We start from the raw sequence: 115,343 nt of genomic DNA on the forward strand, positions 1-115,343 counted from the left end.
TTCGCCAATTCGGCGGTGGTGACGGTCTTCGTGACCCTCGGGCGGGTCTTCTTCAACTCCCTCGCCGGGTACGCGCTGGCGCGCCTGCAGTTCCGCGGACGCGGCATCGTCTTCGCCGCCCTGGTGGCGGTCATGGCGGTCCCCGCGGTGGTCCTGCTCATTCCCAAGTTCCTCGTGATCAACCAGCTGGGAATCTACGACTCCTACGCGGGCATGATCCTGCCGCTCCTCGTGGATGCCGCGGGGGTGTTCATCATGAAGAACTTCTTCGAGTCGATCCCCCCGTCCGTCGAGGAGCAGGCACGCATCGACGGTGCGGGAACGTTCCGGATCTTCTGGTCCGTGGTGCTGCCCATGGCCCGGCCCGCGCTCATCACGATCGTGATCCTGTCGTTCCAGGGATCGTGGAACGAACTCAGCCACTTCGTCATCTCCACCCAGTCCCCCGAACTGACCACCCTGACCAAGGGCGTCGCCTCCCTCGCCAGCGGACAGCTCAGCCAGGGCAGTCAGTATCCCCTCAAACTCGCGGCCGCGGCCATCATGACGATCCCGGTCGCCGTGGTGTTCTTCGTCTTCCAGCGCCGCATCATGAACGCCAGTGAAGGAGCCGTCAAAGAATGACCACCGCCCCCGCCGCCTCGACGGACGCGTCGTCCACCACCGCCCCCGCCGACCCCATGTCGCTGCAACCCCTGCTGAGCGACGCCGTGATCGTGCTGCGGGCCCCGACGCAGGTGTGGTCCGACCGCGACGGCACCGTGGGCACGGCGGCCGTGCACGGGATCTACCACGGCGACGTCCGGCACGTTCGAGAGCTGACCGCATCGTGCGACGACTCCGCGATCGAGGGGATCTCCACCGCGCCCGACGGTCCTTCGCGCATCGTGTTCGGCGGCGTACTGCGGGGTCTCGACGACACCACTCCCGACCCCAAGGTGCGCCTGCTCCGCGAACGCACCGTGGTGGACGGTCGTGTCGCCGAGACCTGGACGGTGCGCTCTCGTGTGGACGTTCCGATCCGCACCACGGTGCGCCTGCGTTTCCAGCCCGAGTTCGCTCTGCTGCACGAGGTGAAGTCCGGGCACGCCCGGCCGCAGGCGAGCGAGGTCGAGATCGGCCCGGGTGGGGCGCGCGCGTCCGCTGGGCCGCAGGGACTCGAGCTCGCCGCGGCCGGTGCCGAGGTGGCATCCGGCCCCGAGGGCATCGAAGCCACCTGGCAGGTCGAGGTCCCCGCGTTCGGCGAGGCCACGGTCAGGTGGGAGCTCGCGCTGCGCGACGACACGCTCGTCGTCGGTGGCGCCCAGGCCGCGGCGCGCTGGGATGCGGCGGGCGTCGCCGCACAGGCTCCCGATCCCCGTCTGGCACGGTGGCTCACCACGGCCCTCGGCGACCTGGATGCGCTCCGGCTGGTGCTTCCGGACGACCCGGAGGACGAGTTCTTCGCCGCCGGCGCGCCGTGGTTCTTCACCCTGTTCGGCCGCGACTCCATCTGGGCCGCGCGCCTCGCGCTGCCGCTCGACCTCGATATCGCGGCATCCACTCTGCGTGTCCTCGCGCGCCTGCAGGGCACGGTCGACGACGCGCAGACCGCAGAGGAGCCCGGCAAGATCCTGCACGAACTGCGCTCGTCGTCGCTGGAGATCCCGAGCGAGGGCATCTCGCTGCCCCCGCGCTATTACGGCAGCGTCGACTCCACGCCGCTGTGGATCTGCCTTCTCGCCGATGCGTGGCGCGCGGGACTCCCCGCCGATGACGTGCGCGCGCTGCTTCCGGCCCTGCGCGGTGCCCTCGGCTGGATCCGCGACAGCGGCGACAGCGACGGCGACGGCTTCCTCGACTACATCGATCGCCTCGGGACGGGCCTCGCGAACCAGGGCTGGAAGGATTCCGGCGACTCCATCCAGTGGCGCGACGGTTCGCTCGCCGAAGGTCCGATCGCCCTGTGCGAAGTGCAGGCCTACGCGTACGAGGCCGCCCTCGCCGGTGCAGAACTCCTCGAGGAGCTCGGCGACGACCGGGATACCGCCGATGTCGCGTTCTGGCGGTCATGGGCGGCCGACCTCAAGACGCGCTTCGCTAACGCGTACTGGATCGAGACCCCCGAGGGCCGCTACCCGGCCGTCGCTCTGGACCGCGAGAAGCGGCCGGTCGACACCCTCACGAGCAACATCGGTCACCTGATCGGCACCGGCATCCTGGATGCCGATGACGAGGCGCACGTCGCGGAGCTGCTGCGCGGCGAGTCGATGTCGAGCGGATACGGCATCCGGACGATGTCGACCGGCGCGGCCGGGTACTGGCCGCTGTCGTATCACGGGGGGAGCGTGTGGGTGCACGACACCGCGATCGCCGTCCACGGCATGCGGCGGGCGGGACTGGACGACTCCGCCCGCGCGGTCGTCGAGCAATTGCTGGATGCCGCCGAGGGCTTCGCCTACCGCGTGCCCGAGCTGCACTCCGGCGACCCGCGATCGGAGACCTCCGTTCCGACGCCGTATCCCGCAGCGTGCCGACCCCAAGCGTGGTCGGCGGCGGCCGCCGTCGTGTGTCTCACGGTGCTCGACCCGCGGGACTGACCCCACCTCCTCGGAGTCCAGGACACGCGGATGCCGCCCGATCGCATCGGCGTGTTCTGGACACGGGACGTCTCTGCGGGGCACGGCACGCGGGCGAGCCACGCAGCCCACGCGACGCGCGCGTGGTCAACTCCGAGTATCAGGCGACGGGCGCGACCGTCCCGCCGGTGAGGCGCACGAGCTCGTCGAAGGTGAGCGGGAAGACGGTCTGCGGTGTTCCGCCGGCAGCCCAGATCCGCGGGTACGCCGCGAGGTCCTCGTCGACGATCGTGGTGATCGGCTCCGGGTGCCCGGTGGGCGCGACACCGCCGATCGGCTGACCGGTCGCCGCGAGCACCTGCTCGGGCGTCGCCCGGCGGATGCCCCCGCGCCCGAGGCGTCCGGCGAGAGCCGTCGTGTCGACCCGGTGCGCGCCGCTCGTCATCACCAGGAGCGGTTCGTCGTCGCTCCAGAACACCAGGCTGTTGGCGATCGCGCCGACCTCGATACCGAGCGCTTCCGCGGCGAGCACCGCGGTGTGCGCGGCTTCCGGGAGGACGACGATCTCCCCGAGGATCCCCGCCTGCTGCAAGGCGGCGGCGACCAGACGACTGCGGGCGGGAAGCGGGGTGCTCATCGCGCCAGCATAGGGCGCTCACCCGTCCCGTTCCCGGGCGGGGCGGAACGCGCGCCGCGGCCCGGCGCGGGTCAGAATGGAAGGGATGCCGCAACGCCGCGGCATCCCTGACAGTGCCGCCCACAAGGCGACCGACCAAAGGATCGCGATGACCAACGCCCTCCCCCTGCCCGAATTCGCCCACGAGCGCGTGGAGGCGGTGACCGGACGCCGAAGCGGTCTGTTCATCGCCGTCGCGCTGCATTCCTCGGTGCTCGGCTCCGCCCTCGGCGGCGCCCGCCTGTGGACCTACCCGCACTGGAGCGACGCCCTCGGCGACGCCCTTCGCCTCTCCGCCGCGATGACGCTGAAGAACGCCGCGGCCGGGCTCGACGCCGGCGGCGGGAAGTCGGTCATCGGCCTCCCGGAGGGCACGATGCTCGACGCGGACCGTCGTCGCGCCGCGTTCCTCGACCTCGGTGACGTCGTCGAGAGCCTCGGCGGGCTCTACCGCACGGCCGAGGACGTGGGCTCCACCACCGACGACATGCTGGTTGTGAGCGAACGCACGGCACACGTCGTCGGCCTCCCCGATGCGGTCGGCGGCTCGGGCGAGCCCGCGGGCCCGACCAGCCTCGGTGTGTACGCGTCACTGGTGGCCACGCTCGAGCGCGCGGTGGGTTCCGGCGACGTCCGCGGTCGTCGGATCACGGTCGCCGGTCTTGGGCAGGTGGGCAGCCGCCTCGCGGAGCGGCTGGCCGCCGAGGGGGCGGTGCTGACGGTCACCGACGTCAATCCCGCGAAGCGTGCCCTGGCCGCGACTCTCGGCGCCTCCTGGGTGGAGCCGGGCGAGGCGCACCTCATCGCCGCGGACCTGTTCGTCCCCGCGGGGATCGGCGGCGTCCTCACGGAGGACGTGATCGATGCGCTCGACGCGCGTGCCGTCTGCGGGCCCGCGAACAACCCCCTCGCGGAGCGCTCCGGCGCCGACCGGTTGGCCGCGCGCGGGATCCTCTACGCCCCCGATTTCGTCGTCAACGCCGGCGGTGTGATCTACCTCGATCTCGAGGCCAAGCAGCTCGGATCACGCGAGACGATCATGCGACGCGTCGCGGGCATCGGCGACACCCTTCGGCGCGTTTTCGACGAGGCCGAAGCCCGCGGGGTGACCCCCCTCGCCGCTGCGGAGGGGCTCGCGGGCGAGCGCCTGCGCACCGGCGCTTCCGCCGACGCCCTCGTCTGAAACGAAGAAGAACCCCGGATGCCTCGGCATCCGGGGTTCTTCTTGTCTGTCAGTGGGCCGCGTCGTAGGCCTCGAGCACCGTCGATGAGATGCGACCGCGGGAATTGATCGAGTAGCCGTTCGCCTCCGCCCAGACGCGCACGTCGCCGAGGTCGCGGGAGGATTCGGAGCGGGCTTTCGTGGTTCGTCGCGCGCTCGCCGGAACGGAACCCAGAGGGCGGCCCGCCGAAACGAAGGGCTCGAATGCATGACGAAGCTTCGTCGCATTCTCGGTAGAGAGATCGATTTCGTAGGCGCGACCCTCGACAGAGAAATGAATGGTCGTCCCGTGGTCGATGATCGACCCGTCGAGATCGTCGATGAGTTGCGTGATCTGCTTCTTTGCCATGCCGGCAATTGTATGTCGCCGAGATGTGCACAATCCGTGAGAAGCAACGGACTTCACCCCTGAAATAACCCCGCTGAACCCAGCGCGGTCATTCTCCGCGCGATCGCGCTCCGCCCTCGATGGTGGAGATGCGGTGGTCTTCGCCGTGAGTGAGTTCGGCCGAGAGAAAATCCGGGTCGAGCGGAAGCAGGAGCGAGAACTGCGCGAATGCGGAGACCCGAAGAATTGCCTCGTCGATGCGCACGTCGAGGACGTGTCCGCCCACGAGTCGGTCGGCACTCAAGAAATGCAGATGGAGACCGGCGACCGTGATGCCCTGATAGATGCCCGGCATCCAGAATCCCACGATCACGCCCGCGCGGTCGATCGTCTCCGTTTCGATCTGCTCGGCGGCGACGGCGGCGAGTGGACGCGCAGGCACTCCTTCGCGGGCCGTGACGCGCGTCCGGATGCGTGCCACCACGCCGTCGATCCGCACCGCGTGGAACAGATTCCGGCTAAGGAGCCGGTCCTCGACGGCGGCGGTGAGGGCGTCGAGGTCGGCATCGACCACCGACTCCCCCGCCACCTCACCGAAATGACAGACGTCGGCGAACGGCAGCGTTTCGTCGTCGGCCATGCGACGAGGAGCGGAATCCACCGTGCATTCGAAGGCCTCGCCGTCGATGAGAAGGACTTCGCCGCCCAGACCTTCGCAGCAGCCGATTCCGGTGTCGCCCCATCGACGGAGCTGGGAAACCGGGATGCCCGAGGAGTAGACCCCGGTCATCAGCGCGTCCAGAACGGCGAACTGGGTCACCGCACCGTCACGCAGCGGCGTTCCGCCCTCCGTCGATGGCACGCCGTCGGTCTCAGGAATTGGCGGCGCCGTAGGCCTCGAGCACGGTGGCGGGAATGCGCCCACGATCGCTCACGGTGTGCCCGTTCGCACGTGCCCATTCACGGACGGCCGCCAGATCGATGTCGCTCGACCGACGCGAGGAGCGCGCGCGGCGCGGCGTGGACGTCGCCCGGCCGACGGGGCGTGCGACGTCCACGAAAGGCGCGACGGCGGCGTAGAACTTGTCGGCATTGCGGTCGGAGAGGTCGATTTCGTAGGAGCGACCCTCGACCGAGAAAGTGATCTGCTTTCCGTCCCCTTCTTCGAGAACGGTTCCGTCGAGATCGTCAACAAGATGTGTGATGTGCTTAATCGCCATGATATGGAGAACCATACACCTTTGATCTATTCGGAGCCGAAGCGCCTGTGGATGTGCTAGCTCACCGTCGGGCAGAAGACCACCGATAGGCACGATGCCGACGACCCCACTATCCTCCCGGGGTGGCGTTCGCTCCTGGAACGCCCTGGACAGAGGAAGTGCCGAGTGAGTCTTTTCCGCACGAAGTCGGTGGAGCAATCCATCGCCGATACCGATGAGCCGGAGTTCCGGCTGAAGAAGTCCCTCAGCGCTCTCGACCTCACCGTCTTCGGCGTGGGTGTCGTGATCGGCGCGGGGATCTTCACGCTCACCGGCCGCGCCGCGCACGAGGTCGCGGGGCCCGCGATCGTCTTGAGTTTCGTGGTCGCCGCCATCGCGTGCGGACTCGCCGCGATGTGTTACGCGGAGTTCGCCTCCACCGTCCCGGTCTCCGGGTCGGCGTACACGTTCTCCTACGCCTCTCTCGGCGAACTGTTCGCCTGGATCATCGGCTGGGATCTGATCCTCGAGATGTTCCTCGGCGCCAGTGTCGTCGCGCAGGGATGGAGCGCGTACCTCAGCGCATTCCTGGGGCAGCTCGGTATCGTCCTCCCCCAGGAGGTCGCGTACGGGGGTGTGATCGATCTGCCCGCGGTCCTCCTCGTCCTCGTGCTCGGCGGCCTCATGACGCTCGGCATCAAGGAGTCGCTGCGCGTGAACCTTGTGCTGGTCGCGGTGAAGCTGTTCATCGTCCTGTTCGTGATCGTGGCGGGTCTGATGTTCGTCAATCCCGCCAACTACCAGCCCTTCATCCCGGACAGTCAAGCCAGCGAGACCGCATCGGGCCTGACGCAACCGCTATTGCAGTTCCTGTCGGGTCTCGAGCCCGCGACGTTCGGTGTGGGCGGCATCCTCGCCGGGGCCGCACTGGTCTTCTTCGCCTACATCGGCTTCGACGTCGTGGCCACGACCGCCGAGGAGACGAAGAAGCCGCAGCGCGACATGCCGATCGGCATCATCGCCTCGCTCGTGATCTGCACGGTCCTCTACTGCGCCGTCGCCCTCGTCGTGACCGGGATGGTCTCGTACCGCGACCTCGACCCCGCCGCCGCCCTCGCGAATGCGTTCGTCTACCACGGGCAGGGGTGGATGGCCACGGTGATCTCGGCCGGAGCCGTCGCGGGCCTCACCACGGTGGTGCTGACGCTGCTCATCGGTGCCACGCGCATCATCTTCGCGATGTCCCGCGACGGCCTGCTCCCCCAGCGCCTCGCGAAGGTGCACCCTCGATTCCGCACTCCCTGGGTGATTTCGATCGTCGTGACGATCATCGTGGCGATCGTGGCAGGCGTCACTCCCGTCGGTGTTCTGGAAGAGATGGTCAACATCGGCACGCTCTCGGCCTTCGTGCTCGTGTCGATCGGTGTCGTCGTGCTGCGGCGCACTCGTCCCGACCTGAAGCGCGGGTTCCGTGTGCCCCTGAGCCCCGTGCTGCCGATCCTCTCTGCCCTCGTCTGCACGTATCTCATGCTCAACCTGTCGGTCGAGACGTGGTTGCGGTTCCTCATCTGGCTGGCGCTCGGATTCGTCATCTACTTCGCCTACTCCCGAGGTCACACCCGCGTGGGCACCGGCGACTTCCTCGACCCGTCGAAGCCACGGGTGGTCGGACCTCCCACGCCGTAGACCTGCGACAGCGGATGCCACGACGCGCCTCGTCGTGGCATCCGCTGTCTCAACCGGTCGAGAACCGCTCCACACCGAGGACGCCGAGCAGGCGGATCTTCTCCTCCGCCTCACTGCGCGGCTCGGGGGTCAGCACGAGCAACGCCTGGCCGCGATCCTCCGTGAACAGCACCTGGCAGTCGACCTCGATCTCGCCGAGCTCGGGGTGCACGAGCACCTTGTGGTCGGCGAACCGCTGCGCGACCTCCTGCCGTTCCCACAGCAGACGGAACTCCTCACTGCGCGCGAGGAGCTCGGCCACGAGCTCCCCCGCGGTCGACGCCGGGCCGAGGATGCCGTAGGCCGAACGCAGCCCCGCCACGATCGCGCGACTCTGACGCTCACGGTCGTGCTCGGGATAGATCGCACGGTCCCCGTGCGGAGCCACGAACCACCGCCACGCCTCGAACCGCGCCCACCCCCGGGCACTGACGTGATCGCCGAGCAGGGCGATGCCGAGGGCGTTCTGAGCCAGCGTCTCGCCGAGATGCGAGATCACCAGGGCCGGGGTGTCCGACAATCGCGCGAACACCCGCTGCAGGGCCGGCGTGATGTGATCCGCGCGGCCGAGCCGGTCCGGCACGGCGTGCCCGGCAAGACGGAAGAGGTAGTCGCGCTCGTCGCTGGTCAGGCGGAGCGCTCGCGCGAGCGCCGCGAGGACCGGGGTGCTCGGCTGGGGGCCGCGTTGCTGTTCCAGGCGTGTGTAATAGTCGACCGACATCGACGCGGCGGCCGCGACCTCTTCCCGCCGGAGCCCCGCCGTCCGCCGTCGCGGGCCCTCGGTCAACCCGACGTCGGCGGGGCGCAGCGCCTCGCGACGCGCCCGCAGGAAGTCCGCCATTCCCGTCCGATCCATCCCCCTATCCTGCTCGGTCGGGCGGGCGGCATCCAGGGATCGCGGGTCCCCCGACGGGAGGGGCCTGGATGCCGCTCGCCCACCGCCGAAGACTCGAGACATGAACATCACCGGAAACACCGTTTTCATCCCTGGAGCCACCAGCGGCATCGGCCTCGCCCTCGCCGAGCGTCTCCACGCCGCGGGCAACAGCGTCATCGTGGGCGGACGCCGCCAGGCGCTCCTCGACGAGATCGCCGCGACGCACCCGGGCATCGACACCGTGCGCATCGACACCGCGGACGCACAGTCGATCACCGACGCCACGCGTGTCGTCGTGGAGCGACACCCCGAGCTGAACGTTCTGGTCACGATGGCCGGCATCATGCGGGTCGAGGACTGGACGAGCGGCACGGACGTTCTCGCCTCCGCCGAGGAGATGGTCACGACCAATGTCCTCGGACCGCTGCGCCTCATCGCCGCCCTCCTGCCACACCTTCAGCGACAGCCGGACGCCACCGTGATGACGGTGTCGTCGGGTCTCGCCTTCGTTCCGCTGCGCGTGACGCCGACCTACAACGCGACCAAGGCGGCGATCCACATGTTCAGCGAATCGCTGCGGCTCCAGCTCGAGGGCACGTCGGTAGCGGTGCTCGAGCTCGAACCGCCGTCCGTCGCGACCGACCTGCTCCCCGGTCAGCGCGAGAGCGCGTTCGCTATGCCGCTGGACGAGTTCGCCGACGAGGTCATATCGATCCTCCGCGACCGTCCGCAGGATCAGGAGATCCAGGTCGAGCGCGTCGCCTTCCTCCGGCATGCCGAGGCACGGGGCGACTACGCCGAGACCGTCCGCGCCGTCAACGCTGCCGACCCGCACTGACGGCAGCACGCCCCCCAGGACCAGGGGCCGCCGCTTCGATCCCGTAGGGTGAGAAAACCGACGACCACTGCTCTTGGGGGGCTCCATGGGGATCGCACGCACGTGGGTCCTTCCGATTCTGCGCATGCTTCTGGTGGCGATCATCGCCGCCGCATTGATCAAGCTGGCGTTCTTTCCCGACGGGCCCGCCGAGGCCGATCCGGCCCAGCCGACCGGGACCATCGTCGAACCGACGGTCGCGGTGGCCTCGGGCACGATCACGAATGACGTGGTGATCAAGGCCACGGTGTCGGCCGACCCGGCGGTCCCGCTGAAGTCGACCGCGGCAGGCACGGTCAACAAGATCTTCGTCGCCCAGGGCGCGGCCGTCGCCCAGGGCGACGTGATCTTCAACGTCAAGGTGCCGATCGAGCGCGACCCGGCCGACAGCGTGGATGCCGAGGGCAAGCCGAAGCCGGCGATCTTCCGTTACGAGGACGTCGAGGCGCCCATCGGCGGCACGCTCAGCTCCCTGTCTGTCATCGCGGGTCAGGAGATCGCTGTCGGTGCGGCAGCCGGCAACGTCGCGCCGCCGTCGTTCTCGGTCTCGGGCAGTCTCGAGCCGGCGCAGCAGTACCGCCTGCTGAATCGCCCCGGAGACGCGAGTGTCACGATCACCGGCGGCCCCGCGGCGTTCACGTGCACGAACCTGCGGATCTCGACGCCGTTGGCCGGGAGTTCCGCGGAAGACACCACCTCTGCCGCCGCGGGCGGTGCGGGTACCGCGGGCTCGAGCACCACGGCGACCTGCGCCGTGCCGGGCGACGTCACCGTCTTCGCGGGACTTGCCGCCGAGATGACGATCGCCGGAGGCAAGGCGGAGAACGTCCTCGTGGTCCCCACGACCGCCGTTCGCGGAGCCGCGCAGAGCGGTTCGGTGTGGGTCTCGACCGCGGACGGGGCGACCGAGGAGCGCCCGGTGGCGCTCGGCCTCACCGACGGTACCCAGGTGCAGATCACCGAAGGGCTCACCGAGGGCGAGGAGATCCTCGAGTTCGCGCCGGGCGCCATGGGGACCGCGCCGGACGGGTGCACCACCTACCCGGACGGATCGATGTACTGCGAACCGGCTGCGCAGCCGTGAGCCTGCTGGAGCTGCGCGAGGTCACTCGCACGGTCATCCCCCCGGACCAACCCGCCCTGACGATCCTGTCGGGTGTCGACCTCACGATCGACCCCAGGGACCACGTCTCGATCGTCGGCCGCTCCGGCTCGGGAAAGTCGACGTTGCTGAACCTGTTGGGTCTTCTCGACCTGCCCACGAGCGGTGAGGTCACCTTCGACGGAGAGCCGGTCCGACGGCTGTCGACGGCGCGACGCGATCGCCTTCGCGGTGCGGCCGTCGGGTTCGTCTTCCAGCAGTTCAACCTGCTGCAGGGACGCACCGCACTGGAGAACGTCACGATGCCGTTGCTCTACTCCAGCGGACGCACGTTCTGGCGGCGCACGAAAGTCGCCGCCGAGATGCTGGATCTGGTGGGCCTCGGTCACCGCCTCCACAGCATGCCCGACCGGCTGTCGGGCGGGGAACAGCAGCGCGTCGCGATCGCCCGGTCCCTCGTGCGCGGCCCGCGCCTCATCCTCGCCGACGAACCGACCGGCGCGCTCGACCTCGATACCGGACAGAGCGTCATGCAGCTGATCGACGACGTCGCCGAGAGCACCGGCGCCGCTCAGGTGATCATCACGCACGACCCGATGATCGCGCGACGCGCCCGCCGACACTTCCGCTTGGATCGCGGCATCCTGACCCCCGTCGACGACCCCGCGTTCGAGCCGCGCACGCGTCGCGACGTCCGGGAGATGGCGCCCACCGCGCCCGACGCCGACATCGAGGAGAACCCCTGATGCGTGCGCTGTCGAGCCTCGTCGGCTCGCTCCTGGAGGCGTGGCAGGAGGTGCGCGTGCACCGCACGCGCGTGCTCCTGTCGCTCATCGGCGTCGCCGTGGCGGTGTGCTCCCTCGCGACCGTCGTCGCCCTCGGGGCGATCGTCCAGCAGGCGAACCAGGAGATGAGCGAACGCCAAGGCGGTCGTCCCGCGAGCCTGAACGTGTCCGCCTTCCGTTCCGACGGCGAGATCGATCCGGCGCGGATGGATGCCGCCTGGAAGGACGTCATCGAGCGGTACGGCATCACCTACGCGACACGCGCGCAGCAGACGTCGCAGCTGGTTCCGTTCGTCAGCGGCGTCGCCCAGGTCGCGACGCAGGCGGTGGATCAGCCGTACGGAGAGATGCACCGCGTCAGAATGCTCGAGGGCGAGTGGTTCACGCCCGTGGATGCCGAGCAGCTGGCGCCGCGACTCATCGTCAACCAGATCTTCTGGGACCGGATGGGACGCCCCGACCTGTCCACCCACCCCGTCGTGGCCCTGGGCGGACAGGCCGTTCCCGGCGCGCCGTCCGGGATCGCCCCGGGCGGGACCACGGCCGTCGTCGTGGGGGTCACGCCGTCACTCACCTGGGAGACCGAGCCGTCGATGTTCATGCTCGCCGCTCAGGCCCAAGCCGTTCAGGATGCCGCGATCGGGCGCAGCGGCGCCGACGCCACCGCGAGCTCGCCGTACGGCGGGGCTCCGCAGTCGCAGTACGAGATGTGGGTGCCACCCGAGCTCGCGGATCAGCTGACCACCCTCGTCACGCGCGACCTCACCGCCGCGCTCGGCGACGGCGCGCAGGTGAATGTCAGCCGGCAGGACTGGGCCGCGTACGGTGAGGACCCGTTCCTCGTGACCAAGATGGTCGTCATCGGCATCGCCGTGCTCGTTCTTCTCCTGGGAGCGCTCGGCCTGGTGAACATCGCACTGGTGACCGTGAAGCAGCGCGTACGCGAGATCGGCATCCGCCGCAGCTTCGGCGCCACCGCCGGCCGCGTGTTCTTCGCGGTGATGATGGAGAGCGTCGTCGCCACCGTCGTCGCGGGAGCCGTCGGGGTGATGGCATCCATTCTCATCGTGCAGTCGCCGTGGCTGCGCGATCTCGTCGGCCAGGGCATGGTGAGCGACTTCCCCCCGTTCCCGGTGGATGCCGCTGTCACCGGGCTGGCTGCCGCGACCGCGGTGGGAGCACTCGCCGGGCTGCTGCCGGCGCTCGTCGCCGTGCGCGTGAAGGTGATCGAGGCCATCCGATACTGACCCGTCGGCGGTGTGCACTCGACCGGTGTCGCCGCCCACCCGGCTCGTGCCCGCGACGATGCGCCACGCCGCTCGGGGCCGCCCGCCGCCGGAGAAGCGGTTCGCACGACGGGTTGTCTCTGCGCACGCGGTATCAGCTGCTTGCGACCCATGAACGAACTGCTTGAATCTTCGCGCCATGGGGTTTGACGACAACGCAACGGCGCCATGATCGAGCGCCGTTCTCAGCGGAAGGACGATGAAGGGTGACCCATTCGCGCAGCAGGATCGGTCTGACGGCACGCGTCGCCACCGCCGCCACGGTCGTTGTCGGAGCGGTCGCGGTTCCTCCGGCCGCGTCCGCGCTCAGCACCGCCGATGTGACGGTCGAGGGATCAGCCCTCGCCGGCACCACCCGCGCCGGCGGGGTCTTCGATGTCGTGGTGCGGGCCCCCGCGGGCGTCACGGTGAAATTCAAGCTCGACGGGACGTATCTCGGACAGGACTCGACGGCTCCCTTCACCTGGCCCATCCGCACGACGGCCGGTCCACACACCGTCAACGTGCGATGGGAGGACGAGGGCGGCCGCCACGAGACCGACGCGACGTTCTCCGTCGCGACGGCGGTCTCCACGGGTCCCGCGCAGCCCGCACCGAGCCCAGCCGCCCCGTCACCTACCTCGCCGTCACCTACCTCACCGGCACCGACTTCACCGGCACCGAGCCCGGCCGCCCCGTCCCCGACCTCCGGTGCCGATCGCGCGACAGTGACAGTCTCGACGTCGGCGCAGCTGGCCGCCGCGCTCTCCTCGGCGACGGCAGGACAGACGATCCGGCTGAACGACGGTACCTACACCGGCCGATTCGCCGCGACGGCTTCGGGTACGGTGGCGCAGCCGATCACGCTCACCGGCTCGCCCCGCGCCGTGCTGACGACGGGAAAGACCTCGGCGGGCTATGCCCTGCACGTCACCGGAGACCACTGGAACATCTCGGGGTTGACCGTGACCCGCGCGGCGAAGGGAATCGTCCTCGACGGCTCCAGCTACACCGTCGTCGACGGGGTCGACGTCGGCAGCATCGGCGAGGAAGCGGTGCACCTGCGCACCGGTAGTACGCACGTAACCGTCCGCAATTCGCGCATCCATGACACAGGACTGACCAACCCGTCGTACGGCGAGGGGATCTACGTCGGAAGCGCGAAAAGCAACTGGGCGTCCGTCATGGGCTCCTCCGGCACGCCAGACCGCTCCGACGACGCCCGGATCCTCGGCAACACGATCTCCCGCACCTCCGCCGAAGGCATCGACATCAAGGAAGGGACCACGGGTGGCGTCGTAAGCGGGAATACCTTCACGGACGCCGGCTACTCGGGCCAGAACTACGGAGACTCGTGGGTCGACGTGAAAGGCAACGGTTATCTTCTCGAGGGGAACCGCGGATCCGGCACCCTCCTCGATGCCTTCCAGGTGCACGTCGCCCTGTCCGGGTGGGGACAGAACAACGTGTTCCGCCACAACGTCGTCACCGGGGGCGTCCCCGGCTACGAGGTATCCGTCCAGTCAGGCGCGATCGCAACCATCGTCGCCTGCGCACCCTCCGGCGCAGCGAAGGGCCTGACCAACATCACGTGCACCGGCTGACACCGCCGCAGCGGGCGTCAGCGGTCGGCTAGGGCGTCACCGCGGAGCAGGCGACGTTGCTGAACCCCTCGCCGGCATCCGACGCGGAGTTGTCGCATCCGACGATGTTGCCGAGCCGGTCCGTCACGGCGTAGCCGAATCCGGGCCCGTTCACGTCGGCCATGTTGGCAGCGAAGACATTCCCCCGCCCCCACCCGTCCACGATCTCGTGGGTCTGATAACCGTCGCCGGGTGAGTGGCTACCGGTGTTCCCGCGGACCACCCAGTCGTTGCCCTTGATGTCCACCCACGAGTCCGCGCCATCCTCGACGAGGTGCGCACCGTCGAGGACGTTGTCCTCCACGCGGCCGCCCGTCGTCCCCTCCTTGACGTCGACGCTCTCCGCCGTCGTGCCCGAGATGTGGTTCCCGATGATCACGTTGCGGTCGCTGCGATCGGGCTCGCAGTCCGTGATGTCGCACCAGTTGCTCTCGGCCGTCCCGATGTAGACACCCTCGCCGAACTTCGCCCGACGCTTGCCCGTGTCGTGGATGACGTTTCCCGACACGACGTTGTCGGTGCTGTGCGCCCGCAGGTGCACCGCCTCATCGCCGGTGTCCGAGACGGTCAGGCCCGCGATGGTCGTGTGCGTGACCCCGTCAGCCATGAGTCCCTTCTGACCGTTGCGGATGCCGAATCCCTCGATCCGCCAGTTGGCCACACCGTCCAGATGGAGCACGTAGCCATCGTCCACCCCGCCGCCGTCGAGAACGGCGTCGGAGCCACCGCACAGTCGGATCGGTGCGTCCGCCGTACCGCTCGCCGTCGCCGAGAATTTTCCGGGATACACCCCCGGCTGAAGCCGGATCGAATCTCCCGGTTCTGCTTCGTCGAGAGCCGCCTGCAGTTCGGGAGCAGTCGCGACGACGACGGTGGCATCCGTGCAGTCGACGCCACCGGCTGAGGCATCCGGCGGCGCCACGGTGGTCGGACCCGTCGCCGGGTCCGAGGGGCGCGGCTCCGTCCCGGGGGCGGACGTTCCGCGGACCAGGGCGACGACGATCCCGGCGATCACGACCGCGGCGACGACGACGACCAGAATGATCGCGAGGGGGCGCCCGCGCCGCATCAGGGCCGTGCTCGCAGGGACTCGGGCGAGACGATCCCGCTGCTCAGCGATGTCAGCGGCACGTGGTGCTCGTACGGGTGGCGGAACGCCCCGAAGTGACGGTCCTTCCTCGTCGTCGCCGTCACGAGCAGCAAGACTCCCAGCCCCAACCAGATGACCGTCAGCGGCTGGAAGACGAACCTCAGCGCCGACGTCACCGTGACAGCCGGGTGCCACCGGTCGGTGTCGTTCTCCCCGATGAACGCGCCGTTCGAACCGTCCGATCGCACCGCGGTGCTCCCGTCGCCGCCCAGCTCGTTGCCCGCGATCGTCGTGCCGGCCACGTCACCCACGAGAAGGATGGCGTGGTTGGACACCCCGCGGACCACGTTGCCCGTGACCTCGGCATCGGCGTTGCGTACGTTCATGCCGGTCTCCGATCCCGTGACGGTGTTGCCCGTGACCACGGCGCCCGTGACAGACTCGCGGATCGCGATGGACTTCGCGGTCTGGTCGACGAACTCGTTCCCGGTGACCTGGACGTCGGCTGCGCCGCGGTCGAGCACGACACCGTCCGGATTACGGGTGAATCGGTTCTGAGTGATCTGGATGCCACTCCCACCCGTGACCTCGAGGCCGTAACGACCGTTGTCCGCGATGTTCCCCCCGTCGAGGACGTTGTCGCCGAAGCTCTCGACGGTCGTCCCCGACGCGCTGGGCCCATCGGCCAGCGATTGCCCGTCCATGGAGACACCGTTGCGACCGTTGTGGGCGGCCACCACGTTCTGCAGGGTGACCCCCGTCGACGAGCGCCCGATGGTCACTCCGTCGACGGCGTTGTCGACCGACGTCGAATCCGCGACGAGGCTCGAAGACACCCCCCGGTGGAACGTGATCCCGTCCACGAGGCTGCCCGTCACGGAGCTGCGCGAGATCGTCACGTCGTGCGCACCGGAGACGAAGATGCCGAAGGCATTTCCGACCATGGCCGAGTCCGTGATGGTGGCGGTCGCCAGGCCCACGTCGGCCGGTACCGCTGTGGCATCCACATCATCGGCACCGTCGATCGCGCTGGCGGCGTCGACGACGGGAGCGCCCGGAGGCGCGGCGATCTTCCCGCCGGATTGCATGATCCCGGCGAGGGCGGGATCGCCCAGGTCGTCGGTGCCGGTGACGGCCAGCCCGCCCGTGCTCCCGCTCCAGAAACCCAGGGACGACACCGCGGCGTGGCTGAGGTCTGCGGTGCCGCCGATCACCCGGAGGTAGGCGCGCCCGTCGCGGGTGTCCGTGTCCGGAGTTCCGGCCGCGCTGTTCCAGCTCGTGATGGATGCCGTGGCATCCGCCGTTCCGGCCATCTCCAACCTTCCGCCGAACGCGACGATCGAGACGAATCCGCTCGGCGAACTCTCCATCCGGAGATCGACCGGCCCGAGGGCGAGGGTCGCTCCCTGCATGACGGCGAGGTTCTCCTTCAGCAGATACGACCCGTCCTCGTTCCTCGTCAGCGATTCCGGCCCGAGGACGCCGAGGTCGTCGAGTGTGTACGGCTCGGCCCGCGCGGGGAGCACCAGCGTGAACCGGTCGCCGGTCTGGAAGCGGTACGGCTCGCGCACCGACAGCTCCCACGATGCAGCCGAAGCGACCTTGCGGACGTAAACGACGCGTTGAGCTTCCTCTTCGACCAAGCGCGCCTCGGTCGTCGGATCGCCGGGGTAGAGCGCGCCCTGCACGTTGCCGTTGCGAGCGATCTCGTTGAGTCCGTACGCCTCCTGTTCGACGGAGGGAGCGAACACCTGCGCGGCTGTCAACGCGGCCCCGCCGCCGACGACGAACGCCGCCGCGACCACCGCCACTGCCGTACGCCCCCTCACGACGTCACCGCCGGCTCCAGGGCGACGCCCTGAGGTTCGAGCGTGCGAGCCGTCTGGCCATCGCCGCCCATCTGGTCGGCGTGGCGGGTCAGCCAGCCCTGCTTGTTCATCGTGACGAAGGCGAACGTCTTGACCGGCAGCGCGATGAAGATCACCACGACCGCGTAGAGCGGCAGGATGAGGAAGTCGGCGGGGTTACGACGCAGGTGGGAGAAACCGCGGATCCCGCGTCCCAGGAGCACCCAGCCGACCGCGGCCAGGACACCCAGCACCGAAAGGTCCAGGCGGCTGAACACGAGGTAGAACATGGTCAGTCCCATCGTCACCGGGGTCAGCAGGATCTGCAGCACGGTCACCTTCGTCACGAAGGGCACCTTCCAGAGCCAGCCCTTCGCGATCGCGGTGAGGTAGCAGCGGTACGAGTTGCGGCTCCAGCGGACACGCTGCTTCACGAACGCTCGGAAGGTGTCCGGGAACATACTGAGCGCGCGTGCCGAAGACTGGTGCACCGTCTTGTAGCCGGACGCCAGAATGAGCCACGTCAGGCGTCCGTCGTCGCCGGCGATGCAACGTCGACCGAGGAAGAACTCGTTCTCCAGATGATCGAGCACGGCCATCACGGCGTCGCGTCGATAGGCGGCGGTGCGACCCGACAGGCACGGAACCGCACCCGCGCGACCCATGGCCGGAACGTAGTCGTAGTAGCGGAGGTCGACCATCCAGTCGGCGATGCGACGCCACACGCTCGTCCGCGCCTGAAAGACGTTCTGGTGAGTCCCCACTCCACCCACGAGTGGATCGATGAAAGGCTTCTGAACCGCCACGAGAAGCCCGTGGCGCCACCAGGTGTCGGAATCGGTGAGCACGAGGACCTCGCCGACGGCGAGTCGGATTCCGGCCCCCAGGGCGGATCGCTTTCCCACATGGTGGAAGAGGATGGGCCGCACACTGTCGTCACCCAGCGCGACGATTCGCTCGTACGCCTCGAGATCCTTGACGTCGAGCACGACGATGATCTCGGTCGGGCTCTGCGCTCGCCAGGACTCGAGACAGCGCATCAGGATGTCGGGATCCTCGTGATACGACGGCACGATGACCGACGTGGTCGTCCGGAAGTCCGACTCGATCGGTCGCGCGCGACGCGACAGGATGAAGCGGTAGAGCCAGAGTCCCCACACCACCACCCCCGCGATGGCGAGAGGGAAGTAGCCGGCGACGTCGGTGAGGACGTCCTGGACGTTCTGCCCCACCGCGGAAGAGGCGGTGATGGGGAGGGGGGCTATGGAAATGGGCACTCGCGTCATCGGTGGACGTCGTTTCTCACGAAGGGACAGGGCGATCACGCGGCGGTCAAAGAGACCAAAGCTGGGCGACGGCGACCATCACCCGGGCGAGAACCGGAGGTCCCTTCGGGAACCCATGTTCGGATGTGCGATGAGGCGCAAGTAGAGCCGTGTTCGGGAGAATGCGTCCGGGGGTCGACACCTGGTCGATCGCAACGTATACGCGCGGGCGTGCCCCGCGGCTGCGCGCGAGAGTCGGGAAGTGAGTCGCTGCTGCCCCGTGCCGTGATCGTCGATGTCGCCGCCGAGGGAGCGCCATCCGTCCTTACGGCTCGGGTCCCCGGGGACGATCGACGCGGCACGAACGAAGCGGTCGGCGGGTCGTGATCGACCCGGCCGACCGCTCACTGCGGCGAGGCGTCTCAGCCGGTGACGGTGCCCTTCGACGCGGCGAGTTCGCGACCGTACGTCACGGCGTCACCCTCGGCCTTGAGCTTGAGCGCCAGGGCCGTGTCGGCGAACGCGTCGAGCGCCGGGTTGACGCCGACGAGAGTGAACGGACGCTCCACGACGCGCAGATCGAGTCCCCAGACGTCCTCGAGCACGCGACGGAGCCAGCCGGTCGAGTGGTCCCAGCCCTCCTTGGGCGTGCCCGGGGCGTAGTTGCCGCCGAGAACGGTGACCAGGGTGGCGGGCTTGCCGCGGAGAGCCGTGCCCTGCGGGTCGATGCGCGGGTCGGTGTACGCCAGGTCGAACCACGTCTTGAAGTGCTGCGAGACGCCGTAGTTGTACAGCGGGACGGCGAAGAGCAGGGCGTCCGCTCCGATGAGCTCGTCCGCGAACGTCGTCGCGAGGGCCTGAGCCTCACGCTGACCGTCGGTGCGCTCCTCTGCCGAAACGAACTTGCCCGTGACGGCATCCGCCCACGCGGTCGCCGGGACGGGCTCGGAGGCGAGATCCCGCCGACTGACGGTGGAGTCGGGGTGGGCGGCGATCCACTCCTGCTCGACGAGGTCAGCGAGCGACCGGCTCGCGCTCGATGCGGGCAGGATGCTGGCATCCAGGCGGAACAAGGACATGGGGCTCCAATCCGAAAGTGAGAGTCGCTCTGAAAATATGAGCGACTAAGCAGACTGTAGCACGCGTACGATAGGACCATGACCGAGGTTCCGGATGCCGAGATCAAGGCCTGCGACGCCGCGGTGACGCTCGCCTTCTCGGTGCTCGGCAAGCGGTGGAACGGCATGATCCTGTCGTCTCTGGGCGCGGGCGCGACGACCTTCGTGGGCCTTCGCCGGGCCGTTTCCGGAATCAGCGACGCGGTTCTGTCGGACCGACTCGCGGAGCTGTCCGGAGCAGGACTCGCCGCGCGCACGGTCGAGGCGGGGCCACCGGTATCGGTCTCCTACGAACTCACTGACGCGGGGCGTCGCCTGCTGCCCGTGCTCGATCAGCTCGGAGCGTGGGCGAGGGAGAATCTCGAGCCCACGGCTCCCCTTCGGGGCTGATCGCCGACGTCGGGCGCGGGAGCCGCGACTCCCCTACGTCGCGGGACGGGGTTCGTCGCGCCGGACGGGACCATGGCGGGTGACGTCAGTCGTTCTGCCCCGGGGATTGGGGAGGACTTCGGGCTGACCGCCCCTACCGGCAACCGACGTCGCCGAGCAGGCCGTCCCCCCAATTTTGCCCGAGCCCTCCCCGGTCCCGCGATGCCCCCTTTTGACTCCCCATCACGACACTAGCTAGTTGAAACTCGCAGTTGCAAGTAGCAAGTTGCTTTCTGACATGTGAACGTGAGTGTGTCCCGTACGCTCGTTGGGGGCACACGCCGGAGAGGCGCGCCCGACACCGAGGGTGTCGTCCGTTGTACGGAAGGTTGGATGCATGACGCCGGAGACGGAGGGCAAGACGTGGGGGTCCGTCACCCGGGCGCCCCGGATCTCCAGCGAGGAGTCGCGTCGACGGCTGATGACGACGGCTGTCGAGATGCTTGCGCACACCGGCCTGACCGTGAGCTTGGAGCATCTGAACCTCGAAGAGCTCATCCGCGCCGCCGAGGTTCCGCGCAGCGCCTTCTACCGGCTGTGGCCGGCGAAGGATCTCTTCTTCGCAGACCTTCTCGTCGAGCTCGCGACGACGTCCGAGTCGAACGACGCCATGTTCTACCCCGGCACGCAGGATGCCGCGGACGGAGTCATCCAGAAGTACACGCATCTGCTGTCCACGCATCCCGGGCGCGTTGCCGTCCTGCGCGAGGTCGCGCGTGTCGCAACACGGGAGAACTTCGAGCATTTCAGTGAGTCGGTCTCGTGGCGAAGCCACGTCACGCTCGTCGCCACGGCGAGCAGCCTCGCCGACACCGAGCACCGCGACAAAGTCGCTTCCGCGCTGCGCGAGACGGAGCGCCGATTCATCGAGCGGACCGCCGAGTTCTACGGCACCGCACTCGCCGGCCTGGGCTTCTCGTTCTACCCGGGCGCGTCGGCCGAGCTCCTCGCGGGCCTGGGCGCCGCGGTCGTCGAAGGTCTCGCGCAGCGGCGCCTGGTGAATCCCGAGCTCGTCGACACGGTGATCATGAAACCGGGAATCGATGGCGACCTCGTCGAATGGCATCCCGCGGCACTCGGCTTCTGGGGGATCGTCGAAGCGCTGGTCGACATCGAAACCGCCTGACGGGCTCTCCTTCGCCGGCTCAGGCACGACATCGGCTGAGGAGGCTTGCGGATTCCCGCGCACCCGCGAGCGGCTTGCGAGCACGGCCGCTCCCGACAAGTGTCGTGCTCGGGCGTGCCGGATACGGCCCCGACGTGAGCGACATCGGGTCGCTGTACGCCCAGCGTGGGCATGCGAGTGGGGGCGGTAGCCCCGGTGCGCGAGAATCGTCTCGCAAGCCCACGAGCACGGTTGCTCGCGTGGCCCCTGCGCAAATGTCGACCCGCTAGCGTTGAACAATGTCTTCCGCGCGGGCCCTTGCTCACGCGTGGACGGCGTTGCGCGGCGCGGCGGCCGTTCTCGCCCTCGCCGCGATTGCGGCGCCCGCAACCGTCGTGATCCGCGGGGCAATGGCGGACGGCCGAGACGTGGCTACTGTTGCGTGGAATTTCTTCAGCTTCTTCACAATGACGTTCAACGGAGCAGGGGCAATCGTCCTTCTCTGGGCGGCCGCATGGGCCTGGTCGGGGAGAAGAGAAGGACCTGAGCCGCGTCCACTGGCCGTCGCGCTGGCCACCGTGACAACGTGCGTGCTGGTCATCGGTGGCCTCTACAACATTCAGCTGCCCGGCATGGAGATCGCTCACGCGGCCATCGTTCAGTGGTCAAACGTCGTGCTGCACATCGTCATGCCCCTGTTCTTCCTCGCTGATCTGCTGGTCGGTCCCCATCGGCGACCTTTGCGATGGCGGACCGTCTTGGCCGTCCTGACGTTCCCGGCCGCGTGGACCGTCTACGTCCTCATCCGAGCGAACCTCGTGACGAACACGATCACGGGTGTCCCCTATTGGTACCCGTATCCGTTCCTCAACCCGTACGAGCCCGGCGGATATTTGAGGGTTATGACCTACATACTCGCGGTCACGGTGGTCACCGTCATCGGATCGCTCTGCGTCATCGGGGTCGGACGCCTACGTGCCCGCCGCAGGCCGCGCGACAAGGCCGCGAGCCGGTAGCGTCATCCACCCCGGGACATCGATCCGCAAGGTCGTCGTCATCCACAGATCGTCCAGCGGCAACGGATCCAAATCCGTCACAGCAATGAACAGCGGCGCCTCTCCCGAAGGAGAAGCGCCGCATGCTGACCGATTCGGTGGACCTGAGGGGATTCGAACCCCTGACCTCCTCGATGCGAACGAGGCGCGCTACCAACTGCGCCACAGGCCCGGACAACTCATCAACACTATCACGCGACTTTCCTCTCCCCCGACTCGGCCGACCTCCCGGGCGCGCCGCGTTTCGGTCGCGGCGAGACGTCGGAGCAGGCGCTGGGTCGTGCAAAGTGGCGCGACCGAAGCCCGCCGAGAGGCGGTGCTACTGACCTGACGCGCGGCGCTCGAGCAGCTGACGGACGTGGTCCTCGATCTCCGCGTCGTCGACGTACCCCATCGACGCGTAGGGCGATGCGGCAGCGGGACGGGCGACCTCGATCGGCGTCGGCGCCTGCGCTTCGGCGATCTCGCGCGCCACCTGCTCGCGCGCGGCGGCGCGGAGAGCCTCGCGGGCGAGCTGCTCGTCGACGACAGCCGCGGCGCGCGAGCCCACCGAGGCCACCAACGGACGCGGCAGTTCACGCGGCGTCCACGTGGCCCGGGGTGCCGGGGCGGCAGCGCCGAAGTCTTGCACCTCCACAGCGGCACGCTCGTCGGAACTCATCACCGGGCGAACAGATGCGCGAGCCGCGACCCGGGAGAGGCGGTGCAACACCACGAGCGACAGCACGACGGTCACTCCCCCGACGGCGAGCAGCACCGGGGGCGCACCGAAGAACACCTGGATGCCACCGGCCACAGCCACCGCGAGCCCGAGGACGGCGAAGGACGTCGTCGCCAGACGGAAGCGACGGCGCGCACGGGCACGCTGCAGTTCCGGTCGAGCCACGGCAGCCGCCCGTTCCGCTCGGGCCCGCTCCACGGCGACGGCCTGCTCGGCTCGTGTCTTCTCGAGGGCCGCGGCGCGCTCGGCCTTGGCGACCTCGACGGCGGCGGCCCGCTCGGCTCGAGCAAGCTCGCGGGCAGCGCTGCGCTGCTCCTTGACCAGATCGCGGTCACGGGCGGCTTCCATACGCGCGATCTCGAGCCGGGCCTTGGCCTCCGCGAGTTCGGTTTGAGCCTGATGCGCCTGAACCTGACGTGCGATCTTCTGCTGCTGGTGAGCGGTTCGCGCCGTCAGTTCGAGGTGCACCTCACGCGGTGTCTCGGCCGTTTCGGCCAGGACGCGGAGCGCCTGATTCAGTCGCACGGCGTTACGTTCGGCAGAGGTGAAACGGTGCCGGCTCTGCCAGGACGGCAGCAGGTAGACCAACCACAGCGCGACCGCGACGAAGACGATCACCCCGCCGCCGAGAACCTGTCCACCCATGGCACCACGGTAGGTCACGACGAGGTCACACCTCGGCATCCCTCCGCGTGTCGCGCGGCAGATCGCGAGACTTCATCGCGCCGACAAATCCCCCGCAACCTGCGCGGAACTCGTCAGCCCGATGAAGTCTCGGCGCGGGAAGGGGCCGTGGCCACAAACCGGGCGCCGCAGAAACGGGGCCTACAGCCGATCGGCCGGCGGAATGAACGCCGCGTCCGGTGGGACCTGGCCCCGCACCCAGCGATCGAGAACGCCGTACGGGAGTTCCTCGCGCACAAGGGCGAAGGCGTAGTGGTCGCGCCAGTCGCCGTCGATGTGGATGTAACGGCGACGCAGTCCCTCGTACCGGAACCCGAGCTTCTCGACGACCCTCAGACTCGCGTGATTCTCAGGCCGGATGCAGATCTCGACGCGATGCAGATTGAGCTCGGTGAAGCACACGTCGGTGGCCAGCGCCACGCTGATCGTCGTGATGTTGCGACCGGCGAACTCTTCGGCGACCCAGTAGCCGATCGTCGCCGAGGCCAGTGAACCGCGCGAAACGCCCCACACGTTCAGCTGACCGGCGACCTCGTCGTCCCACTCCATGACGAAGGGGACGCCGAGGCCGTCGCGGTACTGCTGAAGGAGTCGGCGGATTCCGAGCCTCATGTCGAACGAGACGGGCCCGTCGGGGCTCGTCGCCTCCCACGGCCGCAGCCACGACCGGTTGTCGATCAGCTGCTGCTGAAGGACTCGCGCGTCACGATTGCGAATGAGACGGATCGACACCTCGCCGTGCCGTCGTGGGACGGAGAGATCCATGGCATCCCGTCGGGTCAGAGACCCGCCGCGAACTCCTTGAACCACGGGCGCAACTCCGGGCCGAGATCTTCGCGGTCGGAGGCGAGCTGGACGATCGCCTTGATGTAGTCGACACGGTCACCGGTGTCGTAGCGACGCCCGCGGAAGACGACGCCGTAGACCCCGCCTCCGTCGCCGCCGCCCGTCGCGAGCTCTTCGAGCGCGTCAGTCAGCTGGATCTCGCCGCCCTTGCCGGGTTCGGTGTGCTCCAGGATGCCGAACACGTCGGGTCCGAGGACGTAACGACCGATGATGGCCAGGTTCGAGGGCGCATCCTCGGCCTTGGGCTTCTCGACGAGCTGGGTCACCTTGACCACGCCGTCGTCTTCGGTCGGCTCCACCGCGGCGACGCCGTAGAGGTGGATGTGCGCGGGGTCGACCTCCATGAGGGCGATGATCGTGGCGTTGCGCTTGGTGTACTCGGCCAGCATCTGCTCGAGCAGCGGGTCGCGCTCGTCGATGAGGTCGTCACCGAGGAGGACGGCGAAGGGGTGGTCTCCCACGTGGCTGCGGGCGCGGAGCACCGCGTGACCGAGGCCCTTGGGCTCGCCCTGGCGGACCATGTGCACGTCGGCGAGGTCGGAGGAATGCTCGACCTTGGCGAGCTTGTCGTGGTCGCCCTTCTCGCGCAGCTTCGTCTCGAGCTCGGGCATCGAGTCGAAGTGGTTGGCGATGTTGTTCTTGTTACGTCCGATGATGATGAGGACGTCGCTGATTCCTGCGGCGGTCGCTTCCTCGACCACGTACTGGATGGCGGGCTTGTCTACGACCGGGAGCATCTCCTTCGGCATGGCCTTGGTGGCGGGAAGGAAGCGAGTACCGAGTCCAGCGGCCGGGATCACGGCCTTGAAGGGCTTGTTAGGCATGCGCATACCTTACTGGGGAGATGCGACAGCGCTGTTACCGATTCCGCACGCACGTACACTTAGGGCATGCCCGACAGCATCGAGCAGGCCAAACGCGCTCTTCGTGCGGACCTGCGCGAACGACGCCAGACCGTCTCCGCCCACGGGCGCGAGGTCGCTGAAGCCGGCGTCAAGGCGCAGCTCGATGCTCTCGTCGATCGTCTCGGCGCACGCAGCATCTCCTGTTTCCTCTCCACCACGACGGAACCCGGGACGCATGCGTTCGTCGCGGGAGCTGTCGCCCGCGGCATCCGGGTGCTGCTTCCCATCACCCGCGAGGACGGCCTTCTCGACTGGACGGTGGCCACCCCGGATGCCGAGATCGCCGAGGGTCTGTTCGGACTCCCCGAGCCGGTCGGCGACGTGCTCGGACCCATCGCGGTCAATGACGTCGATCTACTCGTCATCCCGGCCGCGGCCGTCGACCAGCGCGGAATGCGCCTGGGCTGGGGCCGCGGCTACTTCGACAAGACCATCGGATCGATGGAGAAGTGCCCGCCCGTCTACGCGGTGATCTTCGATTCCGAGTTCGTCGACGACGTGCCGCGCGACGTGCACGACCAAGCCGTCTCGGGCGTCGTCACCCCCACGCGCACGGTCGCGATCGATCACTCCAGAGCCTGAACACCCGAAGGAAGCCAAATGCCCACCTACGCCTACGCCTGCAAGCAGTGCGGTCACCGTTTCGACGCGGTGCAGTCTTTCTCGGACGCCGCCCTCACCGAATGCCCCGAATGCGGCGGTGAGCTGCGCAAGCAGTACGGATCGATCGGCGTGACGTTCAACGGGTCCGGGTTCTACCGCACCGACTCCCGCGGGTCGAATGGGACGTCCTCCGGCGCGGCATCCGCGGCATCGAGCGGATCTTCGACATCATCGACGTCTGAGTCGACGAAGACCGCGTCCACCCCGGCATCCTGACCTTCGCCGGACCCGGCGGCGCGGCGAAAGGGGAACAACGTCGTGATTAAAGGATTCAAGGAGTTCATCCTCCGCGGCAACGTCATCGACCTCGCGGTCGCGGTCGTCATCGGAGCAGCGTTCACGGCGATCGTCAACGCGATGGTCCAGGGACTCATCAATCCGCTCATCGGATTCCTCTTCCAGGTCGGCGATCTGAGTGACCTCGATGTCACGGTGCCGACGCTCCTGGGGGGCGTTTCGACGTTCCAGTTCGGCGCGATCCTCGTCGCGATCATCAACTTCTTCGCCGTGGCCGCAATCGTCTACTTCGTCTTCGTCTTCCCGATGAACCGCTGGAAGGCCCGCGCTGCGGCGAAGGCCGGCGTGCAGGAGAAGGCCGACGAGCCCAAGCTTCCCACCGAGCAGGAACTCCTCGTGCAGATCCGTGACCTGCTGGAGCGTCAGCCCCGCGACTGAGCCGACACCGGCCCGGCGGGCCGGGCAGTCGGACATCCATAAACGCTCCCTGCACTGAGACACGCCTTCTGGCGGCGTTTCTCAGTGCAGGGAGCGTTTATCACGTGGATGGGCCAGGCCCGGCACCGCCCCCGTCGGGAGACGTGCGGCGCGCCACGGAGAGGCGTGTCAGTAGTGGGGCGGAACGTCGCGCAGGAGCTGGGCGTCGTTCGGACCGGATGCCACGGGCGCCGCGGGACGCTCACGATCGGCGTCGTCCGCCGGTGCCGGTTCCGCGCTGGTGCCCGGCGCCGGAAGCAGGCGCGCACGACGCGCCCCGCGCACCCGCACGATGGGCTGCCGCTCCCCCGCCGCGTCGCCGGACGAGTCGGCCGAAGGCGCCGCACCCGCGTCGGACGACCCGGCCGGGACCGGAGAACCTGCGGTGTGGTCGGCGGCATCCGGGGTCGAGGCCACCGCGCTCACCCGGGGAAGTCGAGAGGCTCGGTGGCCGTGCCCGGCGCGGCCGCGTCGTCGGGTGCGGCGCCGAGCAGTTCCGCGATCCGGGATGCCACGCCCGCGGGGTCGCTGTACAGGTCGAACGCGTGGACGCGAACGTAGTGCCAGCCGAGACGTCGCAGGATCTGCGGACGTAGCCGCAGCGTCTCGCGCAGCGATTCCCCGATCGTCTCGGGATCGCTCTCGGCCACGACGGCCTTGCCTCGATACCGGGCCACGAGCGGCAGTAGCCCTCGGTAGTCGAGGTCGACCTCGACGCCAAGACGCCGAAGTTCCCGCGCCAGGGCACGCGTGAGCGGGTCGGCGAGGTCTTCCAGACGCGACTCGCGGCCCCGACCGGCGAGATTGCCGAGGATGCCCATGAGGGTCGCCGCGCCGTGTTCGAGACGGCCGTCGTCGAAGGCCGACGGACGGATGGAGGACACGATCACCATGGACCGACGGGCGCGCGTCATCCCGACGGTGAGTAGCCGCTCGCCGTCCGGCGTCGACAGGTCGCCGAAGTCGCTCAGCACCCGGCCGTGGCGGGTGAGTCCGAAACCGAGGGAGAAGACGACCCGGTCGCGGCTCTCAGCCACGGACTCTTCGAGGGTCAAAACGGCGAAGGGCTCCGCGGCATCCCGGGAGATGAACGCCGCGACGTCCGAGCGTCCGGCGAGCGCCGCCTCGACGGCCGCACGGACACGCTCGGCGTGCTTCCGGCTGGCGGTCACGACCATGAGCGACTCGGAGGCGCGGTTGACCGCGTGCTCGACGACGAGGGTGACGACGCGGGCGACCTCGGCATCCGGGCTCTCGACCGCACCGCTGACCGGGTCGGGGGCGCCGACACCGTTCTCGACGTAGTCGACGCTCAGGCTTCCGCGCCCGAGATACGACCCCGCCCAGGGCAGGGACACGATCTCGCCGCCGTAGAACGCGTCGTTGACGAGCTGCGCGAGATCCTCGCCGCCGGCCCGGTAGCTGCGCGTCAGCGTCTCGACCGGAAGCAGCTCAGCGATGCGCTCGAACACGGAAACGCTGTCGAACGGGACGTCGTCGGACTCGTCATCCGCACCGGGAGGGAGGGAGGCGCTCACGCGGAACGGCGTGGGCTTCTGCACGACGGGATCACCGAAGAGCACGACCTGGCGCGCGCGCAGCAGCGCGGGCGCGGCTTCCGCGAGGCACAACGCGGCCGCGTCGGCCACGATGACCATGTCGAACGCGAGGCCGGCCGGCACGTCGGGGACTTCGTACGGGGATGCCAGCCAGACCGGCGCAAGCGTGCGCAGCAGCGTCGGCGCGGCCTCCGCGATCTCGTGCGCGGTGTGCAGACCGTCCTTCAATGCTCCTCGGAGCGCCGCGGCCTCATCGGGATGGTCCACGATGCCGATCCGCCACTGCTTCGCGAGCTCGGCCGCCAGCAGCGGACCCGCCGCGGCCGCGTGAGCCTCGTCGACGAGTCGGAAGTCGCGCTCGAGCCGGTCCACGACGCTCGTGTTGGCGCCGAGCAGGGCACGATCCGTGCGCAGCAGGTGCTCGAGAGCCGACTGCCACCACGCGAACTCGAGCTCGTCGCCCACGCGCTCCTCGGGAACGTGCCGCACCGACAGCTCGACGAGGAGCTGCTCGAGTCCCAGCCGAGCAAGCTCGCCTCGCAGCTGCGCGCGCTCGACGAGGTTGTCGAAGAACGTCGACTCTGCGGCGAGGCCGGCGAGCGTGCGAACCAGGATCTGCACGGGAAGGGTGGCGAGGCGATCGGACCCCTGACGCCCCAGGATCTGGTCGAGCTCACCCAGCATCGCGTCGGCGCGTTGCCACCCGACGTGCACATCGGCCAGGCCGAGCGGAACCTCGGGAGTGACCCCCGCGTCGACCACGCGCTGCCACTCAGTGCGCTGCTGCTGGATGCGCACGAGCGCCTCGTACATGTCGGGAACGTGCACGCCCGGCCGCACGTACTCCTTCGACAGGCGCCGCAGTCGACGACGGTTGGGGCCGCTCATCGCCGAGGAGTCCCGTCGCGGCGAATGCGCGTCGATGAGCTCACCGAGCGGGCGCTCGAAGACGGTCGGGCTGAAACGGTCGAGCGACTCGCGGATGCCCTGGAGGAGCTTGAGATACGCGCCGAGCTCGGACACCGTCTGGAACGGGCGCATGCGGGTCTGCGCGATCAGCTCGTATCCACGCTCCAGGAGACGGGGCACGTCCTGCGAGTGCAGCTTCCCCGCGAGATCGTGCGCGGCGCGAGCGTCTTCGGTGCGCGTGAAGCTGACCCCGTACCACGGCGAGTCGTCGGGGCCGAAGCGGAACTCCCCCAGACGTGCCGCCGTCGCGAGCGCCCGGGCCGCGGCGTCACGGCGTCCGGCCAGACGTTCGAGCGTCGCGAGGTCGAAACGGGCCGTCGTGGACGGGGGGGGTGAGACGGATGCCAGGGCGGTCAGCGCCCGCAGGACGTCGAGGGTCGACACCCCGAGCGCGAGATGCGGTTCGGTGACGGCGGACCGGTAGTCGCGCAGGACGGCGCGCAGGCGCACCAGCGCGTCGTCGATCTCGGAAACCTTCGGGTGTTCGGCCTTCTCGTTGCGGCCGATCGCGCGAATGAGATCCCGGCGGACATGCGTCGGAGAGACCGCGAGCCCGGTGAGGCCGACTCCGGCGAGGCGGTGCCGGATGCCGTCGAGAGTGGAACGGCGCGCACTGACGACGAGCACGCGCTTGCCCGCGTGCACGCACTGACCGATCGCGTTGATCACCGTCTGCGTGCCGCCCGTGCCGGGCAGCGTGTGGACGGCGAGGGAGTGACCGGCCGCGATCCGTGCGAGGACGTGCTCCTGCTCGGCATCCGCGTCCAAGAGCAGGGTGTCGGCCGCCGGCGTCCGTTCATCGGGGCTCGTGACCACGGGATCGGTGCGGCGGACGGTGACACGCGCGCGATCGTCGGGGTGTCCGGCGAGAGCGTTGAGGAGCGGGTCGTCCAGGTACTCGGTGTCACGGGCCATACCCGACCCGATGTCGGCGAACGACGAAATCACCAGTCGCGGATGCACGACGAAGGTGGGCACATGGGTCGTGAGTCGGCGCAGATGGTCAATGACCGGCTGCGGCTTGAACACGCCCTGGTCGTAGGCGAGTCCGGCGAGCGCGGTGCTGTCGACCTGGATGCCGAGGTGCGTGCGGAACGCCCGAGCCAGTTCGGGGTTCATGACGAACGCGCCGTGGAGCTTGAGCTCGAAGTCGCCGTTGTGGCGGCGGATGGCCAGCGGACGCAGGAGCACGGGGGCCGACCACTCCACCCCTCCGATCTTCCACGCGGCGAGCCCGACGGCCAGGTGCACCGGTTCGAGACCGCGCGCGGTGCGGAGCTCGACGTTCTTGGCCGTGATGCGCTCGGCGGCGATGCGGGCGGTGCGCAGAGCCACCTCGTCGCGGAAGAGATTGGAGAGAAGGGTGGCGCGGCCGGTGATGAACTGCGGCAGGGAGCCGGGATGGGCCTTGGTGATGTCGATTCCGGCGTCACGGGCGTCATCGAAGCGCAACAGTGTCGAGCGACCTCCGAGTGCCGCAGCTTCGGCTCGGATGCGCTCGCGTTCGGGGTCGGCGACGTGGCGAACCACGATGCCGGGCTCCGACAGTCGCAGCTCGCCCGGATCGATCGACGTCGGAACGTCGCCATGGGCGCCCGTCACGACGCCGTCCTCAGCTCGCCACACACCTGCCAGACTAAGCCGGGCATCCGCGGTTGGCGCGTAGCGAGACCGAGTTTCGCCCGATTGCACGACACGCCGGGCCGATCGGCGGTTCCTCCCCCGCGGACCGATCCGGCGATCTCTCCACCGATCGGCGACCGTCCGCCGCGGAGATCGCTCGACGTGATGAGGATGAGGGAATGAGCACAGCTACCAGTGCCGTGTACGACGGCCCGTTCGCCCCGATCCTGCTGACCTTCGTCGACGACGCCCTCGTCCACCTCGATGTCGCCCACGACGGACTGGACGTCGCCCGAGCCGCGATCGCGCAGCGCCTGGGCGTCGTCCCCGACCCCGATCCCGATCCCGCACGCAACGCGCTGAGCCAGCTCGATGAATACTTCGACGGGAGGCGCCGAGCCTTCGAGATCCCCCTCGACTGGCGGCTGGTCACAGGCTTCACCCGCGCGGCGCTGCAGGCGACGCGACGCGTCCCGTACGGCGAAGTCGCTTCCTACGGCGAGGTGGCGATCATGGCCGGGTCGCCCGGCGCGGCGCGCGCCGTGGGGACGGCGTGCGCCCGGACGCCGTTCTCGATCGTCGTCCCGGTCCACCGGGTCGTGCGTTCGGACGGATCGATCGGCGAGTACGGGGGCCACCCGGAAGTGAAGCACTTCCTGCTCGACCTCGAGAACGGGGTCGCGGACCGGCTTCGAACGCCCCTGTAGGCGGAGCGGGTCGCGGCGTTCGCGGGGCCCCGCGCGGCGCAGCGAGGACGTCGTCGCTGCGGTCGTACGGACGTCGCCCGACCCGGCGGAAGTACCGGGCCGGGCGACAGGGTGGCTCAGTGACTCGACGCCTTCTCCGCACCGAACCCGGTGAGGGAGCGGACGTCCATCTCCGCAGCCTTGCGCGGATCTTCCTTCCGGCTCGAGGTGATCGAGCCCAGCCACCCGAGGAGGAAGCCGAGCGGAATCGACACGATGCCGGGGTTGTTCAGCGGCCAGATCGCCACGCCCGTGTTGGCGAAGACGCTCGTCGGTCCTCCCCAGAACACCGGGGAGAGCAGGATCAGCAGGAGAGCCGAACCGAGTCCGCCGTACATGCTCCACACCGCGCCCCGCGTGCTGAAACGGCGCCAGAAGAGGGAATACAGGATGGTCGGCAGGTTCGCCGATGCCGCCACCGCGAAGGCCAGCGCTACGAGGAAGGCGACGTTCTGCCCCTGCACGCCGATGCCGCCCACGATCGCCAGGATGCCGATCACGATCACCGTCCGTCGCGCGACCTTGACCTCGCCATCGGGAGGCACGTTCCCCTTCTTGACGACGTTGGCGTAGATGTCGTGCGCGAACGACGCCGCCGCCGTGATCGTCAGGCCCGCGACAACGGCGAGGATCGTCGCGAATGCCACCGCCGAGATGAACCCGAGCAGGATCGGCCCGCCCAGCGCGAGCGCGAGTAGCGGCGCCGCGGCGTTCACTCCGCCGGGAGCGGCGAGGATCGCTTCCGACCCCACGAGTGCGGCCGCACCGTACCCGAGCACGAGAGTCAGCAGGTAGAACAGACCGATCAGCCAGATCGCCCACACCACCGATCGCCGCGCTTCCTTGGCCGTCGGCACCGTGTAGAAGCGCATCAGGACGTGCGGCAGGCCGGCGGTGCCGAGCACGAGGGCCAGGGCGAGCGAGATGAAGTCCCACGGGTTGGCGCCGTACTGCAGGCCCGGCCCGAGGATCGCTTCGCCCTTCGGCGAGGCGGCGACCGCGCTCTCCAGCAGGGTGTTGAGGCTGAAGCCGTTGATGGCGAGGACCCAGATGGTCATGACGACGGCCCCACCGATGAGGAGGAACGCTTTCACGATCTGCACCCAGGTGGTGCCCTTCATGCCGCCGATCAGGACGTAGACGATCATCAGGATGCCGACGACCGCCACCACGATCGACTGGCCGACGCGCTCGGTGATGCCCAGGAGCAGCGACACGAGACCTCCGGCACCCGCCATCTGCGCGAGCAGGTAGAAGAAGCAGACGGCGAGCGTCGTGATCGCGGCGGCCATGCGGACCGGCCGTTCCTTCAGACGGAACGACAGGACATCGGCCATCGTGAACTTGCCCGTGTTGCGCATCAGCTCCGCCACGAGCAGCAGCGCCACGAGCCAGGCGACCAGGAACCCGATGGAGTACAAGAACCCGTCGTAACCGTTGATCGCGATCGCGCCCACGATGCCGAGGAACGACGCCGCCGACAGGTAGTCGCCGGCGATTGCGAAGCCGTTCTGGGGCCCGGTGAACGACCGCCCCGCGGCGTAGTAGTCCGCCGCGGTCTTGCTGTTCCGGCTGGCGCGGATGACGATGAAGAGCGTCACCGCGACGAACGCCCCGAAGATCGAGATGTTCAGGACCGGGTTGTTCTCCACCGTCTGCACCGCCGCGTGCACGGTGCCGAAGACCTCGTTCATGCCTCACCCCGTTCGGCGCGTTCGAGGTCGACGCGCAGCTGCTCCGCACCGGGGTCGAGACGGCGGTTGGCGTACGCGACGTACCCCATCGTGATGGCGAACGTCGTGACGAACTGTCCCAACCCGAAGACGAGCCCGACCGTGATGTCGCCGAACACGCGCTGCGCCATGAACCCGGGGGCGAACGACGACAGCAACACGTAGACGAAGTACCAGACGAGGAACGCCACGGCCATCGGGAAGACGAAGGAGCGCTGACGCCTCTTCAGTTCCCGGAACGGGGCGGACTCCTCGACCGCGATGTAGTCGACGCCGCTCGAGGCGCCGTCGATCCTGCTATCCGTCATGTGGCCTCCTTGCCTCATGAGACCGGCGCGACGTCGCGCCGGAAGGGGAAACACCGGGTCGGCGAACCTTCCCGATGGTAGGGTCGACGCTACGAAAGGCGGCGACGCAGCCGTCACCCCCGGAAGTAGGTAGTTCGTGGGAACACCGGCCGCACTGCGCGACGACGCGACACTCGTGTCGCACGCCGTGGCCGAGCTCGCGCGTCGGACCCACTTCCCCGTCGCTTTCGGCGGCCTCGAACACGACGGCGCGATTCATGTCTCGACGATCGTCGGGGCGCGCACGCGCAGCATCGAAGGTCTCGTCGTCCATGCCGATCGTGGACTGGGCGGTCGGGCGCTCGTCGAGCGGCGCCCGCGCCTCGCCCTCGACTACCGCACCGCCCGGACGATCACGCACGACTACGACCGCGCCATCCTCGGCGAGGGCATCGCGACCCTGTTCGCCGTGCCCGTGCTGGTCCGGGGGAACGCCCGCGGGGTGCTCTATTGCGGGTCGTGGGCGCAGGCTCCCCTCGGGGAACGCGAAGCGCGACCGGCGTTCGACATCGCCAGCGAGCTCGGTACCGAGCTACGGGTCCGCGACGAGGTCGACCGGCGGCTGGCCGCGGCCAGCCCGGGCGGCGATGGCTTGAGCGCCGGGGCGAGGGAAGAGATCCGTCAGAGCTACGCGCAACTGCGCAGCATCGCCGCCACCGTGGGCGACGACGACGTTCGCCGCCGTCTGGAAGAGCTCGAGTCCCGCCTCGCCTCGCTCTCCGGTGATGCGACGGCCGATGCCGAGGCAGCCGGCATCCACCTGTCGCGACGCGAAATCGACGTGCTGGCGTGTGCGGCGGTCGGCTCCACCAACGGCGAGATCGCGGCATCCCTGAACCTTCGAGAGACGACAGTGAAGTCTTATCTCGCGTCGGCGATGTCGAAACTGGATGCCTCGACCCGACACGCCGCGGTCGCCCGTGCGCGGCGGGTGGGCCTCCTGCCCTGAGCCCCGTGAGGCCGTCCTGAACGGTCCGTGAGAATCCCCTGGCAATGGCGCGGTGAGGTTGAGACTCGCGCGAATTCTCGGAATCGTGGCTGGCCCCTGACGTCGACACAGAAGGAGAGTCACCCATGCTGACGCTCACCGAAGAGGCCACCACCGCCGTCAAGACCATCGCCGCCCAACTGCCGGATGCCGCCCAGGGCGGTGTGCGCATCGAGGGCGCCGGCTCCCCCGACTCGCAGTTCCGCCTGTCGGTCGTCGACGGCCCCGAGCCGCAGGACGCCGTCGTGGAGAACTCCGGCGCCCGCGTCTTCCTCGACGAAGACGCCGCGCAGGTGCTCGACGACCGCGTGCTCGACGCGCAGATCGACGGGCAGGGATCGGTGCAGTTCGCCGTCACCGCCCAGGCCTGAGGCGATTCGACGATGCCCCGGCCGCGTGCCGGGGCATCGTCGTGTCCGCTCAGGCCGGACCGCGCCTGATCCAGGCGACGACGAAGAGGACGAGCCCGGCGACAAGGGCGGCCAGCACCCACAGCACGATGAGGTAATCGATCCACGACCCGATCGGCGGGGAGCCCGGCAAGAAGTTGCGAAGCGGGATCGTCGCGAAGAGCATCGCGCCCATCCATCCCAGAACCGTGACCTCCACCTTGCGTCCCCCGCGCAGCACGATGACGGCGACGGTCACGACCAGCACCGGGATGATCACCATGAGCGAGAGCAGCACGATACCGAAGACGACCGTGGATCCTGATCGCGTGAGGGTGATGTCGACCGCGAGCACACCGTCGCCCAACGGAGTCTCCGCCACGGAGATGTCCCACCCCGGGATGCCGCGTTTCGACGGCTGAACGGTCGTCGGCAGCGGAACCGATTCGCCGCTGGCATCCTCCTCGACCGCCATCATGATCGACCGCACCGAATAGCGGTCGAATGGCCAGTTCTCGATCTGGCCGTCCATCACGAGCGAGGTCTCGATGGGCGAGATCAGGTCGTCCGCGGCATACTCCGTCGCCTTCGAACCCGCCACGGCCGAGACGAGCACGCCGAAAGGACGCCACGCGACCAACCCGTTCGTCACCGTGCCGTCCTCGCCCTGCGTCGGCACGATCGACACAGCGAAGCGGTTGGTGGTGGCATCCATCTTCTCGGGCGTCAGCGACAGCGCGACCGTGTCGCCGGACGTCTCCCCCTCACCGCTGGTCACGATGTCGCCGCTGCCCGCGTACAGGCCGACGACGGTGGCGTAGAGCGCGGCGAAGACGACGACGCAGGCGACCGTCCACAGGACGGTGCGGCGGCGGGAGGGCGCGGAGCTGCTCACGACCTCAGTGTGGCAGAGGGGCGAGCCCGGACCGTGGTGCCCCCGACAGGATTCGAACCTGCGACGCCCGCGTTAGGAGTGCGGCGCTCTATCCCCTGAGCTACGGAGGCGGGACTGCGTTTAAGCCTACTGCGGGCGCGCCGGGGTGCCTGCGCGCAGTTGGTCGGCAAGCGCGTCGTCCCACTCCCCCGGCTCGGACAGCACGGCCTCGCGGACATCGACGCCCTCGGCGCCCACCGTCGCGGCACACACCAGCAGTGATTCCAGAACGACGTCGTCGTGCGCGTCGCGGCGAAGGATCGAGGCGGACGGGTCGGCGGTTGATGCCGCGACGATCCCCAACCACGGCTCCCACCAGTCCTCGCCCTCCGCGATTCCGACCCGACGGAAGTCCTGCAGCCAGCGCCCGACCCGTGGAGTGGAAGGATCGTCCGGGCTGTGGTGGGCGATCATGTGTGTGCCGGGCGCGAGGCGCGTGCGGCGGGCGACGATCCCGTCCCATTCCACGACGGTGGCGCCATCGGCATCCACCTCCACGAGGTTGAATCCGCGGGTCGGCGGTGTCTGAGGGAGCGTCCCGGCGACGGACTGCAGGGCGATGCCACCACGGCTGACGACCTCCTCGTCGGAGCGATCGGATACGTCCTCTCGGTTCAACAGAACGGCCAGACGCCGTGCGTTCGCGTCGACCGCGAGCCAGGCGCCTCCCGCGCGATCATCGCGCACGCCGCTCACGCCGGGCTGCTCGGGCCACCACGGACCGAATCCGCGCCACGGGCGGTGTCGGTCCTCGTCCCGGACGGCCAGGACCCGCACGGGCTGACCGCTGCCGGTGGGGACGTCGATGACCACGGTGCACATTCCTCCCACGCTACCGGGATCGAATTCGAGCGGGGCGGGTGCGCGGACGATGGATGCCGTGACGCGGGCAGCACGACACTGGCCGAGGTCGGCGCGCCGACCGATGGCATCCACCTGGAAGACTGGGGCCATGTTCGTCGTCGTGGGAGTGACCGGGGGCATCGCCGCCTACAAGACCGTCGGACTCGTCCGGCTGCTGGTGAAAGCGGGACACGACGTGCACGTCATCCCCACCGACGACGCGCTGCGGTTCGTGGGGTTGCCGACGTGGGAGGCGATCAGCCGCAATCCCGTGACCACGTCGGTGCACGACGACGTGGCGCGCGTGCGACACGTGTCGCTCGGCCAATCCGCGGACCTCGTCATCGTGGCTCCGGCCACCGCCAACACGCTCGCCTCGATGACGGCCGGACTCGCCTCCGACCTGCTCGGTACGACGCTGCTGGCGACGACCGCGCCGGTCGTGGTCGCCCCCGCGATGCACACCGAGATGTGGCGTCATCCCGCCACCGCCCACAACATGGAAGTCCTCCGCGCCCGAGGCGTGCACGTCGTCGGCCCGGCCGATGGCGCACTCACCGGTGGCGACAGTGGCCCGGGGCGCATGTCCGAGCCCGAGGAGATCGCCGCCGTGGCCCTTGCCCTGGTGGAACGGCCGCGAGACCTCGCCGGGGTGTCGATACTCGTGAGCGCCGGCGGCACACGCGAACCGATCGACCCCGTGCGCTTCGTCGGCAACCGTTCGAGCGGACGACAGGGCGTCGCCATCGCGCGCGCGGCCGCCGATCGCGGCGCGACCGTGACTCTGGTCGCGGCGCACCTCGACGCCGATGTCCGGCCGGATCCGCGCCTCGATGTGATCTCGGTGGGCACCGCCGACGAACTCGGACGGGCGATGGATGCCTCCGCCCCCGAGGCCGATGTCATCATCATGGCCGCGGCGGTCGCCGACTACTCCGTCGCCGCCGTGTCGGAGCACAAGCTCCGCAAACAGGACTCCCCCGAGAGACTCACGCTCGAGCTCGTCGAGAACCGGGACATCGTCGCCGGGCTCGTCGCCGCCCGGCGCCCGGGGCAGACGATCGTGGCGTTCGCCGCCGAGACCGTCGCCAGCGAGGACGAGCTCATCGAACGGGCCCGCGCCAAAGCCGCGCGGAAGGGCGTGGACCTCCTCGCCGCGAACGCCGTCGGGTGGACCCGCGGTTTCGAGTGCACCGAGAATGCCCTCACGATCATCGGGCGTCGCGGCGATGTCCTGGCGTCGGCATCCGGCTCGAAGGACGACACCGCCCACGCGCTGCTGGACGCGGTGCTCGCGGCGCGCTCGCGCTGACGTCCCGGAGAGGGCTCAGTACCCGTTGTAGTACTGGAGCTGCTCGATCAGCGGGAGCATGGCGTTCAGAAGGACCACGATCCAGATCGAGACGGCGACGATCGTGACGACAGTCACCGCGATCCATCCCCACACCGGACCGAGTCCCTTGCCCGTCTGCCGGCGGAGGACCACCGCGCGGCCGATGATGTACACGCCGCCGCTGGAGATCACGAGCACGAAGAAGCTGAAGGCCCAGTGGAACGGCTTCTCGATGCCACGGGCGCGCAGCTGACGCCAGTCGAGGAACGAGAACAGCACCGTGAGGGCGGCGACGACGAAGCTGAACACCGATGCCCCGGCCGACACCGCGAGAGACGACGAAGCGGCATAGGGCGCCTGCTCGGGGAAGGCCGAGGCGTAGATCGACTCCTGGACGAACGTCGTCCAGTCGAAGAGGAAAAGCACCAGGACGGACAGCAGCGGCAACGCGACGACGAGCCAGATCCAGACGGTGTTCGTCGGGATGTCGCGGCGGACGGGGGAACTCGTCGAGGACACCGCCGTCGCGCCGGGGTAGGCGGGCGCGCCGGAGCCGGGGTAGGCGGGTGCGCCGGAGTAGGTGGCACCGGAGCCGGGGTAGGCGGGCGCGCCGGGGTAGGCGGGCGCGCCGGGGTAGGCGGGTGCGCCGGACGACGTGGAAGCGCCGGGATAGGCGGGGGCGTCGGAGGACGTGGGGGCGTCGGGGTAGGTCGCGGAGCTCGCGGGCGCGGCGGCGTCAGCCGCGGGCGACGCCGGAGCCACCGGGGGCACGGGCGGAGCGACGGGCTCTTGCGCGGGGCTCTGCGGGGAGTCGGCGGTCGGTGCGGCCGGTGCTTCGGGGGCGGGCGGGCGGACGTCGTCGGTCCACGCGGCGCCGTCCCATCGGCGAAGTCCGCCGCTGCCCGCGGGGTCGGGGTACCAGCCTTCGGGCGGAGTGGGCGTGTCGGTCATGTCGTTCCCCCTGTGGTGCGTCGCCGTGGCATGCGTGTCCCCTGAGTCTAATGACGGCCCCCGCGATCACCGGAAGTCCCGGGAGGCGTGCGAGACCCCGACGCGCAGGTCGGTGAACCCATCGGCGACCACGTTCGTGACCCCCTCGACCGACCTCTCGAGCATCCCGCGCACGATGAGCGCGGGCGACTCCCGCACGATCCGTCGATACCGGTTCCACACCCCCACCGAGCACACGATGTTCATCAGCCCGTGCTCGTCCTCGAGGTTGAGGAACGTGATCCCCGATGCCGTCGCCGGCCGCTGCCGATGCGTGACGAGTCCCGCCACCTCGACCCGCCGGTCCGTCTCGGCCGTGCGCAATTCCCGCGACGTCAGCACGCCGCGCGCATCGAGGGCCGAGCGGAAATGGGTGAGCGGATGGTCGTCGGTGGAGAGCCCCGTCGCCCAGAGGTCAGCGGCGAGCACCTCGTAGCTCGACGGGTCGGTGAACAGCGGAGGCTGCACGAACGCCACGGTGTCAGGCAGGAACTCCGGCCGATCCAGCGCCGCCGAACCCGACAGCCAGATCGCCTCCCGTCGCGCGTGTCCGAGGCACTCGAACGCCCCCGCCGTCGCGAGAGCTTCGAGCTGCGCGGTCACCAGTCCGGTTCGGCGCACGAGATCACGGAGGTCGCGGTATGCACCGCCGCGCTCACGCTCCGCCACGATGCGCTCGGCGACCTTGACGCCGATGCCCGTCACTCCGGCCAGCCCCATGCGCACCGCGAACGCTCCGTCGCGGCGGTGCGCTTCGGACTCATCGGGGGCCGAACGGTCGAAGTCTCCTGTCGGCGGCTGGTCGGCGCACGCGCACGCGTCGAGTCCGGTCGCGGGACGTCGGTGGCCGGCATCCGTCGCCCCGCTCTCGTCATCGAGGGGCTCGAGTCCCGCCTCGACACCCGAGCGCAGCAGATCGGGGCGTCGTACCCGCACCCCGTGGCGGCGCGCGTCGGCGGTGAGAGTCGCGGGCGAGTAGAACCCCATCGGTTGCGCACGCAACAGCCCCGCGAGGAACGCCGCGGGATAGTGCAGCTTGATCCACGAGCTGGCGTAGACCAGCAGCGCGAACGACAACGAGTGCGACTCGGCGAAACCGAAGTTCGCGAACGCCTGGATCTTGGCGTACAGCTCGTCGGCCACCGCACCGACCAGGTTGTTCTCTGCCATGCCCGCGTAGAGCTTCTCGCGGAGCGAATCGATGCGTTCGAGCCCACGCTTCGACCCCATCGCCCGACGCAACAGGTCGGCGTCTTCGGCGGAGCAATTGCCCACCGCGACGGCCATCTGCATGAGCTGCTCCTGGAAGACAGGAACACCCATCGTGCGCTCGAGCACCGGGCGGAGTCGTTCGTGCACATACGTGATCGGCTCCTGCCCGAGCTTGCGTCGCACGAACGGATGCACCGCCCCACCCTGGATGGGCCCGGGCCGGATCAGGGCGATCTGCACCACCAGGTCATAGAAGCGACGGGGCTGCAGGCGTGGCAACAGTCCCATCTGGGCGCGCGACTCCACCTGGAACACACCGATCGAGTCGGCGCGGCAGAGCATGTCGTAGACCGCCTTCTCTTCCTTGGGCAGCGTCGACAGCTCCCACCGCTCGCCCGTGGCATCCCGGATCAGGTCGAAGCAGTACTGCAACGCCGCGAGCATGCCGAGCCCCAGCAGATCGAACTTCACCAGCCCCATCCAGGCGGCGTCATCCTTGTCCCACTGGATCACCGTGCGGTTCTCCATGCGCGCGTGCTCGATCGGCACGACTTCTCCGACGGGGCGGTCCGTGAGCACCATGCCGCCGGAGTGGATGCCGAGATGCCGCGGCGCCTTCAACAGTTCGGACGCGAACTCGATGACCTCGTCGGGGATGTCGTGATCGGCGCCGGACTCGAGCGTCGCGCCCCACCGTTCGACCTGCTTCGACCAGGCGTCCTGCTGGCCGGGCGAGTGCCCCAAGGCCCGGGCCATGTCGCGCACGGCGTTCTTGGGCCGGTACTGGATGACGTTCGCCACCTGCGCCGCGCGGTCGCGGCCATAGGTCTCGTAGACCCATTGGATGATCTCTTCGCGGCGGTCGGAGTCGAAGTCGACGTCGATATCGGGCTCTTCGTCGCGGAGGCTCGACAGGAATCGTTCGAACGGCAATTGGTAGAAGATCGAGTCGACCGCCGTGATGTCGAGCAAGTAGCAGACGGCGCTGTTCGCTGCCGATCCCCGCCCCTGGCACAGGATGCCGCGCCGCCGGGCCTCGGCGACGATGCCGTAGACGATGAGGAAGTAGCCAGGGAAGTCCTTCATCTCGATGACCGCGAGTTCGCGCTCGATGCGATCGCGGTCGGCGGCGGACAGGTTCGGATACTTGCGGGGCACGGCCTCCCACACCAGGTGCCGCAGCCACGACATCGGGGTGTGCCCCTCGGGGACGGTCTGCTTCGGAAGCGCGGGCTTCGCGCGGCGCAACGGGAAGGCGAGCTCGTCGGCGAGCGAAACGGTGTGCGCGACCGCCCCCGGATATCGGGCGAACCGCGCCGCCATCTCGGCACCGGAGCGCAAGTGGGCGCCGGCGTGCGCGGGCAGCCATCCATCGAGTTCGTCGAGACTGCGATTGGCGCGCACGGCGGCGACGGCAGCGGCCAGCAGCTCCTTCTGCGGTGCCGCATAGTGCACGTTGTTCGTGGCGAGCACGGGGAGTCCGCGCTCCGCAGCGAGAGCGGCGAGCAGGTCATTGTGCACCGAATCGAGAGGACTGCCGTGGTTGATCAACTCGACCTGCACGGACTCGGATCCGAACAGATCGACCAGGCGGTCGAGCGCGCGCGCGGCCCCCACGGGACCCTCGGATGCCAGCGCCTGACGAACCATCCCCTTCCGGCATCCGGTGAGCACCGCCCACTGCGGATCGGCCGGACCGCCGGCACGATCGGCGAGGTCGGGGAGGTCGTAGACCGGCCGCCCCTTCTCACCACCGGAGAGCTGGGCGTGGGTGATCGCCGCGGCGAGACGGTGGTATCCCTCTTCTCCTCGCGCGAGGACGAGCAGATGGGAGCCCGCGGGGTCGGGCTGACCGTTCTGCGGTCCCGGGAGCCCGAGCGAGAGCTCGGCACCGAAGACGGTGCGCACGGTGCGGGCCTCCGCGGCCTCGGCGAACCGGACGATGCCGTAGAACCCGTCGTGATCGGTGAGAGCGAGCGCGTGAAGACCGAGCCTCTCGGCCTCCTCCACGAGTTCTTCTGGCGAAGACGCCCCGTCGAGGAAGGAGTAGGACGAGTGCGCGTGCAGTTCGGCGTACGGGACCGCATCGACGGGACGCTCGATCGTGGGAGGGACGTACGGCCCGCGCTTGTGCGACCACGCCGGGCTGTCGCCCCCGTCACCGTTCGCGGGTGCGGAGACCGGACGTCGCGTATCGCTCAGGGCTCGTTCGAGCTCCGACCACTTCACGGGCGGGTTGTGGAAGCCCATCAGCGCTCCCCCGTCTGCCGGGCGCTCGCGGCCTGGGCACGAGGACGTTCAGTCATAGCGTCCCTCCGCCCGCCATTCCCCCTCTTCGACGACGAGCAGCCACGCACCGCCGTCGGCGTCGACCACCTGGAAGCGGTGGGCGCGCCGGCGCCGCAACGGATCCCATCCGCGTTCGCTGATCGGCCAGGGCCCCGCCCACTCACGGATCCGCACCCGCCGTCCACCGGCGTCGAGGATCGCCGGTGGCGCGCTCAGCACATCGCGCTCCCCCACGGTCACCGAGGCTCCCGCGATGTCGGTGACCTCGACCAGCCGGGGCTCGGGGTACACCGTCGCCGGCAGGGGGTCGGGGAGGCTCCCCGGCCAGGGACGGGTACGGTCTTTCGCCGTGACCGCACGGTCTCCCCACGGAACCGACACCTGGCGCTCGGCGAGCCAACGTCCGCCTCCCACGACCGGGGTGACGACCGCGCGATGGCCGAGCATGGCCTGCACCCGGGAGAGGGCATGATGCACTTTCTCGTCGGGCCCGGCGCCGAAGAGACCCTTGGCGTGGTGCGACGCGTCGTCCACCGCTTCCGGCTCGATGGAGACCTCGGCCACGCCGCTGCCGAAAATGCCGCGACCGTCTTCGGCGAGTTGCCACCGCACACGGTCGACCACGGCGCCGGCGTCGAACGAGCCCGGATGCAGCCACACGCGCTCGCTGCGCTCCCCCCGTTCGCCCGAGAGCACCACACGCAACTCGGTGCACACCAGGTTCTGCGCTCCCAGCCGGGCGATGAACTCTTCGGCGGCCACTCGCATGCCGAAGGCGATCTGGTCGGCGAGCTCGAGCGGCGGCTCGAAGGCGACCTCGCGGCGGAGTTCGGGCGGCGGTGTGCGAGGCTGCACCGGCTGGGAATCACGCCCGGAGGCGAGAGCATGGAGTCGCGCCCCCCGCTCGGCGAAGCGCTCGCGGACGCGCTCGACGGGCATCGCGGCGAACTCTCCCAGCGTGTGCACCCCGAGACGGGCCAACAGACTCGCCAGATCGCCGTCGTCGAGCGTGGTCACCGGCAGCGGCGCGAGGAAGGTGGAAGCCTGTCCGCCTGGCACCACGCGCACGGGATCATCCGCGCGGGTGACACGGGCGGCGTGCTCGGCGGTGAAGACGCCGTCGGCGACGCTCGCGCGGACATCGGTGAACCCTTCCGCCACGAGAAGCCGCACGAGCATGCGCGCCGCTTCTTCTTCGCCCCCGTAGTAACGCGCGGGCCCACGGGCGCGAAGCGCGCAGAGCCCGGGACGCACGATCTGCACCCCCGGTGCGTGCTCTTCCACCAGGGCGACGACCGGGGCGAAGACTCGTGCGTCGCGGACGTGGTCGGCGGTGACGACGATCACCGACGGACACAGCGCCTGCGCATCACGACGCCGTTGCCCTCTCCGCACCCCCTGGGCACGCGCCGCCGCCGAACACGCCACGACCATGTTGTTCTCGAACACCGCCAAGGGCGCGTCGTCTCGCGGTGGCCGAGCCGCTTCGCGGCGATACGCCGACACCGGCCAGTCGGGGAGCCAGAGGACGAGGCTGCGGGTGGGCTCGCGCATCATCCCGCCACCCTTCGATATTCCGTCTGCTCACGCGGGACGAGCCTCTCGGTGGGGGCACCGAGCAGTTCGATCGATCCGTCGGCCGCGGGGAGCAGCATGCGAGCGCGACGCGCCGTGGGGGTGCGTTTACTGCTGACCGACACCGTGAGCTCACGGCCGGCGAGATAACCGTGCCCCTGCCCGAGCCCCGCCCACCGGGGGTCCGCGACGTCGATCACCGCCTCCGCCTGCGGCCAGGCCCCCTGCACCAGCAGCACGGTGCCGCGGTCACGCAGCCGCGCCGCGAGCCGAGTGGCTTCGGCACCCCCGCGCGCGGTGTTCGCTCCCACCGGCGGGCGAACAGCCACGACGGGCAGGACCTCGGCGATCGTGGCCGTTACCGCCAGCCATCGCGGGCCGGGATCAGGGATGAAGACCAGACGGTCCAGATCGAGACCGTACTTCTCGGCGGCCTCGGCACCCAGCTCGGGCATGCCGACGACACCGCACCATGCCCCGTCCTGCGAAGGACGTGCCATGAGCGCCAGCAGCAGAGACATCGAGCGAGCGATCGCGTACGCCGATCCGGAACGGAGACCCCCTCCGGGAAGCAGCGACGTGAAGGCGGGATGCGTCGGCAGCACCGGCGCGTCCATGCGACGCCCCTGCATCCGCTCGAGGCGATCGCGGAGCGCGTGGATATCGGGAACGGCCTCCGCCTGGTCTCGCACGATCGCCCTCACTCCCACAGGTTAGAACATGTGTTCTACACTCTCAATCCCTGTGTTTCGAAGATACGATCACCCTCCGACATCGCTGCGGGCGGCTCAGATCATGTCAGCGGTCCGCACGACGCGGGCGAAACCTCCCTGCTGCAGCACGAGCGCGGTCGAGGTCATCAGCTCGGCCGCCGTGCGTGTGACAGTTCCCAGACCCGCGATCTCGGCCGACAGATCGAAGGTGCGAGTGGCATCCAGGACGACAGTCACGTCGTATCCGAGGTTGCCCGCCATCCGTGCCGTGGTCTCCACGCACATATTCGTCTGAATACCGCAGATCACCAGTTCCCGGATGCCATGCTCCCCCAGCCACGCATGCAGGTCGGGGTCACCGTAGAAGGCCGAGTTGACGTTCTTCGTGAGGAGGAGCGCCGGCTCGACCACCGCGACGGCGTCGACGAGGGCGTTGCCCGGCGACGAGGGATGCAGCGGCGATCCCTCCGACCGGGAGTCGTGCCGCACGACGACCACGGGCTCGTCATCGGATTTCCACCGGTCGACGAGCGCCGCCACGTTCGCCTCGCAGTCCGGGTTGGCGGTCGGGCCCCAGAAGTCGAGGTCGTCGAAACCACGCTGCATGTCGATCACGAGGAGAGCACGAGTCATGCCCCCATCACACCACCGACCGGGATGCCGCGCACCACCGGCCCCGGGCGACCGGGCGTTACGCCGCGAGCGCCAGGTACGGCTCCCAGCGCGGGTCGGACTTGTCGACTCCGCGAACCGTCCACGAGGATCCGTGCGGAGGAGCCGGGACCAGCCGCAACTCCCACATCATCTCCTGGGGCGTGCGGTCGCCCTTGACGTTGTTGCAGCGCAAGCAGCACGCGACCAGGTTCTCCCACGTGTCCTTGCCCCCGCGTGACCGGGGCAGCACATGGTCGATCGTGGAAGCGGCCTTCCCGCAGTACCCGCAGCGGTGCGCGTCGCGACGCAGCACCCCCCGACGGGTCACCGGCACGCGACGCGCGCCGGGAACGCGCACGTAACGGGTCAGGATGATCACCGCGGGACGATCGTACGTGCCCGCCGCTGCCCAGACAGGATCACCGTCCACGCGTTCGACGACGGTGGCCTTCTCGTTCATCACGAGCACGAGGGCTCGCTTGAACGACACCACGGCGAGCGGCTCGTAGCCGGCGTTCAGCACCAGTGTGCGCATTCCGTTTCCTCTCGAATGGCCGAGACGGCTTCTCGGATGTTCGACTCGTGACGGAAAGAGAGCTGCAGGGGTATGAAAAAGGCGCCGTCTATGCAGACAGCGCCTCAGAAGTCGCGGTGAACCCGCGGCATCCGCTCACACGATGCCGAAGAACGAGCAGCCCGAGCGCATCCATGGTGCGGATGCGAGGCATGGTGTCCATCAGCTTTCCCTTCGGTTCTCCCGACGTCGCGAACAGGCTAACCCACGGCGACACGCCCGGGGTCCGCTCCACAGGGAAACGACAGACGGCGTGTCGGAGAACGATGGTCTCCGACACGCCGTCTGAGGGGTGTGATCAGCCCGCGTTCTGCTGCAGCCAGGCGTAGGGGTCGACCACGGAACCATTGATGTGCACCTCGAAGTGCAAATGGTTGGCGGTCGAGCTGCCCGTCGAACCGACGAGTCCGATGAGCTGTCCCGCGGCGACGGTCTGACCCGCCTGAACCTGACGGCTGCCATAGGTCATGTGGCCGTAGGTCGTGGAGACCTTCTGGCCGTTGATGACGTGCTCGATGACGATGCCGACGCCGTAACCGCCGTAGCTCTCGGACGACACGCTCACCACACCGCCGGCGGCGGCGAAGATGGGCTGCCCCTGAGGCGCGAGCAGGTCGACGCCCTGGTGGTAGCCGGAGTCCCACAGACCGCGGCCCAGGATGTAGTTCGTGAGCGGCCAACGCACCTCGCCCGAGCCGGGCGCGGTCATGTTGAGGTTGATCGAGGAGACGGCGACGTTCGCGCTGGCGGCCAGCTGGCGCGCACGTTCGGCGGCAGCCGCGGCGGCGGCTTCCTGATCCTTCTTCTTCTGGATCTCTTCGGCCGTGGTGGCCGAGTAGCTGCTGCGATCGAGAGTCTCGGCGTTCGCGTTCGACGCGACGACGAGCGACTGGTTGTCGGGAGCCGACATCTCTTGCAGCGTCATCGTCTCGGCCGCGGGCAGAGAAGCGGCGTACGCGGGGATGGCGACCGTCGCGACGAGGCCGGCGACCATCGACAGGATGACCGCGCTGCGCAGAGGCTTCCCTCCTCGCCGGAAGGACGAGCCGGAGCGGGGCGCCGAAGCGGGTCGGGCGACCGTCGGCGAGGCGACCACGGGGGTTCGCTGGGGGCGGCGGGCGGGTCGGGTGACCGCAGCGCGCGCGCTCTTTCGAGTCTGACCCGCTACGCGGACCTCGGGCAGGTCCTCAACGGGATCGGTGTGTTCAGCCAAATTTCCTCCGGCGCCTCTGCGTTCGTACGCTGGCTCGTCAGCACTCGATTTGGGGGCACGATGTGCGGGCTTCACCCTCTGCGGACGACGAGCCGATGAGGCAAACCGCGAGGGGTCCGACGGCGGGCTTCTCGCCTGTGGACCTTCAGAGGCTACCCGAAGATAACGAAACTGTCACGCCAGGCGACGGGGTGTACAGGAGATGGCCGGGATGCGACGACCCGCCGGACGGTGGAGGTCAGGCCTCGTCGACGAGGAAGATGTGCGACGCGACTTCGACGGGCAGTTCGAGGCCGTCGTCGACCCCGTCCATCTCGACGAGGACGTAGCCCTCGTTGAAGCGGAAGCCGCCGCGGGCACCGGGCATGACACCGGCGGCCTTCAACTGCTGAAGAAGCTCGGGATCGACCTGCGCCGGCTCGGCGAGACGTCGAACGGTACCCGAGATCGGCCCACCGGCATCCGTCAGCCTCCGCACCAGTCCCACGACGCCCTGTTCGAACGTCATGCTGGCGACGTCGCCGAGCTGATCCAGCCCGGGGATCGGGTTGCCGTAGGGCGACTCGGTGGGGTGCCCGAGCAGTTCGACGAGGCGGCGCTCGACCTGCTCGCTCATGACGTGCTCCCAGCGGCAGGCCTCGTCGTGGACATACGCCCAGTCGAGACCGATCACATCGCTGAGCAAGCGCTCGGCCAGGCGATGCTTGCGCATGACGTCGACGGCCTTCTGTCGTCCGTCGTCGGTGAGCTCGAGTCGGCGGTCTTCCGACACGACGACGAGTCCGTCGCGCTCCATGCGGCCGACCGTCTGCGAGACGGTCGGACCCGAGTGACCGAGACGTTCCGAGATGCGGGCACGCAGGGGGACGATGTTCTCTTCCTCCAGCTCGAGGATGGTGCGCAGGTACATCTCGGTGGTGTCGATGAGATCGGTCATTCAGCAATCCTCGGGCGTCGTGGCGGTCTTCTCAGCCTACCGACCCCATACGACACACGCGCCGGTCTCGCCTGACCCCCGCCCTAGAATCGACGCATGCCGCATGTGGACCTTCCCACCGACCTCCTGCCCGCCGACGGCCGCTTCGGATGCGGCCCTTCGAAGGTGCGCGGTGCGCAGCTCGAAGCACTCGTCACCCGTGGCGCCACCATCCTCGGAACCTCGCACCGCCAGGCGCCGGTGAAGAACCTCGTCGCCAGCACGCGGGAGCGGCTCGCCGAGCTGTTCCGCCTGCCCGAGGGCTACGAGATCATCCTCGGCAACGGCGGTTCGACGGCCTTCTGGGATGCCGCGGCCTTCGGTCTCATCGAGAACCGCAGCCAGAACCTCGTCTCCGGCGAGTTCGGCGGCAAGTTCGCCGCCGCGGCCGCCGCGCCGTGGCTGCAGGCACCCGACGTGCGCCGTGCCGAGCCCGGCACGCGCGCGGCGTTCGAAGCCGTCGAGGGCGTCGACGTCTACGCGTGGCCGCACAACGAGACCTCGACGGGTGTCGCCGCTCCCGTCACCCGCGTGCACGGCGACGCCGGGGCGCTGACCGTCATCGACGCGACCAGCGCCGCGGGCGGGATCGACTTCGACGTCGCCGAGGCCGATGTCTACTACTTCGCTCCGCAGAAGAACCTGGGCTCCGACGGCGGACTCTGGTACGCCGCCGTCTCGCCCGCCGCGATCGAGCGGATCGAGCGGATCGCGGCATCCGGTCGTTACATCCCCGAGTTCCTCAGCTTGAAGAACGCGGTCGACAACTCCCGGCTGCAGCAGACGTTGAACACCCCGGCGCTGGCGACTCTCCTGCTCCTGGATGAGCAGCTGGGCTGGATCCTCGACAACGGGGGCCTGTCCTGGGCCGGTGCCCGCACGGCGGAGTCGTCCTCGGCTCTCTACGACTGGGCCGAGGCGAGCGAGGTCGCGACCCCGTTCGTGGCAGATCCCGCCGACCGCTCCCCCGTCGTCGTGACGATCGACTTCGACGAGTCGATCGACGCCGCCGCCATTGCCAAGAGCCTTCGCGCGAACGGGATCGTCGACACCGAGCCGTACCGGAAGCTCGGTCGCAATCAGCTGCGCATCGCGACCTTCGTCTCGATCGAGCCCGACGACGTCCGCCGTCTCATCGGCGCGATCGACTACACGATCGAGCGCCTCCCCCAGGCCTGACCCTCATCTGACGAGAAGCCGCCCCGCTCGCGCGGGGCGGCTTCTGCCGTTTCGGGGGTCGTGCGCAGGATGCCGCTGACGACGCGTCGACTCAGTAGCTCCGCTCGTGCTCGTCGTCGTCATCGAGCTCGTCGTCGCCTGCGGCCTCGTCGTCGGCCTCGTCATCCGAGTCGTCGCCCTCGACATCGTCATCGGAGTCGTCCCCCTCGACATCGTCATCGTCCGAGCCCTCGGCGGACTCGTCCAGCTCGTCGATGTCGACGCCGTCGAGGTCTCCGGCGTGCAACCGGGCCTTCGGCTCGTCGTCCTCATCGTCGTCGGACTCGTCTTCGGCATCCTCGTCGTCGAGGTCATCGTCGTCGAGGTCATCGTCGTCGAGGTCGTCCTCGTCCAGATCGTCCGCGTCCGACTCATCGCCCGCGGCGGCCGCCGCAACCTGAGCGGCCTGGTACTCGGCGAGGCGTTGCGCCCAGGGCACCCAGTCGGGTGCGAGCAGTGCACCTTCGCCGGGAAGCAGCTCGGTCTCGAGAACGGTCGGCTCGGCACCCTCGACGACGGCGAGGGTCACGGTCCAGTGCCAGCCCGGGTATCCGGCGAGGCGGGTGTGGAACCAGAGCGACACGACGTCATCGTCTTCCACGACATGACCGACCGCCGGTCCGATGGTGTCGGCCGGGGTGATCTCGCGCAACGCCGCGAGCGCGAGGTCGTGCGCGTGGAGCAGCCGCTCGTCGGCGACGGGCTCAGGCTTCGAAGTCATCGGCGACCTTACGCAGGACCGCAGCGATCTTGTTCGCGTGTGCGCCGCTGGGGTAGCGCCCGCGACGCAGGTCACCGCCGATTCCGTCGAGGAGCTTGACGAGGTCTTCGACGATGATCGCCATGTCATCAGCGGGCTTGCGGGAACGCTTGGACATGCTGACGGGAGCCTCGAGCACGCGCACCGACAGGGCCTGCAGACCGCGCTTGCCATCGGCCACACCGAACTCCAGTCGCGTGCCGGCCTTGGGCGCGGCGGTCCCGGCGGGTAGGGCGGTGGCGTGCAGGAACACGTCCTGGCCGTCATCGGTGGTGATGAAGCCGAAGCCCTTCTCTTCGTCGTAGAACCTGACCTTGCCGGTGGGCATGGACACCTCGCTGAGTGTGTGCGCGATCGCGCGGCGGAACTCGGAACCCGATCGGATCCCGGCCCCCCAGCCTACGGCACGGCCGCCAGGCGCTAGGCTGACGACGATGAGCACGCGCACCCCCGACGGCGATGTCCCGATCCGTCGCATCGACCGCATCCTGGCGTTCATGTCGCTCGGGCTGGGAATCGTGTCGATCGTGTGCTTCTTCGTCGTCATCCTCGCCCGGCCCGCCGGCGTGACCGACTTCGGCGAGGGCATCTGGCCCACCATCGTGGTGCTGCCCCTCATTGCGCTTCCGGTCGCCTTCCTCATGATGATGGCCGTGCTCATCATGAGCTTCGTGCGAAGGGCACGCGCCAACAGGGGACGCTGACGTGCCCGAGACCTCCGATCAACGCGCACTGGCGGTCTCGTTGAGCGCTCTCCGAGACGAGGCCCTCGCTCACCTGTTCGCCGCGCGTCATGTGTCGGCATCCGCGACGTGGCGTGACATGTTCGATGCGGCCGACGCGCTCCTCGACTCCTCGTCGATCGGCCGGGCGTTGCCCCTCGTGAATCGCCGGGAGGCCGAGGCCCTGGTCGCGGCGATCGATGGCGCCCTCGTTCCGGATGCCGTTCGGCCACCGCTCCAGGACATGGCTCTCGTCGACGCCAACGGCCGCGTGTATGCCGCGGTCGCCGCGGCCCTCGCCGAGATTGCGCCCGACGGTCTCCCCCAGGCCGGGGTCGAGCCTCGTGTCGACGCGGCCGACGACGCCGCGGCTGCCGAGTCGGCGTTCACCCACGCTGCCGCTCTCGCCGACGTCCTGCTCCTCACCCTGGAGTCCCCCCTGGGTCGCATCGGGTCGGGTTCGCTGGGCGCCAGCGAGCGCCGCCGTCTCGTGGATTCGGGCGCCGCACGCTCGGCGGAGGAGGCGGATCTCCTGGTCGGGATGGCCGCACGGACGGGTCTGCTGGGCTCGAACGGGCGCGCATGGCTCGTCACGCCCGCCGGCCGTTCCTGGCTGCGCCTCCCCACTCTCGAGAGGTGGGCCAGCACCGCTCGGGCGCTGCGTGACGCACTTCCCGCGGCATACCGCACGCCGTCGGGCGCGTGGATGCCGCAGGCGGCGTGGGCGGGAGCCACCCCGTTCGACCCCGCCGGCGAAGAGCGCGCGGCGCGATGGGCTCACCGGCTGCGGGCATGGGGGCTGCTCGACGCGCGGGGCGCGGTGCCCGTCTGGGGTCGGGGTCTGGCCGAGGGCGGCGACGTGGATGCCTCCGCTCTCCGTGCCCTGCTGCCGCCCGAGGTCGATCGCGTCTACCTGCAGAACGACCTGACCGCCATCGCTCCGGGCCCGCTCGCGCCGCACCTCGACGTCCGTCTGCGCGGGATGGCGGTGCGCGAGTCCCGCGCGCAGGCGTCGAGCTACCGCTTCAGCGCCGCGACGATCGGCGCGGCGATCACGGCCGGCGAGACGGCCGACAGTTTGCGCGACTTCCTCACGGGCATCTCACTCACCGGCCTTCCCCAGCCGCTCGCGTACGTCATCGAGCGCACCGCGGCGGAGCATGGACGCGTCCGCGTCGCCGCTGACTCGGCATCCGGTCTCACGACGGTCCGCACGGATGACGAGACGCTGCTGCGGGCCATGGAAGTCGACACGTCGCTGCGATCGGTCGCTCTCACCCGCTCGGGAGCCGAACTCATCACGCACGTCGCGGCCGATGTGGTCTTCTGGGCGCTCAGCGACGCCCGCTACCCGGCTGTGGCGGTCGACGACGAGGGCCGTCCGCGCGCGGTGGAGCGGGCGAAGCTGGCCGTGGCCGAGAGCCCGGACGATCCGACGGATGTCTACGCTCCCCTCATTGCGCGTCTGCGCGCAGGCGGAGAGGACTCGGATGCCGCGTGGCTCGAGCGCGAGCTCGATCAGGCGGTCCGCGCCCGCGCGGTCGTCGACGTGACCGTGCGTCTGCCCGACGGATCGTCGCGAGTGTTCCGGCTCGAAGCGACCGGGCTCGGCGGTGGACGTCTGCGCGGACGCGACCGCGCCGCCGACGTGGAGCGGACCCTGCCGCTGTCCCACATCGTCTCGATCACCCCCGCCGTCTGAGACCAGCGACGACGCCTCCCCCGGCGCACCGGTAGACTCGAACGCTATGGCTGACGGCCCCCTTATCGTTCAGAGCGACCGCACGGTGCTCCTCGAGGTAGCGCATCCCGAGGCGGAAACCGCGAGGCACGAGCTCGCGGTGTTCGCCGAGCTGGAACGGGCTCCGGAGCACATCCACACCTACCGCATCACTCGGCTCGGCCTGTGGAACGCCCGCGCGGCCGGACATGACGCGGACGCGATGCTGCAGACGCTCGACAAGTGGTCGCGCTTCCCGGTCCCGGCGTCGGTGAGCACCGACATCCGCGAGACCGTCGGGAGGTACGGCCGACTGGTCATCGAGCGGGATGACGAGGGCGCCCTCGTCCTGCGCTCCACCGACCCGGCGGTGCTCGGCGAGGTCTCGCGCAACAAGCGCATCTCGCCGCTGCTCATCGGCCACCCCACCCCCGACAGCTACACCGTCGATGCCTGGGCGCGCGGCCACATCAAGCAGGAGCTGCTGAAGATCGGCTGGCCCGCGGAAGATCTCGCCGGCTATACGCCCGGCACGCCGCACCCGATCGACCTCGACGAGGACGGCTGGCAGCTCCGGCCCTACCAGCGACAGGCGGTGGAGTCCTTCTCCGAGGGCGGCTCCGGTGTCGTCGTGCTTCCGTGCGGGGCGGGCAAGACCCTCGTCGGGGCAGGGGCGATGGCCGAGACCCGCACGACCACGCTCATCCTCGTGACCAACACCGTCAGCGCCCGCCAGTGGCGCGATGAACTGCTGCGCCGCACGAGCCTGACCCCGGAAGAGATTGGCGAGTACTCGGGCCAGTCCAAGGAGATCAAGCCGGTCACGATCGCGACGTACCAGATCCTCACCGCCAAGCGGGGAGGCAAGTACGCTCACCTGGCCCTGCTCGACGCGTTGGACTGGGGTCTCGTGCTCTACGACGAGGTGCACCTGCTCCCGGCACCGGTGTTCAAGCTCACCGCCGATCTGCAGGCTCGCCGCCGCCTGGGCCTGACCGCGACCCTCGTGCGCGAGGACGGGCGTGAGGGCGACGTGTTCAGCCTCATCGGCCCCAAGCGGTTCGACGCGCCGTGGAAGGAGATCGAGGCACAGGGCTTCATCTCGCCCGCCGCCTGCTACGAGGTCCGCATCGACCTGCCTGCCGACGAGCGCCTCGAGTACGCCGCCGCAGCCGACGAAGACCGCTACCGCCTGGCCGCGACGGCCCCGGCGAAGATCGACGTCGTCAAGCGCCTCGTCGATCGGCATCCGGGCGAGCGCGTCCTCGTGATCGGTCAGTATCTCGATCAGATCGACGAGCTCGCCGAGGCTCTCCACGCCCCGAAGATCACCGGTGCCACGCCGGTCACCGAGCGCGAGGAGCTGTTCCAGGCGTTCCGCGAGGGCACGATCTCGCTGCTCGTGGTCTCCAAGGTCGCGAACTTCTCCGTCGACCTGCCCGAGGCCTCCGTCGCCGTGCAGGTGTCGGGGTCTTTCGGTTCGCGCCAGGAGGAGGCGCAGCGTCTGGGCCGCCTGCTCCGACCGAAGCAGTCGGGGCACACGGCGAGCTTCTACACGCTCATCGCGCGCGACACCGTCGACCAGGATTTCGCGCAGAACCGTCAGCGTTTCCTGGCCGAGCAGGGCTACGCCTACACGATTCTGGATGCCGAGGGGATCGGTGCCGCGGCGGCCTGAGCCCTACCAGCGCTCGGCGTTTCTCGCGATATCCAGCGCTTCCTTGAGTGAAGTCACGATAATGGGCGCATGACAGCACCGCGCATCCTCGTCGTCGACGACGAACCCAACATCCGCGACCTGCTCATTACGAGCTTGCGTTTCGCCGGATTCCAGGTCCGAGCCGTCGCCAACGGCGCGCAGACCATCTCAGCGGTTCTCGAGGAAGAACCCGACCTCATCGTGCTCGACGTGATGCTTCCCGACATGAACGGGTTCAGCGTCACGAAGCGCCTCCGCGGCGCCGGGTACACCGCCCCGATCCTGTTCCTCACCGCGAAGGACGAGACCGAGGACAAGATCACCGGCCTGAACGCCGGCGGCGACGACTACGTCACGAAGCCCTTCAGCCTCGACGAGATCGTCGCCCGCATCCAGGCGATCCTCCGCCGCACGATGCAGGCGGATGAGGAGTCGGTCATCCGCACCGGTGAGCTCACGATGGACCAGGACACGCACGATGTCAGCGTCGGCGACGTTTCGATCGACCTGAGCCCGACCGAATTCAAGCTCCTTCGCTATCTGATGCTCAACCCGAACCGCGTGCTGTCGAAGGCACAGATCCTCGACCACGTCTGGGAGTACGACTTCAACGGTGACGCCGGCATCGTCGAGAGCTACATCTCGTACCTCCGTCGCAAGATCGACCCGCACTCCTCGGAGCCGCTCATCCAGACCAAGCGCGGATTCGGCTACATGCTGAAGTCCGGCAAGACCGCCTGAGCGGAGAGCGATCCTGGAGAATTCCGACGATGCACTGACGCACTGGTGGCGCCGGCTGAGCCTTCGCACGAAGGTCACCGGCGTCACCGTGACCCTGCTGGCGGTCGGCCTCGTCGCCGCGGGCATCGGTACCCTGGTGTTCCTTCGCACAACCCTCATCAACAATCTGGACGAGCAGCTCGGGCAGCAGGCGGCGGGCAACATCGCCAACAGCATCTTCGTCACGGACGACAACGACGGTCAGCTCACCTTCACGCAGGTCGACAACGCGCCCCAGATCGGGTCCATGGTCGTGGTGTACGGCCCCGACGGTCAGCGCGTGGCGTTCTACAACGGCACGGCCATGAAGACGGTGCCGCAGCTGCCCGAGACCTTCTCGGTCGAGCAGACCTATGGTCAAGTCGACCGACGCATCGACCTCGAGGACCCGGTGTCGGGGCAGCATTTCCTCGCGCGCGTGGGGCTGCTGCAGGTACCGGGCAACAACAGCCTCTACACGCAGATGGTCGTCCAGCCGCTGGCACCGACCGACCGGATCGTGGCGGCGTACATCGGCATCTACGGTTTCGTCGCCCTGTTGATCCTTATCGCCAGCGCGCTGCTGACCCGCGCCCTCGTCACCCTCACGTTCCGCAGCCTCGGGCAGGTCGAGACCACCGCGATGGACATCGCCGCCGGTGACTTCAGCCAGCGCCTGACGGACATCGTCCCCGATACCGAGGTGGGCAGGCTCAAGGCGGCCATCAATGCGATGCTCGGGCGCATCGACGGCGCCCTGAATCAGCGGGATGCCACGGTGCGGCAGATGCGCCGGTTCATCGGTGACGCGAGCCACGAGCTGCGCACCCCGCTCGTGACGATGCGCGGATACGCCGAGCTGTACCGGATGGGGGCCATCCACTCCGACGAGGACGTTGCTCAGGCGATGGAGCGGATCGAGAAGGAGGCCATCCGCATGGGCGCTCTCGTCGAAGACCTCCTCGCCCTCGCCCGTCTCGACGAGCGGCGCGATGTGGCGATCACGACCCTCGATCTCCGTCCCATCGCCCGGGATGCCGCGCTCGACCTCCGCGTGACGTCCCCGCAGCGAGAGGTGACCGTCGACGACACGACCGGCCGCGCGGCGATCGTGCTCCCTGTGATGACCATCGATCCCGAACTGCCAGCGGACGGTAGCGCGGAAACGAACCGCCGCAGGGTCGCTCCGACCACCTCGGCGATGGCGATCGCGGGCGCCACTCTCTCGCGGTTGCGTCGACGCAGAGACGCAACCGCCGACTCCGGACCTGCGGACGGCGATGTGGCCGCCAAGGCGGCTGAGGCTCCGACTCGCCGCGTCCCGAGCCTGGCTCCGATCGTCCTCGGCGACGAGAACCGCGTCCGTCAGGTCGTGGCGAACCTCCTCGGCAATGCTCGTCGCTTCACCGCTGACGACTCCCCCATCGGCCTGCGCGTCGGCGTCGACGCAGACACCGACATGGGGTGGATCGAGATCATCGATCATGGCGAGGGCGTGCCAGAGCAGATCCGCGAGCAGATCTTCCAGCGATTCTGGCGCGCGGACACCTCGCGCACGCGCGAAACCGGCGGCTCGGGCCTCGGTCTGTCGATCGTGGCATCCATCGTCGACCTGCTCCACGGCACGGTCGAGGTGCGAGACACTCCGGGCGGCGGCGCGACCTTCCGCGTCTCCCTCCCTCTCGCCGATCGCCGCAACGCGCAGGAGCACGCGCTGATCGAGACGCAGCCTCTCGAGCGCTTGCCGGAGAACTACCAGCCCGACGCCGACGCCTCCGCGTGATGCCGGGTCTCCTTGACCCTGACACGGTGTGAGAGGACACGATGACGTCATGGCCGAGACCACGAACCTGATGAGCATCGGTCGGTTCAGCTCGCTGAGTCGACTATCGGTGAGGATGTTGCGTCATTACGACCACCACGGCGTGCTCGTACCCGCCCATATCGATCCCTGGACCGGATACCGGCGTTACGCCCCGCACCAGCTGGTCGATGCGGCCGACGTCCGCAACCTTCGTGACGTGGGCTTCGGCGTCTCCGCCATCGCCGCTCTCCTCGACGCCCGCGGGACACCGGCATGGCACAGGGCGTTGCAGATGCAGCGCGCTGAGCTCGAAGCCGAAGCGCGTGCAGTACGGGAGCGAGTGTCGCTCATCACTCGACTACTCGGAGACGATCCCATGTCTATCACTCTCACACGCACCACTGTTCCCGCGGTGACCGCCGTTGCCCTGCGCGGTACCGTGCCGACCTATTCCGATGAAGGCCAGCTCTGGGGGCGTCTGATGCCCCTTCTAGCCGAGCAATCCCTCACACCGATCGGTCCGTGCGGGGTGATCGAGCACGATAACGCGTACGTCGAGCACGACGTCGACCTGTCGGTGTTCCTGCCGATCGAGGCGGGTATCACGGTGCAGGAACCGCTGCACCTGATCGAGCTGCCCGCGCGCGACTGTCTCGTCGCGCGCGTTCTCGGCCCCTACACGCAGATCAGCCAGGCGCACGATCGCATCAACGCCCGGCTGGCGGACGAGGGACTGAGCCCGCGCGCCGACGGAACGCTCGCGTCTCACGGGTTCAACATCTACCTGACCACGCCGGATCAGGTAGCCCCCGAAGACCTCATCACCGAGGTCTGCCGGCCTCTGGCCTGACCGGGAACGAAGAACGCCCCCTCCCGGAGGAGGGGGCGTTCTCTGTCTACCTAGGCGGGGATCAGAAGTCCATGCCGCCGGTCGGGTCGCCCGCGGGAGCGGCGACCTTCTCGGGCTTGTCGGCGACGACGACCTCGGTCGTGAGGAACAGACCGGCGATCGACGCGGCGTTCTGCAGCGCGGAGCGCGTCACCTTGGCCGGGTCGATGATGCCCTGTGCGAACAGGTCACCGTACTCGCCGGTCGCGGCGTTCAGACCGTGGCCGACGGGGAGCTCCGCGACCTTGTTGGCGACGACGCCCGGCTCGAGACCGGCGTTGAGCGCGATCTGCTTGAGCGGAGCCTCGATGGCCACCTTAACGATGTTCGCGCCGGTCGCCTCGTCGCCCGTGAGCTCGAGGTTCGCGAACGCGGTCTTGCCGGCCTGGATCAGGGCGACGCCACCACCGGCGACGACACCCTCTTCGACGGCCGCCTTGGCGTTGCGCACGGCGTCCTCGATGCGGTGCTTGCGCTCCTTGAGCTCGACCTCGGTGGCCGCGCCCGCCTTGATGACGGCCACGCCGCCGGCGAGCTTGGCGAGGCGCTCCTGGAGCTTCTCGCGGTCGTAATCGCTGTCGGTGTTCTCGATCTCGCGACGGATCTGGGTCACGCGACCCTCGATCAGCGCGGAGTCACCGGCACCCTCGACGATGGTGGTCTCGTCCTTGGTGATGATGACCTTGCGGGCACGGCCGAGCAGGTCGACGGTGGCGTTCTCGAGCTTGAGGCCGACCTCTTCGGTGATGACCTGTCCGCCGGTGAGGATCGCGATGTCCTGCAGCTGAGCCTTGCGACGGTCGCCGAAGCCGGGAGCCTTGACGGCAGCCGACTTGAAGATGCCGCGGATCTTGTTGAGCACGAGCGTCGCGAGAGCCTCGCCCTCGACGTCCTCGGCGATGATGAGGAGTTCCTTGCCCTCCTGGATCACCTTGTCGACGATGGGCAGAAGGTCCTTGATGTTCGAGATCTTCTGGTTCGCGATCAGGATGTAGGGGTCTTCGAAGACCGCTTCCTGGCGCTCGGGGTCGGTGACGAAGTAGGGGTTGATGTACCCCTTGTCGAAGCGCATGCCCTCGGTGAGCTCGAGCTCGGTGCCGAAGGTGTTGGACTCCTCGACGGTGACCACACCCTCCTTGCCGACCTTGTCGATCGCCTCGGCGATGAGCTCGCCGATCGCGGGGTCGGCGGCGGAGATCGACGCGGTCGCGGCGATCTGCTCCTTGGACTCAACTTCCTTGGCCGAGGCCAGGAGCTCGTCGGTGACGGCCTTGACGGCCTTCTCGATGCCCTTCTTGAGCGAGATGGGGTCAGCGCCGGCCGCGACGTTGCGCAGGCCCTCGCGGACGAGCGCCTGAGCGAGGACGGTCGCGGTGGTCGTTCCGTCACCGGCGACGTCGTCGGTCTTCTTGGCGACCTCCTTGACCAGCTCAGCGCCGATCTTCTCGTACGGGTCGTCGAGCTCGATCTCCTTGGCGATCGAGACACCGTCGTTCGTGATCGTGGGGGCGCCCCACTTCTTCTCCAGCACGACGTTGCGACCGCGGGGGCCCAGGGTCACCTTGACGGCGTCGGCCAGGGTGTTGAGGCCGCGCTCGAGACCGCGACGGGCCTCTTCGTCGAAAGCGATGATCTTTGCCATAAGTGTGTCGTCCCTCCCGGACGGGTGACTTCCAGATTTGGCACTCGACGAAAGCGAGTGCTAACTCATTCTGGCACTCGACCCTGGGGAGTGCAAGCCACGCGACGCCCGTGGAAACGGCAGCGCCGCGGCCCCCATGACGGGGGCCGCGGCGCGGCGGGAATCGCGAGAGGTCAGGCGATGAGTCGAACCGACTCAGCCTGAGGACCCTTCTGTCCGGACCCGACCGTGAACTCGACGGCCTGACCTTCTTCCAGGACCCGGAATCCGGACATCTCGATGTTCGAGTAGTGAACGAAGACATCCTGTCCGTCCGTCACGGTGATGAAGCCGTAACCCTTCTCGGCGTTGAACCATTTGACGGTGCCCTGCGTCATGCGAATCTCCTGTTGCTGAACGACGAGGTCATCGTAAGCACGCGGACACGGGCGGAATCGGCGCGAGCGGGCATTGTTGACACGGCGGCACCGAACTTTTTACGCCGCGGAAACACGCGGCGTCAGGGGCCTCACGGAGTCGGTTGGCCCGCGGTGCGATCGAGTCCGATCACCACGACCAGACGCTTCTCGGCGCCCTCGTCGTCGGGGGTGTTGGGGTCGTCCGTGGGCTGGAGGAAGTCGCTTTGCGCGACCTCGGCGCCGCCGATCGCCTCCGCCAGACCACGCGCGGCCTGCTCGTCCGCGGTGGTCCGGTAGTACACGGTCGTCGTGGCGAAGTCCGTCGTGTCCGAATCGCCGGTCTGCACGGAGTCGGAGGCCCATCCGAGGCCCACGATCTGGTCGCGCAGGTTGCCTGCCAAGCCGTCGTCGGGGGTCCCGTTGAGCACGACGACCGAGTACGACGTGTCGATGACCGCCGGAGTGCTCTCCGAGGGGGTCGGGCTCGGTCCCGCGTCAGACCCCAATGAGATGCGGCCGGATGCCACCAGCACACCGAAGATGCCCACGATCACCAAGACGATGGTGGTCAGCGCCGCCCAGAAGAAGATTGCCCACCCGCGGGAGCGGGGATGTTCGGCCCGGTGCGCGCCGACGCGGCCGCCGCCGGCCGGGAGGTCGTCGAAACGATCCCGTGGGAAGGTCGATCTGGGCATTGGACGATGTTACCGGGCAGATTCTGTGGCTCCGTCAGCGCGCAGCCGTGCGCCCGAGACGAGCACGGTGCTGCTGGGCGGCCTCATCACGGCGCCGGCGCAGGCGTCGCACGAGCATGGGGTCCGCGGCCAACGCCTCCGGGTCGTCGAGCAGACGCCCCAGGAGTTGGTAGTAGCGAGCCGGGGCGAGGTCGAACTCCGACCGGATCGCCTCCTCTTTCGCACCGCCGTGCCGACGCCACTCACCCTCGAAGGCAAGGAAGGCGAGATCACGGTCGGAGAGGGCCACGTCGTCACGCTACTGCGTGACGATACGAAGATCCGGGATGCCACGCCACCCACGCGCCGAGCGGGTCGACGCTGGCCAGGACCTCGCCGTCGAGGGCGAGCGCGAACCCTCCCGGCCGCAGGTTCGGCGATCTGTTCCACGCGTCGTGGAGGCCCGCGGCATCCAGGGTCACCCATCGTCCGGCGGCGCGAGCGGCAGCGATGACGGCGTCGCGGTGCCGCCGTGGAACGTGCGCGAGGACGCCGGGAGTCGTCACCACGAGCGTCGCGTCGCGCGGGGCCCGCGCGGCGAGCCCGGGCAGAGACTCGGCTCCGTCGCCCGCGACGAGGAGCGGCGGATCGGCGGCGGCGATGTCGAGGGCGGCGGTGATGCGTTCGCGCCGACCCTCTTCCCCCGGCCACGCGAGGCCCGTCAACCAGGCGCGGTCTTCGGGGTCTCGCGCGTCGAGGGGCTGGAGATCGATTCCCGCGCGCCAGACGACCTCGGGCAGGCGCAGCGGTGGGTCGCCGTCGACGTCGGCCTCGAGGACGACCGCGCTGGGACCGTCCGCCGGGTCGAGAGCCGTCACCGCGTCGTCGGGCGACCGGAAGCGATACGAGTAGCGGTCAGGGTAGAGGCAGAGACCCCCGCTCGCGCCCACCTCGAGCAGAGCAATGGGCCCCTCGATGAGCGACAGCGCCGGCAGCAGGGCGGCACAGCGCAACGGCTCGTTGGTCTGCAGACTCCGCCGTCCGCACTCGGCGACGATCGCCTCCGCGTGCGCGACCACCCACTGCGCCCACGGATCGCCCGTCTGCGTCGGCGCGCCGAGCAGGCGCAGGACGGCGAAGACCAGCGGCGGCTGTCGGTGCGTGGCGGGGATCCTCGCGAGCGCCGCCGCAACCGCCGGGTCGACCGTCACCCGGCGCGCCCACTCCTCGTAGAGGCGGGACCGCCCCGGAGCCTCGTCGCGCGCGAAGCGCCCGTACCGGTCGACGACGGCGGTGATGGCATCCTGGTCCACTCCGTGATTATGCCGCCACGGCCATCGCGGTCCCTGGACACGAGAGAATGGACAGGACGAAGGAGACCATTCATGACCTACGCCGTCGAGAAGTCCGACGACCAGTGGCGGGCCGAGCTCACGCCCGAACAGTACGCGGTCCTGCGCCAGGCCGGAACCGAGCGCGCATGGACGGGCGAGCTGCTCGACGAGAGCCGGGCCGGCCTCTACACATGCGCCGCCTGCGGTGCCGAGCTGTTCCAGAGCGGGACGAAGTTCGATTCGCACTGCGGATGGCCGAGCTTCTACGAGTCCGTCAAGCCCGAGGCCGTCGAGCTGATCGAGGACAACAGCCACGGCATGCAGCGCACCGAGGTGCGTTGCGCCAACTGCGGCTCGCACCTGGGCCACGTGTTCCCCGACGGATTCGGGACGCCCACGGGCGACCGCTACTGCATGAACTCGCTGTCGCTGAGTTTCAGCCCCGCCGACGAGGCATGAGCGCGCTGGAGGCGATGCGCGACCGCCGGTCGTGGTCGAAGGTCACCGATCTCGCCCCCACCGGACCCGAGCTCGAGGCCTTCGTTTCGGCGGCCGGTCGCGTAGCCGATCACAAGTCGCTGCGGCCGTGGCGTCTGATCGAGATCCGCGGGGCCGACCGCGACGTCCTCGCCCGTGCGCTGAACAAGGCCGACGGCAAGAAGGGCCTTTCCTCGAAGCCGCGGCGCGCACCGCTCATCGTCGCCGTGGTGGCGGATCTGAGTTCGAAGAAGATCCCGGCATGGGAGCAGGAGGCCGTCGCCTCGGGCGTCGCCCACATGCTGAGCCTCGCACTCGATGAAGCGGGGTTCGGGGTGTTCTGGCGCACCGATGACAACACGCGCAGCAAGGTCCTCGCGAAGGCCCACGGCCTCACGAAGGGCGAGGTGCTGCTCGGGTGGCTCTACATCGGCGGCAAGCCCGTGCGGTCGCGCCCGACCCGGCGCAAGACCGTGGATGCCGCCAAGCACCTGTCGCGGATGCCGGGAGGCAAGAAGCGTCGGAAGGTCGACGAGGCGCACCTCTGATCCGCCCCGAAGCGCCGTCGCCGGTTCGCACCGCGGCGGCGCTTCGTCGTGGGACTCAGCCTCGGCGGAGACGACCCCACGGCACCGCGGCGACGACGACGCCCGCGATGGCCACGGAAGCGGCCAGCACGGCAACGGGAATCGGCGGCGCCGCCGGCGCGGGCCAGAGTGCGTCCAGGAAAACCGACGTGGTCAGCAGACCGACGACGGACCCCAACCCGAGCACGAGCACACCGGTGCGCTGAACGATCACCGATGACAGGAAGATGTAGACCACGCCGAGCGCGCCGCCGAGGTACAGCGACGGGTCGGTGGGCAGGTCTCGCGGGGCACCGACCACCGCGATGTGCACGAGCGACGCGACGATCAGCACCGCTGTACCGCCGGCGAAGTTGACCAGCGTCGCGGCGAGGGGGCTCTGGGTCCGCAGGCGCAGGCGTCCGTTGGTGCCCTGCTGCCAGGCGACGCCCGCTCCGGCGATGACGGGCATCACGAGCATCCAGACCGGGATGCCACCGAGCCGGGTCCCCCGTCAGGGAAACGCCCACCCCCGCGAGGGCGAGCAGAGCCCCGGCGATGCGGGGTACGGTGACCGGCACCACGCCCGCCGGACCGTGACCGAACCGGTCGAGGAGGAGTCCCCCGGTGGTCTGCCCCGCGACGAAACCCACCGTGAACAGGGCGACGCCGATGGTGGCGACGGCGAGTCCTTGGCTGGCCACCGTGAACGCGCCGGCCGCGCCCCCCCACGAGCATCCACGCGGGGACCGACCGATCGCGGATGGCCGCAGCGAGGCGTCGGACGCCGGCGCGGCCCGCGGGGAGGACCGCGGCGAGTACCAGCATGATGACCAGGCCCGACCCGAACGAGATGCCGCCGGCGAGCACTCCGTCGCCGACCTCTTCACCGAGCGAGCCGTTGACCCGGGCTTGCAGAGCCGTGAGCGAGCCGATCAGCACGGCGCCGAAGACGGCGATCCCCGGCGATCGTCGTTGAGACATGGTTCCTCTTCCTCCGCGCCGCTCCGTCGAGGGCCGTCGTCGATCGTACGTGTCCGTGGCCGATGTGGACCCGGGGGCCCGGATGCGCGAGGCTTTCCGCGTGCCTCAACTCAGCTCCGGTCCCGACGACGTCTCCGGCATCCTTTCCCAGCTGACCGCCGCGCGGGCTGACCGCGAGTTCCTGGCGGGCGTCGAGCTGCACCTCCCCCGGCTGCACGGCCTCTTCCGCCGTCTCTACGGCGACCGGTCCGATGGCGTGGAGCGCCTGGCATCCGTCGTCGACCTCGCACGGCGGTCGTGGCTCGAGCGATCCGAGGAGCTGAAGGCCGTGGATCGCGAGCGGGGCAGTGATCCGGACTGGTTCGAGAGCGAACGGATGCTCGGGGGTGTCTGCTACGTCGACCGATATGCCGGCGGATTGAGCGGCATCCGGGACTCCATCCCTTACTTCCGGGAGCTGGGGCTGACCTACCTGCACCTGATGCCGCTGTTCGAGAGCCCCGCGGGAAACAGTGACGGGGGCTACGCGGTCTCGAGCTACCGCCGGGTGAACCCGGCACTCGGCACGATGGAGGAGCTCGCCGACCTCGCGACGGAGCTCCGCCACGCGGGCATCTCGCTCGTGGTGGACTTCATCTTCAACCACACGAGCAACGAGCACGAGTGGGCCCGGAAGGCGGTGGCAGGCGACGCGGGGTACGAGGACTTCTACCTCATCTACCCGGACCGCGAGATGCCCGACGCGTACGAGCAGACGACGCGGGAGATCTTCCCCGACGACCACCCCGGCTCCTTCGTGCAGCTGCCTGACGGCCGGTGGATCTGGGCGACGTTCTACCACTTCCAGTGGGACCTGAACTACGCCAACCCCGCGGTGTTCGAGGCGATGGCCGGCGAAATGCTGTTCCTCGCGAACCAGGGGGTGGAGATCCTGCGGATGGATGCCGTGGCCTTCATCTGGAAGCAACTGGGGACGACGTGCGAGTCGCTGCCGGAGGCGCACCTTCTGCTGCAGGCGTTCAACGCGGTGCTGCGGATGGCAGCACCCAGCCTGCTGTTCAAGTCGGAGGCGATCGTGCACCCCGACGAGGTGGTGTCGTACATCTCTCCCGAGGAATGCCAGCTCTCTTACAACCCGCTGCAGATGGCGCTCACGTGGGAGGCCCTCGCCACCCGCGACGGTCGGCTTCTGCAGCAGGCGCTCGAACGCCGGCACGCCCTGCCCGAGGGCACCGCGTGGGTCAACTACGTCCGCAGCCACGACGACATCGGGTGGACGTTCGCCGACGAGGACGCCGCCGAGCTCGGCATCCAGGGGTATCCCCACCGGCGGTTCCTCAACGACTTCTACGTCGGACGCGTGGAAGGCTCGTTCTCGCGCGGCGTGCCGTTCCAGGAGAACCCGCGCACCGGCGACGCGCGCATCGCCGGGACGACCGCCTCGCTCGCCGGCATCGAGGCGGGAGACGCCGGCGGCGAGGACCGTGTCGTGCTGGCGCACGCGCTCGCCCTCTCGACGGGCGGTATCCCCCTGCTCTACCTCGGTGACGAGGTCGCCCAGCTCAACGACTACTCCTACCGCCGCGATCGCGCGGAGGCCGGCGACAGCCGGTGGGTGCACCGCCCGCACCGACCCGAGCCGAACTACGCCGACCGCACGGATGCCACGACCCCGGCGGGCCGCGTCTTCGCCCGGCTCACGCGGCTCATCGACGTCCGCCGGTCGACACCCGAGCTCGGCGGAAACGACCTCATCGCCTTCGACGCGCACGTGGACTCGGTGGTGGCGTTCCTGCGCCCCGGCGATTCGGGTGCGGCGGTCCTGGTGCTCGCGAACGTCGCCGACCACGCGGTCGAGATCGACGCGCTGACCCTGTCGGGGCTGGACCCGGATGCCATCGACCTCGTCGCCGACGCACCCGTGTCGGTTGCCGGCGGGCTCACCGTGGCCGCGCACGGGGTGCTGTGGCTGCGGGTGGGGCTGCGCTGACACACGCCCCCACGTCCTGATCGAAGCCGAAGGGCCGGACTCGTGCCCCCCGGGCCCCTCGAGTGGTGAGCGAGTTCTAGTGCGATCCGATGTCAGGCACGAGCGGCCCCGTCATATCGGGCTCGTAGCCGCAGCTCGGGCAGACCCATGCGCCCAGGGCGGCTGATTCTGCCAGGTCCTCATCACGCGTGATCTTGTGGCCGCAGTTGGGGCATTCGAAGTCCATGCTCCGAATCCTAGAGACCGCCGCCATTACGAACTAAAACGCGCATACCCCCCCCCCCCCCCCCCCCCCCGTTCGAGCTCGTCTCGCGAAGAATCGCGATCAGCAGCCGTCGTGCCGTGACGTTGACGGACGTGTGAATCGGGGTGAACCGTTGCGCTATAGAAGTCGTCGGAACGTGCATATTCTTTGACCATGATTTCGCTTGTTGCGGCATACCTGTGCGAGGAAGCCAGGGTCCACGATGGAGGTCTCGACACACGCAATGGAGGGCTCTCCCTTCGTGTCTCGCCCACTTACCCGGCACCACTGAACGCCTACTTCGCTGTCATGTTTTATACGGAGATTGCGGCAAGCGAGCCGAGTCAATTTCACATCGAAGTCACGTGTTACGACGACGCGGGTGCGCTTTTCGGGCACACGAGCGAGCTTGTCCTGGCGGCAAACGCTTATGGCCCGGCCAATAGCCCTCACTGTATCGACTTTCGCCAAGCGGTCCTACCTGAACCCGGCCGTTACACGTTCGAAGTCAAGGCCAATGGAGAAATCCTTAACAAGTTTTCTATGGTCGCCACAACTTCTCTCGAGGCAACCTCTACGCGCCCGTCAGGAGATCAGGTCTCGTCTACGTTTACGGGCCTTCAAGGGAGAACCGTCGACATAAGGGTGGACGCGAGCCTGACTCGTCTGCCCCAGGAGGAGCTTCAACGTCATGTTCGGGAACAGTGCAATTTTCTGACAACGTCGGCTGAGGCGTTCGATCGAGGCAGAGTCGCGGAGGCGAAGCGCCTAGCCACCACGCTCCGCGTCCTCCTTCACACTGGACGCTATAAGGGAAAGGAGGCGCCGCCACTGCTCAGATTGCTAGTCGATCTCCCGAGTCAGGCCTTCCCATGTGTCAATGAAACCGTGCCGAGGGAAGACGCCATTGTGGATGCTTTCCATTTGTACGCGGTCGGTGGAAGTCATCTCGAAGCGATCACGACGGTGAGCAGCAGGACAGCCCCCTTTGCCGCGTGGTGGGTCGAACCGTGCGACGTATATCAAGGATTTACGATCACTCGCCAGAGCGCAGTACTGGCGCTCGCGAACAGGGGCGGAGGAGCTCACGTCGACCCTGACGAGTCAACTGATTACCGACAGTTTGCGGAGCTTGGCGCCCTTGGGTGGCAAGCCTTCACTTTAGGCGATCCCGCGTCAGCGCAACTCGATCCCGTTCTCAACAACCCGCTTCCCGCGATAGTGAGGGCGACTACCGCAGAGGTGCTCACTTACCTTCACAGTGCGGGGCTCGCGCCCTGAAGCCACGTCGAAGCGCACGGACTGATGTCTATTCGCCGACACCGCAGTTGGTGAGGTTAGCGGTGCCGGACGCGATGGCAACGTGACGAGGGGCCAGCCCGTTGCCTTTCACGAGCTGATGGACCTTGGTCGACGAGCTGCCACGGGAGCGGCCGATACCGTGCTCAAGGGGCTCTCACCGCAGATTGATGCGACTCGACCCAGCCCCCTGTGGCGCGTCGTGTTCGTTGCGTGCTAGTACGCGGGTGATCGTGGAGCCCACTAAGTGTGCCCAGAAATACACGTCTGACCTGGCTATTTATCGTGCCGGCTACAGGACTTGAACCTGCAACCCCCGTATTACAAGTACGGTGCGCTACCAATTGCGCCAAGCCGGCGAGGTGCCCAGTCTACCGACGCGCGGGGCGAGGCCCCGAACGCCTAGCCCGGCGAGGATGGCGATCGGGACATCGATACCAGGTCTCGGAGCGCCCACAGGAAGACCCACGCCGCGTTCCCCACCCATGACCCGGAGCTAGGAACCCGGTCCCTCGCACGCCCGTGGTGTGGTGGGCTTGGAGACAACGAGGGGAACCGACGGTTGAACCCGCGTATTCGAGCAAAGAACGCGATTTGAATAGTCCCCCGTGACAACGGCGTATATCGGGGCAGAACCGTTCATGTCGAAGGTGTTGGACGCGACTGCGTTATTTCGACCGTGCGGAACCAGCGGTGGCTCGATCCGGTTGCCGTCCTTGTCGTAAACATTCTGCTGCACGAAGCGGAGACCACCATCAAGGGCGGAGGCAATCGTGTTCTTCTGAACGAGATACCCGTCGCCCTTGACCTGGATGGACGCGCGAACGTCACTCCACACGGGCGGCGTGATCGTCGTCTGATTGTTGAAGATGAGACCGTCGGTCGTATCTTCCTTGGCTTCGATACTTTCGGCCGTCGTATCGGTGATGACATTCCACGCAACCACCGTCCGGGTGGTTCGATCGGGTTCGCAACCCGCATCCTCGCAGCTGTCGTTCGCCCGAGAGTTCCCAATGTAGATGCCCTCGCCATAACGGCCGTCCTGGTGCCACACCGGCCCATTGCCGACGGGGATGTCGCTGTCATTGCCGGTGTCGCTGATGTAGTTGCCCGAGACGATCGTGTCTGCGGAGTCTCGGGCGACGTAGATTCCCCCTTGAGCGGTATGTTGCACACGGAGACTGGCGACCACCACGTGTCCGCTGCTCTTCACCTGGACGCCCTTTTGAGCGTTGCGAACCGTGAACCCGTACAACGTGATGAATGACGAATCTTCGACCAGGACACCCACCTTACCTGCCATGACGGTGCCTGTGGGGAAGACGTTGACGGTCGCGTTGCGAGAACCACAGATCAAGATGGGGTCGTCGGCGGTTCCGTGCCTGTTGCTGATGTTGAGTGGTTCGTCGAAATCACCGTCTGCCAGGCGGACCGCCGTCCCGGGTGCCGCGGCAGCAATTGCGGAGTTTGCCGCGTCGGACGTCGTCACGACGACGGCCGTGTCGGGGCACTTTTCGTATGTCGCGCGCTGCGGTTGCAGGAACGCTTGTTGATAGCCGACCCACGGCGAGGTGCCCAGCACAGTCGCGCCGTTGCGAGCCTCCACCCGATACGAATAGGTTGCCCCGAAGTCGAGCCCGACGTCCTTCTTGTCGTTCAGCGGCGCCAAGACGCGTGCTAGCGGCTGCTCCGGTCCGGTCCCCCGCTTGCGATAGATCTGATACGCCGTCGCATCCTCCACTGTGGACCACGAAATCGTCGGACCTGACCGGTCAACGAAGTTCGCGTCGGTCGGGCCGGCGGTGACCTCGATCGTCAGGCTGGGCGATGAAGTGGTCGACGCGATGCTCGGCATTGGCATGCCCAACAACATGGCAACGACAGCCGCCGCCCCCAGCCCGATCCGCGTACGAAGTCGACGAGTCTTACTCTCCCCCATGCGGCGACCCTAGCGTCAAGGCCACCGACGGAGAACACCCCCCCATCGCATCAGGCGCCGAGCAGCTGGCTATACCGATGTCGAACCCGGGGCGACGCCCCGAACGCCTCAGCCCGCGGGCGTCGCCGAGGGCGTTGCGCTCGGGGTCGGCGTCGCCGTCGAGTAGTAGGCGTTGCTGTCGACCGTGAGCACGAACTGCGCGAACTCCTTCGGGTCATCCATGCGGCCGACGTAGGGGGTGCCGTTCACGAGCACGGTCGGAGTCGCGGTGAGCGCCTGACCCTTCGTGTCGGGGAGGCCCTTGATCGCGCGGTCGGTGGCGGCCTTCGCCCACGACGTGAACGTCTCGTCCTCGATGCAGTCGCGCACCGTGTCGGGGTCGCTCACGCCCGTGCCCTGCGCCATGTCGGCGAGCTTCTCGTCGCTGTAGCCGTCGGAATCCACGGCGGGCTGGTTGACGAGGAGTTCGTGGTTGAAGGCGAAGAACTTGTCGGATGCGTGCGTCGCGACGCACGCGGCTGCATTCGCGGCGCGCAGGCTGTACTTCGTGCCGTTCGACTTCGAGGTGAGCATCGCCACCGGGTAGTACGTCAGGGAGGCGGCATCCTGAGACACCCACTTCGAGAGCTGCTCGGCGTTGGCGAGCTGGAACTCCCGCGCCTCGGTCGAGAGATAGTCGACGTAGACGCGGATGTCGACGGGAGCGGCGGTCGTCGTGGGCGCGGGGGTCGGCGTCTCCGTGGGAGTCGCCTCGGCCGCCATCGCGGACGCATTGCCGTCAACGGTTTGATCCGCCTTCGGGTCGGCGATGCCCGTTGCCGCGGTGACGATGAAGCCATCGTTGGACGCGGCATCCGGGAGGGCCTGCGACCGGCCGTCCTGCGACGACAACGCGTAGGTGACACCCGCGGCACCGACCGCGACGACCGCAACGGCACCGATCGTCACGAGCGACCGGCGAACGATCCGGGCCCGCGTCTGACGCGCCTTGACCTGCTGCGCCTTCTCACGAACCGCCTCACGGCGGGCGTTCTCGGCGGGCAGATTCGGCGTCTGGTCGTTGGACATGGGACCTCTCGGGCGCGGACAGGATCCGCTGACGATCACGGGAACGCACGGGTAGGCGAACGAGGACCGATGGTAGTAAGCCTGGCTGAGAAATGCCCAGACACATGCCATACTGACCCTGCGCTCACTGTCGCGCGCGCTCGGGGTCGCCCCCGTTCATTCCATTCACTACGGATCGTCCGGCACGTACCTGCCGGTGAAGGAGAAGAAGAAATGGCGTCCGTCACCTTTGACAACGCAACTCGTCTGTACCCCGGAGGCACTCGCCCCGCGGTCGACAAGCTCAACCTCGAGGTCGCCGACGGCGAGTTCCTGGTTCTGGTCGGCCCCTCCGGTTGCGGTAAGTCCACGTCGCTGCGCATGCTCGCCGGCCTCGAAGAGGTCAACTCCGGCCGCATCCTGATCGGCGACCGCGACGTCACCGACGTCCCGCCGAAGGACCGCGACATCGCGATGGTCTTCCAGAACTACGCGCTCTACCCCCACATGACCGTCGCCGAGAACATGGGCTTCGCCCTGAAGATCGCCGGCGTCGGCAAGGAGGAGCGCGCCGCTCGCGTCCTCGAGGCCGCCAAGCTCCTCGACCTCGAGGAGTACCTCACGCGTAAGCCGAAGGCCCTCTCGGGTGGTCAGCGTCAGCGCGTCGCCATGGGCCGCGCGATCGTGCGTCAGCCCCAGGTGTTCCTCATGGACGAGCCGCTGTCGAACCTCGACGCCAAGCTCCGTGTCCAGACCCGCACCCAGATCGCGTCGCTGCAGCGCCGCCTGGGCGTCACCACGGTCTACGTCACGCACGACCAGACCGAGGCGCTCACGATGGGCGACCGCATCGCCGTACTCAAGGACGGCCTGCTCCAGCAGGTCGGCACCCCGCGCGACCTGTACGAGAAGCCGAAGAACGTCTTCGTCGCCGGCTTCATCGGTTCGCCCGCGATGAACCTCTTCCCGGTCGACCTGGCCGAGGGCGGCGTGCGCTTCGGCGACCTGATCGTCCCCGTCGAGGCCGACGTCATCGGCAAGGCCCACGGCGGCGAGGTCACCATCGGTGTCCGCCCCGAGGACATCCAGGTCGCCCCGGCCGACGGCCGCGGCCTGTCGGTCGTCGTCGACCTGGTCGAAGAGCTCGGTGCCGACGGCTACCTGTACGGCCACACGGACATCAACGGCAAGCGCACCGACATCGTCGCGCGCGTCGACGGCCGCCGTCACCCCAACGCGGGCGAGACGGTCGTGCTGGCGCCGGTCCCCGGTCACGTGCACGTCTTCGACCTCGAGTCGGGCGACCGTCTGACCGACAAGGCCATCGCCTCCGCCTGATCTCACGCACCGTCGCGGCGCGGGGAGTCTTTCACGACTCCCCGCGCCGCACCCGTTTTCCCCGGAGGAACCGTGGCCGAATCCCTCAGCATCACCGCCAGCACCGTCGACCCCGGACTCCTGCAGTTGCCGTGGTCGACGGGCCTCGCCGACTGGCCGAGTTCGCACATCGTCGCCCTCCCCAAGGGCATCTCGCGTCACCTCGTGCGCTTCGCGACGCTGTCCGGCCGCGTCGTCGCCATCAAGGAGACGACCGAGGAGATGGCCCGCCGCGAGTACGACATGCTGGGCAACCTCCACCGTCTGGACGCGCCGTGCGTCGAGCGGGTCGCCGTGATCGCCGGGCGGACGGATGCCTCGGGCCGGCCCCTCCCCGCCGCCCTCGTCACCTCGCACCTGCGCTTCTCCCTGCCCTACCGCGCGCTGTTCACCCAGGTCCTGCGCCCCCACACGGCGACGCGTCTCGTCGATGCCCTCGCCGTCCTCCTCGTCCGCCTTCACAACGTCGGCTTCTTCTGGGGTGACGTCTCGCTGTCGAACACGCTCTTCCGCCGCGACGCCGGGGAGTTCGCCGCCTACCTCGTGGATGCCGAGACCGGAGAGCTGCACGGCAATCGCCTCACCAACGGTCAGCGCGCCCACGACCTGGACGTCGCTCGCACCAACATCGCCGGCGAGATCATGGACCTCGAGGCCGGAGGTCGCCTCGAGGGCGGGGTGGATGCCGTCGCCATCGCCGACGGGCTCGTCGCGTCGTACCACTCGCTGTGGGGCGCCCTCACCGACAAGGAGACCTTCGCCGTCGACGAATCGTGGCGGATCACCGAACGCGTGCACCGCCTGAACGCCCTCGGCTTCGACATCGGGGAGATGTCGATCAAGACGGCGAGCGACGGCACCCGTGTCTCCATCCAACCGAAGGTGGTCGACGCCGGCCACCACCAGCGACGGCTGTTGCGCCTGACCGGCCTCGACGTCGAGGAGAACCAGGCCCGGCGACTCCTCAACGACCTCGACGAGTTCCGCGCGCGGGTGTCGCGCTTGGGCGCCGACGAGGAGATGGTCGCGCACGAGTGGCTGACCCGCGTCTTCGAGCCGATCGTCATGGCGATCCCCTTCGACCTGCGCGCGAAGCTCGAACCGGCGGAGGTCTTCCACCAGGTCCTCGAACACCGGTGGTACATGTCGCAGGCCCGAGGCCGGTCGGTGCCGCTGGCCGAAGTCGTGACCTCCTACATCGACGAGGTGCTCAGCCACCGCCGCGACGAGGCCACCGTCATGGGACCTCCGACCGACACGATGTCGCTCGCCACGATCTCGGACGCCACGGCACCGGAGACGGGCGAAGTCCCGACGACGGACACGGACGTCATCGACTGGCGCGACCTGGTCTGACCGAACGACGACGGCGCCGCCCCGGAAGGGACGGCGCCGTCGTCGTTCGCGGTGTCAGTACCCGACGGCGAAGTGGTCGCGCGAGTGCTTCGGGTTCTCGATCTCATCGAGCACCGCGACAGCGAAGTCGGCACCGGAGATGAACGAGTCGCCGTTGGCATCCACGACGAGCACGTGCCCGCCATCGCGGTAGGTCCCGGTCCGCTCACCCGGGGCCCACACGCCGAACCCGCCGGCGGGGTGGATGTAGAACCAGTCACGGTCGGAGGAATCCGCCTCGAGGTCTTCCAGGATGCCGATCGCCTCGGACGCCTCGGGCTTGTACTCGTCGGTGAAGCCCTCGGTGTCGATGAGGCGCGGGCCGCCCTCGGCGACCAGGGTTCCCCCGGCGCCGCCGATCACGCCCAGACGCACGTCCTCGGGAAGAACGGAGTTCAGCTGGGCGATCGCCGGGCGGAGCTTGCCCAGCATGTCGCCCCGGGGAGCGACGGCCGAGACCACGACGTCGACGCCCTCGAGTTCGGCGATGAGGCCGGGAACGTCGAGGACGGTCCCCTCGATGTAGGTCGCTCCCTCGACGCGCTCGGCCGAAACCGACCGGGCGACCGAGACGACGGTGTGGCCGCGGCGGACGGCCTCGGTGACGATGTGGCTACCGGCGTAGCCGGTTCCTCCGATGACGGCGATGCGGGTCACGGCTGTTCCTCTCCTCCGGTCCGCGATCTCACGGACGTGTTCTCCCAGCGTGCCGGTTCCGGGAGCGTCGCGAAACGCGAACGCCCGGAACCGACGCAATTCACAGCAGGATCTGCAGAGGATTCTCGATCCGGGCCACGAACGCGGCCAACCACTGGGCCGCCAGTGCACCGTCGAGCACCCGGTGGTCGGCGGAGAGGGTCACCGACATCACCGTCGCGGCCGCGAGCGATCCGTCCTGCTCCACCACCGGACGCCGCGTCGCGGCGCCGACGGCGAGGATGCCGGCGTGCGGCGGGTTGATGATCGCGGAGAACGACGTCGTGCCGTACATGCCCAGGTTCGAGACCGCGAACGAGCCGCCCTCGAGTTCGTTCTGCTTCAGACGGCCCTCGCGCGCCCGCCCGGCGAGGTCGCGAACGGTTGCTGCGAGCTCACCGATCGAGAGCCGGTCGGCCCCCCGCACCACCGGGGTGAGCAGACCGCCCGGAACCGAGACCGCGACGGCGATGTCCGCCGCGGTGAACCGACGCGTGGCATCCGGGGTCCAGATCGCGTTGGCCTCGGGGACGTCGCGCATCGCGCCGGCGACCGCCTTCACGACCAGGTCGTTGACGGAGATGCGGTGCTCGCGTCCCTCGTTGATCTGCGCGCGCAGAGCGAGCAGCGCATCGACGCGGCAATCGGCCTGAAGGTAGAAGTGCGGCACCGTGGCCTTGGATTCGGTGAGCCGCCGCGCGATCGCCCGGCGCATGCCGGTGTGCGGCACGTCCTCAAACTCCGCGCCGAGCGAGGTCGGCACGGCTTGCGGCTCTGCGACGGAGGGCTCGGGATCCGGATGCCGCTCCGTCGGCGCCGGGGTCCAGGCATCCAGGTCGCGCCGCACGATCCGACCGCGCGGACCCGAGCCCGGCACGTCGGCGAGGTCGATCCCGCGTTCCGCGGCCAGGCGCCGGACGAGGGGCGAGGCGAAGAGTCGCCGCTCCTCGCCGGGGACGGAGTCGGCCTGCGCCGGCGGTTCGGCGGGCGCCGGGGTCGCGGGCGCCGGGGTCGCGGGCGAAGGCGCCGCGGGCGGGGACGTCGGCGCGGCGGGGGTGGACGCCGGCGCGGCGGGGGTGGACGCCGGCGCGGCGGGGGTGGACGCCGGCGCGGCGGGAGCCTCCGCGGCCTCCTCGGGCGCGGCGGCCACCTCGGCATCCGACGGCGCCGCGGTCGCGGGGGCGGGTGCTCCACCGGCGGCGACGAGCGCGGCATCCACGCTCTCCCCCTCCTCGGCGAGGACCGCGATCGGGACGCCCACGGCGGCGGCGTCACCGGCGGGCAGGAGGATGCCGGCGAGGATGCCAGCACGCTCGGCCTCGTACTCGACGACCGCCTTCTCGGTCTCGATCTCCACGATCGCCTGCCCGGCGCGCACGGGGCTGCCGACCTCGACGAGCCAGCTCTGGATGGCCGCTTCGGCGGCGCCCGTGGCGATCTCGGGCATGCGGACGACGATGGCCATCAGCGGATCCCTCCCGCCGCACGCACGCGCTCGAGACCGGCGACGACCTCTTCCGTGCGGGCGATCGCGGCCCGCTCCAGCACCTTCGAGATGCTCGGGCTCGCCTCACCGCCCGTGACGCGTTCGACCGGCTGGTCGAGCCAGTCGAAGAACCGCCGCTGGATCTCGTCGGCGAGCCACGCGCCGTACGACGGTCCGCGCGCACCCTGCTCGACGATGAGGACGGCGTTGGTCTTGCGGATGCTCTCGCCGACGGTCTCCCAGTCCAGCGAGGCGCGATCGAGCCACCGGAGGTCGATGACCTCGGCATCCGTTCCGGTCTGCTCGACGGCTTCGAGGGTGTGCCCGACCATCGACAGGTAGGTCAGCACCGTCACGTCGTTGCCCTCGCGACGCACCGCGGCGCTCCCGGGAGGGATGACGTAGTCGAGGTCGGTGTCGGGCACCCGGTCGGGGGTGCCGTAGAGGTCGACGTGCTCGATGACGAGCACCGGATCTTCCAGCGCGAGCGCGGCGTTCATGAGCCCGACGTAGTCGGCGGCGGTCGACGCGGCGACGATGCGCCATCCCGCCTGCGTCGCGAAGATGCCGGCGGGGTCCATCAGATGCTGCGAGCCGTAGCCCGAGCCCATCGCGATCTTGGTGCGTAGGACGAGCGGCACGGTGTTGTTGTCGCCGAACATGTGCCGGGCCTTGCCGACCTGGTTAAACACCTGGTCGGCGGCCACCCACATGAAGTCGGGGTACATGAACTCCACGACGGGACGGAACCGACCGTCCATCGCGATGCCGCCGGCCGCACCGAAGAACCCGTTCTCGCTGATCGGGGTGCCGATGACGCGGTCGGGTCCGTACTTCTCGGCGAGGCCCTTCGTCGCCCCGTTCGTGCCGCCGCCGAGCCGGTGGACGTCCTCGCCGAGCACGATGATGCGCGGGTCCGTCTCCATGCGGCGGTCCATGGTCTGCGCGACCGCGTCGACGAACTTCACGTCGCGCCACGGTCCGGTCCAGTCCGTCGGCTCGGCCGCCGTAAGGGCGTCGAGCTCGGAGGCATCCCCCCGGATGCCGGTGTCGACGACGGCAGGGTCGGGCCACAGCTCCGGGCGGATGCGGCGTCGGCCGGGACGCTCGGGGTCGGCCTCGACGACGGCCGCGACTGACTGCGCCACGGCCGCGACGGCCTGCTCGCGCACGGCCTGGGCCTCGGCGTCGTCGAGGAGACCGAGTCGGCGCATCTCGGATGCCATCCGCTCGAGCGGATCGCGCGCGCGCCACTGCCCCTCCTCATCCTTGGTCCGGTAGCCGAACGCGCTCCCCGGGTAAGGGCCGTTCTGGTGGAAGAACCGGTACACCTCGGCTTCGACGATGGCCGGCCCTTCCCCCGCCCGCATGCGGTCGAGGGCCTCGCCCATCGCGAGGTGCACCGCGAGGGGGTCCATGCCGTCGACGCGCCACGCGGGGATGGAGAACCCCTGGCCGCGTACGGAGAAGCGCGTGTCGGCGCTCGCCTCGTCCGCGCGGGTCGAGACGGCGTAGAGGTTGTTCTCGATGAAGAACGCCACGGGGAGTTTCCACGTCGAGGCGAGGTTCATCGACTCCAGGACCGATCCGATCTGGCTGGACCCGTCACCGAAGTAGTTGATCGAGACGTCGGACGTGCCGGCGTGCTTCTGAGCCCACGCGTGACCGGTGGCGAGCGGCGCGCCGCCGCCCACGATGGCGTTGGTGCCGAGCGCACCGGCCTCCAGCCACTGCAGGTGCATCGAACCGCCCCGGCCGCCCGAAAAGCCCGATGCCAGGCCGAGGATCTCGGCGAGCGTGCGGTCGAGCAGCGTCTGCACGTCCGGCGTCACGAGAGCGGTCGGGTCGAGCGCACCGCCAGAAACGTGGGCGAGCGTCTTGGCGAGGAACTGGTGGTGTCCGCGGTGCGAGCCGTTGACGGCATCCGCGGGTCGAAGGGACACGATCGAGCCGACCGCGCCGCCCTCCTGACCGATGCTGGAGTGCGCGGGGCCGTGCACGAGACCGGCGCCCGCGAGGTCGAGCACCGCCTCTTCGAAGGCCCGGATCAGGTGCAGCTGACCGAGCATCGTCCCGAGCAGTTCGGGGTCGGCCGCTTTCCAGTCGGCGGCGGTCGTCTCCAACTGCACCCACTCCACGCCGGTGTTCAGTCGTTTCCGCTTGGCCATGTCGCTCCTCACGCGTCGTTGCGTCTGCCTATACAGGTCGTTCGCTCACACTGTACGATTGGATTGTCTCCAATACAAGGCGCATTCGCCGCGAGATACTGTCGAGAGGCGCCCTCATCGGCGTCAATGGATCCAATGGAGGATGCGACATGGGACTTCCGGGACTGCGGGGCAGCGACCACATCGGCTTCACCGTTCCCGACCTCGACGAGGCCGAGACCTTCCTGGTCGACGTCTTGGGCGCGGTGCCGGTGTATACCCTGCCCGGCCGCAGCGGCGAGGGCGACTGGATGACACGACAGCTCGGGGTCCACCCGAGAACCCGCATCCGCGAGATCCGGTTCTACCGCCTGGGCAACGGCACGAACCTCGAGGTCTTCGCGTACGACGCCGCCGACGGTCAGGCCCCTCCCCCGCGCAACAGCGACATCGGCGGCCACCACCTCGCCCTGTACGTTGACGACCTGGATGCCGCTGTCTCCCACCTCCGCGCGCACGGCGTCGACGTCATGGGCGAGCCGGTGGTGAGCGGCGCCGCGTCGGCCGGCCAGCGGTGGATCTACTTCCGCGCCCCGTGGGGCATGCAGTTCGAACTCGTGAGCTTCCCCGATGGGAAGGCCTACGAGCGCGACGCCGAGACCCTCCTGTGGCATCCCGCGAGGCCCGCCGAATGACCGGGCTGCTCCCCGCGGCGCGCGACCACGGGCGCGCCGGTTCGGGGATCGCCGACACGCTCCGCGACGAGATCCTCCGCGGCATCCATCCGCCCGGGACCCGGATCCGACAGGAGGACCTCGCGGCGCGGCACACCACGAGCCGCCTCCCGGTGCGCGAGGCGCTGCGCATGCTGGAGGCCGAGGGACTCGTGACGCTCGTCGCCAACTCCGGCGCGTGGGTGTCGCGCCTGACCCTCGCCGAGTGCGAGGAGCTGTACCTCGTGCGCGAGCGCATCGAACCGGTGCTGCTCGGGATGAGCGCTCCCCTGCTCTCCGCGGACGATCTCGACGCGCTTGACGCCCTCGCCACGCGCATGGAGCACGCGGATGCCGAGGACTTCCTGCGCCACGACCGGGAGTTCCACTTCGCCACCTACGCGCCGGCGCGCACCGTGATGCTCGGCGACACGGTCGTGGGGCTGTGGAACCGGACACACCACTACCGGCGCGCTTTCGTCACCGCGGCGCACGAGCGCCACGACGGCACGGCGCACCTCGACCACCGGCTCCTCGTCGCGGCCCTGCGGCGCGGAGACGCCGAGGAGGCCGCTCACGTTCTCGAGCGGCACATCCGGCGCACGCGCATCGAGTTGGAGCGGCATCCCGAGATCTTCGGCGAGAGCGGAGCACGCTGAGGGAGCGTTGGAACACTTCCGTCTGGAGCGCGGCTGCTAGGACGATCGGTGCGCACCGAGTCCTGTCACATCGACCGCCCCCGATGATGATCAACCATGTTCGGCCGACCATCTCTGAAGATCCCGCAACCAATCCCATGCCGAGACGGGCTCCGGGTCATTAACGACTGATACGCCGCGCGGCACGAATCCCACACAAGTCTCCGTCTCCTCGAGCTGTTTGGCCCTCGTTACTGGGTCAACGCCAAGATTGGTGATTGCGACACGACGGGACTCGTCACGATCTCCACCCCGGGCGTGGGAGTCCCAATCGACGGCGAACCAGCCTCGCCGTGACACCTCGACAAAGTCGCCTCGAAGTAGGTCGGCAGCCGCGCGTGACCATCGATCCGGAGCGCATTCCCGCAACGGCGGAAAAAGGGCCTCCGCCTGTTGCTTAAATGTGACCACTGATCTCACCGACTGCAGCTTAAGGGGGTGAGGGTAAGACACGACGCGGGCTTCATAAATGGGCTCAAGCACCGTAGTGCGAATCAAGCCAAACAACCTCCGCCTCCGATGGTAACCATTATCGTCGAACAACATAGCGCGAGCTAGCTCAGCTAGCCCCCTGTCCACCCACTCCACATTCCACTCGCGCACGCGAGCGAGGGCCTCCTTACGAGAAAGGGCAGGCGGCAGACCATACTCGGCCTCCAGTGGCTGAAACTCCCAGGCCCAGCTGTAGAGCTCCTCGTCGGACTCGTGCGCTGCCAGGTCAATTGCCGACTGGATAATGGTTTCGGTGGGCCCAATCACCCATGACCCCACGTACGGGCCCGAGTGACACATGCCTACATCGACCAGATCGAAATCGCTCAAAACAATAGACCCCGGCCGTGATAGATGTGAAGATTTTTAACGTCTGTACTGCTTCGTGCCAGATTTCCAGTCTTAGAGTAAGCAGTGTTGGACGTGACACGCCACCCGCCCCCCATGCTCTCCTTCTGCTGCTTCAGCTGAGGGCTTCGCCATTGGCGCCGCCCGTCGGTGCTCGTCCATTTCCAGCCCTTTCCGTTGTCGGCGACTTCACGGATGGCCCCCCGTCCGACGTAAGCACGACCTCCGATATACGAGCCCAGTCGACCCGCTAGACCGTTCGCGGTCACGCCGCTCTTCAACGCGGCTTGTGCTGCGGCTCCGCCTCGCTCGACGATCATCGCGGTCCGATAGACCTTCGTTGCGACGGACGCAGCTCGTGCCGCGAACACAACGCCCGACACGATCGCACCGGCCGGCACGAAGAGGAGCGCGACGGAAACGACTGTGAGCGCGATGTCAAGAGTAAGTCCCCAGTCCCACTCAGTTCCCGTGAGATCGTTCTTTCCCACTGGATCAGTCGGCCAGACATAGTCGTTGTCGACACCGCCTTCGACTGGATCGACCTGCAGGAAACGACCCAGAGCAGGCACATACAGACGGGCGCCCATCTCGACCATGAGGGTTGATCCGACGGATTCAGTCAGCTTTTGCGCAGCGTCGTGCCATCCAGTGGTTTCGTTGACGGAGCCGGAGTCATCCGCAGCGACGGTACCGATTGCCAGGTTCCCGGGCGCGAGCGGCTGACCGTAGGGGTCATAGAGCCGGACTCCACTTGAGACGCTCCCGTCACTGGTGGTCAGGGTGTGTCCCTGCAGCGATGGATAAGACCAGGTTGCAGCCCCGCTACCCGGCATGTCGACAGTCACACCCCCAGGGAGGGAAAGCGTGCGGATCGGTGCACCCGAGGCTGGTATCGCTGCCCACAGCGTATCGCCGTCGCCCGAGTACACATACCGAACCGTCGACGACGGGGTCGAGCCGGCGGGATCAGTCGTACGGGATACGATACGGCCGCTGGCGTCTCGTACGATCGCCACCGTCGTACCATCCGCGTACGTCGTCCCGATGTGAGCGTCGGCCGCGTTGTATGTGAACGTCATGTCCGCGAGTCGGCTGGTATTGCCACGCGAATCGTATGCAACGTCGCTGGCGGCGAGTCCGTCCGCCACGGTTGTTGCGCCCGCAGGTGCGCCGCTGACCGTGCTGGACAGGAGCCGGTCGGCCCAGTCGTAGCAATACTGCGTTGTGGTGGTGACGGTAGTGCTCGTTCCCGGTGCCGTGTACGCGTCGATGTAGCCTGTCCGGTTGCCGGATGCGCCGGCGGCGGTATTGGGGCCGCAGCCGCCGCTGGATGTGAACTGGTAGGTCAGGTTGTGGCCAGGGATCTTCGCGTTGACCAGTCGACCCGCACTGTCGTACCCGTAGGTGGAGGTGTAGGTCGCTGTCCCTTGTGCGATCTTTTCCTGCACGATGCGGCCCGCAACGGAGCGGGTGACGGTGTCCGTGATGGCTGATGAGCTGGGGAAGGTCCAGGTGTTCTTCTGCACGGTCCCGCGCTTGGCATCCCACGTCACGGCGAGGCTAGCCCCACCGAGGTACGCGACTTGGCTGAGTCGTTGTAGCGCATCGTAAGTAGGTGTCGCATAAACCTGCCCGGCGTTCTTGACCTGCGTGACCTTCCCGTCGAGGTCGTATTGGTATTCGGTGTCCGTGCTGGGGATGCCGGTCCCGGTTGTTGTGGTTTTCAGCACCCGGCCTGTGAGTGCTTCATATGTGGGCGTGGTGACGGTGCCCCAGACGTCCGTATACGAGGTCGTGCGACCGAGAAGATCCGTCTTGGTGGTGATCGTGGAGTTGCTCGATCCGGCGATAGTGGGGCCGGTGACAGTGACGGTGGTTCCGGTCGCGGTGGCGGTGTAGGTGGTGTTGACCGTTGTGGTTGCCACGCCGGTCGGTCCGGCGGTCACTTGTTTGGTGATGCGACCGCGGGCGTCATAGGTGGTGCAGGACCAGGCGGTATCACCGTCGACCTTGGTCCCTGCGAGGCGCCCCATCACGTCGTAGTAGTAGTTCGTGGTGATTGCGGTTCCGGACGCCGGCGTGGGGCCGGTGACGGATTTCAGCTTCCCGAACTGGGGTGTACCAGCAGGGACGCCGCAGTTGGCCGTACTCCAGGAACCGGTGTCGCTGTAGTAGGTCCGCGTGGTGCTGTTCGCGTCCGTCGCGCCGACCGCTGAGGCGGCGGGGAGGGAGCGGCGAAGCTGGCGCAGCCACCCGGCGCCGTTGAGCTGTTCGTAGCCGGAGGCTGTCTTCAGGTTGACTCCGCCCGGGTCGACAGTGGATTCGGTTGCCTGCCCGGTGACTGGGTTTTGGTAGGCCGTGGCGGTTGAAGTGCTCGGGGCGGCGGCGCCGCTCACGGTGGTGGCGTCGTCGACTTGTGTGCGGGTGACGAGACCATAGTCAGGTCGGAGCTGCGCACCGGGGACGATGGTGAAGTTCCCGTCCCAGGGAGTGGCCCATTTGAATTGCAGGACCGAGAGAGAGGTGTCGTCGAAGTACTCGATCCGGATGCGACGGACCTCTCCCGCCGCCACGGTGAACGGCACGCTGGTTTCGTCGGTTGCCCCCTGGGAGAACCACCGGTTGACGATGAGGACGTCGTTGAGCCACACGCGGGCGCCGTCGTCACTGGTGGTGCGAAGCGTGTAGGTTCCGGCCTGAGGGAAGGTGATCAGCCCGGTCAAGCGCAGTGACCAGTGGTCGGTGCTGACCCCGCTGGTGGGTGCGGTGTCACCCCAGTCTTTGTCGACAGCGCCGCCAGCGACACCTGCGATGCCGAGACTGTAGGCGGCGGGCTTGCCAGAGAGCTTCTCCGTGTTGGTGTAGTACGCGGCCTGGAGGCCGTTGAGTCCGTCGTCGTACCCGGTGGAGCTCTTGGCTGGCGCGATTCCACAGCCCGAGACGCTGACGGGGTTGGCTACCGGTAGCCGGTCAGCACCGAAGCATGCCGCGGGTGCGGCTGCGTAGGTTTCGATCACCCGGTCGACCGTGTCGTAGATGCGGGTGGAGACGAGTCCTGTGGAGTCGGTGGAGGAGAGGACGAGGTCTTTCGCGGGGTCCCAGGTTTGGGCGGTGCGCACACCCATCGCGCTCACGCGGGCGGTTTGCCGCCACGCACTGTCATATTCCGCCCACTCGACGGCGTTGGCGAGGCCAGCCGCAGTTATAGAGGTGCGACCAGCCTCGTACGCGTAGGTCCGCGCCGGGCGGGCACTCTGCGTGACCCCATCCGGGGCGGGGAGTGTCACGTTGGTGATCTTCCCGGCCGTGTAAGTGATCCGGGTGGCCGCGGGGTCGTTGCTTGCTGCGGTGGTCACGGGGATGCTGTCGTTCGCGGTGGAGTCGCGGATCTGGTTGAGCAACCCGGTGGATTGGTAACCGAACATGGTGCGCTCGTTCCCCGGGTCAACGATGAGCGCGAGCTGGCCGGCGGTGTTGTAGAACAACTGCGTGGTCGACCCGTCGGGGTACGCGATCTTGCACAGCATGTCCACCGGTGCCGGCGCGTACCCAGTGCCGGACTGTGTCGGGCAAGCCGTTTGCCCGCCGTCCTGGTAAGTGAAGGAGATCTGCCGCAGGTACGTGCTGCCGCTCTTCGATACCGGGTCCACGATCTGCGTGGCGACACCGTTGGCGTTCAGGATTGTCTGGGGTGCGGCGGCTTTGCGGACGTCCTCGGGCGGGGTGGCGGAGGCGACGCGACCTTCTTTGGTGAATTGGTAGACGGTGCCATCCTCGTCAGTGAAGACGACGAGCCCGTTCCCGTCGAGGCTGGCCACCCCGTACTCCCCTGACGGAGCCTGATACCCGCCGCCGGAGATCTTCAGGTAGGTGTGGACGCGGCCGGAGACGTCGGTGAGGATGATCGAGGAGTCCGTGATCTGCGCGGACACCCAGTTGGAGCTCGCTCCCGCGATCGGGACCGACGCGCCCCACCCTTGCGGGAGGGTCTGCACCTTCTTGGTGAACCAATCCGGCGGCACCACGAACTCGTTGCCCCCGACCCTCACCAGCAGCCGTGCTGCAGCGAGCACCTCGTTCTCGAAGACCTCGTACCGGATCGGCATGGCAGTTCCGCCGAAGGTCCGGGCGGGTCCCCAGGTAGTGACCCCGCCGAGAACCCAGTTGTCGACGAGCTTCTCGCCATTGACCCACAGGCGGGCACCATCGTCCTCTTGCACCCCGAACTGCACCTGCTGGCCCACATACGCCGCGGGAAGCGTGACGTAGCCGGTCCATCGGGCCATGAAGTAGTCCGCGGGAACCGCGTCAGCGGGAGAGCCGAGTCCCCAATCGAAGGACACACCCGGATCGGTACGCACCAGTACCGGGACCTTGTCGGTGAGGTCATAGCTGCTCGGGGCGCCACCGTTCACACGCGCGTCAAAGTACTCACCGATCAACCCGCGGTTCGCGGCCGGGACTTCCTGCGAGTTGTAGGTGAACGACATCCCCATCGGCCCACCCAGCGCGTCCACGGTGGGTGAGGCAAAGGAGACGGTTGCGTTGCCGTTTGCGAGGTTCGTGGTGACGGGGCCGGCGGTGTCGAACGGCGAGGGGCCGGATGCTCCCAGCCGGAGGTCGGTGCGGAAGCGTTTGACCCAGGTGTTGAACCGGTTGGTGTCCTGCCCGTCCCGAGAGGAGACCGTCCAGCTATACACCCCACCGTCCTGGAGGGCACCGGCGGGGACGGTCCACTTCGCCTTGCCGTCGACCCCGGGGCTGATCCATCCCGACGTGACGACGGCGCCGGACTTTGCATCCTGACCGGTCGCGAGCTTGAACTCGTACGACATCGACCCACCAGTCGAATCGGTGTCCGCGACATTATCAATCTGAAGCGTGGGGGTGAGGGTGGTGACGGCGGGAACGGCCTCTGTCGGCGACGCCCCAGGGGTGGCCGTGCTCGGGTCAGGGAGCGGCACGTTGTTCGTGGTGAACTTTCGGACACCCGTCTGACGGAACGTCGACTGGCCAAGATGCAAATCAGCAGAGTCGTAAACCGACGCACGCCAGTAGTACGGGGTGCCGGGCCGGAGGACGTTCTCGGGAACGGTCCATGCCCGCGTGTCACCCATCCACCCGGTACTGGCAACGAGGTTAGTCATTCCCGGGTCGGTAGCGACCTCAAACCAGAGCCGCTGAAACTGGCCGCCGTCGTTGGTGGTGGTTGCCGTCAAGGTTGGCTGGAGCGACAGACCGGTCGCATCCGCGGACGGAGAGCCGTGGGCGATGGTGGGGTAATCCCAGTAGGTGATCCACAGATCGGCGTTGATCTTCTTGTGCGTGTACCAGCCAGGGGATTCGTCGCCGCGAATCATCCACGCAGGCATGTCATTGGCCGCGAAACTTTGGACGAGTTGCCATGCGATTCCGTCCTCGGTGGTTTGCACCGCCCCTGTCCCGAGGGTGTACTCCGCCCGATCATCACCGACGCACGCATAGCCATAGCAGTTGGCGTGAGAGACTCGACCGTATTCGGGTTCCGTGTCGTAGTCGACGTACCCGATCGTCATCTGGCTGGCCCCGATGAACTTCCCCGGGATGTTCCCGTAGTTATAGCTAAGGATCGACCGCCAGTAACGATCGGTGTAATCCTCGCGAGTATTCCCCACGTGCAGACCCCCGGACAGGTGGTAGCCGTCTGACTTGTACGCGTCACGTCCGACCACGGTCGGGTTCCAGGTCGGATCGATCATCACCGGGAAAACCCGGTCGGGGCTTTGGATCCAGTCCCGATCGACGGTGACCGAGTACCGCCACTCGGTGTCAGACACGCGCCACAGCCGCGGGTGCAGCTCGGCAAACGCCGCCGACCGCACGCCCTCTTCCCCCGAGGAATCCCACGCAAACGGAGTGGGCACCCCCATGACAACCTGTCCACTGGCATCCACCAGCTCGAGTGCGCCCGCCTCCGTCAGACGAGGAGCGAGCCCATCCGGCGTGAGGCTCCACACCCAGGTGCGAGCAGCAGGAACAGCGTCAAGGACAAGCGTCTCCTTGACACCCGTCTCCTGAACCTCGTACTTCACGTCCACGCCCGGCGTGACGTCCTTATAGGTGAGTTCGTCCTTGCGGTCCCACGGCCAAAACGGCGCCTCAATATCCCCGTCCTGCGCGCCGCGCAGAGAAAACGCAACGTCATACCCCTCGCGACGCATGACCACGGCATCCGCGGCCGACGCGTCATCCGAGAACTCCGGGTTCAATGGGTGGTCAGGAACCTCCCACCCATGACCGGTGCCTTCCAGATCGGTGCGGATCTCCGTCCACTTCCCATCCTCACCCCGAGCGTTGAGAGGATCCACGGACAGGCGCTTGACCGTGTGACCCGACTCCGTCTCATACGTCGTCGTCGTCTCGGTCCGAGACACCACCTCAAGGTTCGCAATGTCGATATCCGCGTCAATATCACTTGGCTCGCCCGTCGGGGCAGTCGAGGGGTCCAGGGGCTCCGGCGTCGCAGGCTCCGTGAGCGGCGGCGGCACATCACCACTCAGATCCCCCGCCGGCACCTCAGGAGCGACGGACTCCACCGGTTCAGAGGGCAGAGCGGGGGCATCCTCTGCGGAAAGCGTCGGGTCGGCATCCGCCTGCTCTGCGGATGCTGGGACAGCGAAACCGGCAGCTTCAGCAGGAACCCCAACCCCCACCACCATCGCTGCAATTGCGATGACAGAGACCAACCACACGCGCGCGCCGTTGAGCACCCGAAACCCCCTAGAGCCCGCCGCTTCCGACCGCGGCGTCGCCTGGGTCATCCAGGCTGCGCTGATCATACACACAGGAACATTTCAGGAAAGTGACGCAATTGGGACTCGAAATGAAAGTTCAGCGCCGAACACAACGTTGTCCAACCGGCTCGCCTGCCTCTGGGCGCCTGAGCCTCCGAATGACGACTCGACAATCACCTGAATCCTCCCCGGCGAGCGTCCGAACATGACAGGCGCTTCAGTTGTCCGAACGTTGTCTCACTTGGGGTGACGGTGGGATTTAAACCCGACGACTTCCGTTCCTTTTCGAGCCGTCTCGGTCGTTGAGCCGCGGAAATCCGCGGGTCTAGTCACCGCCCTACTGCTCGCGATCCCTCTCGTTCGCGCCCGATCCGTTCAGCATGTGGGCACGATGTGGGCACGCCCTCGGGAATTGTGCCGCCGGCCCGGAGGATGATTACCGGACCAGAGCACAACTCCAACGGACAGATCCTTGATACGAGACCGAAGCAAATCGGCAGTCGAGCTCACGCGGCCTCGGCTTTCAGTCGCCTTGCGTGCCGCCGGTCCCGTTGTCTACTCATCGAGCTGTTGGAGTCTGACCGCGACCCGGTCGCCGGCCGAAGCGAGTCCGTCCACGATTCGGTGATACTGACGCTTGACGTCACCAACGATCGCACCGCGATTGCGGAGCTCGGTAAGCCATTCCTCGAGGTACCAAAGGCGGTTCGCGGTCAGATCGAACCGGCCGTCGATGATCGTCTCAATCCAGCTGAAGGCGACGGTCACCTGCCATTCGATCGGGGCCGATCTCGCGAACTTGATCACGGCGTCGACAGCCTTTGGCTCACAGCGTGCGAGTCGCAGCCAGCGATCAGCGAGGCCGCCGAGAGCGTCGGGCTGGAGCCAGCTCTCCCGGCAGGCCGTCAGAGTTCCGTCAATATCAGGGTCCGATGACCGTGGACTCGGGGTGGGAAGGAGCGCCGCGGTCATGTAGTCGAACCAGTGGTGCTCTGCGCGCAGTGCCGTTCCATCGCCAACGGTGTCGAGTGCGATCTCCAGTGCCCATGGCCAGAAATCGGCCATGTGCCGACGACGGTCTTCCTCGTACGTAAACACGGTTGCGAATCCGTCAAAGAGCAGGTGGAGAGCGTTTGAGTCGGCAGCGAATGTCTGGATGTGCGATCGAACGGAGTCGCGGTCACCGTTCAGGGCGAGTTCGACCATTCGCCGAGCGATCGGTGGATGGGTGATGTGCTCATGGTGGTCGTACCCTTCCTTCCACCAGTGCATGAGGCCTCGGCGATGGGCATCCCACAGGGGCGTCCATAGCTCGTCAACGGCATTCTGCAGGCATGGAACGCGACGAGCATCTACCATGCATGCCAAGGGCATGCGGAGGCGGTTAACCAGGAGCTCGTCCTCGGCGACACCCGGCAGCGACTGACTGAACGGCGCCGGCAGGAGTTCCGGCTTCCGCCGCTGCGTTCTCTGGTCCCAGGGACCGAGCTTGCAATCGCTCAGACCTGCTGTCGCTGCGGCCCACGCGAGGTAGTGCCGACGACATCGGCCGACTCGTTCGTCGATGTCGCATGGGGCAGCCCACACAGGCTCGCAGCCGTTCACATAGTTTGCACGGACCTCGTCGAAAAGGCTCGTCCCGAGCGATCGGAGGCAACCCTCGACTCGCGACCGGTCGATGTCCAGGTGATCGAAAGGAGAGAGCAGAAGCAATGGCACCGACGCGGAGGCCGCTCGGTCTGCCCCCGTCGAGAACATCGATCCACTGAAGTCCATGCCGTCGATCTGCGGGTTTTCGGCTGCCCCCATGACCGCACCGGCAGCCCAGACCAGGTCGGACGAATCCAAGGTCGCCGACCCCAGGGCGTGGGCGTGCACGGCGGCGGCGGCGACCGCCACTACTGCGCTCCCGGGACCATAGACGTCTTGAGGGACGGCGTTCTCATCGTCCATCTGGCGAACGGTGACCAGGTCGCGCTGAAGTGCCTCAGTTGGCCAGTTCTCAGGCTCTCCGTTATATATCCCGTACCGGTTCTGCAATTCGTAGAGCCTGTTGACAGTCTGCAGTTCTTGATTGCCCGGTGCAAGAATCTGCTCGATTTCGGTAGGACGCTGAAATTCAATGAGCAGTCCGTCAGAGCTCGGGCGCGCTCGATAGTTGTCGAATCGGAACTCCGCGCACCATCCCTCGATCATTGCGATGTACTCTGCCTCGCCCTGGGCGCCTGTGAAGTTCGCCCTTGCGTTCGTGACGAGGCGGTTTCCGACCTCCGCCAGCTGGGCTAGGCGCTTTTCGTCGCCGCGGACTCGAGCGTTGATCACCATCGTGGCCACGCTCTCGTGTGGCGAATACTTCCGCCGGTCGCCACCCGTGAGCTTGTCCGCATCCGGGTCGCGCACACTAAAGTGCTCGCCGACCACCCGCGACGTCTCCAGGTGCCAGATCTCGGGCTTCTCGAGGAAAGGGTCAAGGAGATCGCCGGCGTCATCCGGATGCCGGGTCAAGAACCCGAGCAGCAACCCTGGCACGGAAAGGTTGTGGCAATCGCGCAGGAGTAGGTCGACGATCGTTCTCGCCGGAATGTCTAGATTCTCCAGCAAATGATCTAAAAATCGCTCGGTCGCCAGCAGGGCGCTCATACAGGCGTACGGTCCAACGGTCGAGCCGCGATACCAGGCCCAAACGTGGCTGTCACCGACATAGCGACGTTCTCCGATGCCCGGAAAGTCCAGCGTGACACCGGACGTCTCGCCGAGATGGATCGAGTCGTCTTCGGAGCCAAAGGACTTCTCAACTCGGAATCGAGCAGCATGGTCGAGCATCCGATTGATGAAGGCGATGGTCTCAGCAGGAATCGTGTTCAGCAGCCTGAAGAAGGGGCCGTAATACCAAGCGGCGCCGGGCGCCCCGAAACCGAAACCAAGTCCATGCTTGAAGTCCCGGATGCCGTCATCGAGAAGTCGATTACCCCAGCGATCGCGCGGGTCAGGCCGTTCCATGTAATAGGCCTCGGCGAGATCCAGCAACAAGTTGGGCTTTGCCTGTGACATGCCAACGGCGACGAGGGCCGATTCCACAGCGGGGTTGAGGTTTCCGGGTCGTTCGGTCGCGACATTGCGAAGCCACTTCTCCGCCCGGTCGTCGATGTCGGGGCCCAGCAGCGCGAGCGCCTCGATCGTGAAGTCGTCGTAGGCTGGCGGGTCGTCGTCGAGAATGACGTTGCGAACGGCTTGACGCAGGGCATCTGGCTCTGGGCGGACGCTCGTCATTCCGCGTAGCCAGGCGAGGACGAGGCCCTGCACGACCTCGTGAGCGGTTCGATGGCCGAACAGTCGACGCCCCCCGATATTGGGTCGTTCGACGAAGGCGACCTGTACGAGCGGCGCGAGCGCGAACGCGTCGCCGATCGAGGCGGTCACATACCGGGCATCGGCCAGGCGGAGCAACGTCGCGAGGGCGGCGTAGTCGGATTCCGTCAGCACGTCCCACAGTTCGCGGATGGCGTGCTCGGCGTCGCCGAGTGTCAGGAGCGCTTCGTAAGGGACCTCCGACCACCTCTCGCCATAGCTACGCGCAATCTCACCGAACTTCGTTGCGAGAGCCGTCCAGGCGGTCAAGCGGTTCGGGCCGAGCAATGCCGTCTGGCATCCGAGGCGAGCCGCTCGAATCGACCAACGTGGGGCTGCAGCTGAGCTCAGGGGCTCCCAAGCGCGAGTGATGAAGAGTCGGCAGAGCGCAAAATCACGGAACAGATCGGTTGCGAACTCATCCCCAGGAGAGAAGGCTGGATTGTTCGGGACTCGGAGCACTCCGGCGGAGCGCAGCTCGGCAGAGCCTGTTCCATGAGGCGTGTCGGCCGTGAGATCCAGCGTGCGCTTCGCCGCGCTCAGCGCGGCTTGTTCGCGGTCGTCCGGGGATGCGAATCCCGGCGCGTGGACCTCATCTCGACGAACGAGCCTTCCCCACACTGCTGAGAACACATCGGCCTCGCAGAGCAACTCGGCTGGGTCGAGGACTCCACCGCTCCGCAGGAGAGCGTCGACAAGCCCCGGCCGTCCGAGGAGCCAGCTCGCGCGGGGATCGCTGTCTAGGCGCTTGAGCGCCGTGAAGGTCTTCGGAAGGGCCTGGCGCTCATCATTTGCCAACGGACCTACGACATGCTCGCCGACTGAGTCGTTTGATCCGGCGAGCTCACCGGCTCGTGTCAGTTCGTCTCGGACTTGGCGGGAGCCATCAGCCCGCGTGACGGCAACGACGCCAAATCCAGATCGTAAGGCCGCGGCAGTGATTGTCCGGAATAGCTGACTCTTGCCCTCGAGCACGGATTCGGCGCCGTCCACCAGGAGGAGCCGAACCGATCGGACTTCTCCTGCCGACAAGACATCCTCAAGTGCGAACCCGCCCAGCAAACTTTCGAACTCCGTCGCACTTGCCGGAAGGTCGCGCAAACTGAGGCTAACAACAGCCGAGTCCTCCCCCTCTAGGGTTTCAACGGCTCGTAGGGACAGAGCCGACTTGCCGACGTCAGGATCTCCGGTGACGACCAATGCGCCGGCAGAGGTTCCTACGGACTGCATGGCCTCGACGAGTCGCGATCGCTCTGCGGGACGCTCGAACTCCAGCGACTGGGTGCCCGAGCTGAGGGCGGGACGAATCGAGTCACGGAGGCGCGATGCAAGCCGGTCGAGTGCGGTCCACGCGGCGGCATATCTGGCGGAGCGCGAGAGCGGGTAGTCGCCGAGCCTCCGCCGGACGACGGACTGAGTGAGCACCGCCGCCTGCGGCGCCCATTCGCCTACGAGCTCCTCGAGGCGCGAGAACAAGGCATCCGCCGCTGCAACGGTGCCGTTGCTAAGAACCTGTTGTAAGGCGTTGACCGCGCTCGCGCGGTCGGCCCGGTCCGTCCTCTCCAAACGCAGGGTCCTAGTCCAAAGGCCTGAAAGAAGGCGCCAGGTCATTTCCTCGACACTCAAGCCGTAATTGGATGAGAGACCCTTCGAAGCCTGCTGGACGAGGCTCTGAACATGGCCGTATCGGTCGCGAACACCCGCGCTGGTCCGACCTCGCTGCGTCAGGCGGTTCGTAAGTTCGGCTCCGCTCGGGAGGGAACGTGCGAGCTCCGCGAGTTCGGCGAGCTGAGTTATGGCGTTGGCGCTGGTGGACACCGCGAGAACCAGCCGCCAGCGCCCCGAGGACAGCTCCGGCCAATGCCCCGTCACGATTTCTAGGAAGTCGCGGATCAGGGGGACGGAAGCGCTGTCGCTGGCGGTAAGGGTGGGGTTCCTGCGTACTGCGATCGATGTGCGGTGAATCTCGTCGTCCGAGTCGCGACCCATAATGACGATGTCATCGACATCGCTCAGGTCGCTCGCCTGAAGTCGAATCGAGTCCACGACCAGAGCGGCTCCGAGCTCCGGCAACCCTTGGCCAGCGAGAAATCCGGCAATCAGACAAGCTGCATACGAGTGCTCGAGGCGTACACCGCCGCCGCCAGTCGCGTACGGGCTTGAACCGGTCGAAAGTGTGCTTTCGGCTGGCATGACTTCCGCCAGCCAGCCGCTGATCGACGGGTTTGAGACTGCGAGCTGCCAGAGGGTCGCCCTGCCTGACCTCCTTGAGACCGCAAATCCGGCATCGGACAGCTTGGACAGGGCGCCGTTCGCCGTGGTCGGGGACACGCCGGACGCGATCGCAACCTTACGACCTGAGAGCAACTCCGTGCTCTCGGCGAGAACCTTCAGTACGCGGTACGTACTATCGCTGAGCGTAGCTCGGAGCGTTTCATCAGCCGTGGCCATGCGACGCAGGATACCGCGGCATGTCCAGAAATACTGGACATACGATTGTCAATGCGCCAGGAGTCTTTTATCCAGCCTCGCAATCAGGACTCCAGCGAGACCGTCTCATCGTCGGAAGGCGTGTTCATCGCAGCATTATCGCCAGCATGCTGAAGAATCCGCCCGGCAAAGCGCTTCTTCGCATACGCGCCATTCCCCCACCGAGTGGGATTTAGGCATCCTCCAACCGGTGACTCCCGACGATCAAGCAGTCCGACCGCGCCCCGAAGCAGCGTGGCCGATTTCCCACAGACCGCGCCACTCAAATCACCCCGACGGCACTCCTTCCACTCGTCGATTGCCTTCTATTGCCCGCCGAGAAGCTGTCTGATTGATCACGTTCGATACCGCTGGAGATCGGATCATGCGTACGGTCTTATTCACAAACTAGGCATCGGTGTCAGAAGCGTTCTGATCAGACGCGCGCCCATCTCGATCAGCAGGCTCGATCCGGTGCTGGGTCGCCAGGCACGAGCCGCTCAAGCAGGGGCCAGCAGGGCTGACAACAAAGAAACCCCTACGAACTTCCATCTGACCGGGGTTCCGACGGGACTCACCCGACCGGGCGTCAGGTGATGCGCCAGCCCCGGTCGACGTAGAGGTTGGTCGCCGAGACGCCCTCGTTGTGCAGCAGGAACCGGGTGGCCTCGACCACGTCGTTCATCGTCGCGAGTTCGCCGCCGGGCGTGCGCGACGAGTAGCCCTCGAGGACCCCCGCGGGCTTCCCCGCCCAGAACGGGCTGTCACCGATGATCCCGGGGTGCAGGGCGTTCACCCGCAGCGGGGCGAGCTCGAGCGCGAGGGCCGTGGTGAGACCCTCGACGCCGCCGTTGATGGTCGAGACCGTGACCGACCCGGGGTAGGGAGCGTCCTTCGCGCGGCCGCCGAACAGCACGATGCCGGTCGAGCGCGCCGGCACGAGCCGGTCGAGCAGCGCATGCACGGTCTCGGTGTACCCCACGAGCTTGAGGGTCACCAGGCGCCGGGCTCGGGCGATGTCGTACTCGCGGACGGTGTTGGCGTCGCGTTCGATGGCCGCGAGGACGAGGCCGTCGAGTTCGCCCACGTCGGCGAGCGCGGGGGCGATGTCTTCGGGCTCGGAGATGTCCACCGCGATGCCGCGGACGTTCGGTCCGATCTCGCGGGCTATCGCCTCCGCTGCCGCCGCGTCACGGCCCGTGAGCGTGACCTCGTGGCCGTCCGCGGCGAGCGACGCGACGATCTGGCGCCCGATGCCGGACGTACCCCCTACCACCAGATACCTGCGGCTCATGCCGCACCTCCTTCTCGTTCGTCTCCAGGTACCGACAGGAGTCCCCGTCGGGTCACTTCGGCCGCCGCGCCCCAGTCGAGGCGGGCGAGGTCGGGCTCGGCGAGCGCCCGCTCGAACACCGCGGTGAGCGCGGCGAGCGTCGGCAGGTGCGTCCCGGTCTCGCCCGCGATCTCGGCGCTCAGCCGCAGATCCTTGTAGCCCAGGGCCACGTCGAACCCGGGCGGGTCGTAGGCCTGCCGCGCGATCATCCCGCCGTAGCCGCTGTACACGACGCCGGCGAACAGCGTGGATGTCAGGATTTCGATGAACAGCTCGGGATCCACACCGCGCGCCTCGACGAGAGCGACCGATTCTCCGATCGCCTGGATCGCGTGGATGATGTCGTAGTTCACCGCGATCTTGACCGCATTCGCCGTCGACGGTTCCTCACCGAGCAGCCACAGGCGGGCGGCGAACAGCTGCAGGAACGGCTCGACCTCGGCGACATCGTCGGGCGCGCCGGCGACGAGCACGTTGAGCTTGCCCTCCGCAGCAACGGTGGGCCGCCCGAGGACCGGAGCGGCGACGTAGCGCGCCCCGGCCGCCTCGAACCGGCGCTCAAGCTCGGCCGCCTCCGCGGGGCTGATCGACGCCATGTTCACGTGGACGCCGCCGATCGCGGATGCCACGGACTCGGCATCCAGAACCGAAAGCGCGACGGGACCGTCGGCGAGCATCGAGAAGGACACGGGCTGCGCGAGCGCCTCGCCGGGCGTCGCGCAGGCCACGGCCCCCGCGGCCACGAGGTCGTCGACCGGGCCGCGAGAACGGTTCCAGACGTGGACGTCGTGGCCCGCGTCGACGAGGCGGCGGGCGAGCGCCGCCCCCATCGATCCGAGGCCGAGAAAGCCGACCGACGCCATCACGCCTCCCCGCGGCCCCACGTCGTGTTCAGGTTCGACTGCGAGTCGCGCTCGTTGTTCAGCGGACCGCCGACGGCGATGTACCGCGGGCCGGCGATCAGCAGCTCCTCCGCGGGGAACTTGGTGATCACTTCGCACCCGGTCGCGGTGACGACGACCTCCTCCTCGATGCGCGCCGCGCCCCACCCGTCGGCGGACGGCCAGTAGGTCTCGAGGGCGAAGACCATCCCCTCCTTCAGTTCCTCCGGGTGATCGAACGACACCAGACGCGAGAAGATCGGCTTCTCCCAGATCGACAGGCCCACGCCGTGCCCGTACTGCAGGGCGAACGCCGCCTCCTCGTCGGCGAAGCCGAACTCCTGCGCCGTCGGCCACACCGAGACGATGTCGGCGGTCGTCGCGCCGGGGCGCACGAGGGCGATCGCGCGGTCCATGTATTCGCGGGCCCGGGTGTAGGCATCCTTCTGCTTCGTGCTCGCCGAACCCACTGCGAACGTGCGGTAGTAGCAGGTGCGGTACCCGTTCCAGCTGTGCAGGATGTCGAAGAACGCCGGGTCGCCCGGGCGGATCAGGCGATCGGAGAACACGTGCGGGTGCGGCGAGCAGCGCTCGCCCGAGATGGCGTTGACGCCCTCGACGTACTCGGAGCCGAGGTCGTACAGCGTCTTGGCAACGAGCCCGACGGCCTCGTTCTCGCGGACGCCCGGGCGGAGGAACCGGTAGAGGTCCTCGTATGCCGCGTCGACCATGGACGCCGCCTGGGTCAGCAGACGGATCTCGTCGTTCGTCTTGATGCGCCGGGCCTCCATGAAGACCTGCTGGCCGTCGACGACCTGGATGCCGACCTTCTGCAGGGCGAACAGGATCGGCAGTTCGATGACGTCGACGCCGAGGGGCTGGTCGGCGACGCCGAACTTCTCGAGCTCCCGCTTGATCTTGCGCGCCACCTCCTCGGCGATCCCCGCGTCCGGCGGGAACGCTCCGCGGAGCGTCGAGATGCCCGCCCGCGCGCCCGACTCCAGGCGCGGACGCTTCGTGCCCTCGTGCGGCGCGTGGGGGTCGGCATCCATCTCGGAGGAGGTGACGTCCAGCCACGGGTTGTACAGCGCGTGGTGCTTCGCCGCCGAACCGAAGTCCCACGAGATCGGGTCGGTATTGCGGGTGAGCAGGCTGAAGCGGATCAGCTTGTCCATCGCCCACGTGCCGATGTGGGTGGCGGTCATGTAGCGGATGTTGGAGAAGTCGAACGCGAGCAGCGCGCCCAGCTCGGAGCGGTCCAACTCCGCCTTCAGCCGCGCCAGTCGCTCATCGCGGAGGCGGTCGAAGTCGACCCGCGCCTCCCAGTCGACGCCGTTGGTGCCCGTGGTTCCGGTGTTCTTCATGATGGCCTTCCTGAGGTCAGAGGATTGCGTGGGTGTGCGGGTCGGCGGAGACGGTCAGCCGCCCCGCACTCCCGGTGAGCGACCGCGGCGCACGAGCACCATGACGAGCGGGACGACGGCGGCGAAGAGCACGAACGCGCCCTGGATCCAGTACTGCCAGGACAGTCCGAGCGAGAGGAACGCCAGGGCGCTCGTCACGGTCTGGAGCAGGAGTCCGGCTGCGGCGACGGCGAGCGCGGAGCCCGAGCCGCCGAAGATGCTGGCGCCGGCGATGACGACCGCCGTCACCGAGGTGAGGGTGAGCGCCTGCGCCGCGTTGGCGTCGCCGATTCCGGACCGCGAATACACGGCGAGCCCGGCGATGGCCGCGAGCAGACCCGCGGCGACGGACGCGAGCAGACGCGTGCGCGGAACCCGCACCCCCATCCGATTCGCCTTGACCGGGTCGGACCCGGCGGCCCGCAACGCGCGACCCCCGCGGGTGCGCTGGATGACGAACCACATGACCACGGCGACCGCCACGGCCAGGGCCAGGATCATCGGCACACCGGCGATCGCGAGACCGAGAGTCGTGAGGACGTCGGCACGGGCCGACCCGCCGGGGCTGGGGCGGAGCACCTGCGCGAGGCCGAGCACCGCGATCGAGCTCACGAGCGTCGCGATCACCGGCGGCAACGAGAGGCGGGTGACGAGGAGCCCGTTGACCCAGCCGACCGCGGCTCCCGCGGCGAGCGCGAGGACGACGCCGATGAGGAAGAAACCGATCCCCTGCTGAGCGAAGAACGACAGGATCACGGCCGACAGGGCGACCACCGACCCGATGCTCAGATCGATGCCGCCGGTCATGACGACGACGAGTTGAGCGAGGCCGACGAAGATGAGGACACTCGCCGCCGCCAGGAGCTGACTGACGCTCAAAGGGCTCAGGAACGCCGACGACACGAACGAGGTCACCACCGACAACGCCACGGCCAGGCCCAACAGGACGACCGCCTGCGTCTCGCCGGCGAGGATGCTGCGCGAGCGCGGACGGCGCGCGTGCACGGCGACCTCGACCGAGGCCGTCTCGGACGACAGCACCGCCGCTCCCGTGATCGCGCGCTCGTCGACGTCGTCGCCGATGAGCGTGGTCTGCACGCGACCGCGGGAGAACACCACCACCCGATCGCACAGGCCCTCGAGCTCGACGGCATCCGTCGACAGCACGACGACCGCGACGCCCGAGGCGGCCAGATCACGCAGGAACGCGTAGATGTCGACGCGGGCGCCGGCGTCGACGCCCTGGGTCGGGTCCTCGACGAGCAGCACCTTCGGGTCGCCGAGGCGCCCGCGGGCCAGCAGGACCTTCTGCTGATTGCCGCCCGAGAGCGCCGACACCGGCACCTCGAAGTGCGGCGTCTTCACCGCGAGGCCGGCGACGCCCTCGCGGGTGAGCTCGTACTCGCGGCTGCGGCGGACGAACCCGCCCGGCATCGCGGCACGAAGGGCCCCCGCCACGGCGTTCTCGCGGATAGACATCTTGCCGAACATCGCCTCACCGATGCGGTCCCCGGGGAGGAACACCACTCCGGCCGCCGAGGCCGACCGACGAGAGCGGGTCGATATCTCCTGCCCGCCGACCAGCACCCGACCGCTCGTCGCCCCTCCACCGGCGATGCCGCGGAGCACGCGGCGCTGACCGTTGCCCTCGACGCCGGCGAGACCGATGATCTGGCCGGGATACACCGAGAACGAGACGTTGTCGTAGCCGGGACCGCTGAGTTCGAGGACCTCGAGGGCGGGGGTCGCCGAGGCCGCAGGGGCGGCGGGCTTGTCGGGGAACGTGGTCTCGAGCGACCGCCCGACGATGAGCTCGACCACCTCGTCGGCGGTGAAGTCCGCCACGAGGCCGCGACCGACGACGCGTCCGTCGCGCAGCACCGTGAGGTCGTTGCCGATCTCCATCACCTCGGGGATCCGGTGGGTGATGTAGACGATCGCGACGTCCTTCTCGAGCAGCCCGCGCACCTGACCGAACAGCCACGCGGTCTCCTCCGGCCCGAGGGCCTCGGTCGGTTCGTCCAGCACCAGTACACGCGGATCGGATGCCAGGGCGGCGGCGATCTCGACGAGGTGCGCCTCGCGAAGCGACAGCGACGACACCAGGGCGTGCGGGTCGATCTTCAGCGACAGACGCTCGAAGTGCGCTGTGACCCAGGCGGCCGCGGTGCGACGCGAGGGGCGCTTGCTGGCCGGGAGCAGAAGGAGCACGGCATCCACCACGCTCAGCGACGGGGCCAGCGCGGGAATCTGGTAGACGATGGCGAGCCCGGACTCCCGCGCCTCCGCGGGACGGATGCGATCGAACTCGCGCCCGGCGAGGCCGATGGTGCCGGCATCCGGCACCACCGACCCCGCCGCGATCCCCACGAGGGTGGACTTTCCGGCGCCGTTCTCGCCCAGCACGGCGTGCACGCGACCGGCGGCGATGTCGACCGACACCGCATCCAGCGCGGTGACACCGGGGTAGGTCTTGGTGATGCCCGAGAGGGTGAGTGCGGATGCCACGGTCGTGGGGGTCTCGTTCATCAGCCGAACAGCTTCGTGATCTCGTCAGAGGTGAGCAGCGTCGACGGCGTCGCGTCGGACGGTGCGGACGACAGGCACGCCTTGTCGGGGGTCACCGAACCCGCCGTCTTGCCGGTGGAGTCCTCGAAGAGCGACAGCTCGTACAGCGACGGCTCCTCGTCCTTCGTGCCGAACTTCGCGGCGAGAGCCTTCCGCAGAGCGACGCGGCCGATCCAGGTGCGCGACGAGACGGTCGCCAGCTCGTAGCCCGGGTTCTTCGCCTTCAGCTCGGCGAAGCCGCAGCTGAGGGAGTTGTCGTCGGTCGAGGTGAGGATCGGGAGCGGCTGACCGGCGGCCTCGTACGCGCGGATGACGCCGGACGCCGATGCGCCGTAGTCGGCGATGATCGCGTTGATGGGAGTCCCCTGCGACAGGACACCGGCCATGGCCTGCTGCGCCTGAGCGGGGTCCCAGTTGGTCCAGATCGGCTCGGAGTTCACGAGGGTGATCTGCGGGTTGGCGTCGAAGACCTCCTTGGCACCGGCGAACTCCTGCGTCGAGACGAGGGCGCCGGAGGGGCCGCCGAAGAAGACCACGTTGCCCCCCGCGCTCCCGAGCTGGTCGACGATCCACTGCGCCTTGGACTTTCCGACGAACGCGGGGATCTGGTCGGTGTAGTCGAGGTAGTCGGTGCCGGCGGTGCCCTGCGGGTCGGAGGCGAAGTTGACCACGATGGATCCGGCCTGCGTGGCCTGGCGGATGGCGGGCAGGTGGGCCTCGCCGGGGCCGGCGTCGGGGATGACCAGGATGATGTTCGTGCCCTTGGCCGCGAGGCTCGTGATGCCCGAGGTGGTGGCTTCGAGGTCGCCGCGACCGGCGATGAACTCGACGCCCGAGATCGCGGCGCACTTGGCCGCTTCGCTCTCGATCTCGGCGAGAACGGTCTTCGACCACGTGTTGGTGCCGTAGCCGTCCACGACACCGACCGACACCTTCTCGGCGCCTTCGGGGCAGATGTCGGAGATGTCGGCGAACTGCTCCATCGTGCCGGTGCTGCCTGCGGCGATGTCGGCCGTGAGGTTGTCGGCGCCTTCCGTGCCGCCGCCGGCGCTGTTGGTGGACGAACAACCGGCGAGAACGAGCGCGCCGAGGGCGAGGACGGCGAGACCGGCTCGCCGTGCGGGTGCTGTGGTGATCATGGGGGTACTCCTCTTCGAGTGGGTGATCGGGTATGCAGGGACGAAGGTGGGCGCGACGGATCGCCCGTCGACCCGGGGGCGGGTCGCGGTGGACGATGAGCCCGGGTCAGGCTCCCGGACGCCGTCGCATGAGGTTCCGGATTCGTGAGGTGGTGCCGCCGAGCTGGAGCTGAGCGACGATGCCGACGCCGATGATCAGCGCCTGCACGATGTTCTGCACGGCGGTTGCCTGCGTGAACGTCTGGACCAACTGGGTCAGCTGGGCAAGGAAGAGTGCGCCGAGCGCGGTGCCGACGACGCTGCCCCGTCCCCCGGTGAGGGCGGTGCCGCCGAGGACCACCGCGGCGATCGAGGGCAGCAGGTAGTCCTCGCCCGCGGTGAGGGTCGGGGTGCGCAGCAGGCCCGCGAGGAGCACGCCCCCGACGGCGGCGAGCGCGGCCGAGAGGACGTACGCGACGATTGTGTACCCGCGCGTGCCGATTCCGAGGTTGGCGGCGCTGCGCGGGTTCTCCCCCACCAGCTCGAACCGCCGTCCCAGACGTGTCAGCTTCAGCACGACGTGGACCGCGAGCGTCAGCGCGAGCGCGAAGAACACCAGGACGGGGATGCCACCCCACCGGCTGAGCGCGAACTGGTTGAGCGCGTCCGGGCTCTGGGTGGCGAATCCGCCCGAAAGTGCCTGGACCGTGCCGATCATGAGCGCGTTCACGGCGATCGTCACCACGAGCGGCGGGAGGCCGAAAACGGTGATCACGACGCCACTGGCCAAGCCGAACAGGGCCGTGGCGACGATCGCCGCCACGATGGCCGCGGGAAGACCCAGCGCGTCGTCGCCGCCGAAACGAGCCACGATGAGGGCGCCGAGCGTCACGGCCCCCGGAATCGACAGGTCGAGGCCACCCTGCTGGATGACCAGGGTCTGCCCGATCGCGACGATGGCGATGAGCGCGGCGAACGGCAGCATCGACACGATGGCCGTGGGTCCCACGCTTCCCGGTGCGATCAGCGGGCTGATCACGAACAGGGCGGCGACGGCGATGAGTGCCCGCGTTCCCGGCCACGCCAGCACCATCCGCGCCGTGGGACCGTGGTCCTTCGGCGCGAGGCGTGCGGGAGCGGCGAGGTCGGTCATGCCGTCACCAGAGCGGGGTGCCAGGTGCCGTCGAGGCGCGCCTCGGGCATCTCACCGAGCAGGTAGCTGCGGGAGGCTTCGGCATCCGCCTTCAGCCGGGCGAGGTCGACGCCGACGAGCTCGCCGTCCTTCTTCACCCGACGGCCCTGCACGAACACGTCCCGGACGAGGCCCGGGTGGGCGGAGTACACGAGGCTGCCGATCGGGTTGTTGAGCGGGGTCAGGGCGAGCGAGCGGTCGTCGAGCACCACGATGTCGGCGGCCTTGCCCACGGCGATCGACCCGGTGGTGTCGGACAGGCCCGCGGCGTGCGCGCCGTCGATCGTGGCGAATTGCACGACGTCGGCGCACGTGAGGCTGATGCGCTCGAGCACCTCGCCGGTGTCGACGGACGGGGCGTTGTCGAGAGCGCGCTGCATGCCGATGGCGGTGCGCATCGTGGCGAACATGTCGCCGCCGTTCGAGCTGCACACGTCGATGGAGAACGTGGGACGGATGCCGGCACGCAGCAGCCGGCCCGTGGCGGGGAAGCCGTGGCCCATCTGCATCTCGACGTCCGGCGCGACCGAGGCGGTGCCGCCGCTGTCGGCGATGAGCTTAAGCTCGTCGTCGCCCAGGGTGCAGCAATGGACGTACGTGATGCGGTCCGAGAGCAGGCCGTCGGCGTGCATCTTGCGGATCGGGCCCGACTTGCCCCAGTACCCGTCGCCGGCGTGCATCGTGACGCGCAGGTCCAGGTCGGCGGCGAGACGGAAGTCGGCGACGTTGACCTCGGGGGTCACGAACTGCGGACCGCGGAGCGCGAGCGCCATCGTGACCAGCCCGCCCTCGGAGGAGAAGTGCTCGTCGCGGACGCGCCGGGCGTCGTCGGGGTGGACGTTCGCCGAGGGCAGGCTGCCCCACTGGTCGGCACCGCCGCCGTGGGCGAACACGGCGCGCATCCCGGTGTCCTTGAGCGCGGCGACGGCGGCGTCGGCGTGTTCGGGGGTGGCGAGGTTGTGCGACCAGTCGACGAGCGTGGTGATGCCGGAATCGAGCGCCTCGAGCGCCCCGAGGTAGTTGCCGGTGTAGGTGTCCTCCGGGCGGAAGTGCTTGCTGAGCCCGGTGTGGAGACCCGCGAGGTACTCCGTGAGCGACCAGTCCGACGCGAGGTTGCGGACGACCGACTGCCACGTGTGGCGGTGGGTGTCGACGAAACCGGGGTGCACGATGCGGCCGTGGACGTCGATGACCTCGGCATCGCCGGCATCCAGGCCCTGCCCGATGGCCTCGATCGTTCCGTCCGCGCCGATCAGGATGTCGGTGTCGGTGAGGACCTCGCCGGGGCGGACGGCCGTGATGACGGTCCCTCCCCGCAGCAGCGTACGCGTGCTCATGTGGTGGTGACTCCCTCGTCGAACCGGAGCGACGTCGCGCCGGTGGTGTTCGTTGATTGGATGCTAGAAAGCAGGACTGAACGTGTCAAGTATTTGTTATCACTGTGTGCAGTGCGTCCAGCAGGGCTGAAAGATCACGCGCGTTCGCGGTACAGCGGGATGTCGATCGGGGGCTGCGGGATGAACGATCCCGCCCCGCCCATCCGGTCGTAGAGGAACTCGTGCGAGCGCTCGAGCGTGTTCGTCGCGGCGGCGACGTCGACGTGCGTGAGCACACCGCCCCGCTTGACGACGCGCCCGTCGACGAACACCGTGTCGACGCAGCCGGCATGAGCCTGCGAGACCACCGCGCCGGTCGGATCCGCGCGGTTCCAGCCGACCTGACTGATCCCCGACATGTCCACGAGCACGATGTCGGCGCGCTTGCCCACGGTGAGCGACCCCACGAGGTGGTCCACCCCGGCCGCCCGTGCACCGTTCAGCGTGGCCCAACGGAGGGCGTCCTCGGTCGTCCACGACATCGTCTGCGGCGCACGCATGACGGCGTACTCGGGCTCGTCGGCGCGATAGCGCGAGGCCTGCAGGACGAGACGGCTGTGGGAGACCATGTCTCCGCCGTTCCCTGAGACGCAGTCGATACCGAGACTGGGCCCCGCGGTATGGGCGGTGGCCTCGGCGATGGCCGGGTATCCCATGCCCATCTGCATCTCGGTCTCGGCGCACACCGACACCGTCACCCCGCTGTCGTCCAGCAGATCCCACTCGTGCGGGGTGTTGAAGGTGCAGTGCACGAGGAGGAGGTCGTCGGCCAGCAGCCCGTGGGCGTGCAGCACCTCCACGTCCTGGAAGAGCTGGCGGACCATGACCTGGTTGGCGTGGAAGGTGATGCGCGCACCGAGGTCGCGGGCGAGACGGAACTCCGCGGCCACGTCGGCGACGGGGGCGATCGCCAGCTCTTGCGGGGCGATGCCGAAGCGCAGGAGTTGGTCGTCGCTCGCGAAATACTGCTCCCGGATCTCCCGCGCGAGATGCGCGCGCGTGGCCAGGGCCGCCGGATCCGATCCGGCCCGGGATCCGCCCCGCGACTGGCTCCACGTGTTCGTGGTGATCGGTGTGAGCCCGTGCCCATAGAGCGCCCGGATACCGGCATCCCGGAGCCCCGTCACGGCGGCGTGCGCGCCGTCCGGATCGAGGATGTTGTGGCAGTAGTCGACGATCGTGGTGATGCCGGAGTTCAGTGCGTCGAGAGCCCCCACGTAGTTGCCCGCATACATGTCCTCGGCTCGGTAGAGCGGAGCCATGTGCAGCCGGATGCCGCGCAGGTAGTCGGGGATGTTGCCGTCGGCCAGGATGCCGCGCAGCGCGGTCTGCCACGTGTGGCGGTGCGTGTCCACCATCCCCGGGATGGCGATCTTGTCGCGCCCGTCCACGATCTCGGCGTCGGCGACCGCGATGTCGGGGCGGATCTCACGGATGATCCCGTCCTCGATGAGGATGTCGGTGCGAGGGAGATCCCCGAGCCCGTCGTCGACCGTGGCCGCCGCCACGTTGCGGATGAGTGTGCGCATTCTTGCTCGCTCCCTCGCGATCCGTTCGGGTCTTCCTCGACCCGACGTTGTGCTGAACTACACACGAATGTACAGTCGCTCCCAGATTTGTAAAGCTGTAGCGAACGTTTCTTGGCGTCGAGGAGGACCCATGACCAGAACGAGCCCCCGCATCGCCGTGCTCGGCACGGGCGCACAGGGAGCCAGCGTCGGCGCCGATCTGCTGCGAGCCGGTCTCGACGTCACGTACATCGAGCAATGGCCCGCACACGTCGAGGCCATGCGCGCCCGCGGCATCGAAGTGCGCCTGCCCGACGAAACGCACGTCACGCCCGTGCACCCCCTGCACCTGTGCGAGGTCGCGACGCTGCGCGAACCGTTCGACATCGTCTTCATCGTGGTGAAGGCGTACGACACGCGCTGGGTCGCCGAGCTCATCGCGCCCCACGTCGCCGAGGACGGCCTCGTCGTCGGGCTCCAGAACGGGATGACCCAGGATGCCATCGCCGCCGCCGTCGGCGCCCACCGCACGATGGGCGCGGTCATCGAGGTCGCGTCGAACATGTTCGAGCCGGGCATCGTGAACCGGCAGACACCGGTCTCGGGTTCCTGGTTCGCCGTCGGCGCGTACGACGACTCCGCCCGCGGTCGCGAGCACGAAGTGCAGGCGGTGCTCTCGCACACCGGTCGCGTCGACGTCTCCCCCGACATCCGCTCCTCCAAGTGGATGAAGCTCGTCGCCAACGCCGGCGAGCTGGTCCCCTCCGCGATCCTCGACCTCCCCCTGGCATCCGCCGTCGCCCTTCCTGGTGTGCACGACTTCATGATCGAGTGCGGGAAGGAGGCCGCTCGCGCCGCCCTTGCCGACGGCAGTCGCCTCGTCCCGATCTTCGGCCTGTCCGACGACGCCGTCACCGACCCCGATCGATACGCCGCTGACCTGCTCGGCGAGGTGCTGGACAGCTTCTCCCTCCCCGACACGAACACGACCGTTCTGCAGGACTGGATGAAAGGCCGCCACGCCGAATACGACGAGGTCAACGGCCTCGTCGTGTCGGTGCTCGCCGGCGCGGGGCAGGAAGCACCGTTCAACGCGCACACCGTCCGTCTCGCGAAAGAGATCGAGGCGGGCCGGATGCCGCGCTCCGCCGCCAACGTCGACGTCCTTCTGGACGTCCCCGGGCGCGGGTGAGGCCCGGTCGTGTTCAGGCGCGGCGCACACGATGTGCGCAGGGCGACGGGTAGCGTGGTGCCCCGAGGGGCGGTCGCCCGGTGATCGGGGTCGCCGCCTTCGGAAGAGGAGGCGCCGACATGACCGACGACATCGGTGGCAGACTGCGCGACGCGCGACTGCAGCGCGGGATGAGCCTGCGCAGCGTCGCGAGTTCTCTGGGCGTCTCGGCGAGTCTCATCTCGCAGGTCGAGACCGGGAAGACGCAGCCGTCCGTGTCGACGCTGTACGCGATCGTCACGCACCTGGGCATCTCGATCGATGAGCTGCTGGGCGTCTCGCCGACGCCTCCGGCGGGTGCCGTGGCGCCCGTGCCCGAACCCCTTCCCGCCGACCTCACCGTGCAGCGCGCCGCGGAGAACGCCGTCCTCGATATGGAGAACGGCGTGCGGTGGGAGCGTCTTGCTGCGGGCGTGGGTCCCGCCGACTCGTTGCTCGTCACCTACCAGCCCGGCGCCTCCAGCTCCGTCGAGGGCAAGATGATGCGCCACGCCGGCGTCGAGTACGCCTACCTGCTCGAGGGCGAGCTGACGCTGCGCCTGGAGTTCGACACGTTCACCCTGCGCGCCGGCGACAGCCTGCACTTCGACTCGGTGCGTCCGCACCTGTACGTCAACCAGAGCGATGCGATCGCGCGGGGCATCTGGTTCGTGGTGGGTCGCCGCGAGCAGAATCAGGCCATGCCGTCGGCCGGCCAGCAGCTCGGCGCGCCGCGCGAGACCATCGGGTCAGCGGTCGACGTCCTCCGCGCGATGGACGACCTCGACCGCTGACCGACGCTCGGCGTCAGGCCGTCGCCGACCGGACGCCGTGCCGCGCGACGCGACGGTGCGAGGCCGTCGGGTCGATCACCGTCTTGATCTGGCGCGATCCGCCCCGGGTGAGCGGCTCCAGCGCCCCATCGGCGACCTCGTCGAGGGGCAGGACCTCGTCGGCGACATCCGTCCAGTCGGCCCGACCGGCCAGCAGTTCCACCGCGCGCGGCAGATCCGCCGCGATCACGTGCGCGACCGTACCGACGATCGTGAGCTCGCGCAGGGTCCAGGCGCCGAGGGGCACCGGCACGTCTTCCCGCTGGATGCCGACCGGCACCAGGACCGCTCCCGGCAGCGCCGCGGCCACGACCTCGTCCCACCCCGCGCGCGAACCGCTCACCTCGAACAGCACGTCGGCCTCGCGCCCTGCGGCGGCGAGCTCTCCGGCGACGGAGTCCTCCCCCGCGAGCAGGGTCCGCTCGGCGCCGAGAGCCCGCGCGAGGTCGAGCCGGTCCTGCGACCGGTCGACCGCGAGCACGCGCGCCCCGACCGCCGCCGCGGCATAGGTGATGAAGGCGCCGATCCCGCCGATCCCGAGGACGACGGCATCCTGGCCCGCCGACAGGCCACTGCGCGAGACGGCGTGCACGGCGATGGCCATCGGCTGCGCGAGCGCGAGAGTATCGGATGCCAGCCCCCACGCGGTCACGTCGAGCAGTGTCGCGGCGGGCACGCGCACGAACTCCGCGAGCCCGCCGTCGACCTGCAACCCCGCCGTGCGGTACCGCCGACAGAGGTTCGTGCGCCCGGCGCGGCAGGGCTTGCACTCGCCGCACGAGATGCCCGCCCCGCAGACGACCTGCGCACCGAGGGGCAGGTCGACGCCGTCGCCCACCGCTTCCACCGTGCCGGTGAACTCGTGGCCGAGGACGACCGGCAGGTGCGTGAGGACCGGACCGCGCGAGAACTCCGTGGCATCCGATCCGCACACTCCGCACCCGGTCACCCGCACGAGGGCCTCGCCCGGGCCGGGGACGGGAACGGGGCGATCCTCGATCCGCAGATCCCCGGCGCCGTAGAGGACGGCCGCACGCATGCGCGTCACAGGGCGGCCCCGTCCGGCACCTCGAGCTGCACGGCCTGACGCGACTCGATCATGCGCGAGAGGTGCGCCTCGTACACCGCGGCGTGCTCGGGCGAGTCGAGGTACACCGCGAGGGCTTCCTCGTCCGCGACGAGCGCGACGACGCCGTAGTCGGCCGGACTCGGACGGAGCCGCAGGTTCGCGCCGCAGCGGTATCCGCGGAGCACCGGCAACGCCGCCGCCATCTCCTCGAGCGCTCCCGTCAGCGCCTCCACCTCCTCGGGGCCGACCTCGGGTCTCCAGGTGAACAGTGCGGCGTGCAGGATCATGCGGCCCTCTCAGTCGTTGGCGCGGGCGACGACATGGGCGTCGCCGTCGGTGTAGCGGTACGGGTTCTCGATCTCCTCGTCGACGGGGATCTCGGGGTGCATGCCCTCGGCCCACGCCTGCTCCCCCAGCTTCGACCGCACGTACTCGACCGATGCCGCGACCTTGTCGCGGACGGGTGCGAGCGGCAGGCCGATGCGCTTGCCCTGGTACTTCACGACCTTGCCGTCCACGACGACGGTGTGCACGTCGGCCGTGCCGGCCTGATAGACGACGTGGGCGTAGGGGTGCAGGATCGGGGTCATCGCCGGGGACTCGTCGTTCTTGATGAGCACAATGTCGGCGCGCTTGCCCGGGGTCAGCGAGCCGATTCGATCTTCGAGACCGATCGAGAGGGCGCCGCCCATCGTCGCCATGCGCAGGACGTCCTCGGCGCGCAGGCGGTTCGCGACGATCGTCTCGCCGCGCGCGTGTGCTTCGAGGTGGTCGCGCGAGCGGTCGGCGCTGAGGGTGGCGCGCATCGCCGAGAAGAAGTCGGCGCTCCACCAGACGCTCGTGTCCATCGACAGGGATGCCGGGATGCCGTGCTTGCGGATCGCCCACGTCGAGGGGTACCCCTGGCCGGCACTCTGCTCCGACTCCGTCGCGACCGACACGGTGCCGCCGGTCGCGGCGATCTTCTGATAGCTCTGCTCGTTCAGGGACGCCGAGTGCACGTAGGTGACCTCGGGCGTCATGAACCCGGCCTCGTACATCTGGGTGATCGCGGTGTCGGTGGTCGCGCCCCACACACCCGCGTGCGTCGTGACGCGCAGCCCCAGCTCGCGGGCCGCCTCGAACGCGCCGCGCTCGGGGAAGTCGGACGCCCCGGGGACGTCGAACGCGAGCTGCAGCGTCATCATGTCGTCGGGCGAGGAGAAGTTCTTCGACACGAAATCGCGGAACTCGGGGGCGTTGGCCCACTCCCACGGCGCCCCGAGGTAGTTGCCGTAGCCGAGCACGAAGCGGCCGGGGATCTCGCGCAGCGCCTGCAGGGCGGCCTCGCCGTACTCGGGCGTGCGGAGGCCGTGCGACCAGTCGAGGGTGGTGGTCACGCCCGTGTCCACTGATTCCAGGGCGCTGAGGAGGTTGCCGGCGTAGACGTCCTCGGGGCGGAACACCTCGCCCCAGTTGAGGTAGTAGAAGACGAAGTACTGGCTGAGCGCCCAGTCGCCGCCATACCCTCGAAGTGCGGACTGCCACATGTGGCGGTGGGTGTCGACGAAGCCGGGGGTGACGATGCCCCCTGCGGCGTCGATCTCGAGCGTGCCCTCGGGCACCTCGAGACGGTGTCCGACCGCGGCGATATCGCGCCCGATCACGAGGACGTCGGCGTCGTCGAGAACGCCCTGTTCGTCCATGGTGATCACGGTCGCGTTGCGGAAGACGAACGGACGGTCGGCCGAGAACTGCTCGGCGGCGGGTGTGGTGTCGGTCATGGCCTTCTCCCCATCGAGAATGTTCGTTCCTGGTTTACACTCTCCACAGGGCGGAGGCAAGAGTCCGATTTTCGTTCAGTCGTGATGCATGAACGACCCGGGCTCTCCCTACCGCGTTCGCTGACACTCCAACGAAGGAGCGACATGTCCACTCCGTCCATCGCCGTGCTGGGTGCGGGCGCCAACGGCGCCTCGATCGGTGCCGACCTCATCGACGCGGGCCTGGATCCGGTGCTCATCGAGCAGTGGCCCGCGCACGTGGAGGCCATGCGTCGCGACGGCCTGCGGATCGAGATGCCCTCGGGCACGCGGCACGTGCGTCCCCGCACACTGCACCTGTGCGAGGTCGCGACGCTGCGCGAGCCTTTCGACCTCGTCCTGCTCGTGACGAAGGCCTACGACGCCCGATGGGCCGCCGCGCTCATCGAGCCGCACCTCGCCCCCGACGGTGCGATCGCGGCCGTCCAGAACGGCATGACGACCGAGACGGTCGCCGACGTGGTCGGTGCCGACCGGTGCGTCGGCACGGTCATCGAGATCTCGTCGACGATGACCGATCCCGGCGTCGTCCATCGCCACGTGGACCCCGAGCGCTCGTGGTTCGCGGTGGATGCCACGGCTCCGCGCGGACACGATGTGGCCGACGTCCTGTCGCACTCCGGCGAGGTCGCCCGCGTCGACGACATCGCGTCGGCGAAGTGGATGAAGCTCGTCAGCAACGCCTCGGTCCTCGTCCCGACAGCGGCGCTCGGGCTTCCCATGGTCGACGCGATCGAGGTGCCGGGCATGCGCGACCTCATGCTCGAGGCGGGACGCGAAGCGCTCCGGGTCGCCGGCGACCACCGGGTGCTGCCGATCTTCGGCCTGACCGCCGAGTCGATCGCCACGTCGCCCGACGTCGTGGAGACGATGCTCGACGCGCTGTACACGCGCTTCACCGTTCCCGGTGCCACGACGACGGTGCTCCAGGACTGGCGGAAGGGTCGCCACAGCGAGGTCGACGACATCAACGGAGCCGTCGTGGCGGCGGGGCGGCGTCTCGGCATCCCGACGCCGGTCAACGAGTCGATCGTCGAGGTCGGCCACGCCATCGAACGCGGTGAGATGGAGCCCGCCCTCGCCGCGCTGCAGCGCTTGCAGCGCGGCTGAGGGATCAGCCCGCGTTGCGGAGCGTCGAGACCTGGTAGAGCGCGACGGATGCCGCGATGCCGGCGTTGAGCGACTCGGTCGCGGTCGAGATCGGGATCGACACGACCTGGTCGCACGTCTCGGTGACGAGGCGGGACAGCCCCTTGCCCTCGGACCCCACGACGATCACCACGGGACGATCGGCGAGCTGCAGCTCGGGGAGCGAAACTTCGCCGTCCCCCGCGAGACCCAGGACGAACACGCCCTGCTTCTTGAAGTCCTTGAGCGTGGCGGTGAGGTTCGCCGCCAGAGCCACCGGGACGCGCGCGGCCGCGCCGGCGCTGGTCTTCCACGCCGCCGAGTTCACGCTCGCCGAGCGACGCTGAGGCAGCACGAGGCCCTGTCCGCCGAACGCCGCCGTGGATCGGATGATGGCACCGAGGTTGCGCGGGTCGGTCACGCCGTCGAGCGCCACGAGCAGCGGCAGTTCGCCCCGGTCGATGATCGACTCGAGCATGTCCTGCGGGTGGGCGTACTCGTACGGCGGCACCTTCAGGGCGACGCCCTGGTGCACGCCGTCGAACCCGGCCATGCGGTCGAGCTCGGGACGGGTCACCTCGAGCACCGGAATGCCGCGGTTCGTAGCGATCGACAGCATCTCCTTGACGCGGTCATCCATCTCGACGCGCTGCGCGATGTAGAACGCCGTGGCGGGGATCTTCGCGCGCAACGCCTCGAGGACCGAGTTGCGGCCGGTGACCGTCTCGGTGTCGTCGGCCTGCTTCGAACGCGCGCGGCCCTGCGACGAGCCGATCGGACGCACCCCCGGCTTGCCCTTGCCGCCGGCGGCGGCGTAGCGCTCCTGCGCCGCCTTGCGCTTGCCGGCGACGTGCCAGGCGCGATCCTCGGCCTTGGGCGTGGGGCCCTTGCCCTCGAGCGCCTTGCGCGAGTGGCCGCCGGTGCCCTTCAGGGGGCCCTTCTTCTTGCCGGGGTTGCGTGCTCCCGGGCGTCCAGGCTTAGGCATCGATACTCCAATGGGTTCCGGCCGGAGTGTCCTCCAGCGTGATTCCGGCGGCGGCGATGGCATCACGGATGCGATCGGCGGCCGCCCAGTCCTTGTCGGCGCGGGCGCGGCTGCGCTGCGCGATCATCTCTCGCACGAGGGCGTCGAGCGCGACACCCGCTCCCCCGTCGGCGTTCGCGGTCGTGGTGGTGTTCAGCCCGAGGACCTCGAGCATCGCCGTCACCGCAGCGGCCGATTCCATCGCGCCCGCGATGTCACCGGCGTCGATCGCGGTGTTCCCCTCTCGGACGGCCTGGTGCAGCGCGGCGAGCGCCTGCGGCACGCCCAGGTCATCGTCCATGGCTTCGATGAACGCCGACGGGAGGATGCCGGGTTCGACGGTGTGCTGATCGCCGCTCGCAGCCTGCAGCGACCGCTGCCGGAAGGTGTCGATGCGCTCCAGCGCCGAGGCGGCCTCGTCGAACGCGCGGTCCGAGATGTCGAGGCTCGAGCGGTAGTGGGCTCCGGCGAGCGCGTAGCGAACGACGCGCGGATCGCGTTCCGCGAGCACGTCGGCCGCCAGGATGAAGTTGCCGAGCGACTTCGACATCTTCTGTCCGTCGACCGTCACGAGACCGTTGTGCACCCAGTAGCGCGCGAACGGATCGCCCGCCGCCGTGGACTGCGCGATCTCGTTCTCGTGGTGGGGGAAGCGCAGGTCGAGACCGCCGCCGTGGATGTCGAACTCCGGACCGAGGTAGCGCCGTGACATCGCCGAGCACTCGATGTGCCAGCCCGGACGTCCGGCTCCCCACGGCGAGGTCCAGGTGGCGGAAGCGGGCTCGCCCTCCTTCGCGCCCTTCCACAGCGCGAAGTCACGGGGGTCGCGCTTTCCGCGGGGGTCGGCGTCGGCGGCGGACTCCATGGCATCCACGCTCTGGTGCGTCAGCTCGCCGTACGCGGGCCACGAGCGCACGTCGAAGTACACGTCGCCGGCGGACGCGTAGGCATGTCCGCGGTCGATGAGCTCGGCGATGAGCTCCTGCATCTGCGTCACCGAGGCGGTGGCACGCGGCTCGTAGGTCGGGGGCAGGATGCCGATGGCGGCGTAGGCCCGTGAGAACTCCAGCTCCATGCGGTACGCCAGCGCCCACCACGGCTCGGTCGCGGTGGCGTTGGCGAGCACCTTGTCGTCGATGTCGGTGACGTTGCGCACGAACGTCACGCGCCCGAATCGGTGCGTGAGCCAGCGGCGCAGCAGGTCGAACGCAAGAGCCGCGCGGACGTGTCCGATATGGGGACCCGACTGCACCGTGGGGCCGCAGACGTACATCGTGACGTTCGCGGGGTCGACGGGGACGAAGTCGCGCAGAGCCTGCGCTTTCGTGTCATACAGCCGAACGGTCACCGCACAAGCCTACCGGCCGCCCCTGACGGCGACCCGTGCCCGAAACACGAGGGCGTTAGGGTCGCAGCATGCCGCTGGAGATCCGACTCGATGACGTGGCCGTGGCCGACACCCGCGCGCTCGTGACCGCGCACGTGTCGGGCATGCTCGAGAACACCCCGCCGGAGAGCTGCCACGCTCTCGACGCCGACGCCCTCGTCGACAACGGCGCGCTGCTGTGGTCGGCGCGCGTGGACGGGGAGCTCGCCGGCATCGGCGCCCTCTCCCCGTTCGGCGAGGATGCCGGGGAGCTCAAGTCGATGCGCGTCGCCGACGGATTCCTCGGTCAGGGGATCGGCCGGGCGATCCTGCGGCACATCATGACCGAAGCGCAGGAGCGTGGCATCCGGACCCTGTGGCTGGAAACGGGCAGCGGCGACGACTTCCTCGCCGCCCGGTCGCTCTACGCGAGCGAGGGGTTCGTGGAGTGCCCGCCGTTCGGGTCGTACCGCGACGACCCGTTGTCGACGTTCATGATGCGCGAGCTCTAAGCCGGGACGACGAGCGCGGTCGCGAACGCGGCGACGCCCTCGGCGCGCCCGGTGAAACCGAGGCCGTCGGTGGTCGTCGCGCTGACCGTCACGGGAGCACCCCCGAGCGCAGCCGACAATGCGCGCTCCGCTTCGGCACGGCGACCCGCGAACCGCGGGCGATTGGCCTGCACCTGGACCGAGACGTTGCCGATCCGCCAGCCCGCCTCGCCCAACAGGTTCCGCGTGTGCGCGAGGAAGGCCTCGGCGTGCGCGCCCGCGAACTCCGGCCGGTCAGTACCGAAATGCGTGCCGATGTCACCGAGACCGGCCGCCGCGAGGAGGGCGTCGACGATCGCGTGCGCGACGGCGTCACCGTCGGAGTGCCCCGACAGCGCCGGTTCCCCCGGCCATTCCAGCCCCGCCAGCCACAGCACGCCGTCGCCGCCGAAGGCGTGCACGTCGGTGCCGATGCCCACGCGGGGCGATCGCGCGAGCTCGGCGTGGCGCTCGGCACGGGGCTCGACGTCCGCGATCAACGCTCTCGCGCGCTCGAGGTCGGGGCCCGTGGTGATCTTGAAGGATGCCTCGTCCCCGGCAACGGTGATCACGGTGTGGCCCGCGGCCGCGACGAGCGCCGCATCATCGGTGTGCTCGGCGTCCGCAGCGCGGACCGCTTCCTGCAGCACATCCCGACGGAAGCCCTGCGGGGTCTGCGCGGCGGCGAGCTCAGACCGGTCGACGGCCGCGACGATCGCTCCCGCGGCGTCCACCCGCTTGATCGTGTCGACCACCGGGACAGCCGGGATGACGGCTTCGGCGCCGCCATCGAGGGCCGCGACGACCCGGGCGAACACCGCCGGCGGGGTGAGCGCTCGTGCGGCGTCGTGCACCAGGACCGTGTCGACATCCGCCCAGAGAGCGGCCACGCCGGCGGCGACGGACGACTGTCGCGTTGTTCCGCCGGCGACGACCGAGACGAGGTCGAGGCGATCTCCGGCGACCTCGCGCGCGTCGGTCAGCGCAGCGCCCTCGTATCCCTGCGGCACCACGATGACGACCTGGGCACGCGGAGCGGCGAACACGCCGCGAAGCGCGTGGCGCAGAATCGTGTGCTCATCGAGACCGACGAACGCCTTGGGTGCGCCCCCGTTCAAACGGGTGCCGGAGCCGGCGGCGACGACGATGACGGCCAGACGCGGAACGGGTGCGGGAATCACCCGACCACGCTAGCGCGGACGCGGGTCGGAACCGCGCGCGCCGTCAGGACGCGAGGACCTCGTCGAGGACGACGCTCGCGCGGTCTTCGTCGGTCTTCTCGGCGAGCGCGAGCTCGGACACGAGGATCTGACGGGCCTTGGCCAGCATGCGCTTCTCGCCGGCGGACAGACCGCGGTCCTGGTCGCGGCGCCACAGGTCGCGGACGACTTCGCTCACCTTGATGACGTCGCCGGACGCGAGCTTCTCGAGGTTCGCCTTGTAGCGACGCGACCAGTTGGTCGGCTCCTCGGTGAAAGGCGCGCGCAGCACCTCGAAGACGCGGTCGAGACCCTCTTTGCCGATCACGTCACGAACGCCGACGAGGTCGACGTTGTCGGCGGGGACCTCGATGACCAGGTCGCCCTGCGTGACGTTGAGCTTCAGGTACTTCTTCGTCTCGCCCTTGATGACGCGTTCTTTGACCTCGATGATCGTGGCCGCGCCATGGTGCGGGTAAACGACGGTCTCGCCAACCTCAAAAAGCATGGAGTTATGTCCTTTCGGCAACATCCAGGATACCACAGGCCCCGATGCGCTAAGGTTCCGCCTCCCCCTTCATCCCCCTCTCCCGCGCCCGCGAGGCCGCCCGCTCCCGCGCCCGCGAGGCCGCGCGCGAGGCACCCGCGAACCGGGCCCCGCTCGCCGACCCCGTAGGATGATCTGGATGCCGTCTGTCGTTCCGGGAGGATCCGTGAAAACGCGCCTGTTCGCGTCCCTGGCCGTAGGGGCCGCCATCGTTCTCGGGACGACGGGATGCAACCTCGTCGCACCCCAGGCGACCACGATCGACTACTCGGCATCCGACGGGGTGAACGTTCCCGCCTCCGGTCCGCTGCAGGTGCGCAACGCACTCATCGTCGCCGACGAGGAGGGTACGGCCGGCAACCTCGTCGCGGCCATCGTCAACGACACCACCCAGGCTCAGACCCTGCGCGTCGAGGTGGGCGAGGCGGGCAGCACCGTGCGCGCATCGGTCATCGTGCCCGCGAGCAGCACCGTGAGCCTCGGCGACCTCGCCAACGACGTCGAGCCCCTGGCTCTCGACGGCTTCGAGGGCGCGCCCGGCTCCACCGTTCCCGTCTTCTTCCAGTCCGGCGACGGCGAGGGCGCCCTCATCGACGTGCCCGTCCTCGACGGCGCGCTGGAGTACCTGAGGACCCTCGCTCCCACGCCCACACCGACGAGCACCCTCGTTCCGACGCAGCCCTCGGCCACGCCGACGCCGACGCCGTCCTCCTGATCTTCACGACGAAGGCGCCGACGGATCCCCGTCGGCGCCTTCGTCGTTCGTGGCCGGTCAGGCTTCGAAACG

The 115,343-nt window shown here is 68.5% G+C and carries 95 protein-coding genes, 3 tRNA genes and 3 pseudogenes (2 of these 101 only partly in view); 38 read left to right on the plus strand and 63 right to left on the minus strand.

From position 1 onward, the window contains the following. Window positions 1–624: the 3' portion of a carbohydrate ABC transporter permease gene (locus ABC271_RS11560; protein ID WP_412926150.1), read on the plus strand. Its footprint begins 210 nt before the window's first position; the window shows 624 of its 834 coding nt (coding positions 211–834); the start codon falls outside the window, past its left edge; the stop codon is at window positions 622–624. Next, window positions 621–2,579, plus strand: a complete 1,959-nt coding sequence (locus ABC271_RS11565) for a glycogen debranching N-terminal domain-containing protein (protein WP_412925005.1) — start codon at window positions 621–623, stop codon at window positions 2,577–2,579. Before ABC271_RS11560 ends, ABC271_RS11565 begins: the two co-directional genes overlap by 4 nt. 139 nt (window positions 2,580–2,718) lie before the next feature. Here ABC271_RS11565 and ABC271_RS11570 read toward each other — a convergent pair whose 3' ends face one another. Continuing rightward, window positions 2,719–3,195, minus strand: coding sequence for a YbaK/EbsC family protein (locus ABC271_RS11570; protein ID WP_412925006.1), 477 nt, complete (start codon window positions 3,193–3,195; stop codon window positions 2,719–2,721). 148 nt (window positions 3,196–3,343) lie between these two features. Here ABC271_RS11570 and ABC271_RS11575 point away from each other — a divergent pair, with 148 nt between their 5' ends. Next, complete coding sequence (locus tag ABC271_RS11575) at window positions 3,344–4,417, plus strand: Glu/Leu/Phe/Val dehydrogenase family protein (protein WP_412926151.1); 1,074 nt, start codon at window positions 3,344–3,346, stop codon at window positions 4,415–4,417. 49 nt (window positions 4,418–4,466) lie between these two features. On the opposite strand, the gene ABC271_RS11580 is transcribed toward ABC271_RS11575, so the two are convergent. From ABC271_RS11580 to ABC271_RS11590, 3 genes are all read right to left on the minus strand, one after another. Further along, on the minus strand, window positions 4,467–4,805 hold the full coding sequence (locus ABC271_RS11580) for a histone-like nucleoid-structuring protein Lsr2 (protein WP_412925007.1): 339 nt from the start codon (window positions 4,803–4,805) through the stop codon (window positions 4,467–4,469). A gap of 88 nt (window positions 4,806–4,893) precedes the next feature. Continuing rightward, a complete protein-coding gene (locus tag ABC271_RS11585) occupies window positions 4,894–5,646 on the minus strand; it encodes an acetolactate decarboxylase (protein WP_412925008.1) in 753 nt (250 codons plus the stop codon). A gap of 10 nt (window positions 5,647–5,656) precedes the next feature. Next, window positions 5,657–6,004 (minus strand): histone-like nucleoid-structuring protein Lsr2, encoded by a 348-nt coding sequence (locus tag ABC271_RS11590; RefSeq protein WP_412925009.1) that lies wholly within the window; start codon window positions 6,002–6,004, stop codon window positions 5,657–5,659. Window positions 6,005–6,169: 165 nt separating this feature from the next. On the opposite strand from ABC271_RS11590, the gene ABC271_RS11595 reads away from it, so the two are divergent. Beyond that, window positions 6,170–7,669 (plus strand): amino acid permease, encoded by a 1,500-nt coding sequence (locus ABC271_RS11595; protein WP_412925010.1) that lies wholly within the window; start codon window positions 6,170–6,172, stop codon window positions 7,667–7,669. 49 nt (window positions 7,670–7,718) lie between these two features. Here ABC271_RS11595 and ABC271_RS11600 read toward each other — a convergent pair whose 3' ends face one another. Continuing rightward, window positions 7,719–8,564 (minus strand): helix-turn-helix transcriptional regulator, encoded by an 846-nt coding sequence (locus tag ABC271_RS11600; protein WP_412925011.1) that lies wholly within the window; start codon window positions 8,562–8,564, stop codon window positions 7,719–7,721. Window positions 8,565–8,664: 100 nt separating this feature from the next. On the opposite strand from ABC271_RS11600, the gene ABC271_RS11605 reads away from it, so the two are divergent. The 5 genes from ABC271_RS11605 to ABC271_RS11625 all read left to right on the plus strand — a co-directional run bounded on the left by ABC271_RS11605 (window position 8,665) and on the right by ABC271_RS11625 (window position 14,218). Continuing rightward, window positions 8,665–9,423: an SDR family oxidoreductase gene (locus ABC271_RS11605; RefSeq protein WP_412925012.1), complete on the plus strand. Its 759-nt coding sequence runs from the start codon at window positions 8,665–8,667 to the stop codon at window positions 9,421–9,423. 85 nt (window positions 9,424–9,508) lie between these two features. After that, window positions 9,509–10,546 (plus strand): permuted SH3 domain-containing protein, encoded by a 1,038-nt coding sequence (locus tag ABC271_RS11610; protein WP_412925013.1) that lies wholly within the window; start codon window positions 9,509–9,511, stop codon window positions 10,544–10,546. Next, complete coding sequence (locus ABC271_RS11615; RefSeq protein WP_412925014.1) at window positions 10,543–11,310, plus strand: ABC transporter ATP-binding protein; 768 nt, start codon at window positions 10,543–10,545, stop codon at window positions 11,308–11,310. Before ABC271_RS11610 ends, ABC271_RS11615 begins: the two co-directional genes overlap by 4 nt. Beyond that, window positions 11,310–12,596: an ABC transporter permease gene (locus ABC271_RS11620; protein WP_412925015.1), complete on the plus strand. Its 1,287-nt coding sequence runs from the start codon at window positions 11,310–11,312 to the stop codon at window positions 12,594–12,596. The genes ABC271_RS11615 and ABC271_RS11620 overlap by 1 nt, the downstream gene beginning before the upstream one ends. A gap of 245 nt (window positions 12,597–12,841) precedes the next feature. After that, entirely contained in the window at window positions 12,842–14,218 is a 1,377-nt protein-coding gene (locus ABC271_RS11625) for a right-handed parallel beta-helix repeat-containing protein (protein ID WP_412925016.1), read from the plus strand. A gap of 28 nt (window positions 14,219–14,246) precedes the next feature. On the opposite strand, the gene ABC271_RS11630 is transcribed toward ABC271_RS11625, so the two are convergent. The 4 genes from ABC271_RS11630 to ABC271_RS11645 form a co-directional block, all read right to left on the minus strand. Further along, window positions 14,247–15,326, minus strand: a complete 1,080-nt coding sequence (locus tag ABC271_RS11630; protein WP_412925017.1) for a right-handed parallel beta-helix repeat-containing protein — start codon at window positions 15,324–15,326, stop codon at window positions 14,247–14,249. Beyond that, on the minus strand, window positions 15,326–17,176 hold the full coding sequence (locus tag ABC271_RS11635) for a right-handed parallel beta-helix repeat-containing protein (RefSeq protein WP_412925018.1): 1,851 nt from the start codon (window positions 17,174–17,176) through the stop codon (window positions 15,326–15,328). The genes ABC271_RS11630 and ABC271_RS11635 overlap by 1 nt, the downstream gene beginning before the upstream one ends. Next, the gene (locus ABC271_RS11640; RefSeq protein ID WP_412925019.1) at window positions 17,173–18,471 is read right to left on the minus strand and encodes a glycosyltransferase; all 1,299 of its coding nucleotides are present in this window, start codon (window positions 18,469–18,471) and stop codon (window positions 17,173–17,175) included. The genes ABC271_RS11635 and ABC271_RS11640 overlap by 4 nt, the downstream gene beginning before the upstream one ends. 410 nt (window positions 18,472–18,881) lie before the next feature. Further along, the gene (locus tag ABC271_RS11645; protein ID WP_412925020.1) at window positions 18,882–19,538 is read right to left on the minus strand and encodes an FMN-dependent NADH-azoreductase; all 657 of its coding nucleotides are present in this window, start codon (window positions 19,536–19,538) and stop codon (window positions 18,882–18,884) included. Between the two features lie 78 nt (window positions 19,539–19,616). Between ABC271_RS11645 and ABC271_RS11650 the strand changes: the two genes are divergently transcribed. The 3 genes from ABC271_RS11650 to ABC271_RS11660 all read left to right on the plus strand — a co-directional run bounded on the left by ABC271_RS11650 (window position 19,617) and on the right by ABC271_RS11660 (window position 22,127). Continuing rightward, entirely contained in the window at window positions 19,617–19,967 is a 351-nt protein-coding gene (locus tag ABC271_RS11650; RefSeq protein WP_412925021.1) for a winged helix-turn-helix transcriptional regulator, read from the plus strand. Between the two features lie 376 nt (window positions 19,968–20,343). After that, window positions 20,344–21,132, plus strand: coding sequence for a hypothetical protein (locus ABC271_RS11655; RefSeq protein ID WP_412925022.1), 789 nt, complete (start codon window positions 20,344–20,346; stop codon window positions 21,130–21,132). Between the two features lie 278 nt (window positions 21,133–21,410). Next, entirely contained in the window at window positions 21,411–22,127 is a 717-nt protein-coding gene (locus ABC271_RS11660; protein ID WP_412925023.1) for a Pr6Pr family membrane protein, read from the plus strand. 138 nt (window positions 22,128–22,265) lie between these two features. Here ABC271_RS11660 and ABC271_RS11665 read toward each other — a convergent pair. From ABC271_RS11665 to galU, 4 genes are all read right to left on the minus strand, one after another. Next, a tRNA-Ala gene (locus ABC271_RS11665) sits at window positions 22,266–22,338 on the minus strand. 147 nt (window positions 22,339–22,485) lie between these two features. Beyond that, a complete protein-coding gene (locus ABC271_RS11670) occupies window positions 22,486–23,532 on the minus strand; it encodes a large exoprotein (RefSeq protein WP_412925024.1) in 1,047 nt (348 codons plus the stop codon). Between the two features lie 180 nt (window positions 23,533–23,712). Continuing rightward, entirely contained in the window at window positions 23,713–24,336 is a 624-nt protein-coding gene (locus ABC271_RS11675; protein WP_412925025.1) for a GNAT family N-acetyltransferase, read from the minus strand. A 14-nt stretch (window positions 24,337–24,350) separates the two neighbouring features. Then, window positions 24,351–25,241 carry a UTP--glucose-1-phosphate uridylyltransferase GalU gene (galU, locus tag ABC271_RS11680; protein WP_412925026.1) on the minus strand — a complete coding sequence of 297 codons (891 nt, stop codon included), beginning with the start codon at window positions 25,239–25,241 and terminating at the stop codon, window positions 24,351–24,353. A gap of 66 nt (window positions 25,242–25,307) precedes the next feature. Here galU and ABC271_RS11685 point away from each other — a divergent pair, with 66 nt between their 5' ends. From ABC271_RS11685 to mscL, 3 genes are read left to right on the plus strand one after another with little or no spacing between them, the layout of a single operon-like run. Further along, window positions 25,308–25,904 carry a 5-formyltetrahydrofolate cyclo-ligase gene (locus ABC271_RS11685; RefSeq protein ID WP_412925027.1) on the plus strand — a complete coding sequence of 199 codons (597 nt, stop codon included), beginning with the start codon at window positions 25,308–25,310 and terminating at the stop codon, window positions 25,902–25,904. 18 nt (window positions 25,905–25,922) lie between these two features. Further along, window positions 25,923–26,201 carry an FmdB family zinc ribbon protein gene (locus ABC271_RS11690; protein ID WP_412925028.1) on the plus strand — a complete coding sequence of 93 codons (279 nt, stop codon included), beginning with the start codon at window positions 25,923–25,925 and terminating at the stop codon, window positions 26,199–26,201. Window positions 26,202–26,243: 42 nt separating this feature from the next. Further along, entirely contained in the window at window positions 26,244–26,660 is a 417-nt protein-coding gene (gene mscL, locus ABC271_RS11695) for a large conductance mechanosensitive channel protein MscL (RefSeq protein ID WP_412925029.1), read from the plus strand. Window positions 26,661–26,828: 168 nt separating this feature from the next. On the opposite strand, the gene ABC271_RS11700 is transcribed toward mscL, so the two are convergent. Beyond that, entirely contained in the window at window positions 26,829–27,125 is a 297-nt protein-coding gene (locus ABC271_RS11700) for a hypothetical protein (RefSeq protein WP_412925030.1), read from the minus strand. After that, window positions 27,122–30,829, minus strand: a complete 3,708-nt coding sequence (locus ABC271_RS11705; RefSeq protein ID WP_412925031.1) for an AAA family ATPase — start codon at window positions 30,827–30,829, stop codon at window positions 27,122–27,124. Before ABC271_RS11705 ends, ABC271_RS11700 begins: the two co-directional genes overlap by 4 nt. Window positions 30,830–31,029: 200 nt before the next feature. Here ABC271_RS11705 and ABC271_RS11710 point away from each other — a divergent pair, with 200 nt between their 5' ends. Then, the gene (locus tag ABC271_RS11710) at window positions 31,030–31,557 is read left to right on the plus strand and encodes a methylated-DNA--[protein]-cysteine S-methyltransferase (protein WP_412925032.1); all 528 of its coding nucleotides are present in this window, start codon (window positions 31,030–31,032) and stop codon (window positions 31,555–31,557) included. Between the two features lie 116 nt (window positions 31,558–31,673). On the opposite strand, the gene ABC271_RS11715 is transcribed toward ABC271_RS11710, so the two are convergent. Both ABC271_RS11715 and ABC271_RS11720 read right to left on the minus strand, forming a co-directional pair. Continuing rightward, window positions 31,674–33,290: a solute symporter family protein gene (locus tag ABC271_RS11715; protein WP_412925033.1), complete on the minus strand. Its 1,617-nt coding sequence runs from the start codon at window positions 33,288–33,290 to the stop codon at window positions 31,674–31,676. After that, complete coding sequence (locus tag ABC271_RS11720) at window positions 33,287–33,637, minus strand: DUF485 domain-containing protein (protein ID WP_412925034.1); 351 nt, start codon at window positions 33,635–33,637, stop codon at window positions 33,287–33,289. The genes ABC271_RS11715 and ABC271_RS11720 overlap by 4 nt, the downstream gene beginning before the upstream one ends. A gap of 136 nt (window positions 33,638–33,773) precedes the next feature. Between ABC271_RS11720 and ABC271_RS11725 the strand changes: the two genes are divergently transcribed. Then, window positions 33,774–34,625 carry a helix-turn-helix transcriptional regulator gene (locus tag ABC271_RS11725; protein WP_412925035.1) on the plus strand — a complete coding sequence of 284 codons (852 nt, stop codon included), beginning with the start codon at window positions 33,774–33,776 and terminating at the stop codon, window positions 34,623–34,625. A gap of 125 nt (window positions 34,626–34,750) precedes the next feature. Further along, window positions 34,751–35,035, plus strand: a complete 285-nt coding sequence (locus ABC271_RS11730; RefSeq protein WP_412925036.1) for a Fe-S cluster assembly protein HesB — start codon at window positions 34,751–34,753, stop codon at window positions 35,033–35,035. A gap of 49 nt (window positions 35,036–35,084) precedes the next feature. Here the strand turns inward: ABC271_RS11730 and ABC271_RS11735 are convergent, their stop codons facing one another. From ABC271_RS11735 to ABC271_RS11745, 3 genes are all read right to left on the minus strand, one after another. After that, complete coding sequence (locus tag ABC271_RS11735; RefSeq protein WP_412925037.1) at window positions 35,085–35,948, minus strand: DUF4436 family protein; 864 nt, start codon at window positions 35,946–35,948, stop codon at window positions 35,085–35,087. A gap of 34 nt (window positions 35,949–35,982) precedes the next feature. Further along, a tRNA-Arg gene (locus tag ABC271_RS11740) sits at window positions 35,983–36,058 on the minus strand. 16 nt (window positions 36,059–36,074) lie between these two features. Further along, window positions 36,075–36,941 carry an NRDE family protein gene (locus ABC271_RS11745; protein WP_412925038.1) on the minus strand — a complete coding sequence of 289 codons (867 nt, stop codon included), beginning with the start codon at window positions 36,939–36,941 and terminating at the stop codon, window positions 36,075–36,077. On the opposite strand from ABC271_RS11745, the gene coaBC reads away from it, so the two are divergent. Then, window positions 36,940–38,142, plus strand: a complete 1,203-nt coding sequence (gene coaBC / locus ABC271_RS11750; protein ID WP_412925039.1) for a bifunctional phosphopantothenoylcysteine decarboxylase/phosphopantothenate--cysteine ligase CoaBC — start codon at window positions 36,940–36,942, stop codon at window positions 38,140–38,142. The genes ABC271_RS11745 and coaBC overlap by 2 nt on opposite strands. A 15-nt stretch (window positions 38,143–38,157) precedes the next feature. Here coaBC and ABC271_RS11755 read toward each other — a convergent pair whose 3' ends face one another. The 8 genes from ABC271_RS11755 to ABC271_RS11790 all read right to left on the minus strand — a co-directional run bounded on the left by ABC271_RS11755 (window position 38,158) and on the right by ABC271_RS11790 (window position 48,320). Further along, a complete protein-coding gene (locus tag ABC271_RS11755; protein ID WP_412925040.1) occupies window positions 38,158–39,114 on the minus strand; it encodes a DUF2510 domain-containing protein in 957 nt (318 codons plus the stop codon). A gap of 66 nt (window positions 39,115–39,180) precedes the next feature. Next, a complete protein-coding gene (locus ABC271_RS11760) occupies window positions 39,181–42,615 on the minus strand; it encodes an error-prone DNA polymerase (protein WP_412925041.1) in 3,435 nt (1,144 codons plus the stop codon). A gap of 48 nt (window positions 42,616–42,663) precedes the next feature. Next, window positions 42,664–44,208, minus strand: coding sequence for a DNA polymerase Y family protein (locus ABC271_RS11765; protein ID WP_412926152.1), 1,545 nt, complete (start codon window positions 44,206–44,208; stop codon window positions 42,664–42,666). After that, the gene (locus ABC271_RS11770; RefSeq protein ID WP_412925042.1) at window positions 44,208–44,933 is read right to left on the minus strand and encodes a hypothetical protein; all 726 of its coding nucleotides are present in this window, start codon (window positions 44,931–44,933) and stop codon (window positions 44,208–44,210) included. Before ABC271_RS11770 ends, ABC271_RS11765 begins: the two co-directional genes overlap by 1 nt. A gap of 84 nt (window positions 44,934–45,017) precedes the next feature. After that, window positions 45,018–45,575 carry a cysteine hydrolase family protein gene (locus ABC271_RS11775; protein ID WP_412925043.1) on the minus strand — a complete coding sequence of 186 codons (558 nt, stop codon included), beginning with the start codon at window positions 45,573–45,575 and terminating at the stop codon, window positions 45,018–45,020. A gap of 58 nt (window positions 45,576–45,633) precedes the next feature. Then, on the minus strand, window positions 45,634–46,131 hold the full coding sequence (locus ABC271_RS11780) for an HNH endonuclease (protein WP_412925044.1): 498 nt from the start codon (window positions 46,129–46,131) through the stop codon (window positions 45,634–45,636). Window positions 46,132–46,468: 337 nt separating this feature from the next. Continuing rightward, a complete protein-coding gene (locus ABC271_RS11785) occupies window positions 46,469–47,266 on the minus strand; it encodes a M23 family metallopeptidase (protein WP_412925045.1) in 798 nt (265 codons plus the stop codon). Between the two features lie 355 nt (window positions 47,267–47,621). Further along, window positions 47,622–48,320: an iron-dependent transcriptional repressor DtxR gene (locus tag ABC271_RS11790; RefSeq protein WP_412925046.1), complete on the minus strand. Its 699-nt coding sequence runs from the start codon at window positions 48,318–48,320 to the stop codon at window positions 47,622–47,624. Window positions 48,321–48,416: 96 nt separating this feature from the next. Here ABC271_RS11790 and serC point away from each other — a divergent pair, with 96 nt between their 5' ends. Next, a complete protein-coding gene (gene serC / locus ABC271_RS11795; protein ID WP_412925047.1) occupies window positions 48,417–49,538 on the plus strand; it encodes a phosphoserine transaminase in 1,122 nt (373 codons plus the stop codon). 91 nt (window positions 49,539–49,629) lie between these two features. On the opposite strand, the gene ABC271_RS11800 is transcribed toward serC, so the two are convergent. Both ABC271_RS11800 and ABC271_RS11805 read right to left on the minus strand, forming a co-directional pair. Further along, window positions 49,630–50,298, minus strand: coding sequence for a DUF3027 domain-containing protein (locus tag ABC271_RS11800; protein WP_412925048.1), 669 nt, complete (start codon window positions 50,296–50,298; stop codon window positions 49,630–49,632). Further along, window positions 50,282–50,665, minus strand: coding sequence for a cold-shock protein (locus tag ABC271_RS11805; protein ID WP_412926153.1), 384 nt, complete (start codon window positions 50,663–50,665; stop codon window positions 50,282–50,284). Before ABC271_RS11805 ends, ABC271_RS11800 begins: the two co-directional genes overlap by 17 nt. 106 nt (window positions 50,666–50,771) lie before the next feature. On the opposite strand from ABC271_RS11805, the gene ABC271_RS11810 reads away from it, so the two are divergent. The 6 genes from ABC271_RS11810 to ABC271_RS11835 all read left to right on the plus strand — a co-directional run bounded on the left by ABC271_RS11810 (window position 50,772) and on the right by ABC271_RS11835 (window position 57,891). After that, window positions 50,772–51,041 carry a multidrug ABC transporter ATPase gene (locus ABC271_RS11810; RefSeq protein ID WP_412925049.1) on the plus strand — a complete coding sequence of 90 codons (270 nt, stop codon included), beginning with the start codon at window positions 50,772–50,774 and terminating at the stop codon, window positions 51,039–51,041. Between the two features lies 1 nt (window position 51,042). Beyond that, complete coding sequence (locus tag ABC271_RS11815; RefSeq protein WP_412925050.1) at window positions 51,043–52,761, plus strand: helicase-associated domain-containing protein; 1,719 nt, start codon at window positions 51,043–51,045, stop codon at window positions 52,759–52,761. 46 nt (window positions 52,762–52,807) lie between these two features. After that, complete coding sequence (locus tag ABC271_RS11820) at window positions 52,808–54,457, plus strand: DNA repair helicase XPB (protein ID WP_412925051.1); 1,650 nt, start codon at window positions 52,808–52,810, stop codon at window positions 54,455–54,457. Between the two features lie 69 nt (window positions 54,458–54,526). Continuing rightward, window positions 54,527–55,219, plus strand: a complete 693-nt coding sequence (locus ABC271_RS11825) for a response regulator transcription factor (protein WP_128216810.1) — start codon at window positions 54,527–54,529, stop codon at window positions 55,217–55,219. Window positions 55,220–55,307: 88 nt separating this feature from the next. Next, the gene (locus ABC271_RS11830; protein ID WP_412925052.1) at window positions 55,308–57,020 is read left to right on the plus strand and encodes a sensor histidine kinase; all 1,713 of its coding nucleotides are present in this window, start codon (window positions 55,308–55,310) and stop codon (window positions 57,018–57,020) included. 49 nt (window positions 57,021–57,069) lie between these two features. After that, window positions 57,070–57,891, plus strand: a complete 822-nt coding sequence (locus ABC271_RS11835) for a MerR family transcriptional regulator (protein WP_412925053.1) — start codon at window positions 57,070–57,072, stop codon at window positions 57,889–57,891. A 61-nt stretch (window positions 57,892–57,952) separates the two neighbouring features. Here the strand turns inward: ABC271_RS11835 and groL are convergent, their stop codons facing one another. From groL to ABC271_RS11860, 5 genes are all read right to left on the minus strand, one after another. Then, window positions 57,953–59,572 carry a chaperonin GroEL gene (groL, locus tag ABC271_RS11840; protein ID WP_412925054.1) on the minus strand — a complete coding sequence of 540 codons (1,620 nt, stop codon included), beginning with the start codon at window positions 59,570–59,572 and terminating at the stop codon, window positions 57,953–57,955. A gap of 173 nt (window positions 59,573–59,745) precedes the next feature. Next, window positions 59,746–59,949, minus strand: coding sequence for a cold-shock protein (locus ABC271_RS11845; protein WP_412925055.1), 204 nt, complete (start codon window positions 59,947–59,949; stop codon window positions 59,746–59,748). A 131-nt stretch (window positions 59,950–60,080) separates the two neighbouring features. Continuing rightward, window positions 60,081–60,665 (minus strand): LytR C-terminal domain-containing protein, encoded by a 585-nt coding sequence (locus ABC271_RS11850; RefSeq protein WP_412925056.1) that lies wholly within the window; start codon window positions 60,663–60,665, stop codon window positions 60,081–60,083. A 34-nt stretch (window positions 60,666–60,699) separates the two neighbouring features. After that, window positions 60,700–60,954, minus strand: coding sequence for a DUF3263 domain-containing protein (locus tag ABC271_RS11855; RefSeq protein ID WP_412925057.1), 255 nt, complete (start codon window positions 60,952–60,954; stop codon window positions 60,700–60,702). A 4-nt stretch (window positions 60,955–60,958) separates the two neighbouring features. After that, complete coding sequence (locus ABC271_RS11860; RefSeq protein WP_412925058.1) at window positions 60,959–61,957, minus strand: DUF2332 family protein; 999 nt, start codon at window positions 61,955–61,957, stop codon at window positions 60,959–60,961. Window positions 61,958–62,029: 72 nt separating this feature from the next. Between ABC271_RS11860 and msrB the strand changes: the two genes are divergently transcribed. Beyond that, entirely contained in the window at window positions 62,030–62,437 is a 408-nt protein-coding gene (gene msrB, locus ABC271_RS11865; RefSeq protein WP_412925059.1) for a peptide-methionine (R)-S-oxide reductase MsrB, read from the plus strand. Then, window positions 62,434–63,003, plus strand: a complete 570-nt coding sequence (locus ABC271_RS11870; RefSeq protein WP_412925060.1) for a nitroreductase family protein — start codon at window positions 62,434–62,436, stop codon at window positions 63,001–63,003. Before msrB ends, ABC271_RS11870 begins: the two co-directional genes overlap by 4 nt. Window positions 63,004–63,058: 55 nt before the next feature. Here the strand turns inward: ABC271_RS11870 and ABC271_RS11875 are convergent, their stop codons facing one another. The 3 genes and pseudogenes from ABC271_RS11875 to ABC271_RS11885 form a co-directional block, all read right to left on the minus strand. Continuing rightward, complete coding sequence (locus ABC271_RS11875; protein WP_412925061.1) at window positions 63,059–63,493, minus strand: DMT family transporter; 435 nt, start codon at window positions 63,491–63,493, stop codon at window positions 63,059–63,061. A 115-nt stretch (window positions 63,494–63,608) separates the two neighbouring features. Beyond that, window positions 63,609–63,725, minus strand: a pseudogene (locus tag ABC271_RS11880) (DMT family transporter); the annotation flags it as partial. 79 nt (window positions 63,726–63,804) lie between these two features. Beyond that, window positions 63,805–64,005, minus strand: a pseudogene (locus ABC271_RS11885) (DMT family transporter); the annotation flags it as partial. Window positions 64,006–64,087: 82 nt separating this feature from the next. Here ABC271_RS11885 and ABC271_RS11890 point away from each other — a divergent pair. After that, window positions 64,088–65,995, plus strand: a complete 1,908-nt coding sequence (locus ABC271_RS11890; protein ID WP_412926154.1) for an alpha-amylase family protein — start codon at window positions 64,088–64,090, stop codon at window positions 65,993–65,995. Window positions 65,996–67,614: 1,619 nt separating this feature from the next. Here ABC271_RS11890 and ABC271_RS11895 read toward each other — a convergent pair. The 4 genes and pseudogenes from ABC271_RS11895 to ABC271_RS11910 all read right to left on the minus strand — a co-directional run. Beyond that, window positions 67,615–67,794, minus strand: a pseudogene (locus ABC271_RS11895) (IS5/IS1182 family transposase); the annotation flags it as partial. 30 nt (window positions 67,795–67,824) lie between these two features. Then, window positions 67,825–67,897 (minus strand) — tRNA-Thr (locus ABC271_RS11900). A 137-nt stretch (window positions 67,898–68,034) separates the two neighbouring features. Further along, entirely contained in the window at window positions 68,035–69,477 is a 1,443-nt protein-coding gene (locus ABC271_RS11905; RefSeq protein ID WP_412925062.1) for a right-handed parallel beta-helix repeat-containing protein, read from the minus strand. Window positions 69,478–69,585: 108 nt separating this feature from the next. Further along, window positions 69,586–70,545: a DsbA family protein gene (locus ABC271_RS11910; protein WP_412925063.1), complete on the minus strand. Its 960-nt coding sequence runs from the start codon at window positions 70,543–70,545 to the stop codon at window positions 69,586–69,588. Between the two features lie 213 nt (window positions 70,546–70,758). Here ABC271_RS11910 and ABC271_RS11915 point away from each other — a divergent pair, with 213 nt between their 5' ends. Both ABC271_RS11915 and ABC271_RS11920 read left to right on the plus strand, forming a co-directional pair. Continuing rightward, complete coding sequence (locus tag ABC271_RS11915) at window positions 70,759–71,862, plus strand: ABC transporter ATP-binding protein (RefSeq protein ID WP_412925064.1); 1,104 nt, start codon at window positions 70,759–70,761, stop codon at window positions 71,860–71,862. A 72-nt stretch (window positions 71,863–71,934) separates the two neighbouring features. After that, entirely contained in the window at window positions 71,935–73,257 is a 1,323-nt protein-coding gene (locus tag ABC271_RS11920) for a DUF4032 domain-containing protein (RefSeq protein ID WP_412925065.1), read from the plus strand. A gap of 54 nt (window positions 73,258–73,311) precedes the next feature. Here ABC271_RS11920 and ABC271_RS11925 read toward each other — a convergent pair whose 3' ends face one another. From ABC271_RS11925 to ABC271_RS11935, 3 genes are all read right to left on the minus strand, one after another. After that, window positions 73,312–73,953, minus strand: a complete 642-nt coding sequence (locus ABC271_RS11925; protein ID WP_412925066.1) for an NAD(P)-dependent oxidoreductase — start codon at window positions 73,951–73,953, stop codon at window positions 73,312–73,314. Window positions 73,954–74,053: 100 nt separating this feature from the next. Beyond that, a complete protein-coding gene (locus ABC271_RS11930; RefSeq protein WP_412925067.1) occupies window positions 74,054–75,457 on the minus strand; it encodes a dihydrolipoamide acetyltransferase family protein in 1,404 nt (467 codons plus the stop codon). Continuing rightward, window positions 75,457–77,646, minus strand: a complete 2,190-nt coding sequence (locus ABC271_RS11935; RefSeq protein WP_412925068.1) for an alpha-ketoacid dehydrogenase subunit alpha/beta — start codon at window positions 77,644–77,646, stop codon at window positions 75,457–75,459. Before ABC271_RS11935 ends, ABC271_RS11930 begins: the two co-directional genes overlap by 1 nt. A gap of 149 nt (window positions 77,647–77,795) precedes the next feature. Between ABC271_RS11935 and ABC271_RS11940 the strand changes: the two genes are divergently transcribed. Together ABC271_RS11940 and ABC271_RS11945 are read left to right on the plus strand one after the other, a co-directional pair. Further along, the gene (locus ABC271_RS11940; protein WP_412925069.1) at window positions 77,796–78,320 is read left to right on the plus strand and encodes a VOC family protein; all 525 of its coding nucleotides are present in this window, start codon (window positions 77,796–77,798) and stop codon (window positions 78,318–78,320) included. Further along, window positions 78,317–78,997 carry a GntR family transcriptional regulator gene (locus ABC271_RS11945; RefSeq protein WP_412925070.1) on the plus strand — a complete coding sequence of 227 codons (681 nt, stop codon included), beginning with the start codon at window positions 78,317–78,319 and terminating at the stop codon, window positions 78,995–78,997. Before ABC271_RS11940 ends, ABC271_RS11945 begins: the two co-directional genes overlap by 4 nt. An 857-nt stretch (window positions 78,998–79,854) precedes the next feature. Here ABC271_RS11945 and ABC271_RS11950 read toward each other — a convergent pair. The 10 genes from ABC271_RS11950 to ABC271_RS11995 all read right to left on the minus strand — a co-directional run bounded on the left by ABC271_RS11950 (window position 79,855) and on the right by ABC271_RS11995 (window position 103,869). Next, window positions 79,855–86,628 (minus strand): PA14 domain-containing protein, encoded by a 6,774-nt coding sequence (locus ABC271_RS11950; protein WP_412925071.1) that lies wholly within the window; start codon window positions 86,626–86,628, stop codon window positions 79,855–79,857. Between the two features lie 579 nt (window positions 86,629–87,207). After that, a complete protein-coding gene (locus ABC271_RS11955) occupies window positions 87,208–92,451 on the minus strand; it encodes a hypothetical protein (RefSeq protein WP_412925072.1) in 5,244 nt (1,747 codons plus the stop codon). Between the two features lie 607 nt (window positions 92,452–93,058). Continuing rightward, window positions 93,059–93,763 carry an SDR family oxidoreductase gene (locus ABC271_RS11960; protein ID WP_412925073.1) on the minus strand — a complete coding sequence of 235 codons (705 nt, stop codon included), beginning with the start codon at window positions 93,761–93,763 and terminating at the stop codon, window positions 93,059–93,061. Then, entirely contained in the window at window positions 93,760–94,665 is a 906-nt protein-coding gene (locus ABC271_RS11965) for an NAD(P)-dependent oxidoreductase (protein WP_412925074.1), read from the minus strand. Before ABC271_RS11965 ends, ABC271_RS11960 begins: the two co-directional genes overlap by 4 nt. Continuing rightward, entirely contained in the window at window positions 94,665–96,047 is a 1,383-nt protein-coding gene (locus tag ABC271_RS11970; RefSeq protein ID WP_412925075.1) for a M24 family metallopeptidase, read from the minus strand. Before ABC271_RS11970 ends, ABC271_RS11965 begins: the two co-directional genes overlap by 1 nt. Window positions 96,048–96,101: 54 nt before the next feature. Then, a complete protein-coding gene (locus tag ABC271_RS11975; protein WP_412925076.1) occupies window positions 96,102–98,615 on the minus strand; it encodes an ATP-binding cassette domain-containing protein in 2,514 nt (837 codons plus the stop codon). Further along, window positions 98,615–99,793 (minus strand): substrate-binding domain-containing protein, encoded by a 1,179-nt coding sequence (locus ABC271_RS11980; protein ID WP_412925077.1) that lies wholly within the window; start codon window positions 99,791–99,793, stop codon window positions 98,615–98,617. Before ABC271_RS11980 ends, ABC271_RS11975 begins: the two co-directional genes overlap by 1 nt. A gap of 106 nt (window positions 99,794–99,899) precedes the next feature. Then, window positions 99,900–100,925, minus strand: a complete 1,026-nt coding sequence (locus ABC271_RS11985) for an ABC transporter permease (RefSeq protein WP_412925078.1) — start codon at window positions 100,923–100,925, stop codon at window positions 99,900–99,902. Next, on the minus strand, window positions 100,922–102,301 hold the full coding sequence (locus ABC271_RS11990) for an amidohydrolase family protein (protein ID WP_412925079.1): 1,380 nt from the start codon (window positions 102,299–102,301) through the stop codon (window positions 100,922–100,924). Before ABC271_RS11990 ends, ABC271_RS11985 begins: the two co-directional genes overlap by 4 nt. A 134-nt stretch (window positions 102,302–102,435) precedes the next feature. Continuing rightward, on the minus strand, window positions 102,436–103,869 hold the full coding sequence (locus tag ABC271_RS11995) for an amidohydrolase family protein (RefSeq protein WP_412925080.1): 1,434 nt from the start codon (window positions 103,867–103,869) through the stop codon (window positions 102,436–102,438). 130 nt (window positions 103,870–103,999) lie between these two features. On the opposite strand from ABC271_RS11995, the gene ABC271_RS12000 reads away from it, so the two are divergent. Both ABC271_RS12000 and ABC271_RS12005 read left to right on the plus strand, forming a co-directional pair. After that, window positions 104,000–105,040, plus strand: coding sequence for a ketopantoate reductase family protein (locus tag ABC271_RS12000; protein ID WP_412925081.1), 1,041 nt, complete (start codon window positions 104,000–104,002; stop codon window positions 105,038–105,040). Between the two features lie 119 nt (window positions 105,041–105,159). Then, window positions 105,160–105,852 carry a helix-turn-helix domain-containing protein gene (locus ABC271_RS12005; protein ID WP_412925082.1) on the plus strand — a complete coding sequence of 231 codons (693 nt, stop codon included), beginning with the start codon at window positions 105,160–105,162 and terminating at the stop codon, window positions 105,850–105,852. 13 nt (window positions 105,853–105,865) lie between these two features. On the opposite strand, the gene ABC271_RS12010 is transcribed toward ABC271_RS12005, so the two are convergent. The 3 genes from ABC271_RS12010 to ABC271_RS12020 are packed head-to-tail and all read right to left on the minus strand — an operon-like array spanning window position 105,866 to window position 108,723. Next, complete coding sequence (locus ABC271_RS12010; protein ID WP_412926155.1) at window positions 105,866–106,930, minus strand: zinc-dependent alcohol dehydrogenase; 1,065 nt, start codon at window positions 106,928–106,930, stop codon at window positions 105,866–105,868. Between the two features lie 5 nt (window positions 106,931–106,935). Then, window positions 106,936–107,247, minus strand: coding sequence for a Dabb family protein (locus tag ABC271_RS12015; protein ID WP_412925083.1), 312 nt, complete (start codon window positions 107,245–107,247; stop codon window positions 106,936–106,938). A gap of 9 nt (window positions 107,248–107,256) precedes the next feature. Next, window positions 107,257–108,723, minus strand: coding sequence for an amidohydrolase family protein (locus ABC271_RS12020; RefSeq protein ID WP_412925084.1), 1,467 nt, complete (start codon window positions 108,721–108,723; stop codon window positions 107,257–107,259). A gap of 144 nt (window positions 108,724–108,867) precedes the next feature. Between ABC271_RS12020 and ABC271_RS12025 the strand changes: the two genes are divergently transcribed. After that, window positions 108,868–109,872 carry a ketopantoate reductase family protein gene (locus ABC271_RS12025; RefSeq protein ID WP_412925085.1) on the plus strand — a complete coding sequence of 335 codons (1,005 nt, stop codon included), beginning with the start codon at window positions 108,868–108,870 and terminating at the stop codon, window positions 109,870–109,872. A gap of 4 nt (window positions 109,873–109,876) precedes the next feature. On the opposite strand, the gene rlmB is transcribed toward ABC271_RS12025, so the two are convergent. Together rlmB and cysS are read right to left on the minus strand one after the other, a co-directional pair. Beyond that, window positions 109,877–110,875, minus strand: coding sequence for a 23S rRNA (guanosine(2251)-2'-O)-methyltransferase RlmB (rlmB, locus tag ABC271_RS12030; protein WP_412925086.1), 999 nt, complete (start codon window positions 110,873–110,875; stop codon window positions 109,877–109,879). Then, entirely contained in the window at window positions 110,868–112,262 is a 1,395-nt protein-coding gene (cysS, locus tag ABC271_RS12035; protein WP_412925087.1) for a cysteine--tRNA ligase, read from the minus strand. Before cysS ends, rlmB begins: the two co-directional genes overlap by 8 nt. A gap of 68 nt (window positions 112,263–112,330) precedes the next feature. Between cysS and ABC271_RS12040 the strand changes: the two genes are divergently transcribed. After that, window positions 112,331–112,792: a GNAT family N-acetyltransferase gene (locus ABC271_RS12040; RefSeq protein WP_412925088.1), complete on the plus strand. Its 462-nt coding sequence runs from the start codon at window positions 112,331–112,333 to the stop codon at window positions 112,790–112,792. On the opposite strand, the gene ispD is transcribed toward ABC271_RS12040, so the two are convergent. Beyond that, window positions 112,789–113,991: a 2-C-methyl-D-erythritol 4-phosphate cytidylyltransferase gene (gene ispD / locus ABC271_RS12045; protein WP_412925089.1), complete on the minus strand. Its 1,203-nt coding sequence runs from the start codon at window positions 113,989–113,991 to the stop codon at window positions 112,789–112,791. The genes ABC271_RS12040 and ispD overlap by 4 nt on opposite strands. 43 nt (window positions 113,992–114,034) lie before the next feature. Continuing rightward, window positions 114,035–114,517 (minus strand): CarD family transcriptional regulator, encoded by a 483-nt coding sequence (locus ABC271_RS12050; protein WP_056229249.1) that lies wholly within the window; start codon window positions 114,515–114,517, stop codon window positions 114,035–114,037. Window positions 114,518–114,695: 178 nt separating this feature from the next. Between ABC271_RS12050 and ABC271_RS12055 the strand changes: the two genes are divergently transcribed. Further along, window positions 114,696–115,271, plus strand: a complete 576-nt coding sequence (locus ABC271_RS12055) for a DNA modification methylase (RefSeq protein WP_412925090.1) — start codon at window positions 114,696–114,698, stop codon at window positions 115,269–115,271. A 57-nt stretch (window positions 115,272–115,328) separates the two neighbouring features. On the opposite strand, the gene ABC271_RS12060 is transcribed toward ABC271_RS12055, so the two are convergent. Next, window positions 115,329–115,343 carry the 3' portion of a response regulator gene (locus tag ABC271_RS12060; RefSeq protein WP_412925091.1) on the minus strand. Its footprint extends 669 nt past the window's final position, so the window shows 15 of its 684 coding nt (coding positions 670–684); the start codon falls outside the window, past its right edge; it ends in the stop codon at window positions 115,329–115,331.

The sequence above is a fragment of the Microbacterium canaveralium genome (genome assembly GCF_047238045.1).
Classification (GTDB): Bacteria; Actinomycetota; Actinomycetes; order Actinomycetales; family Microbacteriaceae; genus Microbacterium.

Bases quoted from the DNA above. Each gene is read 5' to 3' on its own strand.
- ABC271_RS11565 (WP_412925005.1), top strand. From the start codon at position 621: ATGACCACCGCCCCCGCCGCCTCGACGGACGCGTCGTCCACCACCGCC.
- ABC271_RS11570 (WP_412925006.1), bottom strand. From the start codon at position 3,195: ATGAGCACCCCGCTTCCCGCCCGCAGTCGTCTGGTCGCCGCCGCCTTG.
- ABC271_RS11575 (WP_412926151.1), top strand. From the start codon at position 3,344: ATGACCAACGCCCTCCCCCTGCCCGAATTCGCCCACGAGCGCGTGGAG.
- ABC271_RS11580 (WP_412925007.1), bottom strand. From the start codon at position 4,805: ATGGCAAAGAAGCAGATCACGCAACTCATCGACGATCTCGACGGGTCG.
- ABC271_RS11590 (WP_412925009.1), bottom strand. From the start codon at position 6,004: ATGGCGATTAAGCACATCACACATCTTGTTGACGATCTCGACGGAACC.
- ABC271_RS11600 (WP_412925011.1), bottom strand. From the start codon at position 8,564: ATGGATCGGACGGGAATGGCGGACTTCCTGCGGGCGCGTCGCGAGGCG.
- ABC271_RS11605 (WP_412925012.1), top strand. From the start codon at position 8,665: ATGAACATCACCGGAAACACCGTTTTCATCCCTGGAGCCACCAGCGGC.
- ABC271_RS11610 (WP_412925013.1), top strand. From the start codon at position 9,509: ATGGGGATCGCACGCACGTGGGTCCTTCCGATTCTGCGCATGCTTCTG.
- ABC271_RS11620 (WP_412925015.1), top strand. From the start codon at position 11,310: ATGCGTGCGCTGTCGAGCCTCGTCGGCTCGCTCCTGGAGGCGTGGCAG.
- ABC271_RS11630 (WP_412925017.1), bottom strand. From the start codon at position 15,326: ATGCGGCGCGGGCGCCCCCTCGCGATCATTCTGGTCGTCGTCGTCGCC.
- ABC271_RS11645 (WP_412925020.1), bottom strand. From the start codon at position 19,538: ATGTCCTTGTTCCGCCTGGATGCCAGCATCCTGCCCGCATCGAGCGCG.
- ABC271_RS11650 (WP_412925021.1), top strand. From the start codon at position 19,617: ATGACCGAGGTTCCGGATGCCGAGATCAAGGCCTGCGACGCCGCGGTG.
- ABC271_RS11655 (WP_412925022.1), top strand. From the start codon at position 20,344: ATGACGCCGGAGACGGAGGGCAAGACGTGGGGGTCCGTCACCCGGGCG.
- ABC271_RS11660 (WP_412925023.1), top strand. From the start codon at position 21,411: ATGTCTTCCGCGCGGGCCCTTGCTCACGCGTGGACGGCGTTGCGCGGC.
- ABC271_RS11670 (WP_412925024.1), bottom strand. From the start codon at position 23,532: ATGGGTGGACAGGTTCTCGGCGGCGGGGTGATCGTCTTCGTCGCGGTC.
- ABC271_RS11675 (WP_412925025.1), bottom strand. From the start codon at position 24,336: ATGGATCTCTCCGTCCCACGACGGCACGGCGAGGTGTCGATCCGTCTC.
- galU (WP_412925026.1), bottom strand. From the start codon at position 25,241: ATGCCTAACAAGCCCTTCAAGGCCGTGATCCCGGCCGCTGGACTCGGT.
- ABC271_RS11685 (WP_412925027.1), top strand. From the start codon at position 25,308: ATGCCCGACAGCATCGAGCAGGCCAAACGCGCTCTTCGTGCGGACCTG.
- ABC271_RS11690 (WP_412925028.1), top strand. From the start codon at position 25,923: ATGCCCACCTACGCCTACGCCTGCAAGCAGTGCGGTCACCGTTTCGAC.
- ABC271_RS11710 (WP_412925032.1), top strand. From the start codon at position 31,030: ATGAGCACAGCTACCAGTGCCGTGTACGACGGCCCGTTCGCCCCGATC.
- ABC271_RS11715 (WP_412925033.1), bottom strand. From the start codon at position 33,290: ATGAACGAGGTCTTCGGCACCGTGCACGCGGCGGTGCAGACGGTGGAG.
- ABC271_RS11720 (WP_412925034.1), bottom strand. From the start codon at position 33,637: ATGACGGATAGCAGGATCGACGGCGCCTCGAGCGGCGTCGACTACATC.
- ABC271_RS11730 (WP_412925036.1), top strand. From the start codon at position 34,751: ATGCTGACGCTCACCGAAGAGGCCACCACCGCCGTCAAGACCATCGCC.
- coaBC (WP_412925039.1), top strand. From the start codon at position 36,940: ATGTTCGTCGTCGTGGGAGTGACCGGGGGCATCGCCGCCTACAAGACC.
- ABC271_RS11745 (WP_412925038.1), bottom strand. From the start codon at position 36,941: ATGGCCCCAGTCTTCCAGGTGGATGCCATCGGTCGGCGCGCCGACCTC.
- ABC271_RS11755 (WP_412925040.1), bottom strand. From the start codon at position 39,114: ATGACCGACACGCCCACTCCGCCCGAAGGCTGGTACCCCGACCCCGCG.
- ABC271_RS11760 (WP_412925041.1), bottom strand. From the start codon at position 42,615: ATGGGCTTCCACAACCCGCCCGTGAAGTGGTCGGAGCTCGAACGAGCC.
- ABC271_RS11765 (WP_412926152.1), bottom strand. From the start codon at position 44,208: ATGCGCGAGCCCACCCGCAGCCTCGTCCTCTGGCTCCCCGACTGGCCG.
- ABC271_RS11775 (WP_412925043.1), bottom strand. From the start codon at position 45,575: ATGACTCGTGCTCTCCTCGTGATCGACATGCAGCGTGGTTTCGACGAC.
- ABC271_RS11780 (WP_412925044.1), bottom strand. From the start codon at position 46,131: ATGCGCACACTGGTGCTGAACGCCGGCTACGAGCCGCTCGCCGTGGTG.
- ABC271_RS11790 (WP_412925046.1), bottom strand. From the start codon at position 48,320: ATGACCGATCTCATCGACACCACCGAGATGTACCTGCGCACCATCCTC.
- serC (WP_412925047.1), top strand. From the start codon at position 48,417: ATGCCGCATGTGGACCTTCCCACCGACCTCCTGCCCGCCGACGGCCGC.
- ABC271_RS11800 (WP_412925048.1), bottom strand. From the start codon at position 50,298: ATGACTTCGAAGCCTGAGCCCGTCGCCGACGAGCGGCTGCTCCACGCG.
- ABC271_RS11805 (WP_412926153.1), bottom strand. From the start codon at position 50,665: ATGCCCACCGGCAAGGTCAGGTTCTACGACGAAGAGAAGGGCTTCGGC.
- ABC271_RS11810 (WP_412925049.1), top strand. From the start codon at position 50,772: ATGAGCACGCGCACCCCCGACGGCGATGTCCCGATCCGTCGCATCGAC.
- ABC271_RS11820 (WP_412925051.1), top strand. From the start codon at position 52,808: ATGGCTGACGGCCCCCTTATCGTTCAGAGCGACCGCACGGTGCTCCTC.
- ABC271_RS11825 (WP_128216810.1), top strand. From the start codon at position 54,527: ATGACAGCACCGCGCATCCTCGTCGTCGACGACGAACCCAACATCCGC.
- ABC271_RS11835 (WP_412925053.1), top strand. From the start codon at position 57,070: ATGGCCGAGACCACGAACCTGATGAGCATCGGTCGGTTCAGCTCGCTG.
- groL (WP_412925054.1), bottom strand. From the start codon at position 59,572: ATGGCAAAGATCATCGCTTTCGACGAAGAGGCCCGTCGCGGTCTCGAG.
- ABC271_RS11845 (WP_412925055.1), bottom strand. From the start codon at position 59,949: ATGACGCAGGGCACCGTCAAATGGTTCAACGCCGAGAAGGGTTACGGC.
- ABC271_RS11850 (WP_412925056.1), bottom strand. From the start codon at position 60,665: ATGCCCAGATCGACCTTCCCACGGGATCGTTTCGACGACCTCCCGGCC.
- msrB (WP_412925059.1), top strand. From the start codon at position 62,030: ATGACCTACGCCGTCGAGAAGTCCGACGACCAGTGGCGGGCCGAGCTC.
- ABC271_RS11870 (WP_412925060.1), top strand. From the start codon at position 62,434: ATGAGCGCGCTGGAGGCGATGCGCGACCGCCGGTCGTGGTCGAAGGTC.
- ABC271_RS11875 (WP_412925061.1), bottom strand. From the start codon at position 63,493: ATGCCCGTCATCGCCGGAGCGGGCGTCGCCTGGCAGCAGGGCACCAAC.
- ABC271_RS11890 (WP_412926154.1), top strand. From the start codon at position 64,088: ATGCGCGAGGCTTTCCGCGTGCCTCAACTCAGCTCCGGTCCCGACGAC.
- ABC271_RS11905 (WP_412925062.1), bottom strand. From the start codon at position 69,477: ATGGGGGAGAGTAAGACTCGTCGACTTCGTACGCGGATCGGGCTGGGG.
- ABC271_RS11910 (WP_412925063.1), bottom strand. From the start codon at position 70,545: ATGTCCAACGACCAGACGCCGAATCTGCCCGCCGAGAACGCCCGCCGT.
- ABC271_RS11915 (WP_412925064.1), top strand. From the start codon at position 70,759: ATGGCGTCCGTCACCTTTGACAACGCAACTCGTCTGTACCCCGGAGGC.
- ABC271_RS11930 (WP_412925067.1), bottom strand. From the start codon at position 75,457: ATGGCCATCGTCGTCCGCATGCCCGAGATCGCCACGGGCGCCGCCGAA.
- ABC271_RS11935 (WP_412925068.1), bottom strand. From the start codon at position 77,646: ATGGCCAAGCGGAAACGACTGAACACCGGCGTGGAGTGGGTGCAGTTG.
- ABC271_RS11940 (WP_412925069.1), top strand. From the start codon at position 77,796: ATGGGACTTCCGGGACTGCGGGGCAGCGACCACATCGGCTTCACCGTT.
- ABC271_RS11945 (WP_412925070.1), top strand. From the start codon at position 78,317: ATGACCGGGCTGCTCCCCGCGGCGCGCGACCACGGGCGCGCCGGTTCG.
- ABC271_RS11955 (WP_412925072.1), bottom strand. From the start codon at position 92,451: ATGGCCACGGCTGATGAAACGCTCCGAGCTACGCTCAGCGATAGTACG.
- ABC271_RS11960 (WP_412925073.1), bottom strand. From the start codon at position 93,763: ATGAGCCGCAGGTATCTGGTGGTAGGGGGTACGTCCGGCATCGGGCGC.
- ABC271_RS11965 (WP_412925074.1), bottom strand. From the start codon at position 94,665: ATGGCGTCGGTCGGCTTTCTCGGCCTCGGATCGATGGGGGCGGCGCTC.
- ABC271_RS11970 (WP_412925075.1), bottom strand. From the start codon at position 96,047: ATGAAGAACACCGGAACCACGGGCACCAACGGCGTCGACTGGGAGGCG.
- ABC271_RS11975 (WP_412925076.1), bottom strand. From the start codon at position 98,615: ATGAACGAGACCCCCACGACCGTGGCATCCGCACTCACCCTCTCGGGC.
- ABC271_RS11980 (WP_412925077.1), bottom strand. From the start codon at position 99,793: ATGATCACCACAGCACCCGCACGGCGAGCCGGTCTCGCCGTCCTCGCC.
- ABC271_RS11985 (WP_412925078.1), bottom strand. From the start codon at position 100,925: ATGACCGACCTCGCCGCTCCCGCACGCCTCGCGCCGAAGGACCACGGT.
- ABC271_RS11990 (WP_412925079.1), bottom strand. From the start codon at position 102,301: ATGAGCACGCGTACGCTGCTGCGGGGAGGGACCGTCATCACGGCCGTC.
- ABC271_RS11995 (WP_412925080.1), bottom strand. From the start codon at position 103,869: ATGCGCACACTCATCCGCAACGTGGCGGCGGCCACGGTCGACGACGGG.
- ABC271_RS12000 (WP_412925081.1), top strand. From the start codon at position 104,000: ATGACCAGAACGAGCCCCCGCATCGCCGTGCTCGGCACGGGCGCACAG.
- ABC271_RS12005 (WP_412925082.1), top strand. From the start codon at position 105,160: ATGACCGACGACATCGGTGGCAGACTGCGCGACGCGCGACTGCAGCGC.
- ABC271_RS12010 (WP_412926155.1), bottom strand. From the start codon at position 106,930: ATGCGTGCGGCCGTCCTCTACGGCGCCGGGGATCTGCGGATCGAGGAT.
- ABC271_RS12015 (WP_412925083.1), bottom strand. From the start codon at position 107,247: ATGATCCTGCACGCCGCACTGTTCACCTGGAGACCCGAGGTCGGCCCC.
- ABC271_RS12020 (WP_412925084.1), bottom strand. From the start codon at position 108,723: ATGACCGACACCACACCCGCCGCCGAGCAGTTCTCGGCCGACCGTCCG.
- ABC271_RS12025 (WP_412925085.1), top strand. From the start codon at position 108,868: ATGTCCACTCCGTCCATCGCCGTGCTGGGTGCGGGCGCCAACGGCGCC.
- rlmB (WP_412925086.1), bottom strand. From the start codon at position 110,875: ATGCCTAAGCCTGGACGCCCGGGAGCACGCAACCCCGGCAAGAAGAAG.
- ABC271_RS12040 (WP_412925088.1), top strand. From the start codon at position 112,331: ATGCCGCTGGAGATCCGACTCGATGACGTGGCCGTGGCCGACACCCGC.
- ABC271_RS12050 (WP_056229249.1), bottom strand. From the start codon at position 114,517: ATGCTTTTTGAGGTTGGCGAGACCGTCGTTTACCCGCACCATGGCGCG.
- ABC271_RS12055 (WP_412925090.1), top strand. From the start codon at position 114,696: ATGCCGTCTGTCGTTCCGGGAGGATCCGTGAAAACGCGCCTGTTCGCG.